Source organism: Piscinibacter sp. (genome assembly GCF_047600445.1).
GTDB lineage: Bacteria > Pseudomonadota > Gammaproteobacteria > Burkholderiales > Burkholderiaceae_C > Piscinibacter.
Map to the genome: position 1 here is coordinate 1,113,986 of NZ_JASGKT010000002.1, position 110,258 is coordinate 1,224,243.

Below are 110,258 nucleotides of genomic sequence, written 5' to 3' on the forward strand. Positions count from 1 at the left end.
GGCCCTGGCGGCCGGTGCTGGGCTACCTCGACCTCGAACGCCGCATGCGCGAGGAGGGCGTCTCCAACCCCTCGGCGCAGCAGATCTTCGACTGGGTGTGCGCGATCCGCCGCGCCAAGCTGCCCGACCCGGCGCGCATCGGCAACGCCGGCAGCTTCTTCAAGAACCCGGTGGTGACGCCCGAACAGTGCCGCGACATCATTGGCCGCGACCCGGCCATCGTTCACTACCCCATGCCCGACGGCAGCGTGAAGCTCGCCGCCGGCTGGATGATCGACGCCTGCGGCTGGAAGGGCAAGGCGGTGGGGCAGGCGGCGGTCTACGACAAGCAGGCGCTGGTGCTGGTCAACCGCGGCGGCGCGATCGGCTCGGAAGTGATGACGCTGGCGCGCGCCATCCAGGAGAGCGTGTACGGCCGCTTCGGCATCCGGCTGGAGCCGGAGCCGGTGGTGGTCTGACTCAGAGGAAGTGGCAGACGTAGTGCAGCGTCTGCGTCACTTCGATGTCGAAGGCTGAATTGCCCGGCACGTCGAAGCTCTGGCCACCGCGGTAGCTGGCCCAGTCCGCGGCGCCCGGCAGCTTGACGCGGCACTCGCCCTCGATCAGCTCCATGCGCTCGGGCGCGCCGGTGTTGAACTTCAGCGCCGAGGGCAGGATCACGCCGACGCTCTTCTTGCTGCCGTCGGCCAGCTCCAGGCTGTGCGACACGCACTTGCCCTCGAAGTAGACGTTGGCGCGGGTGCGCACGGTGGCTTGCAACTGGTCGGTCATGGCGGCGTCGGGGCGGAATGGAGCGCGGATGCTAGCGCAGCGCCGCAGTCGCACGATGCACGGCGGGCATCCGCGCACGATGCACGCCCGCAAACCGCCGCGGCGCGTTGTAATCGGTTATCCACGCCCGCCCCGACCATGCCCGGCCTGCTGCAACGCAACGAACAAGCCGTCACCGCCGCGCCGCCCGGCGCCCAGCGGGCGCTGCTGCTGGCGCAGCGTGTCGGGCTGCTGGCGCGGCACTGGCGCACGCGCGAGGTGCCGGCGGCGCTGCACGCCGCCGAGGCGGCGGTTCGCGATGCCGGCGACGCCCGCGCCGCCGCCGAGCTGGAGCTGGCGCGCGGCGTGGCGTGTTACTACGGCGCCGGCGTGCAGGCGGCGGTCGAGCCGATCGAGCGTGCGCGCGGCGCCGCCCATGCGCTGGCCGATCGTGGCCTGCAAGCCGAATGCGAGGCCTGGCTCGGCTGCATCGCCGCCACCTTGCAACAGTCGCCGGCGCGCTCGGTGGCGCACCTGCACGCGGCGGCCCGGCTGGGCGCCGCGTTCCGGCCGCTGGCCGCGGCGCGCGCGCTGTACGTGCTCGCCACGCTCTACCAGGAAGCCGAGCTGATGGACCACGCGGTGCGCCACTACCGCCGCGCCACGCTGCTGGCGCGGCGCGAGAACGACGAGCAACTGCTCGCCGCGGTGCACCGCTACATGACGCTGGCGCAGGTGCAGCAGCTTCGCCGTGCGCGCGCCGCCGGGCACCTGCAGGCCCGCCAGCTCGGGCAGGCGCTGGCCGCGCTGGGCAGCGCGCAGCAGCTCGCGGCCTTGCTGGCGGGCGACGACGCCAGCCTGCAGTTCAGCCTGCGCCTGGGCGAGCTGCTGCGCCTGGACGGTCAGCACGAGCGCGCGCTGGAGGTGTTCGAGCACTGCGTCGCCCCCGCCGCGCAGGCCGGCATGACCTGGGAGGCCACCATCGCGCGCGCCGACCAGGCGACCTGCCTGGCGCGCACCGGCCGCCTGCTCGACGCGGAGCATGCCGGCGCGCTCGCCGAAGCCGAACTCGAAGCCGACGCGGCCGACTACGTGCGCGGCGTGGTGCACGACGCGCTGGCCGAGCTGAACGAACTGCTGGCGCGCCCGCAGGCGCGCGCACGGCATGCGACGCTGGCGCGCGCGGCCTGGGCGTCCGACGCCGACTACTGCGCCCGGTTGCGCGCCGCGCTGCAAGCCCAGGAACCGCTGGCCGACTGAGCCGCGCCGCGGGCCGCGCAAGCCGGGGTTCCGCCGCTGGCCGCGCCGCGGGCGCTGCGGTACAACCATCCGCATCGCCCGACCGGAAGCCGCCCGTGCCCGACACCACCGCCACCCGCCCGCACCACGCCATCTGGCCGCGCCGCCTGCCGCGCGAACTGGCCGTGCCGCAGACCTCGCTGTGGTTCAACGTGGAGGTGTCGGCCGCGCGCTGGCCCGACAAGCCGGCCTACCTGTTCTTCGGCCGCGCGCTGAGCTACCGCGAGCTGCGCGAGCAGTCGCTGGCCATCGCCGGCTGGCTGCGCGCGCAGGGCGTGAAGAAGGGCGACCGCGTCGCGCTGTTCATGCAGAACTGCCCGCAGTTCGTCGTCGCGCTGTACGGCATCCTGCGCGCCGACGCGGTGGTGGTGCCGGTCAACCCGATGAACCGCGCCGACGAGTTCGGCCACTACATCGCCGACCCCGAGGCCAGGGTGGCGGTGTGCAGCGCCGACCTGGCCGGCATCGTCGCCCAGGCGAACGCCGCGCTGCCCGAGGCGCAGCGCCTCGCTCACGTGCTGGTGGCGCGTTATGCCGACGCGCTGCCCGAAGGCGCCATCGAACCCGACGAAGCGCCCAACGCCGCCACCGAGCAGTGGCTGCGCGCCGACCCGGCGCTGCCCGAGACCGATGCCGTCGGCCCGCGCTGGACGCGCTGGGCCGAGGCGCTGGCCGCCGGCCTCGCGCCCGGGCCGCACACGGCCGGGCCGGACGACCTGGCGCTGCTGCCCTACACCTCGGGCACCACCGGGCTGCCCAAGGGCTGCCTGCACACGCACGGCACGCTGATGCACAACGCGGTGGGCGGGCAGTGGGGGCACAGCGGGCCGGAGTCGGTGACGCTCGGCGTGGTGCCGATGTTCCACATCACCGGCATGATCTACGGCGTGCTCGGCGCCGTGTACACCGGCTGCACCACGGTGATCCTGCCGCGCTGGGACCGCGAGCTGGCCGGCCGGCTGATCTCGCGCCACCGGGTCTCGCACTGGACCTGCATCCCGACGATGATCATCGACCTGTTCGGCAGCCCGAACTACAAGAGCTTCGACCTCTCGTCGCTGCGCAACATCAGCGGCGGCGGCGCGGCGATGCCGCAGGCCGTCGCGCAGCGCTTGCAGGACCAGTTCGGCCTGACCTTCGCCGAGGGCTACGGCCTGACCGAAACCGCCGCGCCCAGCCACGCCAACCCGCCCGAGCGCGCCAAGCTGCAATGCCTGGGCATCCCGATCTTCGGCGTCGACTCGCGCGTCGTCGACCCCGCCACCTTGCGGGAGCTGCCGCCCGGCGAGACCGGCGAGATCGTCACCCACGGGCCGATGGTCTTCAAGGGCTACTGGAAGCACCCCGAGGCCACCGAGGCCGCCTTCGTCACGCTGCCCGGCGACGCCAGCGGCCGCAAGTTCTTCCGCACCGGCGACCTCGGCCGCATCGACGAAGAGGGCTACTTCTTCATCACCGACCGCCTGAAGCGCATGATCAACGCCAGCGGCTACAAGGTCTGGCCGGCCGAGGTGGAGACGCTGCTGTTCAAGCACCCGGCGGTGCAGGAGGCCTGCATCATCGCCGCGCGCGACGACTACCGCGGCGAGACCGTCAAGGCCGTGGTGGTGCTGCGCGCCGAGGCGCGCGGCACGATCACGGCGGACGACATCATCGCCTGGGCGCGCGAGCACATGGCGGCCTACAAGGTGCCCAAGGTCGTCGAGTTCGTCGACGCGCTGCCCAAGTCGGGCTCGGGCAAGGTGATGTGGCGGCTGTTGCAGGAGCGCGAGGCGCCCAAGGCCTGAGCGCCAGGCCGGGCTCAGTCGAGCTTGGTGCCCGAGTCCTTCACCGCCTTGGCCCAGACCGGCATCTGCTCGGCCAGGTAGGCCGTGAAGGCCTCGCTGCCGAGGAAGGCCGGGTCGGCGCCCTGCGCGGCCATGCGGCTGCGGATGTCGGGTGTCTCCAGCACCTGCCGGAAGGCGTCGGACAGCCGCGCGACCACGTCCTTGGGCGTGCCGGCCGGCGCGAGCACGCCGTAGAAGCCCACCACGTCCAGCCCCCGGATGCCGAGTTCGGCGAAGGTCGGCGTGTCGGGCAGCGCGGCGTTGCGTTCGCGGCCGGTGACCGCCAGCGCGCGCAGCTTGCCCTGCTTGACGTACTGCGAGGCCTGCGGGATCGACTCGGCCATGATCTGCACCTGGCCGGCCAGCAGGTCGGTGAAGGCCGGCGCGCTGCCGCGGTAGGGGATGTGCGTGATGAAGGTGCCGGTGGCGCTCTTGAACATCTCCGGCACGAGGTGGCTGATGCCGCCGTTGCCGGCCGAGCCGTAGTTGAGCTTGCCGGGGTTCTTCTTCGCCAGCGCCACCAGTTCCTGCACGGAGTTCGCCGGCAGCGTGGGGTTGACCAGCAGCGCCAGCGGCTGCTGCGCGGTGCGCGCGATCGGCACGAAGTCCTTCAGCGTCTGGTAGGGCAGCTTCGAGTAGACCGCCGGGTTGATCACCATCGTGCCGGTGTTGGCCATCAGCAGCGTGTAGCCGTCGGGCGGCGACTTGGCGACCGCGTCGGCCCCCACCGTGCCGCCCGCCCCGGCCTTGTAGTCGATCACCACCGGCTGGCCGAGCACTTGTTGCAGGCGCTCGGCGAGCAGGCGCGCGTGCGCGTCGAGCGGGCCGCCGGCCGGGAAGCCGATCAGGATCTTGACCGGCCTGTCGGGAAAGGCGGCCTGCGCGGGCAGGGCGAAGGCGAGGGCGGCGGCCAGCAGGCCGAGGGTGGCGGTGCGACGCTTCAAGCGGGTCTCCTCGTGTGGTGGATCGGGCTCATTGTCCGCGCCCCAGCCGCTGCCACAGATAGGTGAATTCGACGGCTTGCAGCGTGGCGCGCTGTTCGTTGTCGGCCGCGCCGCCGTGGCCGCCCTCGGTGTTCTCGTAGTACAGCACCGGGTGGCCCAGCTCGCGCAGCCGCGCCACCGTCTTGCGCGCATGGCCGGGGTGCACGCGGTCGTCGCGCGTCGAGGTGGTGAACAGCGGCGTCGGATACCTCGCGTCGCGCTTCAGGTTCTGGTAGGGGCTGTAGCGCGAGATCGCCGCCCAGTCTTCCGGCAGGTCGGGGTTGCCGTACTCGGCCATCCAGCTCGCGCCGGCCAGCAGCTTGTGGAAGCGCCGCATGTCCAGCAGCGGCACCTGGCAGACCACGGCGTTGAAGAGTTCGGGCCGCTGCACCATCACCGCGCCGACCAGCAGCCCGCCGTTGCTGCCGCCTTCGATGCCGAGGTGGCGCGCGCTGGTGATGTTGCGGCGGACCAGGTCTTCGGCCACGGCGATGAAGTCGTCGTAGCTGCGCTGCTTGTGCGCCTTGATCGCCGCCTGGTGCCAGCGCGGGCCGTACTCGCCGCCGCCGCGGATGTTGGCCACCACCAGCACGCCGCCGCGCGAATACCAGGCCGCGCCCATGCCGCGCGAATACCAGGGCTCCAGCGAGATCTCGAAGCCGCCGTAGCCGTACAGCAGCGTCGGGTTGCTGCCGTCGGCCTTGGCGCCTTTCGGCCAGACCACGAAGTAGGGCACGCGCGTGCCGTCGCGGCTGGTGGCGAAGGCCTGCTCGGCGCGCATGCCGCGCGCGTCGAAGCTCGCCGGCAGCGTCTTCAGCGTTTCGCGCGTGTCGCCGCCGGCGCGGCCGAGCAGCAGCGAATCGGGCGTCAGGAAGTCGGTGTAGCTCAGCAGGTACTGCTCGGCCAGCGGGTCGTCGCGCCGCAGCGGGTCGTGCAGCGCGACCACGCCGAGCCTGCCGGGCGAGGGCGCCGCGACCGCGCGGCGCGTGAAGCGGCCGTCGGCCTCGCGCTTCCATTCCTCGAGCCGGCCGGTCACGTCGTCGTTGAGCGTGAGCAGCACGTGGCTGCGTGTCGTCGCGATGCCGGCCAGCGAGCGCGTCTCGGTGGGTTCGAACAGCACCTGGAAGCGCCGCTCGCCGCGGCGGAACGCGGCGAAGTCGGCGGCCAGCAGCGTGCCCTTGACGAAGCTGCGCTCGCCGGCGCGGTAGTCGCTGCGCAGTTCCATCAGCAGCGTGTCGCCGGGCGTGCCGGCGCTGTGCATGAAGCTGATGCGCGCGTCGTCGGGCACGTCCAGGCGCAGCAGCTTGTCGCCTTCGAGCAGGAAGCTCTCCTGGCGGTAGAAGTCGAGCGCTCGCACGACCAGCGTGCGCTCGAAGCCGGGCGTGCGGTCGACGCCGGCGCCGACCCAGGTGTCCTCGCGGCGCCCTTCGAAGATCGTCGCCGCCTCGGCCAGCGGCGTGCCGCGCTTCCAGCGCTTGAGGATGCGCGGGTAGCCGGCGTCGGTCATCGAGCCGGGGCCGAAATCCGTGCCGACGATCAGCGTGTCGGCGTCCAGCCATTCGACCTGCGACTTCGCCTCCGGCAGCGTAAAGCCGCCTTCGACGAAGCGCTTGGCCACCGTGTCGAACTCGCGCACCACCTTGGCGTCGGCGCCGCCGCGCGACAGCGACACCAGGCAGCGGTGGTCGTCCGGCCCGAGGCAGTCGGCGCCGCCCCAGACCCAGTTCTCCTTCTCCGCCGCGCCGAGCGCGTCGAGGTCGATCACCGTCTCCCAACGCGGCTGCGCCTTGCGGTACTCGGCCAGCGTGGTGCGACGCCACAGGCCGCGCTTGTGCTCGGCGTCCTGCCAGAGGTTGTAGAGCCAGTCGCCGCGGCGCGAGACCGCCGGGATGCGGTCGCGCGAGTTCAGCACCTCCAGCAGCCGGGCGCGCGTCGGCGCGAAGTCGTCGCGCGCCGAGAGCTGCGCTAGCGTCTCGGCGTTGCGCTCGCGCACCCAGGCCAGCGCCTTGTCGCCCTGCACCTCCTCGAGCCAGAGGTACGGGTCGTCGTCGGCGGGGGGCGGGGCGGGCGTCTCGGCGGTCATGGCAAGAGCGGGCAGGGCGGCGGCCGCGGCGCAGAGCAGCGCGCGGGCGAGAAGGCGCAGGCGCATCGTCAGGCGAGCAGCGACTGCACTTCGGGATGGCGGCGGAAGTAGGCCTGCACGTAGGTGCACAGCGGGCGCACCTTCAGGTCGTTGGCGCGCGCATGGGCCAGCGCCGCGCGCACCAGCTCGCCGGCGATGCCCTGGCCTTCCAGCTCGGGGGCGACCTCGGTGTGCGTCATCGTCATGACGCCGTCGCGCAGCCGGTAGTCGCACAGGCACAGGTGGCCGTGCACGCGGGTGGAGAAGCGGCCGGCCTTCTCGTCGTGCTCGATCGTGATGCTCATCGGTTCGGTCCTCCGCAGGTCGGTTCAGGATTCGAGGCGGCGCGGCGTGATCTCGACCGAAGCCTCGCCGTCGCCCACCCAGCAGGTGCCGTCCTGCACGCTCACCTGCAGCGCCATGGTACGTCGGGCGAGCGCGGCCAGCGCCTGGCTCTGCGCCGCATCCACCTGCCAGACGCGGATGTTCGCCGCGCGGGCGACCTTGCCCGCGATGCCGCTCCACCAGATCGGCGCGCTGGCCGCGTACGCGTAGACGCTGACCCGGTCGGCGCGGCCGGCGGCGCGCAGCAGGCGCTTTTCGTCGGGCTGGCCGACCTCGATCCAGTGGCGGATGCGCCCGGTCAGGTCGCGGTGCCAGAGCTCGGGCTCGTCGGTGTCCGACAGGCCCTTGCCGAACTCCAGCGTGCCCTCGCGGTCGTCGGCCGGCACGTTCAGCGCGAAGGCCAGCACGCGCATCAGCATGCGCTCGTCGGTTTCGGACGGGTGGCGTGCCAGGGTCAGCGCATGGTCGGCATAGATGCCGCGATCCATGTCGGCGAGCGAGAGGCGGGCTTTGAAGATGGTGGCCTTGAGTGCCATGGGCAGCGGTGCGCGCGAGGCAAAGCGGCGATTAGAGCAGAGCGCCCGGCGCGCGGCGCCCGATGGCATCATGCGCGGCTCGAACGACAATGCCAGTGCCAACGCCTGCACCGACCATGATCCGCACCGCCGTCTGCCTGATCACCCTCGCCGCCGCGCTGGGCGCCGCGCACGCCGCCCCCAACGAGAAGCTGCGCATAGGCGCCTTCGGCAGCGGCAAGGCCAGCGGCCCGCTGCTGACCAAGAACGAGTTGCGCGAATGCCTGGCGATCGAGACGCGCGTGGTCGAGGGCAACGACAGCGCCACGCGCGAGCGCGAGCAACTGGAGAAGGAAAAGGCCGAGCTGGTGCGCTCGGGCGACGCGCTGAAAGCCGACCTGGAGACGCTGGACCGCAGCAACGCCGAAGCCATCGAAGCCCTCATCGCGCGCGAGAAGGCGCGCAACGCGGCGGTCGAATCGTTCCAGGCGCGCACCGACGCCTTCAACGCGCGCGTCGGCGAGATCAACGCCGACCGCGCCGCGTTCCGCCAGCGCTGCGACAACCGCCGCTTCGACCAGGGCGACCTGGAGGCCTTGCGCAAGGGGCGCTGAAGGGTTGGCCGGCCTTCACACCGCCGGAAACCGCGCCTCCAGCGCGCCGAGGAAGCCGCGGAAGTCGATCGGCTTGGTCCAGTAGTCGTCGAAGCCGGCGGCGCGGGCGCGGGCGATGTCCTCGGGCATCGCGTTGGCCGACAGCGCCACGCAGGGGATCGCCGCCGTCTCGGGCTGCGCGCGCAGGCGGCGCAGCACCTCGTAGCCGTCGAAGTCGGGCAGTTGCATGTCGATCAGCACGAGGTCGGGGCGCAGCGCCGCGGCGCGCGCCACGCCGTCGGCGCCGGTGGCCTCGCTGTGGATGCTCAGGCCCGAGAGACTGCGCACGATCTCCTCGACCAGCATCACGTTGACCGGGTTGTCCTCGATGTAGAGCAGCCGGCCGCGCGGCGCGCTGATCGGCGCGGGCACGCCGGCGGCCGGCTCGCTCGCCGGCGCGAAGGGCCGTCCCGCCTCGGCGGCCGGCAGCGTCACGTCGAAACGGCTGCCGCGGCCGGGCTCGCTCGTCACCGCGATGCGGCCGCCCATGCCGGACACCAGCGCCTTGACGATGGTCAGGCCGATGCCGACGCCCTCGATGCCCTCGCGCTCGGCGCCGAGCCGGTTGAAGGGCTCGAACAGATGCTCGACCTGCGCGGCGCTCAGGCCGCGGCCGGTGTCGGCGACGCTGATCGTCACCGTGTCGCCGTCGCCGCGCGCCGAGAGCCGCACGCACCCGCCGGGCCGGTTGTACTTGATCGCGTTGGTCAGCAGGTTCACCAGCACCTGCAGCGTGCGCGTGCGGTCGGCCAGCGCGCAGCCCTCGACCGCCTCGCGCAGCACCTGCACCTCGTGGCGGCGCGCCAGCGCGGCCACCAGCGGCAGCGCCTGGCCGGCCAGCAGGTCGAGGTCGACGGCTTGCAGTTGCAGGCGCAGGTTGCCGGCTTCCATGCGGGTCAGGTCGAGCACGCCGTCGATCAGCGACAGCAGGTGCTCGCCGGCCGCGCGGATGTGGCCGAGCTTGGCGACGCGCGACGGGTGGGTGTCCTCGAACTGCAGCAACTGCGTGAAGCCGAGCACGGCGTTCAGCGGCGTGCGCAGTTCGTGGCTCATGCGCGCGAGGAACTGCGACTTGGCCTGGCTGGCGCGCTCGGCGACGATGGTCGCCTCGCGCGCGGCGGCGGCCTCGCGCGCGTCGGTCACGTCCCAGTTGATGCCGATGCGGCGCCGCGTGCGGCCGTGTTCGTCGGCCACGGGCAGCGAGCGCGAGGCCAGCCAGCGCAGCCGGCCGTCGGGCAGCCGGATGCGGAACTCGTACTGCGTCGGCTGCGTGCTCGCCGCCAGGCCGGGACAGGCGTCGATGGTGCGCGCGCGGTCGTCGGGGTGCACCAGCGCGAGCTGGTCCTGCGTCGACGGCGGGTTCGCCGCCGGCGCCAGGCCGCGCAGGTGGAACAACTGCTCGTCCCAGCGCTCGACGCCGCTGTCGAAATCGATCTCCCAGGTGCCTATGCCGACGCTGCGCGCGATCAGCGCCGAGCGCTCGTCGGCGCTGCGCAGCGCCTGCTGGGCCAGGCGCTGCTCGGTGACGTCGATGGTCACGCCCAGCACCACGCGGTGGCCGTCGACGTCTTCCGGCCGCGCGCGGTTGATCAGCCAGCGCACCTCGCCGTCGGGACGCACGATGCGGAACTCGCGCTCCTGCATCGGCACCAGCGCCGGCGTCAGCGCGCGCAGCGCGAGGCGAATGCGCTCGCGGTCGTCGGGGTGCACGATGGTGTCCTCCCACACGTGCAGCGGCGGCGTACCGAGCGACGGGTCGCGGCCGGTGATGGCGAACATCTGCGCGTTCCACTGGCCCTCGCCGCTGGCCGCGTCGCGCCACCAGATGCCGATCTGCGCCGACTCCGCCGCCAGTTCCAGGTGGCGCTCCAGCTCGGCCGACTGGCGGCGCTGCTCGACCTGCTCGGTGATGTCCAGCCCGACGCCGAAGAAGGCCAGCGGCGTGCCGTCGGCGGCGCGCTGCGCCACGCGCCGCGCCAGCACGTGGCGCCAGACGCCGTCGCTGCGCCGGTAGCGCGCCTGCATGTAGGTGGGGCGGTTGCTGGCCAGCGCGCGCTCGGTCGAGGCGAGCACTTCGGCCAGGTCGTCGGGGTGGACGAGGCCGCGCACCTCCGCGATCGGCAAGCCCTCGGGTTGCGGCGGGATGCCCAGCGTCGCGTAGCCGTGCTCGTTGTACTGGATGCGGTTGCTGCGCAGATCGTGGCGCCAGATCGTGATGCCGGCCAGCTCGACGGCGAGCTGGAGCTGCGCGTTGACGTCGGTGAGCGAGCGCGCCAGTTCGTAGATATCGGTGTCGTCCATCATCACGCCGATGGCGCGTGTCGGCCGGCCTTCGGCGCCGGCCTTGACTTCCCACTGCGAGTGGATGCGGCGCACCGTGCCGTCGGGCCGCAGCACGCGGTAGTGCTGCGAGTAGCGCCCCGGCGTCTGCTGCGAGCGCAGGTAGGTGCCGGTGAAGTGGTCCTCGGGGTGGATGTAGCGCGTCGCCTTGGCGAAGTCCGGCGTGCCCTGCGCGGGGTCCAGCCCCCAGAAGTCGAAGACGTGGTGGTCCCAGTGGCCGCGGCCGGTGCTGAAGTCGCGCTCCCAGAGGCCGAGCCGGCCGAACTGCTGCGCCACTTCGAGCAGTTCGCGCAGGCGCTCGGCCTCGCGCTGCGCGGTTTCGTCGACCAGGCGCCAGGCCAGGCCCTCGGGCACCGCGTGCACGTGTACCGCGAAGCAGCGCTCGCCGATGGTGACGCGCTCGCCCGGCGGTATCGACGGCGCCGCGCGCAGCGGCGCGGGCAGGCCGGCGCCGAAGCGCTGGCGGAAGGCGTCGTTGCACCAGCGCAGCTCGCCCGCGTCGTCGCTGATCGCGAGCAGTTCGCTCGACGCGGCGGCCCAGTCGGCCAGGGCCTGCGGAGAAGGGCTGGGCTGCGCTGCGTCGCTCACCGGTCGAGTCTAGGTCAGCCGCTCACGTCCAGGACCAGCTTGCCGAAGTTGCCGCCGTCGAAAAGCCGCAGTAATGCCGCCGGGAAGCTCGCGAGCCCTTTCACCACGTCTTCGCGGCTCTTCATGCGGCCGTCCTTCAGGTAGCCGGCCAGTTCGGCGATCGCGGCCGGGTAGCGCTCGGCGTAGTCGAACACCACCACGCCTTCCATGCGCGCGCGGTTGACCAGCAGCGAGAGGTAGTTCTTCGGTCCCTGCACCGGCGCGGTGGCGTTGTACTGGCTGATCGCGCCGCAGATCACGATGCGCGCCTTGCGGTTGATGCGCGTCAAGACCGTGTCGAGGATCTCGCCGCCGACGTTGTCGAAGTAGATATCGACGCCGCCGGGGCAGTGCTGCTTGAGGCCGTCGCGCACGCTGCCGGCCTTGTAGTCGATGCAGGCGTCGAAGCCGAGTTCGTCGACCACGAAGCGGCACTTGTCGGCGCCGCCGGCGATGCCGACCACGCGGCAGCCCTTGATCTTCGCGAGCTGGCCGACCGTCTGGCCAACCGCGCCGGCCGCGCCCGACACCACCACCGTCTCGCCCGGCTTGGGCTGGCCGATGTCCATCAGGCCGAAGTAGCCGGTCATGCCCGGCATGCCCAGCACGTTGAGCCACTGCGTGTCGCTGCCGAGCTTCGTGTCGATCCTGGCCAGGCCGCTGCGGCCGATGTGCCCGGCCGGGACCAGGCAGTAGGTCTGCACGCCGAGCGTGCCGCTGACCTTGTCGCCGACCGCGAAGGCCGGGTTCTTCGAGGCCACCACCACGCCGATGCCGCCGGCGCGCATCACCTCGCCGATGCCCACCGGCGCGATGTAGCTCTTGCCCTCGTTCATCCAGCCGCGCATCGCCGGGTCGAGCGACAGGTGCGTGGCGCGCACCAGCACGCCGCCCTCGTCGGGCAGTGCCACCGGCTCCTCGGTGAAGCGCCAGTCGCCGTCCCTGGGCAGCCCGAGGGGCCGCGCGGCGAGGCGTACCTGGTGGTTGATCGCGCTGGCGAGGTCGGTACTCATGCTCTTGCCTCCTGGAGAACAAAACAAAAAGCCGCGGACGGAGCCGCGGCCTTGGCTTGCTGCGGCCCGAAGGCCGGGCGCAGGTTCAGAGCGGGCGGATGTTGGCCGCCTGCAGGCCCTTCTGGCCTTGCTTGACTTCGAATTCGACGCGCTGGTTTTCCTGCAGCGTCTTGAAGCCGTTGCCCTGGATGTCGCGGAAGTGGGCGAAGAGGTCGGCGCCGCCGGCGTCTTGCGCGATGAAGCCATAGCCCTTGGCTTCGTTGAACCACTTCACGGTACCGGTCTGGGTCGTCATGGACGGGATCCTATCTGTCTAACAATGGAGTCGAACACGCACCGCGTGATGCGGCGCAAAAGCAGCACACTCAAGCAACGAGCAGGAGATTTCGATCGAGGCCGACTGCGACGGGCGCAGTGGATGGAGCGGAGATCACGAACGATCGGTGACTTGCGTAGAACTGTGGCGCTAATGTACACGACGGCGCGCCGGTGTGCGCGTTGTGCCAAGCTCGCAACATGCGAACGAACCTGCAGCTTTCCGTTCTCGATCAATCCGTCGCGCTGGCCGGCCGCGGCGAGGACGAGGCGATCCGCGACACCTTGTCGCTGGCCGAACACGCCGAGGTGCTCGGCTACGCGCGCTTCTGGCTCAGCGAGCACCACGGCCTGCCCACCATCGTCGGCAGCGCGCCCGAGATCCTGATGGCGGCGGTGGCCGCGCGCACGCGCCGCATCCGCATCGGCAGCGCCGGCGTGATGCTGCCGCACTACAGCGCCTTGAAGGTGGCCGAGCAGTTCCGCGTGCTGGAGGCGCTGGCGCCGGGGCGCATCGACCTCGGCGTCGGCCGCGCGCCGGGCGGGGACATGCGCATCGCGCAGGCGCTCAACCCGAACGCCTACGGCGCCGCCGAGCACTTTCCGGAACAGGTGCGCGACCTGCAGGCCTGGACCTCGCTGCCGGCGCACCGCGGGCTCAGCGCGCATCCGCTCGGCGCGCATGCGCCGCAGCTGTGGGTGCTGGGCAGCTCCGACTACGGCGCGCAGCTCGCCGCGCAGTTCGGGCTGCCGTATGCCTTCGCGTACTTCTTCATGGACGGGCAGGGCGTCGAGCGCGCGCTCGAGCTGTACCGCACGCTGTACCGGCCGAGCGAACGCCATCCGCGGCCACAGGCCACGGTGTGCGTCTGGGCCCTGGTGGCCGACCGTGCCGACGACGCGCGCCACCATGCGCTGAGCCGCGACCGCTGGCGTGTCGACCGCGCACGCGGCCGGCTCGGGCCGCTGCAGGACCCGGACCGCATCGCCGAGCGCGGTTTCGGTACCGAGGACATGCCGGTGCTCGAGGCCATGCGCGCCAAGGCCTTCGTCGGCGATGTGGCCGAGGTGGCGCAGCGCCTGCGTGCGCTGGCCGCATCGCTCGAGCTCGACGAACTGGTGGTCAACACCTGGGCCTTCGACCCCGCAGTGCGCCGGCGGTCCTATGCGCTGCTGGCACGCGAGTTCGGCCTGACGCCGCAGGAGGCCGCGTGATGCGCAGCATCGAGTTCGCCGTGCGCGGCGAGTTCATCACGCTCGATGCGTTGCTGAAGGCCACCGGCCTGGCCGACAGCGGCGGCGCCGCCAAGGCGATGGTGGCTGCCGGCAAGGTGGCGGTCGATGGGCAAATGGAGCTGCGCAAGACCTGCAAGCTGCGGCCCGGCCAGGTGGTGAGCCTGGCCGGCACGCGCATCCACCTGCGCGGCGCGGATGACGGCTCTTCCGCCTGAGCCGGCGTGCGATCGCCATCGCGTCAGACGGGAACCTGCTGGCTGATGCAGTGCATGCCGCCGCCGCCGGCCAGGATCGCGTCGACGTTGAGCTGCACGACACGACGGCCAGGGTAGCAGGTCTCGATGATGGACTTGAAGCGCGCGTCCTTCTCTTCCAACGACGGGTCGCGTCCTTCCGCGTGGAACTGCGGGATCAGCACCAGCCCGTTGGTGACCAGGAAGTTCATGTAGCTGGCCGGCAGCACGAACTTCACCGGCTGGTTGCCGGCGAAGGCTTCGGCCCCCACCAGGCGCTGCACCGGGTGGTGGTCCAGGTCGGCGATGGCCTGGTACAGCACGTCGTCGGGCCCGATGTCGATGAGGATGGCGCCCGGCTCGGGCACGCGCACGATGTCCAGCGGCTGGCCCGCCTCGTTGCTGGCGCCGCGCAGGATCGTATGCGCTTCCTCCAGCACCTCGTGCGCGAGCATGCCGATGGGGTCGCCCGCAGCCTGCGCGGCGGCCAGCTCGGCGGCCGTCACCTCCGGCAGCAGCAGGGTGCGGGCATCGACCCAGGCCACCATCTCGTCGATGTGCGTCACGCCCAGGTTGTAGACGTGCTCGCCGCCGACCAGGTAGGGCGTCTGCCGCACCGCATGCGCGTCGGTGGGCAGGTTGCGCGGCAGCCAGAGCATCTTGCGCACGCCGAACACGCGCTTGATCTCGTCCTCGATCTGCGTCTTGCTCCAGCCCGGGTTGCGGCCCAGCAGGCCGATCTCGAGCGCGATCACCGTGCCCTGGCCGTTGAAGTGCAGGTTGCCGCCCTCGGCGATCAGCGGCGAGCGCTCCACCGGGTGGCGCAGCGACTCGGCCACGCGCACGGCCAGGTCGTTGTCGAAGTCGTACAGATCGACCGTGTCCGGCCCGCCGAACGCGTTGTAGCCGTAGCCGTCGAACTCGAAGTCGACCACCCGGTGCTCGCCGCGGCCGTTGCTCAGGAAGATGCCGCCGTAGTCGCGCACCCAGAACTCGCCGTGCTCGACACGCAGCAGCCGAACCCGCGCGTCGATGGTGCTCTGCGGCACGCCCAGGCCGAGCAGGGCCTGTGTCAGCGCACCGGCATCGCCGCCGTCGGGCTGGTCGCTCTGGTCGGTGTTGACCAGGTAGATCACCGGCACGTGCGCCACCAGTTCGCGGATCATGCGGGCCTGCGTGTCCAGCGTGGACCAGTCGTGCTTGTAGTCGTAGCCCAGCGAGGCCATCAGCACGGCCTGCTGCGTCTCGGTCTCGGCCGGCACGCGAAAGGCCGGCGCGGCGTCGCCGCCTCCGCCACAGGCGGCCAGCGCCAGGCTGCCCAGCGTGCCCAGCAGCAGGTGGCGGCGGTTCAGCGTGGCCCGGGGGGTGGTGTGCGGGCCGCGTGGGGCAGGCCGCCGGGGGTGTGCGTGCATTTCGACTCTCCTGTGACGAGGGATCCGCCGCACCGTGCGGCGCGAATGCAGGCAGTGTGAAAAGCGCAGGTATCAATTCGCCTTCGCGTCCGGCCGGGCCGGGTTTCATTTGTTTCAGGCGTGCCCGCCGACCCGGGGCCATCGCGCATACTGCGCGCCTCCATTCCGACCTTGCCTCCGCCCGCGTGCCATGAATGCCGAACCGCGCCTGCTGATCGTCGACGACGAGGCGGAGCTGATCGAGATCCTGCAGGAGTACTTCGGCGGCCTCGGCTACGGCGTCCAGGCCGCGCGCAATGCCGCGCAGGCCAAGGTGCTGCTGACCCAATCGCCGCCGGATCTGGCCATCCTCGACATCCGCATGCCGGGCGAGGACGGCCTGTCGCTGGCGCGCTGGATGCGCGAGCACTGCCCGCGCACCGGCATCGTGATGCTGACCACCGCGGCCGAGGTGATCGACCGCGTGGTGGGTCTCGAGATGGGGGCCGACGATTACCTGGGCAAGCCCTTCGACCTGCGCGAGCTGCTGGCGCGCGTGAAGAGCGTGCTGCGCCGCCGCGAGGCGGCCGGCGCGCAAGCCGAGCCGGTGCCGCCCGGCCAGGTGATGTTCGGGCGCTGCCGGCTCAACCTGGAGGCGCGCAAGCTGTTCGACGCCAACGGCCGCGAGATGCCGATCACCGCGATGGAGTTCGACCTGCTGCGCGTGCTGGCCGAGCGCCCCAACCGCGTGCTCAACCGCGACGAGCTGATGGCGCTGGCGCACCACCGCGGCTGGGAGGTGTTCGACCGCTCGATCGACCTGCGCATCATGCGGCTGCGCCGCAAGATCGAACCCGACCCCGAGAAGCCGGAGGTCATCAAGACGGTGCGCGGCGTCGGCTACATGTTCGTGGCGCCATGACGGGCGGCACCGCGGCGCCGGCCCCGTCCGGCCCGGACCGCCATGGGCTGCTGGCGCGGCGCGTGCGCTGGCTGCTGCTGGGCGTCACGCTGCCGCTGTTCGCGGTGGTGCTCGCGCTGGCCGCGCTGCAGTACCACGACCAGCGCGAGCAGGTGCTGCAGGACCTGGCCACCGCCAGCGGCAGCTATGCGATCTCGCTCGACGCCGTCGCCAAGCTGGCGCACGACCACGTGCTGCAGATGCAGGCCTGGTCCGAGGGCTACTTCACCCACCCGCCGGGATTCGCGAGCGGCCTGCGCCGGCACTTCACGCCGCGACTCGACCACGGGCAGCCCGACGGCTACACGCTGGACGCGGTGCCCGAGGACCAGCGCGCCGCGATGGGGCAGCTGCTGTGGCTGGGCGAGGACCCGCGCGTGGCGGGCAGCGGCCGCGTCGCGCTCGACCACGGGCTGGACTTCTTCGGCCTGGTGCGGCTCACGCACGACCTGACGCCGTACTTCCGCTGGTCGTATTTCTTTCCCGCGTCGCGTGACTACCTGTCGATCTATCCGTGGGCGTCGAGCACCGACATGGTCAACGGCATGAACTACGGCTCGGTGCGCGCCGGCATGCCGCGCTGGTTCGGCTACGAGGTGTTCACCGCCGGCACGCCGCAGCGCAACCCCAAGCGCGAGGTCTACTGGACCGCGCCGTACCTCGACGGCGCCGGCACCGGCGCGATGGTGTCGGTGGGCGCGCCGGTGTACCGCGGCGAACAGTTCGAGGGCATCGTCGCCACCGACCTGAAGCTGGCGATGCTGGAGAGTCTCGTGCGCCGCTTCCGCCACGACGTCGGGCGGCTGTGGGTGCTCGATGCCCGGCAGCGCGTGCTGGCCGACTCCGGCGGTGCGCAGGACAACGCGCTGCACCGCTTCGACGAGGTGCGCCCGGCCGGCCTGCACGCGGCCGCGCTGGAGACGGCGCATGCCTCGCCCGGCGCGCCGGTGGAGGCCGGCGGCCACACGGTGGTGGTGCACGACATGCCCCACGCGCCGTGGACGCTGGTCTATGGCATCAGCGAGGGCGAGATCGGCCGCCTGCTGCTGCCGCGCTTCATCCCGTACGGAGTGATCCTCGCGATCCTGGCGCTGAACTTCTTCGTGGCGCTGTACCTGCTGCGCCGCGAGCTGATCCACCCGGCGCTGGCGCTGGCACGCTACATCCAGCAGGTGGCCGAGGAGCCCGGCACCGCCGCGCCCCGGCTGCCGGCGCTGTGGCAGCCGCTGGCCGGCGTGGTGTCACGCGCGCTGGACGCCCACCGGCGCGCCACGCTGCAGCTGCAGCACAGCGAAGCCTTCAAGTCGGCCATCGTCGAGAACGCGATGCTGGCCGTCGTCACCACCGACGAGCAGGCGCGCATCGTCGAATTCAATGCCGCGGCCGAGGCGATCTTCCAGCGCACGCGCGAGGCCGTGCTGCGGCAGGACATGGTCGCGCTGCTGATCGCCCCGGCCGAGCGCGAGGCCTGCCGCGACGGGCTGCGGCGCCTCCTGGCCCCCGGCGCGGCGGGCGGGCACGACCGGCGCGAGCTGAGCGGCGTGCGCGCCGACGGCAGCGAGGTGGCGCTGGAGATGTCGGTGTCGAGCGCGCTCGTCGGCGACACCTGTTACTTCACCGCCTTCTTCTCAGACCTGACCTCGCGCAAGGCCGCCGAGCGCGAGCTGGCGAGCCAGCGCGAGACGCTGCGCCAGAGCGAGAAGCTGTCGGCGATGGGCGCCTTGCTGGCCGGCGTGGCGCACGAGCTGAACAACCCGCTGGCCATCCTGATGGGCCGCTCGGCACTGCTGGAGCGCAAGGCGGCCGACCCGGCGGTGAAGGCCGATGCCCTGAAGATCCATGCCGCTGCCGACCGCTGCGGGCGCATCGTGCGCACCTTCCTCGCGATGGCGCGGCAGCGCCCCGCGCAGCGCCGCCGCGTGCAGCTGGCCGACGTGGTGGGCGGCGCGCTCGACCTGGTGGGCTACAACCTGCGCAGCGGCGGCATCGAGGTCGTGCAGCGGCTCGACGAGCCGCTGCCGGCGCTGGAGGTCGATGCCGACCAGATCGGCCAGGTCGTCGTCAACCTGCTGGTCAACGCGCAGCAGGCCCTGGCCGACCAGCCCGAGCCGCGCCGGGTCACCGTGACGGCGCACGCGCAGGGCGAGGGCGTCGTGCTGCGCCTGCAGGACAACGGCCCCGGCGTGGCAGCGTCGATCCGCGACCGCATCTTCGATCCCTTCTTCACCACCAAGCCCGAAGGCGCAGGCACCGGCGTGGGCCTGTCGGTGAGCCGCGCCATCGTGCGCGAGCATGGCGGCGAGCTGGCGCTGGTGGACAGCGCGGCCGGCGCGGCCTTCGAGCTGTACCTGCCGCTGCGCGGCCCGCACCCGCTGCCGGCCGACGGCGCGGCGCCGGTCGCCGAGGCCGGCGGGCGCGGCGGCCATGCGCTGGTGATCGACGACGAGGACGAGGTGGCCCAGCTGCTGTGCGACGTGCTGCGCTCGGCCGGCTGCACCGCCACCTCGGTGGCCAGCGGACGCGAGGCGCTGGCCTGGCTGGACCGCAACGCCTGCAGCGTCATCCTGTGCGACATCCGCATGCCCGACATGGACGGCCCGGCCTTCTGGCGCGCGCTGCAGGCGCGGCACCCGCAGATGCTGCGCCACCTCGCCTTCGTGACCGGCGACACGCTGTCCGCCAGCGTCGCGCCCTTCCTGCGCGAGACGGGGCTGCCCAGCCTCGACAAGCCCTTCACGCCCGACGAGGTGCTGGAGCTGGTCGCGCAGATCGAGCGCGTCGAGGGCTGACCCCGCTCCTTCCCGTCAGCGCATCACGGCCGCGATGCAGGCCAGCACCTCGTCGGGCGTGAAGGGCTTGTCGATCACCGGTACCCGCACCTCGCGCAGGAACTCGTGCGCGCCGCTGCTCAGCGTGTCGCCGGTGACGACGATGACGCGACGCGCCAGCGCCGGGTGGCGGTGCTCGATGTCGCGGTACAGCGCCGGGCCGTCCATGCCGGGCATCTTCAGGTCGGTCATCACCAGGTCGAAGGGCTGCGCCGCGAGCTGTGCCAGCGCCTGTTCGCCGCTGTTCGCGAGCACCGCCGCGTGGCCGGCGTGCTGCACGATCTCGCCCAGGATCTCGGCGATGTCGATCTCGTCGTCGACGATCAGCACGCGCCATGGCCCGCCCGCCGACGGCGTGGCCGCGGGTGCCGTCGCCGGGAGGGAGGGAGCCGCCGCCGGCGCGTGAGCCGGCAGGCTGACGACGAAGCGCGCGCCGCGGTTCGGCGCGTGCGGCGCGAGCAGCATGCTGCCGCCGTGCGACTGCACGATGCCCAGGCTCACCGACAGGCCCACGCCGGTGCCGTCGCCCACCGCCTTGGTGGTGAAAAAGGGCTCGAAGATGCGCGCGCCCAGTTCCGGCGCGATGCCGGGGCCGCTGTCCTGCACGACGACCTGCACCTCGTGTCCGCCGGCGGCGCGATGCGTGCTCACCTGCAGCTCGCGCCGGCCGGCCTGGCCGGACATGGCCTGCTGGGCATTGGTGAAGAGGTTCATGAACACCTGGCCGAGCTGGTCGGCATCGGCCAGCACCGGCGGCAGGTCGTCGGCGAGCGCGGCGTGCACGCTGATGCCGCTGCTGTCGAGCGTGTAGGCCAGCACCTCCAGCGCGTCGGTGATCACCCGGTTCACCGAGGTCGGTGCGCGCGTCACATCCTGGCGCCGCGCCATCGCGAGGAAGGTCTTCACGATGCGCGCGCAGCGCTCCGCCGCCTGGCGGATCCTGCCGGCGGTCTCGCGCTCGGTGGACGAACGCGCGGCCGATTCGAGCTGGATCGAGCGGCCCACGACCACCGCCAGCGGGTTGTTCAGCTCGTGCGCCACGCCGGCCAGCAGGCTGCCCAGCGCCGTGAGCTTCTCGCTCTGGTGCAGCGCCTCGCGCTGGCGCGCCAGGGTCTCCTCGGCGGCCAGGGTCTCGGACACGTCGCGCACGTTCAGCACCAGGCCCTGGATGGCGGGGTGGTGCCGCAGGTCGCTGGCTGCGACCTCCAGCGTGCGCCACTGGCCGTTGGCATGGCGGGCGCGGCACTGCACCGGCTTGCCCAGCGGCCGTTCCAGCCGCGGCCCGAGCTCGGCCGCGTCGTCGGGGTGCATCAGCGCCCGCGCCGGCGAGCCGACCAGCGCATCGACCGGATGGCCCAGCATGCGTTCGGCCGGCGGGCTGACGTAGCTGAACACGCCCCGGGCATCGACGACCGCGATCACGTCGGAGGCGTTCTCGGTCATGGCGCGCCAGCGCTCCTCGGTCAGGCGCAGCGAGGTCAGCGCCTCCTCGATGCGGCGCTTGTCCTCGCGCAGCGTGGCGTCGCGCTGCGCGACCTTGTCGGTCATGTCGTTGAACGCGGTGGCCAGCCGGCCCAGCTCGTCCTCGCGCGTGGTGGGCAGGCGCACGCCGGTGTCGCCGCCGGCCACGCGCTCGGCCGCGCGGGTCAGCTCGCCCAGCGGCGCGGCCACGTGCCGGCGCAGCACCAGGCCGAAGAGGGCCAGCAGGCTCAGCAGCACGCCCATGCCCGCCCCGGCGGCCCACAGCACGGGCCCGCGGGCCTGGTCGCGCACCAGCGTGCCGGGCTGGGCCGCGGCGATGTACCACTGCGGACCGTGGATCAGCGACACGGCGAAGTACGCGTCGCTTTGCGCGCCGTAGCCCGATTGCGGATGCCCGGTGGCGGCTTTTCGGGCGGCCTGGGCGAGCAGGCCCGGCAAGTCGCCGTCGAGCTGGTCCAGCCGGTAGGTGCCGACCTGGCGCGACAGCCGCTCGCCCATCGCGGTGTCGGCGAGCAGGCGTCCGTCGGCGTGGAACAGCAGGTAGCGGCCCTCGCTGCCGTGCGGCGGCAGCACGCGGGCGAGGAAGTCGTTGAGCAGCAGCGTGCTGGCCACCGCCGCGACGTGGCGCCCGTCCACGTGGATGGGCGTGACCGCGGTGTAGACCGGCCCGAGCGTGGAGCCCACCTCGTCGATCTCCGCCATCGACCAGCGCGTGGGTGCGCCCGGCGCGGCCTGCTCGTAGGCCAGGCGGCCCCATTCGTAGTGGAGCTGGGTGAAGTCCTCGCCGATGTCGAAGATCCAGTTCGGGTACAGGTAGGGGTCGAAGCCCATGTTGGCTTCTTCCGGCAGGCCGACGAAGAACAGGTTGTCGTGGCGCAGCGCCGCGCCCGGGCCGAAGTGCTTGGACAGGTCGTAGAACAGCACCACGCGGCGGCGCAGGTCGTCGTTGAGCGCCGCGGACCGGGCGATCCAGCCGGTGGGATGGATGCGCCCGTCGGCGATCTCGCGGCGGTTGCGCCAGGCTCCGTCGGGATAACGCGTCATCAGCGCGTCGAAGCGGCGCAGCGTCGCCGCGTCCTGGTATTGCGGCCATTGGCTGACGAAGGCGTTGCGCACGGTCTCGTGCGTCTCGGCGGAATGCTCCAGCACCCGTTCGGCCTGCCGCGCGCGCTCCTGCACGCGCAGCATCAGGCGGCTGGTGGCCTCGGCTTCGGTCTGCCGGAACAGCACATAGGTGCCCAGCAAACTGGTGAGCAGCAGCACCAGCGCCCCGCCCAGGGCGAGTCGCCACAGGGTCTGGCCGGTCAGCGTACGGGAAAAGGCGTGCTTCATGCCGTCGAGGGGCCAGAGGCCGGGCCGCAAGGGCTGCGGGACGATAGCAGAGGCCCGGCGGCAGGCGCCGGGGCGGCGCCCGGCGCTTGTGTTTCATTGGTTTCAGCCGCGGCGCGGCGCGCGCGTCAGAGCCGCGCCTGGGTGGCGAGCAGGCCGCCGGCCAGCATCAGCGCCGCGCCGCTCAGGCGCTGGAAGTGCCGCGCGCGCACCGGGTGCGACAGCGGCACCATCAGCCGCTGGCCGACCGCCGCGTAGGTGCTCATCACGGTGCCGTCGACCACCATCCAGGTGATGAACAGCACGGCTGTCTGCGCTGCGCGCGGCTGTGATGGGTCGAGAAACTGCGGGAACAGCGCGCCGAAGAACAGCAGGTCCTTCGGGTTGCTGATGCCCACCAGGAAGCCGGTGCGGAACAGCGGCAGCGGCGAATGGCGCGTCGGCACGACGACCGGCCGGCGCGCCGCGACGGGCGCAGGCACGGCGGCGTGGCGGCCGCGCCAGGTGTGCACGCCCAGCCAGATCAGGTAGGCCACGCCGAGCAGGCGCAGCAGGTCGAAGGCGCGCTCGCTGGCGGTCAGCACCTCCCACAGACCGAAGGCCGACACGCTCATCAGCACGAAGGAGGAGACGGTGCCGCCGAGCACCGTGGCCAGCGTGCGGCGGGCGCCGTGCTGCACGCCGTGGTTCACGCAGGTCAGCGCGGCGGGGCCGGGCGTGGCGATGACGAAGGCGATGACGCCGCAGTAGATCAGCCAGGTGTCGAGGGACATGTCCGCTCTCCGGAAGGAGCCAAGGGATCGAGGGAAGAAAGGCCGGCGCAGCGCCCCGCGGCCGAAGTGACGGCGGGGCGCTGCGCGTGGATGCTCAGGGCATCAGCGCGCCGGTGAACACCTGGACCGGCGTCAGGCGGCGGGTCTGCGTGCCGTCGCCGAGGCGGCCGTTCTCGTTCGCGCCCCAGGCCATCAGGCTGCCGTCGCTGCGCAGGGCCAGGCCGTGCACGAAGCCGGCGACGACCTCGCTGACCTGGCCCAGCCCGCTCACCGCCACCGGCGACGACTGCTGCGTCATGCCGCCGTTGCCGAGCTGGCCGTCGATGTTGTCGCCCCAGCTGCGCACGCTGCCGTCGTCCAGCAGTGCGTAGGTGTGGTCACCGCCGGCCTCGATGCGCTTGACGCCGGCCAGGCCGTTGGTCTGCACCGGCGAGTAGCGGTGGACGAGGGTGCCGTCGCCGAGCTGGCCGTAGTCATTGGCGCCGAAGCCGCGCACCGTGCCGTCGGCCAGCGAGACCACGCTGTGGAACCAGCCGCCCGCGATCGAGCTGACGTTGGCCAGGCCGCTCACGGCCGTGGGCAGGTGCTTCTCGTCGGTGCTGCCGACGCCGAGCTGGCCGAAGCTGTTGTCGCCCCAGGCCATCACGGTGCCGTCGTTCTTCAGCGCGAGCATGTGGTACATGCCGCCGCCCAGCACCTTCACGTCGGACAGCGTCGTGACCTGCACCGGCGAGTAGCGGTAGGTGTCGGTGCCGTCGCCGAGCTGGCCGTTGTAGTTGCGGCCCCACGACCACACCGTGCCGTCGGTCTTCAGCGCGAAGCTGTGGTAGCCCTTGGCGTGGATGGCCTTCACGCCGGTCAGGCCCGGCACGGCCTGCGGCGTGGCGCGGCTGTTGACGCTGCCGTCGCCGAGCTGGCCGCTGTCGTTGTAGCCCCAGGTCCAGACCGTGCCGTCGGACTTCAGTGCGAGCGAGTGGTACTCGCCCGCGGCCACCTGCTTGACGCCCGCCAGACCCGGCACCTGGATCGGCGCGTGGCGGTCGATGTGCGTGCCGTCACCGAGCTGGCCGTCGCCGTTGCGGCCCCAGGTCCAGACGCTGCCGTCGTTCTTGATGGCCATCGTGTGGCGATAGCCGGCGGAGACCGTGAAGCCGCCCGCGCCGCTGCCACCGCTGCTGTCCGGCGGCGTGCTGGTGCCGGTGTCGCCGTCGGCGCCGGACTCGGCGCCTGCGCTTCCGCCCCCGCCGCAGCCGGTGACGAGGGTGGTGGCCATCAGCGCGGACCCGCAGAGGATCCACAGACGATCGTTCTTCATTTTCCAAAGCTCCTGTTCGTTCCGCGTCGCGGAGGGCTGCGAGCTGCAACCGTGCTTCTCGCTGGACAGGAAGTTTGAAAAACGCGCGTATCAATCCGACGGCGGGCTTTGTTTCAATGGTTGAGGGCGGCTGAAACGGAAACGCGGCCGCCGGCGAGCCGGCGGCCGCGATGATCCGCGGTCAGAACTTGTAGTTCAGGCCCACCGAGTACATGTCGGCGTTCGACTTGTCGCCCAGCGCGTCGAAGCGGTAGCGCTCCCACTCGCCGCGCACGCCCAGGCGCGGGTCGAAGTCGTACTGCAGCCCGGCGCCGACCTTGTAGCTGGTGCCGCGGTCGCTGCCGTCCAGGCTGCTCCTGAGCTTGCCGTTGAACACGCCGACGCGGCCCAGCGCCGAGAAGCCGTTGCCCAGCGGCAGCGTGCCCACCGCGTCGGCGAAGTAGCCGTCGGCCTTCAGCCGGCCGGCGGCGCTGTCGAACTTGCCCAGGCGCGCGTAGCCGGCCTCGATGCCGAAGTTGGGCGTGAACGACCAGCCGCCGTAGAGCTTGCCGCCGGTGGACGATTTGTCGGTGGACAGGCCGCCGATGTCGTCGCCCTTCCAGTGCGAGGACGACAGGCTGCCGCCGACCGACAGGCCTTCGGCATGCGCCGCGGCGGCGCCGAGCAGGGCCACGGACACGAGGGCGTTGGCGAACTTCTTCATGGAGGAACTCCTTGTGTGAGTGAAGGCCGCGCGCATCGGGGCGCACGGCGGATTTCGACGATGCGCGGCCATCGTGAAGCGCATGCGAGCGCGTGATGAAGTTGTGTGGGCTCGCGTAAAGGCGGGTGAAAGGCGTGCGCCCAGGCGTCGGGCGCGGAACCCGGCCGCGTGTGGGGTGTCCAAGGCCGGCGCTGGCACGAAGCAGGCATCATCGGCGCCATGACCGCGCTGCTCGCCCCCGACTTCACCGAACCCGATGCGCTCGACGACGCGCTGCGCCGCGACGGCCACGCCGCGCTCGCCCCGGAAGGACTGGCGCGGCTGACCGGCCTCGCGCCTGCATCGTTCGACGCCTGGCTGCCGTCGTGGAACCGCCTGCCGCCCGACGCCCATTTGCGCGACGGCGGCCGCTACCGGCGCCGCCGCCACGGCAGCTTCGTGGTGCGCGGCGACGCGGCCAGCGCGGAGGCGCACCGCGCGCACTGGCAGCCGGTGTCGTACAACGCGCTGCACGGCGGCATCGAGCGCTGGTTCGAGCCGCTCGAAGCCGCGCTCGCCGGCGATGCGGCCTTCACGCGGCTGCTCGTCGCGCTGGGCGGCGTCTGCTCGGCGCGCAAGGGCGCGCAGCCGTGGTACGTCGAGGCGCACCAGTTCCGCATCGACACCGAGGGCGGCATCGGCCGGCCCACGCCGGAAGGCGCGCACCGCGACGGCGTCGACTTCGTCGCGGTGATCCTCGCGGCGCGCGAAGGCGTGAAGGGCGGCGAGAGCCGCGTCTTCGACGCCAACGGGCCGCAGGGCCGGCGCTTCACGCTGACGCGGCCCTGGACCACGCTGCTGCTCGACGACGAGCGCGTGATCCACGAGACCACGCCGATCCAGCCGGCCGCGCCGGGCGGGCACCGCGACACGCTGGTGCTGACCTACCGCGCGCATGGCTTCCAGGATCCGACGCCCTCGCGCTGAGCGCGCTTCGACACGATTGACGGCGCGGCGCGTGTGCGCGACACTGCGCGCCGTTTTGCCGATCCCCGCGGCCGCATCGCGCGGCCGCTCCCGCAACCCGAAGCCGAGGAGGTGCCCGATGAACACGATGGACATTGCCCTGCTCGCGGCCGTCGCCTGACGCGCTTTCGGGTCTCGCGTTTCCCGCCTTCCGGCACTCCCGCATCGTGACCTGAGCCGCGCGCGCCGCGGCCGCTTTCCGTTCGCTCCTGCTCCCCGCCGTTCGCGGCGGCCGGCCGGCGTGCCCGTGCGCGCCGGCAACCGATCCGGAAACACCTCATCACCATGATGCAAATCGATTTCGAGCGCCTGCGCGCGATGGGCCTGACCCCCGCGCTGGCGAACCAGGCGATGGCCTGCGCGGCGCAACTGGCCGACGCCGCGCCGCTCGCCCCGATGCGGCTGAGCGCGCTGCACCGCGAGACGCTGCAACTGCACGACGGCGCGCTGGAATGCGGCGCGCGGGTGCTGCCGCGCCTGGCGCGCACGCTGGCCGACGACGAAGACGCGCTGGCCGTCGGCGACTGGGTGCTCGCCGCGCCCGACGCGCACGGCGCGCTGTGGGTGCACGCGCGCGTGCCGCCCGTCACGCGCCTCGTGCGCCGCGACGCCGACGGACGCCGCCACCCGGTGGTGGCCAACGTCGACACCGCGCTGCTCGTGATGGGCCTGGACGCCGACTTCAACCCGCGCCGCATGGAGCGCTTCCTCGCGCTGGTGCAGGGCAGCGGCGTCGCGCCGCTGATCGTGCTGACCAAGGCCGACACCCTGCCCGACGCGCGCGCGCTCTACGCGCGCATGCAGACGCTGCGCGAGCGGCTGCCGGCGGGCGCCGAGATGCTCGCGCTCGATGCGCGCGACGCCGAGGCGGCGCAGTGCCTCGCGCCGCACGCGCTGCCGGGGCGGACGCTGGCGCTGCTCGGCTCGTCGGGCGCGGGCAAGTCGACGCTGACCAACACGCTGCTCGGGCGGGCCGCGCAGCACACCGGCGCGCTGCGCGCCGGCGACGGCCGCGGCCAGCACACGACCACGGCGCGCACGCTGTTCGCGCTGCCCGGCGGCGCCTGCGTGATCGACACGCCCGGGCTGCGCGCGCTGCGGCCCGACGCCGACGAGGCGCAGGTGGCGGCCACCTTCGGCGACGTCGCCGCGCTCGCGCCGCACTGCCGCTTCCGCGACTGCACGCACCGCGGGGAGCCGGGCTGCGCGGTGCGCGCCGCGCTGGACGACGACCGCCTGCGCAACTACCACAAGCTGCTGCGCGAGGCGCGCCGCGACACGATGAGCGCGCTGGAGCGCCAGCGCCAGGTGGCGGCGTGGAAGGCGCGCGGCCGCGCCGGCGCGGCGCGCGCGAAGGCGAAGCGCGAGCCCGGCTGATCAGCCGGCGGTGGCCTCGTCGCGTGTCTCGGGCGTGCAGGCCGCCGAGCCGCAGCTACTGATCTCGGCGTCCGGCAGCGCCTCGGGGTTGAGCACCTCGCCGGTCAGCGGGTCCAGGCCGCAGCGGCGCATGTGCAGCGCCAGCGCCGCGTCCATGCTCTGCGCATGCTGCGGGAACCACTGCGCCAGCTCGCCGGCCATCAGCCGCAGCACGGCGATGTCGCCGTTCTCGGCGCGGCGCAGCCCTTCGCGCATCACGTCGAGCACCACCTTGTGCTGCACCGTGTGGCAGTTGCCGGCCGCGAAGCGGGTCTCGCGCATCCAGCGGTCTTCCTGGTCGAAGTGCACCTGCGTGTGCGCGATCAGCGTGCGCCAGGCGGGGATGATCGCGTCGTCCGCCGCGGCGTCGGCCACGGCGAGCAGGTCGACGAACTCGCGGTGCGTGTCGTCCATGGGAGGCAGGTCCAGCGACAGCGCGTCGGACCATTCGAGTCGGGACATGGCGGGCCTTCGGTACGGATTTGCCGGGAAGCGTAGGCAGGGCGAGGTGCGGCTGCCTTGAGTCAAGTCAACGGTGCTCGCCGGCGGCGGTTCCAAAGTGACCGGTTGATTCATTTGCAGGACGAAGTGCATGGCTCGCATCAACACCACCAGGCAGGCTTCCGGCCGCAGCGGCGCGGCCCCCGCAAAGCCCCGCCGCGGCGTGCGCCGCGCCGCCGACGGCGACGTGATCGCCGCCGATGGCGACGGCCTCGACCGCATCGTCGTCGAGGAGTCGGTGCAGGCCGCGCAGGGCGCCAAGCTCGCCGCGCTGGACGACATCCTGGCGCGCGCCGAAGACCCGGGCGTCGCGGCGCGGCAGTTGCGCGCGATCTTCGAAGGCGCCTCGCCCGACGACGCCGACGCGCTGCGCCGCGAACTGTTCGAAGGCAGCGACGCGAAGCAGCGCCGCCGCCTGGTGCGCCCCGACGAGGAACTGGCGCCCGACTGGCGCAGCGGCGGCTACCCGTACAAGAACCTGATGTCGCGCAAGAACTACGAGCGGCAGAAGTACCTGCTGCAAGTGGAACTGCTCAAGCTGCAGGCCTGGGTGAAGGAGACCGGCCAGCGCGTCGTGATCCTGTTCGAGGGGCGCGACGCCGCCGGCAAGGGCGGCGCGATCAAGCGCTTCATGGAGCACCTGAACCCGCGCGGCGCGCGTGTCGTCGCGCTGGAGAAGCCCACCGAGACCGAGCGCGGCCAGTGGTACTTCCAGCGCTACGTCTCCCACCTGCCGACCGCCGGCGAGATCGTGCTGCTGGACCGCAGTTGGTACAACCGCGCGGGTGTCGAGCGCGTGATGGGCTTCTGCACGCCGGAGGAGTACGCCGAGTTCATGCGCCAGTGCCCCGACTTCGAGCGCCACCTGGTGCGCAGCGGCATCCACCTGATCAAGTTCTGGTTCTCGGTCAGCCGCAAGGAGCAGCGCCGCCGCTTCAAGGAGCGCGAGGCGCACCCGCTCAAGCAGTGGAAGCTCAGCCCGATCGACATGGCCTCGCTCGACAAGTGGGACGACTACACCAAGGCCAAGGAGGCGATGTTCTTCGAGACCGACACCGCCGACGCGCCGTGGACGGTGATCAAGAGCGATTGCAAGAAGCGCGCGCGGCTGAACGCGATGCGCTACGTGCTGCACAAGCTGCCCTACGCGAAGAAGGACCTCGAGCAGATCCGCGCGCTCGACCCGCTGCTGGTGGGCCGCGCGCACGTGGTCTACGAGCGCGGCGAGCGCGTCGGCGGCGCGATTCTCTGAGGCGGCGCTTTCGCCGAGCGCTGCGCGGCGGCGTTGCGGCGCTGCCACGCGCGCGTCGCCGCCGTCACGCCCGCGCGCGGAGCGCTTGCGCCGCTTGCCCGATACTGCGCGCCGCATGAACCTTCTCAAGCGCCTCACCCTGCGGCAGTGGCTCACCTTGCCCTACGTGGCACTGGTGCTGGGCATCGCCGTGCTGATCGGCGCGCTGTCGTACAGCGCCGGCAGCCATGCGGTGGACACCGTGGCCGAGCACCTGCTGCTCGAGACCGTCGGCCGCATCGGCCAGGCGGTGGACCGCCACGTGGTCGGCTCGGCGGCCGTGCTGGAGGCCGCGTTCCCGAACGGCATGGCCGCGCCGGAGCGCATCGAGACCGAGCTGGACGCGCTGCGCATGCGCTTCTGGATCGCCACCACGCTGCACATCGACCCGAACAACTACGTCTACTACGGCTCGCGCCAGGGGCAGTTCTTCGGCCTGTGGCGCGACTCGCTGAGCGAGGCCGAACTGCGCCTGCGCCTGGACGCCGGCGAGGCGCGCCGCATCATGCGCTTCACCGGCATCCACGGCGCGCTCGGCGAGGCCAAGCGCGAGGAGCGCATCTTCGAGCCGCGCGAGCGGCCCTGGTACAAGGCCGGCGAGAGCAGCCCGCACTCGACCTGGACGGCGATCTACATCGACTTCCGCAACGCCGACCTGGTGGCCACGCGCGCGCGGCGCGTGCTCGACGCGGCCGGCGGCCTGCAGGGCGTGGTGGCCACCGACATCTCGCTGCGCCGCCTCAACGACTTCGTGCGCGGCCTCACGCTCAGCGAGAACGCGGTGGCCTTCATCGTCGAGCCCGACGGCATGCTGATCGCCTCGTCGCGCAGCGCCAACATGCGCGCCGACGACCGCAACGAGCGCATCAGCGCCGCGGCCAGCGGCCACCCCTTGCAGGAGGCGGCCTACGCGGCGGTCAGCGCGGCGCTGCGCGCCGATGCCGACAACGGCGTGCTGCCGCGCACGCTGCGCATCGAAGGCCCGCACGGCGAGCCCGTGCACCTGGCCTACAGCCGCCTGCGCGACGACGCCGGGCTCGACTGGATCACCGTGGTGGCGGTGCCGCGCGCCGACTTCATGGGCGACGTGACGCGCAACGTGGCCGGCACGGCGCTGATCGGCCTGGCGGCCGCGGCGCTGGCGATCATGATCGGCCTGACCATCCTGGGCTGGATCGGCCGCGACCTCAAGCGCGTGGCCGACGCGGCGCGCCGCATCGGCGAGGGCCAGCTCGACGTGCCGCTGGAGGTGCGCCGCAGCGACGAGATCGGCGCGCTGGCGGCGAGCTTCAAGTGGATGCAGCAGCGCCTGCGCGTCGACCAGCTCACCGGGCTGGTGAACCGCGAGGTGGTGGTCGGCGGCATCACCGAGCGCATCGCGCACCACCGCCGCGCCGGCGACGAGCGGCCGTTCGCCGTGCTGTTCATCGACCTCGACCACTTCAAGCAGGTCAACGACCGCTTCGGCCACGAGGTCGGCGACCAGGTGCTGGTGGAAGTGGGCCTGCGGCTGCGCCGCGCCACGCGCGAGACCGACCTGGTGGCGCGCTACGCCGGCGACGAGTTCGTGGTGCTGCTCGACAACGTGGCCGACGCCGAGGCCGCCGAGCGCGTGCGCGACGGCGTCGAGCGCGCGCTGGCCGAGACCGCCGGCCTGCCCGAGCAGGTGTCGGGCCGGCTCGGCTCGGTGGGCCTGGCGGTGTACCCGCGCGACGGCCACAGCGCCGCCGACCTGATCCGCGCCGCCGACCACGACATGTACGCGCGCAAGCGCGAGGGCCGGCGCGGCTGACGCCGCGGGCTACTGTCCGGCCGGCCTTCGAGCCGGCGCCACGGGGCGCGCGGGTGCGTCGACGTTGACCACCGTCGTCTTGTTGACGATACGGTCCGGCTCGCGCATCCCGCAGGCGGCGCGCATCGACGAGGCCAACGCCTCGAGCTGGGCCTTGTTGGGCTTGACCGACGAGGCCGAGACCTCGTGCTCTCGCCGGGCCCGCTTGCAGGCCGCGCTGTCGGCCAAGTCGGCCCGCACCTCGGCCGGCGAGCGTCCGGCGGCGGGCGCGGGCGCTGGCGCGGCCAGTTGCTCGCGCAGCCGCTCGTTCTCGGCCCGCAGCGTCGCTTCGCGGCTTTCGGCCGCGTCCAGCGTATTGGGGCGAACCGTCACCGCGGCGCCGGCGGCGCCGCGCGCGCAGGGCGCGTCGGAGAACTCGACCTTGCCCTGGCCGGTTTCGCAGCGGTAGATCGGCTGGGCCTGCGCGGAGGCCGCGAACAGCAGCGCGAGCGAAACGGCGGTGAATCGAAACGTCATGGCAACTCCTGGGCTCATCCCTGCACAACGCGCCCGGCGCCGATCGGGACGACCGGCGCTCACCCGAACGGCGCCGGCGACACGACGTGCAGGCTGCGCCCGTCCGCCGGATGCGCCAGGCGCAGCGCGCTGGCGTGCAGCAGCAGCCGGCCGGCCGCCTGCGCGATGGCCGGCGGCGCGTACAGCGCATCGCCGAGGATGGGGTGGCCGACCGCCGCGAGGTGCACGCGCAACTGGTGCGAGCGGCCGGTCAGCGGGCTGAGTTCGAGATGGGTGCGCTCTGCCGCGCGTTCGAGCACGCGCCAGCGCGTCAGCGAGGGTTTGCCGCGCTCGGCATCGACGATCTGGCGCGGCCGGTTCGGCCAGTCGGCGGCCAGCGGCAGGTCGATCTCGCCGCTGTCGGCGGCGACGGTGCCGGCGACGATCGCCGCATAAGTCTTCTCGACCTCGCGCTGCGCGAAGGCGCGGCTCAGGCGCCGCTGCGCCTCGATGCCGCGCGCGAACAGCACCAGGCCCGAGGTCGCCATGTCGAGCCGGTGCACCACCAGCGCGTCGGCGAATTGCGCGCGCACGCGCAGCCACAGGCAGTCGTGCAGTTCCGCCGGGCGGCCGGGCACGCTGGGCAGGCCGGCGGGCTTGTCGGCCACGACCAGCGTCTCGTCGGCGTGCAGGATCATGGCGGCGGGCCGTCTTCGACGAGCCGGTTGCGCCGCGCCAGCGCCGGGAACCACCTCGCCCACAGCACGGCGATGGCGATCGAGCCGATGCCGCCCAGCAGCACCGAGCCCACCGGCCCGAGCAGCGCGGCGGTGGCGCCCGACTCGAACTCGCCGAGCTGGTTCGACGCGCCGATGAACACCGCGTTGACCGCGCTGACGCGCCCGCGCATCGCCTCGGGCGTCTCCAGTTGCACCAGCGACTGGCGGATCACCACGCTGATCATGTCGGCCGCGCCCGAGACCGCCAGCGTGGCGATCGACAGCGCCAGCCATTGCGACAGCGCGAAGCCCGCCGTGGCCGCGCCGTAGACGGCCACGGAGGCCAGCAGCACCGTGCCGGCGCGGCGGCGGATCGGCCAGCGCGACAGCGCCAGCGCCATCGTCAGCGCGCCCACCGCCGGCGCGGCGCGCAGCAGGCCCAGCCCCCACGGGCCGGTGTGCAGGATGTCCTTGGCGAACATCGGCAGCAGCGCGGTGGCGCCGCCGAGCAGCACCGCGAACAGGTCCAGCGAGATCGCGCCCAGCACCACGCGGCGCTGGAACACGAACTGCACGCCGGCCAGCAGCGTCTGCAGCGTGGCGCGCTGCGCCGGCGCGGGCGCGTGTTCGTAGCGCAGCGCCAGCACCAGCGCGGCGGCCAGCGCGAACAGCGCGGCGCAGCTCGCGTAGACCGCGGTGGCGCCGGCCACGTAGACGAAACCGCCGATCGCCGGCCCGGCGATGATGGCCGCCTGCATGCCCGCCGACGCGAAGGCCAGCGCGCGCGGCAGCAGCGGCGCGCTGACCAGCAGCGGCGTGATCGACTGCTGCGCCGGCAACTGGAAGGCCTTGGCGCAGCCGATCGCCAGCGACAGCGCCAGCAGCAGCGCGCGGCTCGCGAAGCCGTGCGCGGCGCCGGCCATCAGCACCAGCGCGACCAGCGCCTGCGCCGCCATGCAGGCGGCCAGGATGCGCGCGCGGTGGTAGCGGTCGAGCGCGTGGCCGGCCACCAGCACCAGCGCCAGCGAGGGCAGGAACTGCACCAGCCCGACCAGGCCCAGGTCCCAGGCGCTGGCGGTCAGGTCGTACATCTGCCAGCCGACGGCGACCATCAGCATCTGGTTCGCCGCCGTGCCGGCCAGGCGCGCATACCAGAAGCGCATGAAGGCGCGCTGGCGCAGCAGCGAATCGCTCAACGGCGCAGCGCTCCGTGCATGCGCGCCGAGGCGAGGCGGTGCACGCCCGGCTTGCCGGCCAGCGTGGCGGCGATCAGCGCGGCGGCCACGTCGTCGGCCCGGATCGGCCGCACGCCGCGCGGCAGCAGCCGCGCCACCGGGCCCAGCAGCCGGCCGGCCCAGGCCTCGGCGGGGCGCTGCGGCTGGCCCAGCGCGGCGCGGTCGCCGAGCAGCAGCGAGGGCTGCGCGAAACACACCTCGTCGTAGCCGAGCGCCGCCGCGTCGGCCTCCATCTCGCCCTTGACGCGGTTGTAGAAGACGCGCGAGCCGGCGTCGGCGCCGAGCGCGGAGACGACCGCCAGCCTGCGCGCCCCGGCCTCGCGCGCGGCGCGCGCGACGGCGATCACGTGGCCGTGGTCGACCTGGCGGAAGGCGCTCTCGGAGCCGGCCGCCTTGAGGGTGGTGCCCAGCGCGATGTAGACGTCGTCGACGCGCGGCAGGCGGCGCAGGTGCGCGAAGTCGACCACGTGCAGCTCCAGCTTGGGGTGCGCCGCGATCGAGGGCGCCGCGCGGCGCAGCAGCACGTGCACGTGGGCGATGCCGGGGTGCTCCAGTAACTGCGCCAGCAGCGCGCGGCCCACCAGGCCGGTGGCGCCGGCGAGCAGCACGGTGCGAGGCGGATTCGGCATGCCCCGGAATCTACCCTCAGCGCGGCTTGGGCTGTGTCAGACGAGGCTGCGGCTTGTTGTGGGCCGGGCGCTGGCCCTCGGGACGCGCCGGCGCGCGGCCCGCGCCTTGTGCCGGCACGTGGCCGCCGTGCGCGGTGCGCGGGGCCGCCGCCTGCGGCTGGCGCGGGCGCGGGTTGCCGCCGCCACCGCCACTGCCACTACCGCCGCCGCCGCCGCCGCCGCCGCGCCCGCCGCGGCCACCGCCGCCGCCCGGCGCGTGATGCCGGTGGCTGCCGCCGCGCCCGGCGCCTTCGCCGATCACCATGCGGCCCAGCACGATGGGCTCGGGCTTCTCGCCCGCCGGCGGCGCGAAGCCAGGCACGATCTCCTTGGGGATCTCGCGCTTGATCAGCCGCTCGATGTCGCGCAGGAAGATGTTCTCGTCCACGCACACCAGCGACACCGCCTCGCCCTGGGCGCCGGCGCGGCCGGTGCGGCCGATGCGGTGCACGTAGTCCTCCGGCACGTTGGGCAGCTCGAAGTTGACGACGTGCGGCAACTGGTCGATGTCGATGCCGCGCGCGGCGATGTCGGTGGCCACCAGGCAGGTCAGCTCGCCGCTCTTGAAATCGGCCAGCGCCTTGGTGCGCGCGCCCTGGCTCTTGTTGCCGTGGATCGCCATCGCCGTGATGCCCTGCTTGTTCAGGTGCTCGGCGAGGCGGTTGGCGCCGTGTTTCATGCGCGTGAACACCAGCACCTGGTGCCAGTCGTTGCTCTTGATCAGGTGCGTCAGCAGGTCTTTCTTCAGCTCGCGGCCCACCGGGTGCACCTTCTGCGCGATGGTGTCGGCGGTCTGGTTGCGGCGCGCCACCTCGATCAGCGCCGGGCTGTTCAGCAGCCGGTCGGCCAGCGCCTTGATCTCGTCGCTGAAGGTGGCGCTGAACAGCAGGCTCTGCTTCTTCGCCGGCACGATCGCCAGCACCTTCTTGATGTCGTGGATGAAGCCCATGTCGAGCATGCGGTCGGCTTCGTCGAGCACGAAGATCTCGACGTGCGACAGGTCGAGCGTCTTCTGGCCGTGGTGGTCGAGCAGCCGGCCGGGCGTGGCGACGAGGATGTCGACGCCGCGCCGCAGCCGGTCGATCTGCGGCTGCATGCCGACGCCGCCGAACATCACCATGCTGGTCAGGCCGGTGTACTTGCCGTAGGCGCGCACGCTTTCTTCGACCTGCGCGGCGAGTTCGCGCGTCGGCGTGAGGATCAGCGCGCGAATCGGCACGCGGCCGCGCGCGTCCTTGGCGGCGGGCCTGGCGAGCAGGCGGTGCAGCATCGGCAGCGTGAAGCCGGCGGTCTTGCCGGTGCCGGTCTGCGCGCCGGCCATCAGGTCGCCGCCGGCCAGCACGGCGGGGATCGCCTGCGCCTGGATCGGGGTCGGGGTTTCGTAGCCCTGTTCGCGCACGGCGCGCAGCAGCGGCTCGGCCAGGCCGAGTTCGGTGAATTTCATTCGGAAGAGGCTCGAAGCGAGCCGTTGTCGCGACCTGCTGCGCCCGCGAGGGCGGCACCAGTCGGAAGGCGCGGGGTGCGGAAGACGAGATGTCGAGAGTCGACGAGCGCCGCGGCGACTGGTCTCGCGGCGCGGGCGGATTCTAACCGGCTTGTGCCGCGGGCATGCCCTGGCGGTCCTTCAGGCGCAGCCAGCCGCGCGCGATGCGGTAGATCGCCCAGACGCCGAGCGCGAACATGCCGACCGCCCAGGTGGCGAAGCCGACCAGCACCACCGCCAGCAGGATCGACACGCCGGCCACCAGCAGCGCCCACAGCAGCGCCCACCAGAAGGTGCGGATCTGCCAGTCGAAGTGCGATTCGAGCCAGGTGCCGCGCGCCTCGCCGCGTTTCACGTAGTTCAGGATGACCGCGATGATCGACGGCCAGCCGAACAGGAAGGAGCCCAGCACGCTGGCCGCGCCGAAGGCGCCGATCGCCAGGCCGAGCGCGTGCAGCGCGTAGACGAGGTGCACGACGTTCACCAGCGAGGGCGGGGCGTCGAGGGTGGTGATGCGGGTGTTCATGCGCGGATCATGCCATCGCCGCGCGGCGGGGATAATCCCGCCTTTGCCCCGACACCCCGAGAGCTGCGAGATCCCCCCAATGGCCCAGTACGTCTACACCATGAACCGCGTCGGCAAGATCGTGCCGCCGAAGCGGCAGATCCTGAAGGGCATCAGCCTGTCCTTCTTCCCCGGCGCGAAGATCGGCGTGCTCGGCCTGAACGGCTCGGGCAAGTCGACGCTGCTGAAGATCATGGCCGGCATCGACAAGGACATCGAGGGCGAGGCCGTGCCCATGCCCGGCCTGTCGATCGGCTACCTGCCGCAGGAGCCGCAGCTCGACCCCGAGCAGAACGTGCGCGAGGCGGTCGAGTCCGGCCTGGGCGGCGTGATGGCCGCCAAGGCGCGGCTCGAACAGGTGTACGCCGAATACGCCGAGCCGGACGCCGACTTCGACAAGCTCGCCGCCGAGCAGGCCGAGCTGGAGGCGGTGATCGCCGCGGCCGGCAGCGAGAACACCGAGCACCAGCTCGAGATCGCCGCCGACGCGCTGCGCCTGCCGCCCTGGGACGCCAAGATCGGCGTGCTCTCCGGCGGCGAGAAGCGCCGCGTGGCGCTGTGCCGGCTGCTGCTGGCCAAGCCCGACATGCTGCTGCTCGACGAGCCCACCAACCACCTCGACGCCGAATCGGTGGAGTGGCTGGAACACTTCCTGCAACGCTTCCCCGGCACGGTGGTGGCGATCACCCACGACCGCTACTTCCTCGACAACGCCGCCGAGTGGATCCTCGAACTCGACCGCGGCATGGGCATTCCCTACAAGGGCAACTACTCCGACTGGCTCGACCAGAAGGAGAAGCGCCTGGAGGTCGAGCAGAAGAAGGAGGACGCGCGCATCAAGGCGATGAAGGAGGAGCTCAAGTGGGTTCGCTCCAACGCCAAGGGCCGGCAGGCGAAGTCGAAGGCGCGCCTGGCGCGCTTCGAGGAGCTGAGCGACGTCGACTACCAGCGCCGCAACGAGACCAACGAGATCTTCATCCCGGTGGCCGAGCGGCTCGGCAACGACGTGATCGAGTTCAAGGAGGTCAGCAAGAGCTTCGGCGAGCGGCTGCTGATCGACAAGCTCAGCTTCAAGATCCCGGCCGGCGCGATCGTCGGCATCATCGGCCCGAACGGCGCCGGCAAGTCGACGCTGTTCCGCATGATCCAGGGCGTCGAGACGCCCGATTCGGGCGAGGTGCACATCGGCCAGACCGCCAGGCTGGCCTTCGTCGACCAGAGCCGCGAGAGCCTGGCGGCCGACAAGACGGTGTGGGAAGACGTCTCCGGCGGCCTGGACAACATCGTCGTCGGCCAGTTCGTGATGCCCTCGCGCGCCTATCTCGGGCGCTTCAACTTCAAGGGCAACGACCAGCAGAAGCTGGTCGGCCAGCTCTCCGGCGGCGAGCGCGGCCGGCTGCACCTGGCCAAGACGCTGGCGCGCGGCGGCAACGTGCTGCTGCTCGACGAACCCTCGAACGACCTCGACGTCGAGACGCTGCGCGCGCTGGAAGAGGCGCTGCTCGAGTTCGCCGGCTCGGCGCTGGTGATCTCGCACGACCGCTGGTTCCTCGACCGCATCTGCACGCACATCCTGGCCGCCGAGGGCGACTCGCAATGGGTCTTCTTCAACGGCAACTACCAGGAATACGAGGCCGACAAGAAGCGCCGCCTCGGCGAAGAGGGCGCCCGGCCGCACCGGCTGCGCTTCAAGGCGCTGAAGTGATCTGACGCGCGGGCCCCCACCTCGGGGGGCCGGGCCGCGCCGGCGGCCGTGCGCCCCGTGATCGTGGGTGGCCGACGGCCCCACCGCGCGAGGCGGCCGTTCCAGAATCCGCGCAACGCACGACGCTGCGCCGGACACGGAACATGCCGCAGATCCAGACCCCGCGCGCCGGAATTGGGCCGGCGCAGCCGGTGCCGCCGGCCGACCATCCCCTGGCGCGCTTCGAGCCGCTGCGGCCCGCCGAGCGCGTGTTGCTGCGCGCCTGCCGGCACGGCGACATCGCGCGCATCGGGCTGCGCCGGCCGCGCGAGGCGCTGCCCGACGTGACGCTGCGCGCCGCCTTCGTCGCCGCGCTGGCGCTGGGCGCTGCCACGCGGCGCCACGGCCGCCGCGTACAGGTGCTGGGCGCCTGGATCGAGGGCCGCCTCGACCTCGGCGACTGCGAGGTGCCGGCCAGCCTGTGGTTCTTCCGCTGCGTGTTCGACACCACGCCGCTGTTCGACGGCGCGCGGCTGCGCGGCGCGCTGGCCTTGCCCGACTGCGAGCTGCCCGGCCTGCTGGCCGAGCGCTGCCGCATCGCGCAGGACCTGGCCCTGAACGCCGGCTGCAGCATCGCCGGCGAGCTGCGGCTGGCCCAGGCGCGCATCGAGGGCGACTTCAACGGCGCGCGCCTGTCGCTGGGCGGCCACGAGGCCCCGGTGTCCGCGCGCCGCAGCCTGATGGCCGACGGCATCGAGGTCGGCGGCGACCTGCGCCTGGGCGAAGGCTTCGATGCTTCCGGCCAGGTGCGCTTCGCCGGCGCGCGCGTGCGCGGCGACTTCGTCGCCAGCGGCGCGCGCGTGCACGGCCCGCTCGACGCCGAAGGCCTGCGCGGCAGCGCGCTACTGCTCGACCGCATCGAGATCGGCGGCGACCTGCGGCTCGACCAGGGCTTCGCGGCGGCCGGCGGCGTCAGCGCCCGCCGCGCGCGCATCGGCGGCGACCTGGACTGCGGCGGCGCGGCCTTCGACCGCATCGGCGAAGCCTCCTGGGGCGAGGGCATCTCGCTGGTGCTCGACCGCGCGCGCATCGGCGGCGCGCTGCGCCTGGCGCGCCTGCAAGTGCCCTTGCAGGGCGCGTCGCTGGCCGGCGCGCGCGCCGGGGCGCTGGTCGACGACGCCAGCACCTGGGGCGAGCGGCTGGTGCTAGACGGCTTCACGTACTCGCGCTTCGGCGAGGGCGCGCCGCTCGATTCGGGCTTCCGCCTCGCGTGGCTGGAGTGCCAGCCGGCCGCGCACCTGGACGCCGACTTCCGCATGCAGCCGTGGCGGCGCGCGATGCGCGTGCTGCGCGGCATGGGCCGCTCCGCCAGCGCCGGCACGCTGGCCTGCCGGCGCGAGCAGCGCCTGCGCCGCATCGGGCGCATCGGCGAATCGCTGCCCGCCGCGCTGCGCTGGCTGGCGCGCGCGGCGCACGCCGGCTTCGGCGCGCTGGCCGGCTACGGCTGGCGGCCGCAGCGCCTCGCGGCCTGGGCTTTGCTGGCCTGGCTGGGCGCCGGCGCGTTCTTCGCCGTGGCGCAGCAGCACGGCGCGCTGGCCGCGCTGCCGGGGCCGGAGCTGCCGTTCAGCCCGTTCGCCTACGCGCTCGACCTGCTGCTGCCCGGCATCGACCTGCACGAAGCGAGCCGCTGGCAGCCGGCAGCCAGCGCCGAGCCGCCGTGGAGCGAGGCGGCGCGTGCGCTCGGCTGGGGCCTGCGGCTGTTCGGCGTGCTGGCGGCGTTGCTGCTGCTGGTGTCGCTGGCGGGCTGGGCCGATCGGGATCGTGACCGTGGGCGGCACCGCTGAACCGCGCGGGCTGCGTCAGAATCGCGCGACGCACGGCTTCGCGCCCGGCTCGCGCCCGGGTCCACGCTCATGAACCTACCGCTCCGTCTTGCCGCACTGACCTCTCTGGCCTCGGCGCTGGCCGGCTGCGCCGCGCCCGGGCCGGCCACCACGGCGGCGGCCACGCCTGCCGCCCAGGCCGCGGCACCGGCCGCCAGCGCGGCTTCGGCGCCGGCCGGCGCGGCCTCCGCGCTCGCCGCCACCCCGCCGCGCCCCGACGCCGCCGCGCCGAAACCCTTCGCCGAGGTGATCAAGGATGCCAAGCAGCAGCCGGGTTTCTTCCCGGTCTGGCGCAAGGACGAGAAGGTCTGGCTGGAGATCCCGGCCGAGCGGCTCGGCCAGCCTTTCCTGCTGTCGGCCAACGTGTCGGAGTCGATCGGGGAGCGCGGCCTGTACGGCAGCCAGATGGGGCCCTCGTGGCTGGCGGCGTTCCGGCGCGTCAACAACCAGATCCAGCTCGTTGCGCTGAACAGCGAGTACACCGCCACCTCGCCGGCGATGAAGACCACGGTGGCGCAGGCCTTCTCGGCCAGCCTGCTGGCCGCCGGCGCGGTGGCCAGCGCGCCGCACCCCGAGCGCAAGTCGGTGCTGGTCGACGCCGGCTTCCTGATCGCCGACCTGCCCAACTACTCGATGGCCATCGAGCGCGCATTCCGCATGAGCTACGGACTGGACCGCGCCAATTCGTCGATCGAGAAGGCGCGTGTCGTCGACGACATGACGACGCTGAACCTGCGCATGCACTTCGCGACCGCGCGGCTGCCGCTGCCGCCGCTCGCGCCGCCGCCGCCGAACACGCCGGTGCCGACGCCGCCCAAGGTGCTGCCCGACGCGCGCAGCATGTTCGTCGGCATGGTCTACAGCTTCACCCGGCTGCCCGAGACGCCGATGGCGCCGCGCGAGGCCGATCCGCGCGTCGGCCACTTCACCGACACGGTGACCGACCTCACCACCGACTTGCAGCCCAACCCGAAGCGCTTCCTCGTCAACCGCTGGCGGCTGGAGAAGGCCGACCCGGCCGCGGCGCTGTCGGAGCCCCGGCAGCCCATCGTCTTCTGGCTCGACAAGAACATCCCGCCGCTGTACCGCCAGGCCGTCACCGAAGGCATCCTGGAGTGGAACAAGGCCTTCGAGCGCATCGGTTTCAAGAACGCGGTCGTGGCCCGGCAGCAGGGCGACGACGACGACTTCGACACGCTGGACGCGCGCCACGCCTCGATCCGCTGGTTCGTCGGCTCGGACGTGGGCTTCGCTCGCGGCCCGAGCCAGACCGACCCGCGCAGCGGCGAGATCATCGACGCCGACATCGCGATGAGCGACGTGTTCGGCCGCGGCGCGCGGCGCTTCCGCGTCGAGACCGTGGGCGGCGCGCTGGCCGAGGCGCCGCACCCGCACCACCATCACGACGGGCGCGCCTGCGACTACGCCGACCGGGTGGCCGCCGAATTCGGCTTCGCGCTCGACCTGCTGGCCGCGCGCGGCGAGATCGCCACCGACGGCCCCGAGGCCGAGGCCTTCGCCAAGTCGGTGGTGCGCGACACCATCATGCACGAGGTCGGCCACACACTGGGCCTGACGCACAACTTCAAGGCCTCGACCGTCTACACCCGCGCGCAGTTGCAGGACAAGGACTTCACCGAGAAGCACGGCATCTCCGGCTCGGTGATGGACTACAACGCCTACAACCTCGCCGTCGCCGGCGAGCGCCAGGGCAGCCTGAACAACACCACGCTCGGGCCCTACGACTACTGGGCCATCGAGTACGCCTACAAGCCGATCGGGCCGGCCGACGAGAAGGCCGAGCTGGCGCGCATCGCCGGCCGCAGCGCCGGCGACCCGCTGCTGGCCTTCGCCAACGACCCCGACACCGGCGGCAGCGCGGCCAACGACGGCATCGACCCGCTGGTGAACCGCTTCGACCTCGGCGACGACCCGCTGGCCTACTACCGCAAGCGCCTGCAGCTCTCGCGCGAGCTGTGGCAGCGCGAGCAGGCGCGCACGCCGCAGCCGGGCGAAGACCCGAACCGCCAGCGCCGCGTGCTGGTCTCGGGCTTCACCGCGCTGCGCGACTCGCCGGCGCTGGTGGGCAAGTACGTCGGCGGCATGTACACCGCGCGCACGGTGCCGGGCGAGAAGACGCCGGCCTTCGTGCCGGTGGAGCCGGCCAAGCAGCGCGAGGCGCTGCAGTTCCTCACCACCAGCCTGTTCTCGGCCGACAGCTTCCGCTTCAGGCCGGAGTTCCTGGCCAGCCTCGCGCCCGACTACCGCGAGTGGGATCGCGCCGGGCTGGTCAGCATTCCGGCCGCGGTGCAGCAGTTGCAGGGTGTCGCGCTCGACCGGCTGATGAGCCCGGGCACGGCGTCGCGCCTGCTCGACCTGCCGCTGTTCGTGCCCGAGAAGGATCGCCGCGGGCTGATCTCGCTGCACGAGGTCTACGCCACGCTGCAAGGCGCGGTGTGGAGCGAGCTGAAGCAGGGCGGCGAGATCGACCGCCTGCGCCGCACGCTGCAGCGCGAGCACCTCAAGCGCGTGCAGTCATTGCTGGTGCGCGTCAACACGCCGCTGCCGGCCGATGCACAAAGCCTGCTGCGCGCCAACGCCGTCGCGCTGCGCGACGACATCCGCCGCGCGCTGGCGGGCCGGCGTTGGAACGTGGATGCGCGGGCGCACCTCCAGGAGAGCCTGGCGCAGTTGGAGCAGGCGCTGGGGGCGGGGATGTTGCGGAGCTAGATGCTTCATCTGATGGGCTGGAGCGACAAAGGGCCGTCCGGGGCGCCCGCGCCGCGAGCGCCCCGGACGGCCCTTTGCTGAACCAGCGGTGGCATGCCACCTGTTCGCATGCCACCCCTGGTTCAGCGCGGCAGGCGCGGCCCCGTGGGGGCGATTTGGGGGCGGCGAGAAGCGCAGGCGCCGGGGTCGGCGCGCGTACTCGCGCGCTTCGTCCTCATGCTCGTCGCGGGTGTTTGAGCGCAGCGGGCAAGGCCCGCGCAGCGAGTTCCGCGACGCGACCCTGGTGTCGAGCATCGCAGCGAAGTCGGTGCGCAGCACCGACCGCCACCGCATGAGCCCCCACGGGGCCGCGCCTGCCGCGCCGCTCCACGCCACGCCCGCACCATGCACCACGCGGAAACTCACTGCACCCGCCGCACAGCCGCCTCCCCGGCATCGTTGTGCGCCACCGGCACGCTGGCCGCCGGCGCGGCGGCGGGCGCATCCTCGAACAGCATGCTTCCGATCGCGGCGGTGCCGCCAGCCAGCAGGCAGAAGGTCAGCGCGGCGCAGAAGAGGCGGTCGATCATGTTCGGCTCCTTGGAGTGTGGCGACGACGTGTCGCGTTGGAAGGCACTCTAGGAGCCGCGCCGCCGCGCCGCGAGCGCTTTGCGACGGGCTGCGCAAAAGCGGGGATGAACCGCGCCTGGGTCGCTCAGATCGGCGCGGTGCGCTCGCGCAGCCAGTCGAGCGCCGCGCCCGTCACCAGCGGCTCGATGCGCTCGCGCACCGTCGCGTGGTAGGCGTTGAGCCAGTCGATCTCGTCGGCGCGCAGCAGCGAGCGCTCGACCAGGCGCGTGTCTATCGGGCACAACGTGAGCGTCTCGAAGGCGAGGAACTCGCCGAACTCGCTGGCGCCGGCCGGCACGTTGAGCACCAGGTTCTCGATGCGGATGCCCCACTGCCCGGGCCGGTACAGGCCCGGCTCGATGCTGGTGACCATGCCCGGCTCCATCGCCATGTGGGCGTCGGGCGCGGCCTTGGAGATGCTCTGCGGGCCTTCGTGCACGTTCAGGAAGTAGCCCACGCCGTGGCCGGTGCCGTGGCCGTATTCGAGGCGCTGCTCCCACAGCGGCGCGCGGGCGATGGCGTCCAGCATGGGTGAGAGCGTGCCGCGCGGGAAGACGGTGCGCGACAGCGCCATCGTGCCCTTGAGCACCAGCGTGTAGTCGCGCTTGTGCGCCGCGCCGACGCTGCCGATCGGCCAGACGCGCGTGATGTCGGTGGTGCCGCCGAGGTACTGGCCGCCGGAGTCGATCAGCAGCAGGCCGTCGCCCTCGATGACGGCGTGCGACTGCGGCGTCGCCCGGTAGTGCGGCATCGCGCCGTTGGCGTTGAAGCCGGCGATGGTGGAAAAGCTCAGGCCCGCGAAGCCCGGCCGCCGGGCGCGCGCGGCGCCGAGCCGCTCGTCGATGGTCAGCTCGGTGATGCGCTCCTTGCCGAGCGCGGCCTCGAACCAGGCGTAGAACTCGCACATCGCGGCGCCGTCCTGGCGCATCGCCTCGCGGATGAAGGCGGCTTCGGCGTCGCTCTTGCGGCTTTTCAGCAGCGTGCTCGGGTTGATCGCCTCGATGACCGGCCCCTTCACGCGCTCGCGCAGCCCCAGCGTCACGCGCTTCGGGTCGACCAGCAGCGTGGCGCCGGTCGGCAGCGCGGCCAGCGCGGTGGCCGCGTCGGCATAGGGCGCGAGCGCGATGCCGTCGGCGGCCAGCGCCGCCTTCAGCGCCGCGTCGACCTTGCCCGCGCCGACGAACAGCGTCGCGCCCGACGGCGCGATCAGCAGGTGGGCCAGGAACACCGGGTTGTATTCGACGTCCGCGCCGCGCAGGTTGAGCGCCCAGGCGACGTCGTCCACCGTGCTGACCAGGTGGTGCGTGGCGCCGTGGCGCGCCATCGCCTCGCGCACCTGCGCGAGCTTGGCGGCGCGCGGCAGCGGCGCCTCGGGGGCGCGGTGTTCGTACACCGGCGCGGCGGGCAGGGCGGGGCGCTCGGGCCAGACATCGGCGAGCAGGTCGAGGTCGGTGCGCAGCGTCGCGCCGGCCCGGTCGAGCGCGGCGCGCAGTTGCTGCGCCGCGGCCAGGCCGAGCACCGCGCCGTCGACCGCCACGCCGTCGCCGGCTTTCAGCTCGCGCGCCAGCCACTCGATGTGGTGGCTCGCGGTGGCGGTGGGGATCTTCACCAGCGCGATGCCGCTGCCGGCGAGTTCGGCCTCGGCCTGCACCCAGTAGCGGCTGTCGGCGAACAGCGCGGCCTTGTCGCGCGTGACCACCAGCGTGCCCATCGAGCCGCTGAAGCCCGACAGCCACTGCCGCCCCTGCCAGTGCTCGGGCAGGTACTCCGACAGGTGCGGGTCGGCCGAAGGCACGAGCAGCGCCGCCAGGCCGTGCCGGGCCAGCGCGCGCTGGGTGGTCGCGATGCGTTCGCGGTGCGGCGAGGTGCGGGTGTCCATCGGCCGATTCTAGGTTTGGGAGGCCTTGCCCTGCAGGCGGCGGCGCACCATGTGGATGTTGGCGCGCAGCGCGTACAGCTCGTCGGCATACGACAGCGGCACGCTGATGCGGCCGGCGCGCTCTTCCAGCTTGTCCAGCTCGGCCAGCAGTTCACCGGACGGCCGCTCGGGCGCGGCTTCCTCCAGCCGGCGCAACTGCCCGTACCAGCGGAAGATGCGCGAGCGCACGCGCAGGGCGTACAGCGGCGGCACGACGCGCGACAGCGGGATCAGGATGGCGATGATGGACACCAGCACCACCCACATGCGGTCGATCAGGTTGGCCAGCCAGAACGGCAGGTAGCGCTGCAGGAAGGGCGGCCCGCTGCGGTAGAAGCGCTCGGCCTCGGGCGCCAGCGTGCGTTCGGTGTTCTCTATCGACGGGAACGCGCCCTTGCGCTGGAACCAGCCCGGCCCACCGTGGATCTGCCGCGCCGCCTGCACGAACAACTGCACCAGCGCCGGATGCAGCGACTCCTTGGCCACCAGCGTGGCGGTGGGCGCGATCATGCGGATGTTGGCCGGCGGCAGGTCGCGCGCCAGGTCGACCACGCCGCGCGGCAGCGTCACCGCGCTGAGGAAGGGAAAGCGGCGCGAGTAGGCCTCGGCCTGCGGGAAGTCGAACAGCCGGATGCCCGGCGTCTGCAACAGCATCTGCACCAGCGGCGATTCGGGCGCCGAGGCGAACACCAGCGCGTCGAGTTCGCCGTCGAGCAGCGCGACGACGGCCGGCGTCGAGGGGCGCTCGAAGAGCTTCAGCGCGCCGGGCTCGATGCGGTTGGCTTCGAGCAGCCGCCCGACCAGGTTGGGCACGCCGCTACCGGGCGCGCCGACGTTGAGCGTCCAGTCGCCCGGCCGCGCCATGTCGGCCAGCGATTCCAGCGCCGGCTTGCCGATCGCGCGCCGCGCCGAGGCCTCGCGATAGAACAGCCACACCGGCTCGTAGAACAGGCTGCCGAGCGAGACCAGCCCGGCGTTGGCCGCATCGGCGTCGGCGCTGCTGGCGTGCTGGACGTCGGCGCCGCCCTGCACGAAGGCGAGGTCGACGCCGGAGTCCTCGTCGCGCAGCAGTTGCAGGTTCTCGGCCGCGCCGGCGGTGCCGCGCAGCTCGACGCGGATGCCGTGCCGCGCCAGCAGCGCCGCGTAGCGCTTGCCGAACTCGGCATACGCGCCCTGCTCGGCGCCGGTGGCCAGCACCACCTTCTTGGGCGGGTTCGGGTCGAGCAGCTTGTAGGCCAGCAGCAGCAGCACGAGCGCGAGCAGGATGAACGGTCCCGCGGTGGCGAGCAGGTCGCGCATCGACAGCAGCGTGTGGCGCAGGGCTTGAGGCATGGCCGTACGATAGCGCCATGACCCGCACGCTCGATACCACCGAACTCTCCGACCTGCTCTCGCACCTGACGCGGCCCACCGCGCTGGCCGAACTCGGCGTGCTGGCCGGCTGCCTGGTGCTGGCCTGGGCGCTGGCGCGGCTGGTGCGCGGGCGCGTCGCCGCGGTCGATTCGATCTGGCTCGGCGACCACGTCATCGACGGCGTGCTGTTCCCGGTGCTCGCGCTGGCGCTGGCCTACTGCGCGCGGCTGCTGCTGGCGGGCGCGCTGCCCATCGCGGTGTTCCGCGTCGCCATCCCGATCCTGCTGTCGCTGGTGGTGATCCGCCTGGCGGTGCGCGTGCTGAGCGTCACCTTCCCGAACGCGCCCGTGGTGCGCATCATCGAGCGCACCGTGTCGTGGGTCGCCTGGCTGGCGGTGGCCTTGTGGATCACCGGCGTGCTGCCGCTGCTGATGGAGGCGATGGACGAGATCCGCTGGAAGGTCGGCGGCGCGCAGATCACGCTGCTCAGCGCGGTCGAGGGCACGCTGACCGCCGGCCTGGTGATGGTGGTGGCGCTGTGGATCTCGGCGGCGATCGAGAAGCAACTGCTGCGCGGCACCGGCGACAACCTTTCGCTGCGCAAGATCGCCGCCAACCTGGTGCGCTCGCTGCTGCTGTTCATCGGGCTGCTGCTGGCGCTGTCGGCGGTGGGCATCGACCTGACGGCGCTGTCGGTGCTGGGCGGGGCGCTCGGCGTCGGCCTGGGCTTCGGCCTGCAGAAGATCGCGGCCAACTACGTCAGCGGCTTCGTGATCCTGGCCGAGCGCTCGCTGCGCATCGGCGACATGGTGCGCATCGACAGCTTCGAGGGCCGCGTCTCCGACATCCGCACGCGCTACACCGTGATCCGCGCGCTGTCGGGCCGCGAGGCCATCGTGCCCAACGAGATGCTGATCACGCAGCGCGTCGAGAACCTGTCGCTGGCCGACCTGAAGATCTCGCTGAACACCACCGTGCAGGTGGCCTACGGCACCGACGTGCGCGCCTTGCAGGCCAAGGTGGTCGAGGTGGTGAAGGGCGTGCGGCGCGTGCTGGAGCAGCCGTCGCCCTCGTGCCTGCTCGCCGAGTTCGCCGCCGACGGCATGAACCTGAACATCGGTTTCTGGATCGCCGACCCCGAGAACGGCCAGGGCGGCGTGCGCTCCGAAGTCAACCTCGCGGTGCTGGACCTGTTCGAGCGCGAGGGCATCGAGATCCCGTTCCCGCAGCGCGTGATGCGCCATGTCGGCCCCGACCCGGCGGCGGCGGGCCCGGTCGGCGGAAGCTGAGCGGCGATGGACCACAGCTTCCTGTCCGCGCTGATCCTGCTGCTGCTGGTGCTCGACCCGCTGGGCAGCCTGCCGATCTTCATCCCGATCATGAACGGCGTGCCGCGCGAGCGGCGCCGGCGCGTGGCGCTGCGCGAGGTGGCGATCGCCTTCGCGGTGCTGCTGGGCTTCATGTTCGCTGGCGAGACCTTTCTGCGCGTGATGCGCCTGTCGGAGCGCTCGCTCGAAGTGGCCGGCGGCGTGATCCTGCTGATGGTGGCGATCCGCATGATCTTCGGCGCCGAGGGCGGCGTCTACGGCGCGGCGGAGGGCAAGGAGCCGCTGATCTTCCCGCTCGCCGTGCCGCTGCTGGCCGGCCCCTCGGCGATGGCCACCGTGCTGCTGCTCGCTTCGCGCCAGCCCGAGCGCGTGATGACCTGGGTGGCGGCGCTGACGGTGGCGATGGCCTTCTCGGGCTTCGTGCTGCTGGCCTGCGAACGCATCCGCCGCCTGCTCGGCGACTCGGTGGTCGCGGCGCTCGAGAAGCTGATGGGCCTGGTGCTCACCGCGATCGCGGTGGAGATGATCCTGGCGGGATTGAAGCGCTACTTCCTCGATTGAGCGCGCCATGAAAAAGGGCCGGTCGAAAGACCGGCCCTTTTTGGACGCTGTGAACTTCCGGGATCAGAAGTTGTGGCGGATGCCGAAAGCGACCGACGACAGGTCGTCGCCCAGGGCGTTGCCAATCGCGAAGCGGCCCGGGTTGTAGGCGGCCCCCGCGTCGTTGTCGACCTTCGTGTAGAAAGCGTACAGCTTGGTGCGCTTGCTCAGGTTGTAGTTGTAGGCCAGCGTGAACTGCTTGGCGCCGGTGTCGTTGCCCGAGTACTGGCCGCCGCCCTTCCACTTGCTGGCGACGCCGACGTTGGCGTGCAGTTCGTTGGCGCCGAAGGCGTACATGGCCGACACGCGGTAGGCGTTACGCTTGGACGTGCCGGTGGCGTCTTCGATCTCGTTGCGAACGTAGTAGGCACCCAGCGTGACCGGGCCCATTTCGTACAGCCCACGCAGGCCGATTTCGCTGTGCTTGTCGTCTTCCAGCGGGCCGCCAGGGCCTTGCACGTAGCTGGCGCCCAGGTGCAGCGGGCCGCCGACGTAGTTGGCCGCCAGCACGTAGGTCTTGCGGGGCTGGGTGTTCTCGGCGAGGCCCAGTTGCGCGTCGATCGTCAGGCCGCCGAAGCTCGGCGAGTTGTAGGCGATCGTGTTGGTCGACACGCCGGGGTACAGGTAGAGCGCATCAGCCGACGTGCCGGTGTCGTGGTTGTGCATGCTGATGTAGTCGGCGGTGGCGAAGTACGCCGCCGACGGGCCCATGTTGCCCAGGCGCACGCGGCCGAAGCCGCCTTCCAGCGCGACCCAGCTCTCGCGACCCCAGAATCCGCCGGTGGCTTGCGAGCCGGTGTCGGCGTTGAAGCCGTGCTCGATCAGGAACGAAGCCTTCAGGCCGCCGCCGAGGTCTTCGGTGCCCTTGAAGCCGATACGCGATTGGCTGTCGGCCATCGCGGTCACCGAGGTGCTGCCGACCTTCTGGCGCTCGACCGACTCGTTCAGGCGGCCGTAGATGGTGACGCTGCTTTGGGCCAGGGCGGCGCCGCTGGTCAGGGTGGCCAGGGCGGCCAGGAAAAGAGAGCGCTTCATGTGGATCCTGTCTTGGTTTGAAACACACCGGGTGGTTCGTGACCCCCGGGACGCAGGTGCGAATGTTAGATGACAGCTAGCGGAAAACCCGAATCTTCGTTGCGCCGAAGCGACAATCGGGCGACAAACGGTCAGCGTCCGCGCAGGTGGGACGGCGCTTCGAGCCGTTTGGCGAGCATCGACAGCGTGAGCGTGAGCACCAGGTAGACCGCCGAGATGGCGAGGTAGGGCTCCCAGTAGCGCGCATAGGCGCCGGCCACCGTGCGCGCGGCCAGCGCCAGTTCCGCGAGGCCGATGGCCGAGACCAGCGAGGAGTCCTTGATCAGCGTGACGCCCTCGTTCACCAGCGCCGGGATCATGCGCCGGAAGGCCTGCGGCAGCACTACGAAGCGCATCGATTGCGCATGCGTCAGGCCCAAGCTGTAGGCGGCCTGGGTCTGGCCCAGGTGGATGCTCTGGATGCCGGCGCGGAAGATCTCCGAGATGTACGCGCCGGCGTTGAGCGTCATCGCCAGCGCGCCGGAGAAGAAGGCGCCGTGGCTCTGGCGGAACTCGCGCGCCGCCTCGCCGGACAGCAGCAGGCCGCCGTCGGGGTGCACCAGCATCGGCATCAGCGCGAAGTGCACCAGCAGGATCTGCACGAACAGCGGCGTGCCGCGGAAGAAGGTGACGTAGGCGAGCGTGACGCCGCGCGCCGCCTTCAGCAGCCAAGCGAGCGCGACCGACTTGGGCGCCGGCGCGTCGCGCGAGCTGCTGACCAGCCCGAGCAGCACGCCGAGCAGCAGCCCGGCGCCGATGGCGACGAAGGTGAGCTGGATGGTCGTCCACAGGCCGCTGAGGAACAGCGGCCCGTAGACGGCCAGGATGTCCCAGCGCAGGCCCACGACGACGCTCGCGCCGTGCCGGGCTTACTTCGAGGCCGCCGGTTCCGCGGCGGCCGGGGCGGCGCCGAAGTACTTGGCGTAGATCGTGTTGTAGGTGCCGTCGGCCTTGATGTCGGCCAGGCCCTTGTTCAGCTTGTCGAGCAGTTCGGCGTTGCCCTTCTTGACCGCGAAGCCGTACTGCTCGGGCTCGAAGGCCTTGTCGCTGACGGTCTTGAACTTGGCGTCGGGGTTGTTGGTCACGTAGTTGACGACCACGCCGTTGTCGGCCACCACCGCGTCGACGCCGCCCGACTCCAGCTCCTTGAGCGCCAGCGGGGTCGATTCGAAGCGCTTGATGTTGGTGCTGTTCTTGCCCTGCTGCTTGGTGACCACCTCGTCGCCGGTGGTGCCGGTCTGCACGCCGACCTTGAGCTTCTTCAGGTCGTCGAACTTCGCCACCTTCGACGTCGCCTTGACCGCGATGAGCTGGTAGGCGTCGAAGTAGGGGTTGGTGAAGTCCATCGTCTGCTTGCGCTCCTCGGTGATCGTGATCGACGAGGCGAGGATGTCGCGGTCACCCTGCTGCAGCGAGTTGAAGATGCCTTCCCACGGCGTGTTGACGAACTTGATCTCGATGCCGGCCTTGGCGGCCACGGCGGAGAGCATGTCGATCGTCAGGCCGACGATCTCGCCCTTCTCGTTCTGCGACTCGAAGGGCGCGTAGGCGGCGTCGGTGCCGACCACGTAGACCTTGGCCGGCGGCGGCGCGGCGGCCACCGAGGCGGCCGGCTCCGGAGCGGCGGCGGTCGGCGCGGGCGCCTCGTCCTTCTTGCCGCAGGCGGCGAGCAGGACGCCGGCGAAGAGCAGGCCGGCGGTTTGCAGGAATCGACGGGTGGTGATGGCGGTCATGAACGTCCTCGAATGAAGGAATGTGGCGCGAAGTGTAAGCGCGCCGGGGCGGTTCAGAGCGCGCGCGTCAGGTAGGCGATTTCCTCGTCGCTGAAGCCGGCGGCGCGGCGCGCCGCGTCGTTGAAGGGCGGGCGCAGCCGGGGCGCGGCATGGCGCCGCACCAGATCGGGGTAGATCGCCACCGGGTCCAGCCCGAGGCGCTCGCAGGCGAAGCGGTACCAGCGGTTGCCGATCGCGACGTGGCCGATCTCGTCGCGCAGGATGACGTCGAGGATGGCCACCGCGCGCGCGTCGCCGGCCTTGGCGAGCTTGGCCTGCAGCGGCGGCGTGGCGTCGAGGCCGCGCGCTTCCAGCGTGCGCGGCACCAGCGCCATGCGCGCCACCACGTCGTGCGCGGTGCGCGCCGTCATGGTCCACAGGCCGTCGTGGGCGTCGAAGTCGCCGTAGTCGTGGCCCAGCGTCAGCAGGTGCTCGCGCAGCAGCGTGAAGTGCAGCGCCTCCTCGGCGGCGACGCGGAACCAGTCGAGGTAGAAGGCCTGCGGCATGCCGGCGAAGCGCCACACCGCGTCCAGGCCGAGGTTGATCGCGTTGAACTCGATGTGCGCGATCGCGTGCAGCAGCGCGGCGCGGCCCTCGACGGTGAAGGGCGAGCGGGTCGGCACGTCCTTCGGCGGCACGAGGCGCGGGCGCGCCGGGCGGCCGGGCAGGCCGGGCGGTTCTTCGAGCGGCGCGTCGGCGTCGATGCGTTCGATGCCGGCCTCGAAGGCCGCGCGCACCGCCGCCGCCTTCTCCACCGGCTCGGCGATGCGCAGCAGGGCCAGGGCATGGCGGCGCAGTTCCATGCGCGGATTATCCGCAGCGCCGCTCGATAATCCGCATCTATGCCGCGCCCGCACAGCCACGTCCTGCTCGTCGCCGCCGACGCCACCCTGCGTCGCACCCTGCTCAAAGGCCTGAACGCCGCCGCCAAGAGCCTGCCCAACCCCTGCGGGCTGAGCTTCTCCGGCGTCGAGAGCGCGGCCGAGGCGATGCGCATCGCCCGCGAGGACGGCGACCTGCAAAGCGTCTTGATCGACAACGGCGACAACGGCGGCGACGGCAACGGCGACGACAAGGGCGCCGAGGCGCTGGTGCAGTCGCTCTACGCGCTGCGCCCCGAGCTGGACCTGTACGTGCTGGTCGACGGCGCGCACGACGAGGAGACGGTCGGCGCGCTGACGCGCGAGGCGATCGACGGCTTCTTCATCCGCGACGAGGCCGACCCGCGCGGCTGGTTCCGCATCGTCCAGGCCGAGATCCAGGAGAAGTCGCGCACGCCCTTCTTCGACGCGCTGCGCGACTACGTGCTGATGGCCAAGGACGCCTGGCACACGCCGGGGCATTCCTCCGGCGACAGCCTGCGCGGCAGCCCCTGGGCCGCGGCCTTCCACGAGTTCGTCGGCGAGAACCTGCTGCGCGCCGACCTCTCGGTGTCGGTGGACATGCTCGATTCGCTGCTCGACCCCAAGGGCGTGATCGCGCAGGCGCAGGACATGGCGGCACGCGCCTTCGGCGCGCGGCGCACCTTCTTCGCCACCAACGGCACCTCGACGGCCAACAAGGTGATCTTCCAGACCCTGCTGGCGCCCGGCGACACGCTGCTGCTGGACCGCAACTGCCACAAGTCGGTGCACCACGGCGTGGTGCTGGCGGGCGCGCGCCCGGTCTACCTCGACAGCTCGGTCAACACCACCTACGGCCTGTTCGGCCCGGTGCCGAAGAAGACGCTGTTCGCCGCCATCGAGGCGCACCCGCGGGCGAAGGCGCTGATCCTGACGTCGTGCACCTACGACGGCCTGCGCTACGACCTGCCGCCCATCGTCGAGGCGGCGCACGCCAGGGGCATCAAGGTGATCATCGACGAGGCCTGGTACGCGCATGCGCGCTTCCACCCGGCGTTCCGGCCGACGGCGCTGGAGGCCGGCGCCGACTACGCGACGCAGTCCACCCACAAGGTGCTGTCGGCGCTCAGCCAGGCCAGCATGATCCACGTCAACGACCCGGACTTCGACGCGCACCTGTTCCGCGAGAACTTCAACATGCATGCGTCGACCAGCCCGCAGTACGGCATCATCGCCAGCCTCGACGTCGGCCGCCAGCAGGCGGTGATGGAGGGCTACAAGCTGCTCGCGCGCACGCTGGCGCTGGCCGCCGAACTGCGCGAGGCGATAGACGCCACCGGCGTGTTCCGCGCGCTGACGCTGGCCGAGCTGCTGCCCGCCGAGGTGCGCGGCGACGCCATCGCGCTCGACCCGACCAAGATCACGGTGGACATCTCGAAGTCGGGCTTCACCGTCGACGAGTTCCAGCAGGTGCTGTTCGAGCGCTTCAACATCCAGGTCGAGAAGTCGACCTTCAACACCGTGACGCTGCTGCTGACCATAGGCACCACGCGCAGCAAGGTCTCGCGCCTGCACGACGCGCTGCTGCGCCTGGCGCGCGAGGCGCGGGCGCCGCGCCGGCTCGTCAAGGCGCCCGAGATCGCGCGCTTCACCTCGCTGAAGTTCCTGCCGCGCGACGCCTTCTACTGCGAGGGCGAGCTGCTGCCGCTGCTCGACGAGGACGAGCACGCCAACGCCGCGCTCGACGGCCGCGTCTGCGCCGACCAGATCGTGCCGTACCCGCCCGGCATCCCGGCGCTGGTGCCGGGGCAGGTGATCACGCTGGAAACGGTGCGCTTCCTGCTCTCGCTGATGCGCTCGCACAAGCGCACCGACCTGCATGGCGTGGTGCACGACGGCTACACGCCGTGCATCCGCGTGATGACGGCGGCCGAGGAGCGCGCCAACCGCGCGCTCTGACTACACTGGGCTTTTCTGCCCGCGAAAGAAACCGATGGCGATCTACCGGCTGGACGACGACATTCCCCGCATCGCGAGCGGCGCCTGGGTGGCCGACAGCGCCCGGGTGATCGGCCGCGTCGAGCTGAAGGAGAACGCCAGCGTCTGGTTCGGCGCGGTGCTGCGCGGCGACAACGAATGGATCACGGTCGGACGCGGCTCCAACGTGCAGGACGGCAGCGTGCTGCACACCGACATGGGCTGCCCGCTGGTGATCGGCGACGACGTGACCGTGGGCCACCAGGTCATGCTGCACGGCTGCACCATCGGCGACGGCTCGCTGATCGGCATCCAGGCGGTGGTGCTGAACAACGCGCGCATCGGCCGCAACTGCCTGGTCGGCGCCGGCGCGCTGGTCACCGAGGGCAAGGAATTCCCCGACGGCTCGCTGATCATGGGCGCGCCGGCCCGGGTGGTGAAGCAGCTCTCGCCCGAGCAGTTCGAGCGGCTGCGCAGCGGCGCCGTGCACTACGCCGAGAACGCGGCGCGTTACGCGCGCGGCCTGGAGAAGATCGGCTGATGTCGGAGTTGCACAAGTTCCTGTTCGAAGGCCTGCCGGTGCGCGGCATGCTGGTGCGCCTGACCGAGTCGTGGCAGGAGCTGCTGGCGCGCCGCAGCCGGGCCGACGACGCCTTCGCGCTGCCGGTGCGCACGCTGCTCGGCGAGATGGCGGCGGCCTCGGTGCTGATGCAGGCCAACATCAAGTTCAACGGCGCGCTGGTGCTGCAGGTGTTCGGCGACGGGCCGGTGCGGCTGGCCGTGGCCGAGGCGCAGCCCGACCTGAGCTTCCGCGCCACCGCCAAGGTGGTGGGCGAGGTGGCGGCCGACGCGCGGCTCGAGGCCATGCTCAACCTGCACGGCAAGGGCCGCTGCGCGATCACGCTCGACCCGAAGGACAAGCGCCCCGGCCAGCAGCCCTACCAGGGCGTGGTGCCGCTGCACGGCGACCGCAACGAGCCCTTGCAGGAGCTGTCGCAGGTGCTGGAGCACTACATGCTGCAGTCGGAGCAGCTCGACACCCGCCTCGTGCTGGCCGCCGACGAGCGCATCGCCGCCGGGCTGCTGATCCAGCGCCTGCCGGTGGAAGGCCTGGGCAACCTGCAGGGCGAGCGCAACGAAGACCGCATCGGCCTGGACGAAGCCTTCAACCGCATCGCCCACCTGAGCGCGTCGCTGAAGCGCGAGGAACTGCTGACGCTCGACGCCGAGACCATCCTGCGCCGCCTCTTCTGGGAGGAGAAGCTGCTGCGCTTCGTGCCGCAGGCCGGCACGAACGGGCCGCGCTTCCACTGCGGCTGCTCGCGCGAGCGCGTCGCCGCGATGCTGCGCGGGCTGGGGCGCGAGGAGGTCGACGGCATCCTCGCCGAGCAGGGCCGCGTCGAGATCGCCTGCGACTTCTGTGGCCAGAAGTACCACTTCGATCCGGTGGACGCGGCGGGGCTGTTCCTGCCCGCCGGCACGCAGCCGCCGGGCAGCGGCGCGATCAACTGATCGCCGCCCCGGCGCTTGCTACTGGCGGAAGCGGCGCGCTTCCTCGGCTTCCCGGATGCGCACGCAGGTGGCGTCGCCGGCGTGCTCGGCCTGGGCGCACTCGCGGTGCTCGCAGAAGCCGCGCGTCAGCAGGTTGCCGCCGCTGCACAGCTCGGCGACGGACTTCGGTTGAGCGGCCGTCGCCGGCTCGGGCGCCGGTGCCGAGGCTTCCGGCAGGGCGGGTGCGGGCGCCGGCGCGGACAGCACTGTTTCGGGCACGGGGGCCGGCACGTGCGTGTTTTCGTTCGCCGACGGGCGACGCACCGGCTCGGGGATGCGCTTGCGGCGCTCCGGCGCGCTGGTGGCCGGGGCGGGTGACGAGGCGGGTGAGGCGGCCGGCTCGGGCGCGGCCCGTGAAGGCTCCGAAGCGGGTGCCGGTGCGACGGGCACGACCTCCGGTGTCGAAGCCGCCGCCGACGCCACTGGCGGCGGCGCGGAAGCGGCAACGGGCGCAGGCGCCGGTGCCGGTATGGATGCAGGCGAGGAGGCCGGTGCCTCGTCCGCCGGCCACAGCAGCAGCCACGCACCGCCGCCGACCAGCGCGGCGGCGAGCACCCCGCCCAGCAGGCGCCACGGCAGGCCGCGTGCCGGCTCGGGCTCGGGCGCGATCAGGATGCTCTCCAGCGGCGGCAGCTCGGAGGGCACGGTGTGGTGCATCACCAGCGTCGGCGCCGACAACGGATCGAAGTTGTCGTCCTCGGGAGGCAGCGAGCGCGTGGCCATCGGCGGCGAACGATATCAGAGCGAGGGCAGAAGGCGATGGCGTTCGCAGCCGACGTCGCCGCAGCGCTCGCAGACCCATTGCCAGCGCGGCCGGCCGTCGTCGTCCGGCGTGGTGCGCGCACGCTCGACGGCGGCGAGCGCGTTGGCCAGGCGCGCCTCGCCCTGGCCGAACAGCACCGCCCAGCCGATCGCGGCGCGCGCCAGCGCGGCGCGGATCTTCGCGTCGACCGGCTCGCGCACCTGCGGGCCGTCGCGTTGCAGGCCGTCGGGCTGCCAGGGCAGGTCGAGCGCGCTCAGCAGCGTCAGGTCGGCGCGCGCGTGCGCGGCCAGCGCCGCGTCGTACAGGCCGGTGTCGCCGAACACCTGGTCGCTGTAGACCGCGATCATCAGCGCGCTGGTGTCGGCCACCACCACGTCGCACGCCGCGGCGGCGGCCGCGATGCGGCGCGTCTGCTCGGCGGCGATGCCGCGCTGCTCGTCGATGCGCGGCGTGCGGCCCGCGCCGTCGCAGAACTCGCGCAGGTATTCCTCGACCACCGCGACGCGCTCGCCGCGCCGCGCCAGCACCGCGCCCAGCGCGTGCGCGATCGTCGTCTTGCCGGTGCTCTCCGCGCCCAGCAGCGTGACCACGAAGGCGCTCATGCCGCCGCCGCCAGGCGCCGCCAGGCGCGCCAGCCGAGCACCGACAGCGCGGCGAACACCGCGTAGAGCATCACCGTCAGCCACAGCCCCTTGACCGCGAACAGCACGACGCTGACGAGGTTGACCAGAAGCCAGGCCGTCCAGTTCTCGACGTACTTGCGCCCGAGCAGCCACTGGCCGACGAGGCTGCCGGCGGTGGGCAGGGCGTCCAGCCAGGGCACGTCGGAATCGGTGCGGTGCGCCAGGAACAGCGCCAGCGCCGGCCACGCGACCGCCAGCGCCAGAGCGCAGCCCAGCGCAGCGCGCCGCGGCAGCGCGCGCACGCGCAGCGCGCTGCCGTCGTCCAGGGTGCCGCGCAGCCACTGCCACCAGCCCCACAGCGCGACGGCGGCGAAGAAGATCTGCAAGGAACCCTCGCCATACAGGCGCGCGTCCCAGAACACAAGGAAGTACAGCAGCGAGGAGGCGATCGCCAGCGGCCAGGCGAGCGGGTTGACGCGCATGTTCAGCGCCACCATCAGCAGCGAGAGCAGCAGCGCGATCAGCTCCAGCCAGCTCGCCGGCGCACCCCACAGCGTGAAGGCGCTCGCGAACAGCGGCCGCAGCGCCTGCAGCAGCGAATCCATCGCGCGGCGCGGGGCGCGCGCTCAGCGCTGCGCCGGCGAGATCTGCACGAAGATCTCGTCGGGCTTGACCATGCCGAGGTCGAAGCGCGCCTTCTCCTCGACCATCTCCAGCCCTTCCTTCAGGTCGCTGACCTCGGCGAGCAGTTGCGCGTTGCGCTGCCGGCCCGCCTCGTTGAGCTTCTTCTGCTCGGCCAGCTTGCCCGACAGCTCGATCACGCGCGGCACGCCGCCCTTGCCGAACCACAACTCGGCGTGCACCAGCGCGAGCAGCGCCAGCAGGGCGATCGTGACCAGGCGCATGGCGGCGTGCCTCGGCGGCTCAGCGCAGGTTGTAGAACGCCGCGCGGCCGGGGTAGCTCGCCACGTCGCCCAGGTCTTCCTCGATGCGCAGGAGCTGGTTGTACTTGGCGATGCGGTCGGAGCGCGACATCGAGCCGGTCTTGATCTGGCCGGCGTTGGTGCCCACGGCGATGTCGGCGATGGTGCTGTCCTCGGTCTCGCCCGAGCGGTGCGAGATCACCGCGGTGTAGCCGGCGCGCTTGGCCATCTCGATGGCGGCGAAGGTCTCCGACAGCGTGCCGATCTGGTTGATCTTGATGAGGATCGAGTTGGCGATGCGCTTGTCGATGCCTTCCTTCAGGATCTTGGTGTTGGTGACGAACAGGTCGTCGCCGACCAGTTGCACCTTGGCGCCCAGGCGCTCGGTGAGGTGCTTCCAGCCGTCCCAGTCGCCCTCGTGCATGCCGTCCTCGATCGAGACGATGGGGTACTTGTCGACCCAGGTGGCGAGGATGTCGGTCCACTCCGGCGCGGTCAGCGACAGGCCTTCGCCTTCCAGGTGGTACTTGCCGTCCTTGTAGAACTCGCTGGCGGCGCAGTCCAGGCCGATCGCGACCTGCGTGCCGGCCTCGTAGCCGGCCTTGTCGATGGCCTCGAGGATCAGTTGGATCGCCGCCTCGTGGCTGGCCACGCTGGGCGCGAAGCCGCCTTCGTCGCCGACCGCGGTGCTCATGCCCTTGGCGTCGATGATCTTCTTCAGCGCGTGGAACACCTCGGCGCCGTAGCGCACCGCTTCGCGGAACGAGGGCGCGCCCACGGGGATGATCATCAGCTCCTGCAGGTCGAGGTTGTTGTTGGCGTGCGCGCCGCCGTTGATCACGTTCATCATCGGCACCGGCAACTGCATGCCGCCGGAGCCGCCGAAGTAGCGGTACAGCGGCAGGCCCGACTCCTCGGCCGCCGCGCGCGCCACCGCCATGCTCACCGCCAGCGTCGCGTTCGCGCCCAGGCGGCTCTTGTTGTCGGTGCCGTCGAGGTCGAGCAGGGTCTTGTCGAGGAAGGCCTGCTCGGAGGCGTCCAGGCCCAGCACCGCCTCGCTGATCTCGGTGTTGATGTGCTCCACGGCCTTGAGCACGCCCTTGCCGAGGTAGCGCTTCTTGTCGCCGTCGCGCAGCTCGATGGCTTCGCGCGAGCCGGTCGAGGCGCCAGAGGGCACGGCCGCGCGGCCCATGGTGCCGCTTTCCAGCAGCACGTCGCACTCGACGGTGGGGTTGCCGCGGCTGTCGAGGATTTCTCTTCCGACGATGTCGACGATGGCGCTCATGGTGGGTTCTCTCAGCGGGAGGTTGTTGGAATTCGGTCGTGAAGTCGCTTCAGCAGGAGAAGTCGTTCTCCAGCAGCGGCTGGGTCTTGATCACGCGGTCGAGCGCGACGAGCTGTTCGAGCAGGGCCTTCATGTGCTTCAGCGGCACGGCGTTCGGGCCGTCGGACATCGCCTTGGCCGGGTCGGGGTGGGTTTCCATGAAGAGCCCGGCCACGCCCACCGCCACGGCGGCGCGCGACAGCACCGGCACGAACTCGCGCTGCCCGCCGCTGCTCGTGCCTTGCCCACCGGGCAACTGCACCGAATGCGTGGCGTCGAACACCACCGGCGCGCCGGTCTCGCGCATGATCGCCAGGCTGCGCATGTCGGAGACGAGGTTGTTGTAGCCGAAGCTCGCGCCGCGCTCGCAGGCGAGGAAGCTGTCTTCCGGCAGGCCCTTCTCGCGCGCCGCGGCGCGTGCCTTGTCGATCACGTTCTTCATGTCGTGCGGCGCGAGGAACTGGCCCTTCTTGATGTTGACGGGCCTGCCGCTTTGCGCCACGGCGCGGATGAAGTCGGTCTGGCGGCACAGGAAGGCCGGCGTCTGCAGCACGTCGACCACCGCCGCGACGGCCGCGATCTCGGCCTCGCCGTGCACGTCGGTCAGGATGGGCAGTTGCAGCTCGCGCTTCACCTTCGCGAGGATCTCCAGGCCCCGGTCCATGCCGGGGCCGCGGAACGAGCTGCCGCTCGAGCGGTTGGCCTTGTCGTAGCTCGACTTGAAGATGAACGGGATGCCCAGCGCGGCGGTGATCTCCTTGAGCCGCCCGGCCACGTCCATCTGCAACTGCTCGCTCTCGACCACGCAGGGGCCGGCGATCAGGAAGAAGGGCTTGTCGAGGCCGGCCTCGAAACCGCACAGCTTCATGCCGCCACCTTCTCCTTGCCGCGCTCGGCCTGGTGCGCCAGCGCCGCCTCGATGTAGGAGGTGAACAGCGGGTGCCCGCCCCAGGGCGTCGACTTGAACTCGGGGTGGAACTGCACGCCCATGAACCACGGATGCACCGCGCGCGGCAGCTCGACGATCTCGGTGAGCTTCTCGCGCTGCGTGATCGCCGAGATCACCAGCCCAGCCTGCTGCAGGGCGTCGAGGTAGTTGACGTTGGCCTCGTAGCGGTGGCGATGCCGTTCGGTCACCACGCTGCCGTAGATCTGGTGCGCCAGCGTGCCGGGCTTGACGTCGGAGCTCTGCGCGCCCAGGCGCATCGTGCCGCCGAGGTCGGAGGCGGCGCTGCGCTTCTGGATCGTGCCGTCGCGGTCCTGCCATTCGTCGATCAGCGCGATCACCGGATGCGGCGTCGAGGGGTCGAACTCGGTGCTGTTGGCGTTGGCGAGGTTGGCCTTGTGGCGCGCGTACTCGATGGTCGCCACCTGCATGCCCAGGCAGATGCCCAGGTAGGGGATGCGGCGCTCGCGCGCCAGCCGCGCCGCGCAGATCTTGCCCTCGATGCCGCGCTTGCCGAAGCCGCCGGGCACGAGGATCGCGTCGAACTCGGCGAGCCGTCCGACGTTCTCCGGCGTCAGCGTCTCGGAGTCGACGTAGTCGATCACGACCTTGGCGTGGTTGTGGATGCCGGCGTGGCGCAGCGCCTCGTTGAGCGACTTGTACGAGTCCGACAGGTCGGTGTACTTGCCGACCATCGCGATCTTCACCGAGGTCTTCGGGTGCTCGACCTCGCTGACGAGGTCGTCCCAGCGACGCAGGTTGGCCGGCGGCGTGGCCAGGCGCAGCTTGTCGCAGATCAGCCCGTCGAGCCCTTGCTCGTGCAGCATGCGCGGCACCTTGTAGATGGTGTCGACGTCCCACATCGAGATCACGCCCCAGCGCGGCACGTTGGTGAACAGCGAGATCTTGTCGCGCTCCTCGTCGGGCACCGGGCGGTCGGCGCGGCACAGCAGCGCGTCGGGCTGCACGCCGATCTCGCGCAGCTTCTGCACGGTGTGCTGCGTCGGCTTGGTCTTCAGCTCGCCGGCCGCGGCGATCCACGGCACGTAGGTCAGGTGCACGAAGGCGCACTGGTTCGGCCCGGCCTTCAGGCTCAACTGGCGCGCGGCTTCGAGGAAGGGCAGCGACTCGATGTCGCCCACCGTGCCGCCGACCTCGACGATCGCCACGTCCACCTCGTGGTCGGTGCCGACGCCGGCGCCGCGCCGGATGAACTCCTGGATCTCGTTGGTGACGTGCGGGATCACCTGCACCGTCTTGCCGAGGTAGTCGCCGCGGCGCTCCTTCTCGAGCACGCTCTTGTAGATCTGGCCGGTGGTGAAGTTGTTGGCGCGGCGCATCTTCGTCGTGATGAAGCGCTCGTAGTGGCCGAGGTCGAGGTCGGTCTCCGCGCCGTCGTCGGTGACGAACACCTCGCCATGCTGGAACGGCGACATCGTGCCCGGATCGACGTTCAGGTACGGATCGAGCTTGATCAGGGTGACTTTGAGGCCGCGCGATTCGAGGATCGCGGCGAGGCTTGCAGAAGCGATGCCCTTGCCCAGCGAGGACACCACGCCGCCGGTGACGAAGACGAACTTGGTCATGGGGGGCGGCACTCGCATGCACGAATGCCGTGGTGGTAAAGCGCGATTATAGGCGCCTCGTCGTGACCGCCCCTCGCCCGACGGGTACGTCGGACGATCCCCCTAGGCCATTGCCTCCACCCACCGCAGCACGGCCGCCGCGGTCTCGTCGGGTCTTTCCATCGGGAACAGGTGGCCGCCCTCGATCAGCGTGTAGCGGCCCGGCGCCAGCGCCTTCGACGCCGCGATGCCGCCCTGGCGCATCTCCGCCGACTGCGTGCCGGCCAGGAAGGCCACCGGGCACTTCGGCGGGTGGCGGCGCAGCAGCGTGCCGAACTGGTGCGGCAGCGTGTCGTAGATGCGCGTCTCGACGGCGCGGTCGAAGGCGAGGTGGGTCTTGCCGTCGCGCTCCTCGAAGCCGGCTCGCACGTAGTCGGCCAGCACGCGCGGATCCCAGCGCGCGAACAGCGCCTTGGCGGCGAAGTGGCGCTGCACCGCCTCGCGCGAGGGCCATTCGTGGCGGCGCGTGCGCGACACGCGCCCCGGCGACACGCGCCTGATCAGCCCGGTGGCCTTGGCCACCCGCAGGCTGTGCGCGCGCCAGCCGGTGACCACCGGCGAGTCGATCATCACCAGCCCGGCGGCGAGCTCGGGCCGCCGGCAGGCGGCCAGCAGGCTGAGCAGCCCGCCGAGCGAATGGCCGACCAGCACCGCCGGCTCGCCGACCTCGCGCTCGACGAAGTGGATCAACTGGTCGCGCAGCTTGGGCCAGTTGCCGCTGACGGGGTAGGCCGGGTCGTGGCCGAACTTCTCGATCGCGTGCACGGCGTGGCCGGCGGCGCGCCAGGCCTCGAACAGCACGCGGTAGGTGCCGGCCGGGAAGCCGTTGGCGTGGCTGAAGACGATCGGCCGCCTGCGGCCCGGCCCGGGGCTGTCCATCAGACGATCCTCTCCCCGGGGTGGGTGATCTTGCGCATCGGCTCGTAGCGGCCGCCGGCGCCGCACAGCGGGTGCTCGGTGGCGCCGCCGTTCCACTGCGGCGCCTCGATGGACTCGAACACCTGGCGCAGTTTCTGGCCCCAGGTGCTGCGGATCATGTGGAAGTACGGGTTGTGCTCGTCGACGCAGACGATGCGGTCGCTGGCGAGGCGGTCGCGCTCGTAGACCAGCAGGTCCAGCGGCAGGCCGACCGAGAGGTTGGACTTCAGCGTCGAGTCCATCGACACCAGCGCGCACTTGGCGGCCTCGTCCAGCCCGGTGGCCGAGTTGACCATGCGGTCGAGCACCGGCTTGCCGTACTTGCTCTCGCCGATCTGGAAGAAGCAGGTCTCGCGCGTGGCCTCGATGAAGTTGCCGGCCGAGTAGACCAGGAACAGGCGCATCGCCTCGCCCTTGATCTGGCCGCCGAGGATCATCGAGGCGTTGAAGTCGACGCCGCTCTTCTTCAGCGAGGGGCCGTCCTGGTCGTAGACGCGGCGCACCGCGCTGCCCAGCACGCGCGCGGCGTCGAACATGCTGGCGGCGTTCCAGATCGTGATCGGCTCGCCGCCCGGGTTGTCGATCTTCTCGGCCTGCAGGATCTCGCGCACCGACTGGCTGATCGACAGGTTTCCCGCCGAGAGCATCGCCATGAAACGGTCGCCGGCCTTCTCGTAGACCATCATCTTGCGGTAGGTGCTGATCTGGTCCAGGCCCGCGTTGGTGCGCGAGTCGGACAGGAACACGAGGCCGGCATCGAGCTTGATGCCCACGCAGTACGTCATGGCGGATCCTTCTGCAGGGTCTTGAGCTTGTAGAGCGCGTCCAGCGCTTCCTTCGGGCTGAGCGTGTCGGGGTCTATCGCCGCGAGCGCCTCCTCCACCTCGGAGGGCGGCCGCGCGGCGGGCGCCGGCGGCGACGCGAACAGGTCGAACTGCGCGTCGTGCGCGCGCTGGCCGGCTTCGAGCGCCTCCAGCGTGGCGCGCGCCTGGCGGATCAGCCCGGGCGGCATGCCGGCCAGCCGCGCCACCTGCACGCCGTAGCTGCGGCTGGCCGGGCCGGCCTGGATGTCGTGCAGGAAGACGATGTCGTCGCCGCTTTCGGCGGCCGAGACGTGCACGTTGATCGCGCGCTCGTGCTTGGCCGGGAACTCGGTCAGCTCGAAGTAGTGCGTCGCGAACAGCGTGAACGAGCGGTTGCGCTCGTGCAGTTGCGTGGCGATCGCGCCGGCCAGCGCCAGGCCGTCGAAGGTGGACGTGCCGCGGCCGATCTCGTCCATCAGCACCAGCGACTGCTCGGTGGCGCCGTGCACGATCGCGGCGGCCTCGGTCATCTCGAGCATGAAGGTCGACTGCGCGTTGGCCAGGTCGTCGGCCGCGCCGATGCGGGTGTGGATCGCGTCGACCGGCCCGAGCCGGCAGGCCCGCGCCGGCACGTAGGAGCCCATCGCCGCGAGCAGCACGATCAGCGCCACCTGGCGCATGAAGGTGCTCTTGCCGCCCATGTTCGGGCCGGTGATCACCAGCATGCGGCGGTTCGCGTCGAGCCGGCAGTCGTTGGCCATGAAGGCGCCGGCGCCGGTCTCGGCCAGGCGCGCCTCGACCACCGGGTGGCGGCCGGCCTCGATAGCGATGCACGGCTCCTTGACGAACGCCGGCCGGCACCAGCCCAGCGTGCGCGCGCGCTCGGCCAGCGCCGCGAGCGCATCCAGGCTCGCCAGGCCGCGCGCCAGCGCGGCGAGCGGGTCGAGGTGCACCTGCAACTGGTCGAGCAACTGCTCGTACAGCAGCTTCTCGCGCGCCAGCGCGCGGTCCTGCGCCGACAGCGCCTTGTCCTCGAAGGCCTTCAGCTCGGGCGTGATGAAGCGCTCGGCGTTCTTCAGCGTCTGGCGGCGCTGGTAGTCGGCGGGCACGCGGTCGATGCCGCTGCTGGTGACCTCGATGTAGAAGCCGTGCACCTTGTTGAACTGCACGCGCAGGTTGGCGATGCCGGTGCGGCCGCGCTCGCGCGCCTCCAGGTCGAGCAGGTAGGCGTCGCAGTTGGCGCCGATGCCGCGCAGCTCGTCGAGCGCGGCGTCGAAGCCGGGCGCGATCACGCCGCCGTCGCGCAACTGCACGGCCGGCTCGTCGGCGATCGCGGCGGCCAGCAGCGCCTCGATCTCGCGCGGCGGGTGCAGCGCCTCCCACAGCATGTCGAGCAGCGCGGTGGCGCCGTGCGGCACGCGCGCCACCAGCGCCGGCAGCGCCTGCAGCGTGCCGCGCAGCCCGGCCAGCTCGCGCGGGCGCACCTGGCGCAGCGCGATGCGCGCGGTGCTGCGCTCGACGTCGCTGACGCCGCGCAGCGCCTCGCGCAGCGCGTCGAGCTCGGTGTCCAGCAGCGTCTCGATCGCGTCGTGGCGCTGCGAGGCGACGCGGCGCTCGCGCAGCGGCTGCGTCAGCCACTGGCGCAGCGCGCGGCTGCCCATGCCGGTGCGGCAGGTGTCGATCAGCGAGAAGAGCGTGGGCGCGTCCTCGCCGCGCAGCGTCTGCGTCAGCTCCAGGTTGCGGTGCGTCGTGGGCGGCAGTTCGAGCAGCTCGCTGCCGCGTCGCACCGCCAGCGTGCGCACGTGCGCCAGTGACTGGCCCTGCGTGTGCTCGGCGAAGGCGAGCAGCGCCGCCGCGGCGGCCTGCGCGGCCGCCAGGTCCTGCGCGTTGAAGCCGGCGAGGTTGGCCACGCGCAACTGCTCGCACAGCTTGCGCGCGCCGAGCGCGCTGTCGAACTGCCAGTCGGGCCGCACCGTCAGCGGCGCGCGCGCCGCGGCCAGCGTCGCGCTGCCGTGCTCGCGCTGCACCAGCAGCTCGCTGGGCTGCAGCCGCGCCAGCCAGCTCGCCAGCTCGCGCTCGCCGCATTCGGCCAGGCCCAGCTCGCCCTGCGTCAGCGCCAGCCAGGCGAGGCCGAAGCCGTTGCCCTGGCGCGCCACCGCGAGCAGCAGCGCATCGCTCTTGTCGGCGAGCAGTTCGGTGTCGGTCACGGTGCCGGGCGTCACCACGCGCACCACCTTGCGCTCCACCGGCCCCTTGGCGGTGGCGACGTCGCCGACCTGCTCGCAGATCGCCACCGCCTCGCCCATCTTGATCAGCTTGGCGAGGTAGCTCTCCACCGAATGCACCGGCACGCCGGCCATCACCACCGGCTCGCCGCCGCTCTGGCCGCGCGTGGTCAGCGTGATGTCGAGCAGCCGGTTGGCGCGCCGCGCGTCGTCGTAGAACAGCTCGTAGAAATCGCCCATCCGGTAGAAGACGAGCGTGTCGGGGAACTCGGCCTTGATGCGCAGGTATTGCTGCATCACCGGCGTGTGGCCGTCGAAGGCGGGCTTCGCGGTCGGCGTGTCCACGGTGCGCGTGTCTCCGGGGCGTCGTGCGTCAGCGGGAGGCGTCTTCCTTGCGGATGCGCACCGGCGCCTTCCTGGCCGGCGCGAGCGTCGCCGCCAGCGCCTGCTCCGGCGTGGTCTCGGCCGGCGCGGGCGCCGCGGCGGCCGATGCCGCGGCCGGCTCGTCGGCCTTGATCACGCGCGTGTACGGCGTCAGGATCTGCACCAGTTGCGCGTAGACCTTCGGGTTGCCCGCCACCACCTCGCGCTGGTAGAGGTAGTCGGCCTCGCCGGTGAAGTTGCCGACCAGGCCGCCGGCCTCGGTGATCATCAGCGAGCCGGCCGCGACGTCCCAGGGGTTCAGGCCGGTCTCGAAGAAGCCGTCGTACCAGCCCGCGGCCACGTAGCACAGGTCGAGCGCGGCGGCGCCCGGGCGGCGCAGCCCGGCGCAGTTCTGCATCACTTCCTCGAACATCTGCACGTAGCGCTTGAAGTTGTCGCCCTTGCGGAACGGGAAGCCGGTGCCGATCAGCGCGTCCGACAGCCGGGTGCGTTTCGAGGCCCGCAAGCGCTTGTCGTTCAAGTAGGCGCCGCGGCCCTTGCTGGCATAGAACAGGTCGTTGCGCGCCGGGTCGTACACCACCGCCTGCTGCACCTGGCCGCGGAAGGCCAGCGCGATCGACACCGCGTAGACCGGGAAGCCGTGCAGGAAGTTGGTGGTGCCGTCCAGCGGGTCGATGATCCAGACGTAGTCGCTGTCCTTCGCGCCGTGGCTGCGACCCGATTCCTCGGCGAGGATGCCGTGGCCGGGGTAGGCGGCCAGCACGGTCTCGATGATGGACTGCTCGGCGGCCTGGTCGACCTCGCTGACGAAGTCGTTCGGTCCCTTGGTGTTGATCTTCAGCAGGTCCAGGTCGAGCGAGGCGCGGTTGATGATCGCCCCGGCGCCGCGTGCCGCCTTGATGGCGATGTTGAGCATGGGGTGGAGCGCTTGCGACATGGGGCAGCCTGAAGGAGAGGGACCGGCGGGAAGGAAAGAGCGGGCGCGGCGCCGGCCTTCGCCGGCGGGCCGCTGCGGATAATCGTGATTTTAGCCGCGACCCCATGCAAGCACCGGACCCGACGCGCTTCATCCTGATCGGCACCAGCCACCCCGGCAACGTCGGCGCGGCGGCGCGCGCGATCAAGGTGATGGGCTTTTGCGAGCTGTGGCTGGTGGCGCCGCGCGACGCGCAGGCGCACACGCGCGACGAGGCCGTGGCGATGGCCAGCGGCGCCACCGACGTGCTCGCCGCCACGCGCGTGGTGGCCACGCTGCCCGAGGCGCTGCAGGGCGTGGATTACCTCTGCGCCACCGCGATGACGCCGCGCGACTTCGGCCCGCCGACGCATGCGCCGCGCGCGCTGTTCGCCACGCTCGCGCCGTCGCGGCGGCGCGTGGCCTTCCTGTTCGGCTCGGAGCGCTTCGGGATGGCCAACGAGGACGTCTACCGCTGCCACGCCTGCCTGAGCATCCCGACACGCGCCGACTACGGCTCGCTCAATCTCGCGCAGGCGGTGCAGTTGATCGCCTACGACTGGCGCGAGGCGCTGGGCGGCTTCGCGGTCGAGCCGCGCACCGCCGCGCCGGTGACGGCCGACGCGGCCTCGGTGCAGGGCCTGCTGGAGCATTGGCAGCGCACGCTGGTGGAGATCGGCTTCCTCGACCCGGCGGCGCCGAAGAAGCTGCTGCCGCGCCTGAACCAGCTCGCCAACCGCGCGCAGTTGAGCCGCGAGGAGGTCGACATCCTGCGCGGCATCGCCCGCTTCGTCGGCAGGCCGCGCGGCTGAGCACTACACTGGCGCCATGTTCCAGCGCCTGCGTGAAGACATCGACTGCATCCTCGAGCGCGACCCTGCGGCGCGCTCGCGCTGGGAGGTGCTGACCTGTTATCCGGGCCTGCACGCGCTGGTGATCCACCGCTGGGCGCGCGCGGCGTGGCGGGCGAAGTGGCACTGGCTGGGGCGTTTCCTGTCCCACCTCGGCCGCTGGCTGACGGGCATCGAGATCCACCCCGGCGCGAGCATCGGCCGGCGCGTCTTCATCGACCACGGCATGGGCGTCGTGATCGGCGAGATGGCCGAGGTGCACGACGACTGCACGATCTACCAGGGCGTCACGCTCGGCGGCACCTCGCTGGTGCGCGGCGCCAAGCGCCACCCGACGCTGGAGCGCGGCGTGATCGTCGGCGCCAACGCCTGCATCCTCGGCGGCTTCACGGTCGGTGCGGGCGCGCGCGTCGGCTCGGGCGCGGTGCTGACCAAGCCGGTGCCGCCCGGCGCCACCGCGGTGGGCAACCCGGCGCGCATCATCGAAGCCCGCGTCGACGCGGCGCGCGAGGAGGCCTCGGCGCGCATGGGCTTCTCGGCCTACGGCGTGACGCAGGGCGACGACCCGGTGGCGCAGGCGATGAAGGGCCTGATCGACAACGCCGCCGGCCACGAGCACCAGATCGCGCTGCTGTGGCAGGCGATCGAGAAGCTCTCGCAGCGCTCGCGCGAACTGCCCACGACCGACTGCGTGCCCGACGAGGCGCACACCACCGAGCGGTTCGACGCCGAGACGCTCAACCGCCTCGTGAAGTAGCGCGGCGCGCGCGCCGCACCAGCAGCAGCGCCCCCAGCAGCAGCGGCGCGAGGATCCACAGGAAGCGCCAGTCGCGTGTCGGCGGCAGCAGCTCGAAGCGCTGCGCGTCGCCGAACGGGCCCTGGTCGCCATCGGCGCGCACGCTCGCCAGTCGCCAGTGGTAAGTGCCGGGCTCGCCGATGTTCAGCGTGACCTGGCCGCCTTCCAGCCCCTCGCGCTCGGTGACGATGTTCTGGAAGGCCTCGTCGCGCGCCACCTGCAGGCGCGCCGTGCGGGCGTCGGGATGCGGCGACCACTGGAACTCCACCGGGCCGGCCGGCTGCGTGCTGCCGGCGCGCGGCGTGCTCGAGGCCGGCGGCTCGGGGCGCGCCTTCAGCACGAAGGGCCGCACCGCGTCGTAGCCCTCGACACCCTGGTCGCCGACGCGGCGCGCGCGCAGGAACCAGCGCGCGTCGCCCAGGCCGGCGATGCTCACCTCGGCGCCGGGCTGCGCGTGCAGGTCGGCGACGATGCGCTCGAAGGCCTCGTCCTGCGCCACCTGCAGGTGCAAGGCGCTGGTCTCGGCCGGCAGCGTGAAGCGCACCAGCGGACGCTCGAAGCGCTCGGGCAGCGCGCCGAGGTCGGGCGGGCCGGGCAGTTCGACCGGCACCGGCCTGCGGCCGCTGGTGTCCATGGTCGCGCCGAAGCCGGCCGGGATGTCGGCGCCATTGGTGCGCCGCGGCGATTCGAGGCGCACCTTGCCTTCCAGCACGTCGCTGCGCGTGGTGATGGCGCTGTCGGTGTCGAGCGCCACGCGGTACTGCGTGCCGCGCACGCCCACCACGGCGGTCGGCGTTTCCACTTCGAGCGGCTGGCTGCGCCGGAGCTTGGTCGCGAGCACCTCGACCGAGCCGCGCAGCAGGCGCATGCCGCCGGCGAACCAGCCGTCGGCGGCGCGCCGGGAGGCCTGCGCCTCGTCGGCGCCGGGCGCGCGGCTGGACACGATCTCGGCCAGGGTGGACGGCGGCATGCGCACGCGCGAGCCGTCGGCCAGCACCAGCACGGCCGAGCCGGCGGCGCCGGTCTCGACCTGCTGGCCCTCGGCCAGCGCGCCGCCGGCCGGCGCCGCGGCGCCGCCCACGCGCACCTCGCCGACGCTGCTGGCCAGCGTCACCGGCAGCCGCTGCATGCGCATCAGCCGCAGCGGCACGCGCAGCACCTGGCCGGGCAGGATCAGGTCCGGGTCGGGCAGGCGGTTCAGCCGGGCGATCTCTCGCCAGGCCCGCGGGCCGGCGAAGACCGTCTTCGACAGCTCGATCAGCGTGTCGCCCGGGACGACGCGGTAGTCGACGATCGGCTCCTGGGGTCGCGCCGCCGAGGCGGTGGCGAGAAGGAGCACGGCGGCGCACACCCGTGCGGCGCGAAGCGGGAAGTTCATGGGTGGTTCGGGCGGATGGCGTTTTTCGGCCGGAAGGCCGCGCACACGGCCGCGTCGGTTTCCAGGTAGGGGCCGCCGATCAGGTCGACGCAGTAGGGCACGGCGGCGAAGATGCCGGACACGCCGCGTTCCTTCAAGCCTTCCAGCGTCTCGGCGATGGCCTTGGGCTGGCCGGGCAGGTTGACGATCAGCGCCTTGGCGCGGATCACCGCCACCTGGCGCGACAGGATGGCGGTGGGCACGAAGCTCAGGCCGATCTGGCGCATCTGCTCGCCGAAGCCGGGCAGAACGCGGTCGGCCACCGCCAGCGTGGCCTCGGGCGTCACGTCGCGCGGCGCCGGGCCGGTGCCACCGGTGGTCAGCACCAGGTCGCACTTCGCGGCGTCGACCAGCTCGCGCAGCGTGGCGCTGATGCCGTCCTGCTCGTCGGGAATCAGCCGCGTCTCCCAGGCGATGGGGTTGCGCAGCGCACGGCCCAGCCACGCCTGCAGGGCCGGGATGCCCTGGTCTTCGTAGACGCCGGCCGAGGCACGGTCGCTGATCGACACCAGGCCGATGCGCACCGGATCGAAACCCTGCTCACTCATGCTCGTCGCGTACCTGCTTGATGAACTGGAACAGCTCGCGGTAGGCCCGCCCGCTGCGCTGCTCGGGCGCGAGCGCGGCGTCCTTGCGCGCGGCGCGCACCAGGCTGCGCAGTTGCTGCGTGTCGGCGGCGGGGAACTGCCGCACGAAGGCGCCGACGCCCGCGTCGTCGGCGACCAGTTCGGCGCGCCAGCGCTCGGCCTCGTGCAGCGCCAGCGAGTCCTTGGCGCGGCCGAGCTGCATGTCGAGCACGGCCTGGCGGATCGGCGCGGTGTCCGCGCCGCGCATCAGCTTGCCGATGTATTGCATCTGGCGCCGCCGGCCCTCGTGCGAGCGCGTGCGGCGGTACTCGTGCACCGCGTCGCGCAGGCCCTCGGGGATGTCGAGGTCGCGCACGCGCGCCTCGGGCAGCGCCACCAGCGCCTCGCCGAGATCCTGCAGCTCGTGCGAGGCCTTCTTTCGTTGCGTCTTGCTGGGGCGCTCGGGGGCGGACGGTGTCGGGTCGAGGTCGTGCATCGGGTGGCTTGTGCTGCGCGGGAGGGCGGGCTGCGCAGGCGGCTGGGTATGATAGCCCGCGCCCCTTCGAGCCCCCTTCATGACCGACATCCACGACCGCGGCTTCGCCCACAGCCGCGCGCAGTTCCAGCAACTCGCCGAGGACGCGCTGGCGCTGGCCCGCACGCTCGGCGCCGGCGAGGCTGGCGTCGAGGTGTCCGAGGGCGTCGGCCTGTCGGTCAGCGTGCGCAAGGGCGAGGTCGAGAACGTCGAGCGCAACCGCGACAAGTCGCTCGGCATCACCGTCTACGTCGGCAAGCGGCGCGGCAACGCCAGCACCTCCGACTTCTCGCGCACCGCGCTGGAGCAGACGGTGCGCGCCGCGCACGACATCGCGCGCTTCACCGCCGAGGATCCGGCCGCCGGGCTGCCCGAGGTGGAAGACCTCGCCTTCGGCGCCGCCGCCGAGCGCGAGCTCGACCTGTACCACCCCTGGCCGCTGGTCGCCGAGCAGGCGGTCGAGATCGCGCGGCGCTGCGAGGCCGCGGCGCTGGAGACCGACAGGCGCATCACCAACTCCGACGGCGCCGGCGTCTCGGCGCAGCAGTCGCACTTCTTCATGGCCAACAGCCGCGGCTTCCGCGGCGGCTACGCCAGCTCGCGCCATTCGATCTCGGTGGCGCCCATCGCTTCCGAGCGCGCGCGCGGCGGCGGCGACATGCAGCGCGACGCCTGGTACAGCTCGATGCGAGCCAGCGACGACCTGGCCGCGCCCGAGGCGATCGGGCGCTATGCCGCCGAACGCGCGCTGTCGCGCCTGCGCGCGCGCAAGGTGGCCACGGCCGAGGTGCCGGTGCTGTTCGAGTCCACCGTCGCGGCCGGGCTGATCGGCTCGCTGGTGCAGGCCACCAGCGGCGGCGCGCTGTACCGCAAGTCGAGCTTCCTGCTCGACAGCCTGGGCAAGCCGGTGCTCGCGCCGCACCTCGACCTGCGCGAAGACCCGCACATCCCGCGCGGCAAGGGCAGCGCGCCCTTCGACGACGAGGGCGTGGTCACGCGCGCGCGCGACGTGGTGCGCGGCGGCGTGCTGCAGGGTTACTTCCTGTCGAGCTACTCGGCGCGCAAGCTCGGCATGCGCACCACCGGTCACGCCGGCGGCTCGCAGAACCTGACGCTGACCAGCCGCCTGACGCAGCCCGGCGACGACCTGGACGCGATGCTGCGCAAGCTAGGCCGCGGCCTGTTCGTCATCGAGCTGATGGGGCAGGGCGTCAATACGGTCACCGGCGACTACTCGCGCGGCGCGGCCGGCTTCTGGGTCGAGGGCGGGCGCATCGCGCACCCGGTGCACGAGGTCACGATCGCCGGCAACCTGAAGCAGATGCTCGCGGGCATCGTCGCCGTCGGCGCCGACGTCTACACCGGCGGCGCCAAGACCACCGGCTCGATCCTGGTCGAGCGCATGAAGCTGGCCGGAAGCTGAGCCGGCGGCCTCGCGAGGGGGAAAACACCGTGCGCGGCGCGGCCCCGCGCATGCCTAGAATCCCTGCGTTCTACCCTTCAATTTCTCGCGTTCGCCCCAGGAGATTCCGAATGGAACGTCGTTCATTCATCCATGGCGCCGGCATCGCCGGCGTGCTCGCGGCCGGTGCCGCCCCCGCCGTCGTGCACGCGCAGGCCAATGTGCGCTGGCGCCTCGCGTCGAGCTTCCCGAAGTCGCTCGACACCATCTTCGGCACCGCCGAGGTGTTCGCCAAGCAGGTCAGCGACATGACCGGCGGCAAGTTCCAGATCTCGGTGCATGCCGGCGGCGAGCTGATGCCGGCCTTCGGCGTGGTCGACGGCGTGCAGGGCGCCACCGTCGAGATGGCGCACACCGCGCCGTACTACTTCTACGGCAAGGACCCGACCTTCTGCCTCGGCTGCGCGGTGCCCTTCGGCCTCAACGCGCGCCAGATGACGGCCTGGACCTACGAGGGCAACGGCCTGAAGCTGATGCGCGAGTTCTACGCCAAGTACAACATCGTCAACCTGCCGGGCGGCAACACCGGCGCGCAGATGGGCGGCTGGTTCCGCAAGGAGATCAAGTCGGTGGCCGACCTCAAGGGCCTGAAGTTCCGCACCAACCCGTTTTGCGGCCGGGTGCTCGAGTCCTTCGGCGTGGTGCCGCAGTCGCTGCCCGGCTCCGACCTCTACCCCGCGCTCGAGAAGGGCACGCTGGACGCCGTCGAATGGGTCGGCCCCTACGACGACCAGAAGCTCGGCTTCAACAAGGTGGCACCGTTCTACTACTACCCCGGTTGGTGGGAAGGCGGCCCGCAGCTCGACTTCTACATCAACAGCAAGGCCTGGGAAGGCCTGTCGGCCGACTACAAGGCCGTCATCGAGGCGGCCGCCTCGCACGCGCACGTCAGCATGACGGCCAAGTACGACGTCAAGAACCCGATCGCGCTGAAGCAGCTCGTCGGCGCCGGCACCAAGCTGCGTCCGTTCTCGCAGGACGTGATGAAGGCCGCGTTCAAGTCGGCGCAGCAGATCTACGCCGACCTGTCGGCCACCAACCCGGAGTGGAAGAAGGTCTACACCGACTACGCCAAGTTCCTCGCCGAAGAGAACCTCTGGTTCCGCTTCACCGAGTCGACCTTCGACCGCTTCATGCAGGCCCAGAAGCTCTGAGCGCCGCGACACGCTCGCAGAAGCCGCGCAGCAGCGCGGCGTCTGCGGCGTGGAACCACAGCATCGAACCGTTGCGCTGGCGCACGAACAGGCGCGGCGCGACCAGCCACTCCAGGCGCGGCCAGTGCACCAGCTTGAGCTGCGTGACCTCGGCCGCGCGCGCCTGTTTGCGCCACAGCCAGGTCTGGCTCAGCGTGTCGCCGTCCAGCCGCGTGCGGCTGGCCTGCAGCCAGTAGCCCAGCCAGGCGATCAGCAGCCAGGCGCCGGCCAGCAGCGCGATGCCGCCGGCCGACCACGCGGCCCCGGCCAGCGCCGCGCGCGCGCGCAGCGCCGCCACGACCACCAGCCCGATCAGCGCGAACGCCCCCCAGCGCAGCGTGCGCGGGAAGGCGGCGCTTTCGAGAACCCCGCCCTCGCTCAACCGCCGGGCGCCGAGGCCGCCGGCTCGGTCTTGAACAGGTCGTCGGTGTCCATGTCCGGCTCGTCGGCGTCCTCGGGCGCGACCGGCGCCTCGATCTTCACCTTGTCGACGTCGATCTCGACCTCCTTGTCGAGGAAGACCGTCACCGTCTGCGGCACGAAGATCACGATCAGCACCAGCAGCAACTGCATCACCACCCACGGGATCGCGCCGAGGTAGATGTCGCGCGACTCCACCTTGCGCGGCAGTGATCCGTTCTTGAACAGCGAGTCGGCGATTCCGCGCAGGTAGAACAGAGCGAAGCCGAACGGCGGGTGCATGAACGAGGTCTGCATGTTCACGCACAGCAGCACGCCGAACCACACCAGGTCGATGCCCAGCTTGTGCGCCACCGGGCCGAGCAGCGGCAGGATGATGAAGGCGATCTCGAAGAAGTCGAGGAAGAACGCCAGGAAGAAGATGAAGACGTTGACGAACAGCAGGAAGCCGATCTGGCCGCCGGGCAGGTCGGAGAGCATGTGCTCGACCCACTTCGCGCCGTCGACGCCCTGGAACACCAGCGAGAACACGCGCGAGCCGATCAGGATGAACACCACCATCGCGGTGACGCGCATCGTGCCCAGCGCCGAGTCCTTCAGCAGCTTCCAGTCGAGCCGGCGATGGATGGCCGCGAGGATCAGCGCGCCGACCGCGCCCATCGCGCCGGCCTCGGTGGGCGTGGCCACCGCGTGTTCCATCCAGGGCAGGCCGCCCATGCTGCCGAGCACCGCGAAGATCAGGATCGCCGACGGGATGATGCCGCGCAGGCACTTGGCCCACAGCGCCCAGCCGTCGAGCGTGCGCGCCGACCTCGGCACGCCCGGCACGTGCGCCGGGCGCACGCGCGCGACCAGGAAGGTGTAGAGCGCGAAGATCAGCACCTGCAGGATCGACGGGCCCCAGGCGCCCTTGTACATGTCGCCCACCGAGCGGCCGAGCTGGTCGGCCATCACGATCAGCACCAGCGAGGGTGGCACGAGCTGCGTGATGGTGCCCGAGGCGGCCAGCACGCCGGTGGCGTAGCGCATGTCGTAGCCGTAGCGCATCATCACCGGCAGCGAGATCATCGCCATCGCGATCACCTGGCCGGCCACCGTGCCGGTGATCGCGCCGAGGATGAAGCCGACGATGATCACCGAGTAGCCCAGCCCGCCGCGCACCGGGCCGAACAACTGCCCCATCGAATCGAGCATGTCCTCGGCCAGCCCGCACTTCTCGAGCACCGCGCCCATCAGCGTGAAGAAGGGGATCGCCAGCAGCAGCTCGTTGGACAGGATGCCGAACACGTTCAGCGGCAGCGCGCTCATGAACGAGGCCGGGAACCAGCCCATCTCGACGGCGAAGAAGCCGCACGCCAGCCCGAGCGCCGACAGCGAGAACGCCACCGGGAAGCCGACCAGCAGCACCACCACCAGCGCCGCGAACATCAGCGGCGCGAAGTTTTCCATGCTCATTGCAGCGGCCTCTCGTAGTGGAAGTCGCCGTGGTACTCGTGGCGCAGCCAGGCGACGCGCTTGATGATCTCCGACAGCGCCTGCAGCAGCAGCAGCGCGAAGCCCAGCGGCAGCATCGCCATCGCGGGCCAGCGGATCAGCCCGCCGATGTTGCCCGACATCTCGCCGCTGCGCAGCATGCCGAGGAACAGCGGCCACGCGTACCAGATCATCACCACCATCGTCGGCAGCACGAACAGCGTGAAGCCGGCCAGGTCGAGCAGGGCCTGGCCGCGGCCGGACAACCGGCTGTACAGCAGGTCGACGCGCACGTGCTCGTTGACGCGCATCACCTGCGCCGCGCCCAGCATCACGCAGGCGGCGAACAGGTACCACTGGATCTCGAGCCAGGCGTTCGAGCTGTAGTCCAGCCCGTAGCGCACCACGGCGTTGCCGGCGCTGATGAGGCACGAGATCACGACGGCCCACTTGGCGATCCAGGCGAAGCGGTCCGACAGGCCGTCCACCAGCCGGGAGAAGGCGAGCAGGGTCTTCATCAAGGCTTGTCTCCTTCAGCGTGCCGTCGCTGCGGCGTAGAGCTTGCCCGAGCGCGTGCCGCTGCGGCAGAAGGCCACCATGGGGCGCGGCAGGCTGGCCAGCAGCGCGGCCATGCGCGCGATCTCCTCGGGCGACTGGTAGGCCGGCTGCACCGGCAGGTAGGCGTAGGCGAGGCCGGCGGCCGCGGCGGCGGCGGCCATCTGGGCGTCGGTCGGCTGGTCGGGGCCTTCTTCGTAATCGGGCCGGTTGTTCACCACGCTCTTGAAGCCCAGCGCGGCCAGCTCGGCCATCGCGGCGGGTTCGAGCTGCGGGGCGACGCAGACGTCGGGCGCCACGTTGCGCAGCAGTTGTCGCAGCGGAATCATGCCGTGACCCCTTCAGCGCGACAGCGCCTGCTTGACCGCCGCGGACACCAGGCTCATGTCGGCCTGGCCGGCGAACTTCGCCTTGGCCGCGCCCATCACCTTGCCCATGTCGGTCGGGCCGGCGGCGCCGAGTTCGGCCACCAGCGCCGCCACCTGCGCGGCGATCTGCCCGGCCGACAGCCGCGCCGGCAGGTAGCCTTCGAGCACCTGCAGCTCGGCCGTTTCCTTGTCGACCAGGTCGCCGCGGCCGGCGGCGGAAAACTGGGCGATCGAGTCCTTGCGCTGCTTGATCAGCTTGTCGACGATGCCGACCACGGCCGCGTCGTCGAGCGTGACGCGCTCGTCGACTTCCTTCTGCTTGAGCGCGGCGAGCAGGCCACGGATGGTCAGCAGCCGCGCGGCGTCCTTGGCGCGCATGGCGGCCTTCATGTCTTCGGTGATGCGGTCCTTCAGGCTCATGCCCGTCTCCAGAAGCGACAAAGCCCGCAGGGCTGCGGGCTTCGATGATGCATGCGCCGGAAGCTCAATAGAGCTTCTTGGGCAGTTGCATGCTGCGAACGCGCTTGAAATGGCGCTTGATGGCCGCGGCCTTCTTGCGCTTGCGCTCGGCGGTGGGCTTCTCGTAGAACTCGCGGGCGCGCAGGTCGGTCAGCAGCCCGAGTTTCTCGATGGTGCGCTTGAAGCGGCGCAGTGCCACGTCGAACGGCTCGTTTTCTTTGACGCGAATCGTAGTCATGTAGAACGGTTGGGGTTGAGTTGCGCTCGGTGTTGCGGTGCGTTCCTGGCCGGAGGGTCCGGAGTTCCCGCCAGGATCGGCCGCCGCAATCGCGGCGCGGGTTTGCCAGCAAAGACCACGATTATATGCCGGAAGCCGAACCCTGCAAGCCTGTCGCCGTGGCGGCGCCCAGGGCCCGGGCGCAGGCCGCGGCGCTGGCCCAGGCCCACTGGAAGTTGTAGCCGCCGAGCCAGCCGGTCACGTCGACCACCTCGCCGATGAAGTACAGGCCGGGCACGCGCCGGCTTTCCATGGTCTGCTGGTTCAGCTCGCGGGTGTCTACGCCGCCCAGCGTCACCTCGGCCTTGCGGTAGCCCTCGCTGCCGTCGGGCGTGATGGTCCAGGCCTGCAGGCCGTCCGCCAGCTCGCGCAGCTCGGCGTCGCGCATCTCGGCCAGCGCCCGCGCCGCCCAGCCGGGGCGCGCCGCCAGCCAGGCCTCGGCGAGGCGGCGCGGCAGCCGCTCGGCCAGTTCGCTGCCGAGCTGGCGGCGCGCACCTTTCTTGGCGGCCAGCAGTTCCGCGGCCAGGTCGCGGCCGGGCGCCAGGTCGAGCCGCAACGGCTCGCCTTCGCGCCAGTAGCTGGAGGCCTGCAGCACCGCCGGGCCCGACAGGCCGCGGTGCGTGAAGAGCAGGTCTTCGACGAAGCGCCCGCGCGCCGGGGCGGCGCCGGCTTCGATGCCGACCTCCAGCGAGATGCCGGCCAGCGTCACGAAGGGCGCCCAGTCGGCCGCCGCGAAGGTCAGCGGCACCAGGCCGGGGCGCGTGGCCACGATGCCGTGGCCGAAGCGCGCGGCCAGCCGGTGGCCGAAGTCGCTGGCGCCGATCTTCGGGATCGAGAGCCCGCCGGTGGCGACCACCAGCCGGGGCGAGCGCACCGGCCCGCCGTCGGTGTCCAGCTCGAAGCCGCCGTCGCCGCGGCGCACCGCGTGCACGGCGCAGGGCTGGCGGCGCTGCACGCCGCCGGCCGCGCACTCGGCCAGCAGCATCTGCACGATGTCCTCGGCCGAGCGGTCGCAGAAGAGCTGGCCCTTGTGCTTCTCGTGCCAGCGGATGCCGTGGCGCTCGACCAGCGCGATGAAGTCGGCCGACGTGTAGCGCGCCAGCGCCGAGCGGCAGAAGTGCGGGTTGGCGCAGAGGAACTGCGCCGGCGTGGCGTCGCGGTTGGTGAAGTTGCAGCGCCCGCCGCCGGAGATGCGGATCTTCTCCGCCACCTTGGGCGAGTGGTCGAGCAGCAGCACGCGCGCGCCGAGCTGCCCGGCCATCGCGGCGCAGTGAAGGCCGGCCGCTCCCGCGCCGACGATCACCGCGTCGAAGTGCATCAGCGCGCGCCGGGCCGTCCCAAGCGCGCTGGCTCCCCCTCGGGGGGGCGCGAGCGAGGCGAGCTCGGGGGCGCCGCGGTCATCAGGGTTGATATTTCCAGGCGCCGTCGACGATCTTGACCATCACGTAGGCGCGCTGGTCGAGGCCGAGGTGGTCGGTGGGCGACATCGTGAAGATGCCGTGCGCGCCGGGCATGTTCTTGACCTGCTCGATCGCGTCGCGCAGCGCGATGCGGAACTCGGCCGTGCCCGGCCTGGCCTTCTTCAGCGCCGCCGGCACCGCGGCGGTCATCAGCAGACCGGCGTCCCAGGCGTGCGCGCCGAAGGTCGAGGCGGAGCCCTTGCCGTGCGCCGCCTCGTAGGCCTGCACGTAGGCCATCGCCGTCTTCTTCACCGGGTTGGAGGCAGGCAACTGGTCGGCCACCAGCACCGGGCCGGAGGGCAGGAAGGTGTCGTCGACGTCCTTGCCGCCGACGCGCAGGAAGTCGGCGTTGGCCACGCCGTGCGTCTGGTAGTACTTGCCGGCGTAGCCGCGCTCCTTGAGTGTCTTCTGCGGCAGCGCCGCCGGCGTGCCCGAGCCGGCCACCAGCACGGCGTCGGGCTTGGCGGCCATGATCTTCAGCACCTGGCCGGTGACGGCGGTGTCGGTGCGCGCGTAGCGCTCGTTGGCGACGATCTGCAGGCCCTTGAGCGAGGCCACCTTGGCGAACTCGCCGTACCAGCCCTCGCCGTAGGCGTCGGCGAAGCCGATGAAGCCGACCGTCTTGACGCCGTTGTTGGCCATGTGCGCGGCGATCGCCAGCGACATCATGATGTCGTTCTGCGGCGTCTTGAACACCCAGCGCTTCTTGGCGTCCACCGGCTCGACGATGCGTGCCGAGGCGGCCATCGAGATCATCGGCACCTGCGCCTCGGCCACCACGTCGATCATCGCCAGCGAGTTCGGCGTGACGGTCGAGCCGAGCACGACGTCGACCTTGTCCTCGGTGATCAGCTTGCGGGTGTTGGCCACGGCCCTGGTGGTGTCGGAGCCGTCGTCGAGCACGATGTACTCGACCTTCTGCCCGGCGATGGTCTTGGGCATCAGGTCGATGGTGTTCTTCTCGGGGATGCCGAGCGAGGCGGCCGGCCCGGTGGCCGAGACCGTGACGCCGACCTTGATCTGGGCCTGGGCGGCGCCGGCCATCGTGAGCGCGGCGACGAGCAGCAGTCGCTGGAACTTCATCTTCTGTCTCCTTGAGAGCGGGGTGCGGAAAATTATCGACTGATCGGTCGACGAATCAGTCCCGGGCTTCTACCAGCACGGCGGCCGGCGCCTGCACGGCGCCGAGCCCGCCGAGGAACAGGTCGGCGACGATGGGCGCCACGTCGTCGTGCGCCAGCGCGCCGTTCGGCTTCAGCCAGGTGAACATCCAGTTGATCATGCCGAACAGCAGCATGGTCAGCGGCTTGGCGAGCGCGGCGCGCGCCAGTTCGGGGCGCGCCTGGCCGATCGCGACGGCGAAGGCGGCCACCACGGCGCGCTCCTTCTTCAGCACGCGGCTGCGGTCGCGCGGCTCGAGGAACTTCACGTCCTGCGTCAGCACGCCGTGGTCGTGGCGCGCCTGCGCGTACTCGTGCACGAAGCGGCGGATCAGCTCGCGCAGCCGCGCCGGCGCGGGCAGGCGCAGCGCCTCGACCTCGCCGATGATCGCCTCGAGCCGGCTGACGTGGCCCTCGGTGATCTCGCGCAGCAGCTCGTACTTGTCGCTGACGTAGTGGTACAGCAGCGCCTTGGAGATGCCGCACTCGCGCGCCAGGTCGCTCATCGAGGTCCCGGGGTAGCCGCGCTGCGCGAACAGCCGCGCGGCGCTGCGCACGATGGCCTCGCGGTTCAGCGCGTAGTCGGCGGAGCGGGCGCGTGCCATGCGGGTGCCGTGCGAGGCCTCAGCGCTCGTCCAGCGTGATGGTCACGCTGTCGGTGGTCGGGTGCGCCTGGCAGCACAGCACGAAGCCCTGCGCCACCTCGGCCTCGGTGAGCGCGAGGTTGCGGTCCATGCGCACCTGGCCGTCCAGCACCTTGCCCTTGCAGGTGGAGCACACGCCGGCCTTGCAGGCGTAGGGCACGTCGAAGCCCATGCGCCGCGCGGCGTCGAGGATGGACAGGTCGGACAGGCGGAACTCCACCTCGCGCGTCAAGCCGTCGATCACCAGCGCCACCTTGGCGTGGTCGGCGTCGCCTTCCTCGACGTGGTGCGCGGTGGCGGCGTTGACGTCGCCGAAGCGCTCGACGTGGATGCGCTCGGCGGCGAGTCCGGCCTTCTCGAGCGCCGCGACGGCGCCGTCGAGCATGCCGGCCGGCCCGCAGACGAAGACCTGGTCGACGCTCTCGGCCGGCACCAGCGTGCGCAGGAACTCGCCGACGCGTTCCTCGTCGAGCCGGCCGTTGAACAGCGGCGCGTCCTGCACCTCGCGCGAGAACACCGGCAGCAGCGTGAAGCGCCGCAGGTAGCGGTCTTTCAGGTCTTCCAGTTCTTCCTTGAACATCATGGTCGCCAGGCGCCGGTTGCCGTAGACCAGCGTGCAGCGCGTGCCGGGCTCGCGCGCCAGCAGCGTGCGGATCAGCGACAGCATCGGCGTGATGCCGCTGCCGGCGGCGATGAAGAGCAGGTGGCGCCGCGCGGCCGGGTCGGGCGCCAGCGTGAAGCGGCCCTGCGGCGGCATCACCTGCAGTGTCTGGCCGGCCGCGAGCCGCTGCGCCGCCCAGCCCGAGAAGGCGCCGCCGGGCAGCAGCCGGATGCCGACGCGCAGCTCGCCGTCCTCGGGCGCGCTGCAGATCGAGTACGAGCGGCGCAGGTCCTCGCCGTTCACGTCGGCGCGCAGCGTCAGGTACTGGCCGGGCTCGAAGGCGAACGCCTCGCGCAGCGGCTCGGGCACGCCGAAACCGACCACCAGCGCGTCGGCGTCGCGCGCGATGCTCTTCACCGGCAGGTCGTGGAATTGCAGGCTCATCGTTTGTGTCTCTCGTCGCTCATATCGGTGCATGCCGCGCTGTGACCAAGCGGTCGCCGCGGAACCGGCTGCGCCGGGCCGCTGGCGGCGCCCCCTTGGGGGGAGCGCCGCAGGCGCTGCGGGGGGTTGTCATATGGGCTTGAAGTGTTCGAAGGGTTCCAGGCAGTCGAGGCAGCGGTGCAGCGCCTTGCAGGCCGTCGCGCCGAAGGCCGACAGCCGCTGCGTGTTCAGGCTGCCGCAGCGCGGGCAGGCGATGTTCTTCGGATGGAAGCGCAGCGTCTGCGCCTCAGCGGCGCGCAGGTGCGGCGGCGCGATGCCGTAGGCGCGCAGCCGCTCGGCGGCTTCGGGCGTGATCCAGTCGGTGGTCCAGGGCGGGTCGAGCGTGGTGGTGACCCTGACCTCGCGCGCGCCGGCCTTCTTCAAGGCCTCCACCACCGCGGCCTGGATCACCTCGGTGGCCGGGCAGCCGGAGTAGGTGGGCGTCAGCGTCACCGCCACCTCGTCGTCGCCGGCCACGTCGACCTCGCGCACGATGCCCAGGTCGACCACCGAGAGCACCGGCACCTCGGGGTCGGGCACCTGCGCGAGCGTCGCCCAGGCCTGCGCGGCGTTCACCATGCGGCTCCGGGGAAGCTGCGCGGCAGCGTCTGCATCTCGGCGAGCAGGAAGCCCATGTGCTCGCTGTGCACGCCGCGCTTGCCGGTGGAGCGGAAGGGTGTGTCGGCCAGCGGCGCCAGGTTCGCCGCCGCGAACACCGGCCGCAGCTCGGCCAGCCAGGCGTTCTTCAGCGTGCTCCAGGCCGGGCCCAGGCCGCTGGCCTGCGCCTGCGCGTCGATGGCGTCGTCGGCGAACCACTCGGCCGCGTAGGGCCACAGCAGGTTCAGCGCCTCGTTGATGCGGCGCGCCGATTCGTCGCTGCCGTCGCCCAGCCGCACCACCCAGTCGCCGCTGTGCTGCTGGTGGTAGCGCACTTCCTTGAGCGTCTTGGCGGCGATCGCGGCGAGTTGCGCATGGGTCGAAGTCGCCAATGCCTGGCACAGCACCTTCATGAAGCTGGCCCACAGGAACACGCGCAGCACCGTGCGCGCGAAGTCGCCGTTGGGCAGCTCGAGCATGGTCACGTTGCGGTAGTCGCGCTCGTCGCGCAGGAAGGCGAGCGTGTCCTCGTCGCGGCCGCGGCCCTCGATCTCGCCGGTCAGCGTCAGCAGCGCGCGCGCCTGCCCGATGTGGTCGAGCGCGACGTTGGTCAGCGCGATGTCCTCCTCGATGATCGGCGCGTGGCCGCACCATTCGCCGAGGCGCTGGCCGTGGATCAGGCAGGCGTCGGCAATCCTCAAGACGTACTGCAGGATGTAGTCGGGCTTGGTATCCATCACATGTGGTCCACGTCGGCCGGCAGCTTGTAGAAGGTCGGGTGGCGGTAGACCTTGTCCTCGGCCGGCTCGAAGAACATGTCCTTGGTGTCGGGGTCGCTGGCGACGATCTGCTCCGAGCGCACCACCCACACGCTCGCGCCCTCCTGGCGGCGCGTGTAGACGTCGCGCGCCATCTGGATCGCCATCGCCGCGTCGCTGGCGTGCAGGCTGCCGCAGTGCTTGTGGTCCAGCCCGCTCTTGCTGCGCACGAACACTTCCCACAGGGGCCATTCGTTTCTCATGACAGCCCCTCGTCCGACGGGTACGTCGGCCGATCCCCCGAGGGGATCTCGCCCGGCTTCGGGCGGCCGGGCGCCGGGCTCGCCGCGCTGAACATGCGGTGCTTCATGCTGCCTCCTTGAGTTGCTTCTTGCGTTCGTGCGCGATCGCCGCCTCGCGCACCCAGGCGCCGTCGTCCCAGGCCTTGACGCGGTCGGCCAGGCGTTCGCGGTTGCAGGGGCCGTGGCCGTTGACGACGTTCCAGAATTCATCCCAGTCGATCGGGCCGTGGTCGTGGCTGCCGCGCGCCTCGTTCCACTTCAGATCGGGGTCGGGCAGCGTCACGCCCAGCACCTGCGCCTGCTGCGCGGTGGCGTCGATGAACTTCTGGCGCAGCTCGTCGTTGCCGATGCGCTTGATGCCCCAGCGCATCGACTGCACGCCGTGCGTCGATTCGGCGTCCGGCGGGCCGAACATCATCAGGCTCGGCCACCACCAGCGGTTCACCGCGTCCTGCACCATCGCGCGCTGCGCCTCGGTGCCCCGGCTCATCATCACGTGCAGCGCGTCGAAGCCCTGGCGCTGGTGGAAGGACTCCTCCTTGCAGATGCGCACCATCGCGCGCGCATAGGGCCCGTAGGAGCAGCGGCACAGCGGCACCTGGTTCATGATCGCCGCGCCGTCGACCAGCCAGCCGATCACGCCCACGTCGGCCCAGTTCAGCGTCGGGTAGTTGAAGATCGAGCTGTACTTGGCGCGGCCGCTGTGCAGCGCGTCCAGCAGCTCGTCGCGCGACACGCCCAGCGTCTCGGCGGCGGCGTAGAGGTACAGGCCGTGGCCGCCCTCGTCCTGGATCTTGGCCAGCAGGATGGCCTTGCGCTTGAGCGTCGGCGCGCGCGTCACCCAGTTGCCCTCGGGCAGCATGCCGACGATCTCGGAGTGCGCGTGCTGGCTGATCTGGCGCACCAGCGTCTTGCGGTAGTGCTCGGGCATCCAGTCCTTGGCCTCGATGAATTCGCCGGCGTCGATGCGCGCCTCGAAGGCGTCCTCGCGCGCCTGCTCTTCGGGCGTCTTGACGGCCTGCACCTGGCCCTTGGCCTCGCGGGCCATCGTGTCCATCGCTTGCGTGTACATGTCTTGTCGCTCCTTATCCCTTGGGGCGCTTGTCGATCACCCGCCGCGCCTTGCCCACCAGCGTGCGCTCGATCGAATCGGGCAGGCCGACGTCGACCTCGGCGCTCACGCCCACCAGCGTCTTGATGCGGTGCTGCAGCCACTCGCCGATCTCGCGCCGCTCGGCGGTGCCGGCCGCGCCGGCGTCGGCGCGCACCTCGCAGTGCACCGTGATGTGGTCGAGGTGGCCGTTGCGCGTGACGACGAGCTGGTACTGGCCGCCGAGCTTCTCGTGCGCGAGGATCAGCTCCTCGATCTGCGTCGGGAACACGTTGACGCCGCGGATGATCAGCATGTCGTCGCTGCGCCCGACGATCTTGCCGATGCGGCGCATGCTGCGCGCGCTCGGCGGCAGCAGGCGCGTCAGGTCGCGCGTGCGGTAGCGCACCACCGGCAGCGCCTCCTTGGTCAGCGTGGTGAAGACCAGCTCGCCTTCCGCGCCGTCGGGCAGCACCTCGCCGCTGTCGGGGTCGATGATCTCGGGGTAGAAGTGGTCCTCCCAGATCACCGGGCCGTCCTTGGCCTCGATGCACTCGCTGGCGACGCCCGGGCCCATCACTTCCGACAGGCCGTAGATGTCGACCGCGTCGATGGCCGCGGCCGCCTCGATGTCGCGGCGCATCGCCTCGGTCCAGGGCTCGGCGCCGAAGATGCCGACCTTGATCGACATCTCGCGCGGGTCCAGCCCCTGGCGGCGGAATTCCTCGACGATCACCTGCATGTAGCTGGGTGTGACCATGATGATGTCGGGCCGGAAGTCGAGGATGAGCTGCACCTGCTTCTCGGTCTGCCCGCCCGACATCGGGATCACCGTGCAGCCCAGCTTCTCGGCGCCGTAGTGCGCGCCCAGGCCGCCGGTGAACAGGCCGTAGCCGTAGGCCACGTGCACGATGTCGCCACGCCGGCCGCCGCCGGCGCGGATCGAGCGCGCCACCAGGTCGGCCCAGCGGGCTACGTCGCCCTGCGTGTAGCCGACCACGGTCGGCTTGCCGGTGGTGCCCGAGGAGGCGTGTACGCGCACCACCTGCTCGCGCGGCACCGCGAACATGCCGAAGGGGTAGTTGTCGCGCAGGTCCTTCTTGGCGGTGAAGGGGAACTTCGACAGGTCGGCGAGCGATTTCAGGTCGTCCGGGTGCACGCCCTTGGCGTCGAAGGCGCGCTTGTAGTGCGGCACGTTGGCGTAGGCATGGCGCAGCGACCATTGCAGGCGCTGCAACTGCAGTGCCTGCAACTCGTCGCGGCTGGCGGTCTCGATCGGGTCGAGATCGCCGGGGGCGGGGCGCTTGACGGGCATGGTGTCTCCGTGAGGGCGGGGCGCGTCAGGCCGGGACGACCTGCTTGCCCTTCATGCGGTACGAGCGCCCGCGGAACACCGCGATGCGCTCGCCGCCGGCGTTGGTGACGGTGATGTCGTAGAGCCCGAGCCGCGCGCCCTGCGACACGACGTTCGCGCTGGCGGTGAGCTGCTCGCCGGCGCGCGCCGGGCCGAGCAGGTCGACCTCGAAGCCCGAGGCCACCGTCATCTCGTTGTACGAGTTGCAGGCGTAGGCGAAGGCCATGTCGGCCAGCGTGGCGATCAGGCCGCCCTGGCAGGTGCCGAAGCCGTTGAGCATGGTCTCGCGCACCGTCATCGTCACGCTGGCGCTGCCGGGGGCGATGGCGCTGACCTCCATGCCGAGCGCGTGTGCGGCCTTGTCGGTGGCGAACATGGCGTCGCGCACCCGTTCGGCGAGGGCTTGTGCGTCGTTGTGTTCCGTCATGGGTGGGGGCTCAGCGGTCCTTGAACACGGGGGCGCGCTTGGCGAAGAACGCCGACACGCCTTCGAGGTAGTCGTGGCTCATGCCGAGGCGGCGCTGCACTTCGCCTTCCAGGCTGAGCGCGCCGGCGAGGTCGAGGCGGTCGCAGGCGTCGAAGGCGCGGCGCGTCTCGGCCAGCGCGCGGCTCGGCATGGCCGCCAGGCGCGCGGCCAGCGCCTGGGCCTCGCCGGCCAGCGCGGCGTCGTCGACGCAGCGCCAGATCAGGCCGATGCGCTGCGCTTCCTCGGCGCCGCACTTGTCGCCCAGCAGCGCCAGCGCCATCGCCTGGGCGCGGCCGACCAGGCGCGGCAGCAGCCAGCTCCCGCCGCAATCGGGCACCAGGCCGATCTTCGCGAAGGCCTGGATGAAGCTGGCCGAGCGGGCGGCCAGCACGATGTCGCAGTTCAGCGCCAGGTTGGCGCCGGCGCCCGCGGCCACGCCGTTGACCGCCGCGATCACCGGCACCGGGAAGCGGTGGATCGCCAGCGCCAGCGGCTTGTAGCGCGCTTCGATCAGGTCGCCGATGTCCTTGGGCGCGGCGCCGGGCGTCGGGTCGGGCGCCACCGCGGGGTCGGACAGGTCCTGCCCGGCGCAGAAGCCGCGCCCCGCGCCGGTGATCACCACGCAGCGCACCTCGGCGTCGCCGGCGGCCTGCTTCAGCGCGCCGATCAGCGCCTCGTGCAGCGCGCCGTTGAAGCTGTTCAGCGCCTGCGGGCGGTTCAGGGTCAGCGTCAGCACGGCGCCGTCGCGGCGGCTCAGCAGGGGGGCGGCGTCGTCGGCCATCGGTGGGTACCTCGGGGGTCGGCTCGGGTCGTGATGGGGGTCAATTCATTGACCGATCGGTCAACAAATGTCAATGTAGGGCAATCGGCGGCCGCCGGCAAGCCGTCGGCGGGGCGGGTTATCACCAGTGGGAAAAGGGACGCGCGGGGACGCGCGGGGACGAGCGGGGGCGAGCGCGGCGCGCTCAGCGCTTCTTCCAGACGAACGGGAAGGCGAACTGCTTGAGGAAGCCGTCGGGCACGTAGTCGCCCTGCACGCCGTAGCGCTCGGGCCACTGCCGGTCGGACTGCACCGCGGTGCCGAACAGGTGGTCGAGAAAGGCGAAATGCGCCGCGTAGTTGCGGTCGATGGCCTCGTCGTCCTGCGAGTGGTGCCAGTGGTGGAAGTTGGGCGTGACGATCAGGTAGCGCAGCGGCCCGAGCCGCACGCTGACGTTGGCATGGTTGAACACCGCCTGGAAGCCGACGATGACGATGTAGGCGTCGATCACTTCCTTGCTGAAGCCGAGCACGTAGATCGGCGCCAGCACCAGCGTGCGCGTGATCAGCAGCTCGACGATGTGCTGGCGCGAGCCGGCCAGCCAGTCCATGCTCTTCGCGCTGTGGTGCACCGCGTGCAGCCGCCACAGCAGCGGCACCTCGTGGTAGGCGCGGTGCGTCCAGTACTGCACCAGGTCGGCCACCAGGATGATCAGGAACAGGGCGGCCGGGAAGGGCAGCTCCTGCACCCACAGGCGGATGCCGTCCTGGGCGGCCCAGCCGAACAGCTTGTGCACCAGCAGGTTGGTCGCCAGCAGCACGAAGCCGACCACCATGTGGTTGACGATGAAGTGGTGGAAGTCGGTCTGCCACTCGGCGCGGAACACCGGCTGGTCGCGGCGCAGCGGGAACAGCTTCTCGACGAAGATGAAGATCAGCGACGAGCCGAGCAGGTCGAGGATGAACCAGTCCAGGCCGATGTAGGGCGTGTTGTCGGCGAAGTCGTCGACCGGCACCTTGTGGCCGCCCAGCAGCGCGGTCAGCGCCACCAGCGCGAAGGCGCCCGCGGCCAGCCAGCGGGCGCGGCCGAAGACGATGTTGACCAGCGCGATGCCGCCGGCCAGCACCATCGCCCAGTACATCACCTGGCGCAGCACGGCGACGTCGTAGCTCTTGCGCAGCTGCGGCGTGGTCAGGTACTCGGGGAAGTGGAAGGCCAGCACGCCGAGGAAGCACAGCACGGCCAGCATCAGCGCGACCACGCCCGAGACCAGGCCCTTGCCCGGGCGCAGCGCGCCGTGCGATCCGCTCAGCCGGTTGAGCTTGTCGAAGTCGTCCTGCATGGCCGCGCGCCTCCCTGGTGGCGCCGCATGATACGGCGCGGGGCCGGCCTCACGCGCTGCGCTCCTGCGCCGCGGGCTGGGCGAGCGCGGCCAGCGCGCCGAGCAGCGCCTCGACCTGCTGCTGCAAGGGCGCCGGCGCCGGCTTCTCGCCGCTGACCACCGACTGCACGTACAGCGAGGTGGTGGCGGCATCGTGGTTGCGCGGCAGCACCGGCATCTCGGTGAGCACGCCCTCCTGCGCGGCGCGCGACAGCTCGGCGCGCGGCTGGCCGCCGATGAAGACCTCGAGCCGCGGCAGGCGGCGCGGGTCGGCCACCGGCTCGCCCTCGGTGCCGCGCAGCAGCATCGCGTCGGCCTGCGTCTCGGCGAGGAACTGCGCCAGCGTGCGGCCGTACTCGGGGTGCGTGTAGTTGACCACCCGCAGCAGGCGCCGCCCCGGGCCGGGCGCCAGCAGCTTGGCCACGGTGTGCGCAGGGTTGCGCAGGCCGATCACGCGGCGCACGTCGAGCAGCCTCGCCAGCGGCGGGCACAACCCCTCGGTGCGGATGAACACCGGCTCGCGGCGCGCCCAGGCGGCGTGGATGTCGGCGCTGTCGCTGGCGATGGGCAGGCCCAGCGTCTGGAAGATCTCGGCCGTGGTCACGCGGCCCGGATCGCGCTCGGGCCCGTGCACCAGCACCGGCACGCCTTCCTGGGCCAGCAGCAGCGCCAGCAGCGCGGTCAGGTTGGGCAGCTTGCGCGCGCCGTTGTACGAGGGCAGCACCACGCCGGGCCGCGCCGGGTTCAGCGCGATGCAGCGCTCGTGCGCGGCCTGCAGGAAGCCGGCCAGCTCGTCGGGGCTTTCGCCCTTGATGCGCATCGCGATCGCGAAGGCGCCGATCTCGAGCTCGCTGGCGCGGCCGTCGAGCACCTGGCACATCAGGTCGTGCGCCTGCTGCGAATCCAGCGCGCGCGCGCCTTCCTTGCCGCGGCCGATGTCCTTGAGGTAGGGGGCGATGCTCATCGTGTGCCTGTCTTCGCTTGTCTCCGGTTTGCGGCACCGCAAGCTTCATGCCGCTGGCTCGCGCATGCTCAATCCGCGTGCTTCCCCTCATTCGAGCGGTTCGGGCCCGGGGCATGGCTATCATGCATGTCAACCTAGGGGGCATAGACTGTGGCCGGAAGTGTGAGTCGTCCTTGAAAACCGCCTCGCCGGAGAACAAGATTGTTGGGGCCGCCGCCCGTGCGGGCGCCGGCTCGCGAGCACCACGATGACCGACGTCCCGCCACCAATCGCCGGCCTCGACCCCGAGGCCCTGGAGCGCGCGCTGCGCGAGTTGCTCGATCGCCTCGACCTCGGCTTCGCGGTCAAGGAAGCCGGCTCGCTGAAATACCTGCACGTCAACGCCCGGCTCGCCGGCTGGCTCGGCAGCACGCCCGAGGCGATGCGCGGCACGGCCGACGCCCAGTGGCTGGAGGCCAGCCAGTGGCCGGCGCTGCGCACGGCCGAGAACGCCGCGCTGGCGATGACCCGCGGTGCGCTCACCGAGCACAAGCTCGAGCTGGCCGGCACGCGCCGCGAGTTCGACGTGGCGCGCATCGCGCTGCGCGGCGGCGACGGCGCCCCCGCGGCCCTGCTCGGCCTGTGGATCGACCGCAGCGCGCAGCGCCAGGTCGAGGCCAAGCTGGCGCTGGCGCTGGCGCAGCTCGAGCAGCAGCAGCAGGCCGCCGAGGCGCTGCGCCGCGAGACGCAGGACCACGGCGCGCGCGACGCCCTCACGGGCCTGTTCCAGAAGGAGCACTTCGAAGACCAGCTCCGCCGCGAGGTCGACCTGTCTTCGCGCGAGCACCGCGAGTTCTCGCTGGTGGCCATCGAGCTCGATCCGCTGCCGGCCGAGGCGCAGGCGCTGGGCACGCCGGCGCGCACCCGCGTGCTGGAGGCGCTGGGCCGGCTGCTGCGCGGCAACACGCGCGCGATGGACGCCTCGTGCCGGCTCGACGACAGCCGCTTCGGCGTGCTGCTGTCGGGCGTCGGCCTGGCCACGGCGCATGCGCGCATGGAAGGGCTGCGGCGCCAGTGCGCCACGCAGATGGTCGTGCTGGAGGGCCGCAACCTCGGCTTCACCGTCTCGATGGGCGTGGCGAGCTTCCCGCACACCGCCCACACGCAGGAGGCGCTGGTGCAGGCCGCCGAGATCGCGCTGGCCGAGGCGCGCAAGCGCGGCGGCAACCACGTCACGCTGGCCAGCATCCGCTTCGAGCTGCCCTGACGCTTGGCGTCCTGATGAACGCGCGGCTCAGCCGCTCAGCGCCTTGTAGGCCATGCTGGCGGCCAGCACGTACAGCATCAGCGCGAACACCCGCTTGAGATGCGCGACGTTCAGGCTGTGCGCCACGCGCGCGCCGAGCGGCGCGGTGCTGACGCTGGCCACCGCGATGCACGCCAGCGCCGGCAGGTACAGGTAGCCGAGCGAACCCGGCAGCGCCGAGGGCAACTGCCAGCCGCTGATGACGTAGCCCACCGTGCTGGCCAGCGCGATCGGGAAGCCGAGCGCGGCGCTGGTGGCCACGGCGTTGTGGATCGGCACGTTGCACCAGGTCATGAACGGCACCGACACGAAGGCGCCGCCGGCGCCGACCAGGCCCGACAGGAAGCCGATGCCGGCGCCCGCGCCGACCTGGCCGGCCGGCCCGGGCATCGCGCGCGCGGGCTTGGGCTTGCGGTCGAGCAGCATCTGCGTTGCCGAGAAGCCGACGAACAGCGCGAACAGCAGCGCCAGCCCCGAGCCCTTGATCAGCGCGAAGATGCCCGCGCTGGCGGCCAGCGAGCCGATCACGATGCCTGGCGCGATGCCGCGCACCAGATTCCAGCGCACCGCGCCGCGCTTGTGGTGCGCGCGCAGGCTGGACACCGAGGTGAAGAGGATGGTCGCCATCGAGGTGGCGATGGCCATCTTCACGGCCAGCCCGGCATCGACGCCGCGCGACGAGATGATGAAGGTGATGAAGGGAACCATCACCATGCCGCCGCCGATGCCCAGCAGCCCGGCGAGAAAGCCGGTGCAGGCGCCGAGGGCGAGGAATTCAGCGAGCAGCGTCGGGGTGAGCAGGGTGGATGGCAAGGCGGAGGCGGCGGCGTGGTGTCGAGCGCGGATTGTGCCGCGTCGGCGCGCCGTCGGGCGGTCAGCCGAGCAGCGCCTGCACGGCGCGCCACTCGGCGTCGCTGACCGGCGTGATCGACAGCCGGTTGCCCGGGCGCAGCAGCAGCATGGATTGCAGTTGCGGCAGCTCGCGCATGCGCTTGAGCGGCAGCAGCGCGGTCTTGCGGCGCAGCTTCACGTCGACCAGCAGCCAGCGCGGCTGGTCGCGCGTCGCCTTCGGGTCGAAGTAGGGCGAGGCCGCGTCGAACTGCGTCTCGTCCGGGTAGGGCGCGCTCGCCACCTCGGCGATGCCGGCCACGCCGGGCTCGGCGCACGACGAGTGGTAGAACAGCACGCCGTCGCCGACGCGCATCGCGTCGCGCATGAAGTTGCGCGCCTGGTAGTTGCGCACCCCGAACCACGGCACGCTCTGGCGCGGCGCGGCGGCGAGGTCGTCGATCGAGCACTCGTCGGGCTCGCTCTTCATCAGCCAGTAGGACACGGGCGTGGGGCGTGTGGCGCGGGCGAGGGAAGAAGGGTGTCCGCCACGAACCGGGAGCCGCATTCCTGAACCCAGTAGGTTCAGGTGGGCGAGGTCAGCAAGGCGTCGGGTTCATCTGACGCGAGACGATCACACCAGCCAGGCGATGTTCCAAGCCCTTGCTCGCGAGAGCATCGGTTCAAGGAAATATAGAACTCACGCGAACGCGACGGACCGGGTCATTCTACGGGGCGCGCGCCGCGTCATCACAGCAATTGACCATCGGCGCCCAGGGCCTGATCGATGCGCTTGATCAGTGCCTCGACGTCGACGTCGCCCGTGCCCGCGCTCTGCGCCGCGGCGGCCGGCCGCTCGGCCTGCGCGAAGGCGAGGTTCAGCGCCGCCAGCACGGCGATGCGCTCGCGCGCCTTGACCTTGCCGGCGTCGCGGATGGCGCTCATCTCGCGGTCGACCGCGGCGGCGGCGGCCTGCAGCGGCGCTTCGCCGCCCTCGGGGCAGACCAGGCGGTAGCCCTGGCCCATGATGGTGACTTCGATCGAGTTCACGCGGCGCCCCCGTCGTTGTTGCCGGCCTCGGCCGGCAGGCGTTCGAGCAGCGCGTCGATGCGGCTGCGCGCGGCGGCCAGGCGCGAACGCAGGCTGTCGCGCTCCTGCGTGACGCCGGCGAGCTGCTGTTCGAGCAAGGCGTTGGTGCGCTGCAACTCCTGGTGCCTCAGCAGCAGGCGTTCGACCCGTTCCGCAAGATCCTGGAGTTGGGACATGGCGCACGTGGAGGTGGAGGCAGCGGCATTGTAGGGGCCGGGCCGCCGCCCCGGGCTCGCGCGGCCGTGCAGTGCGTCACTTCGGGGCGCGCCGGCGTTCCGCCGGCTCCGCGTCGAGTTCCAGCGGGGCGGGCATGGTCAGCAGGCGGTTCGGCGAACTGGGTTCCCACAGCGCGGCGGGCTGGGTGTCGGGGCCGGCGGTGGCCGCGTGCAGCAGCGCCAAGCTGGCGCGCGAGCCGATCTGGCGCAGCATCTGCGCCTGGCGCTGCGTCCACGGCTGGGCGGCGCCGGCCTGCTCGCAACTGAACACGCCGAAGGGCACGCCGTTGATCGAGAAGGACACGTCCAGCACCGAGTGCAGGTCGAGCGGCAGCAGGTAGTGGTCGAGGAAGCCGGCGGTCGCCGGGTGGCTGCGGGCCTGCGGGGCGATCACGCAGCCGTCCTGCACCAGTGCCTCGAAATAGGGCCGGAAGTCGGCGGTGTACATGTCGGCCGCGCCGACGATGCGGTCGAGCCGCCGGTCGTACATCGCCATGCAGCGCAGCGCGCGGCCCTCGGCGGTGTCGACGAACACCCACACGCCGCAGCGTGTGCAGCCGATGACGTCGGCGACGGCGCGGGTGAGCTGGTCGAAGAACTGGTCGCGGTCGGTCTCCCCGCGGTCGAGGCGGCCGCAGATCTCCTGGACGAGCTGTCCTTCCGTCATGCACGGATTCTGTGCCGTTTGGCGCCGCGGCGGTCCTGCAAGGTCTTGCAGGTGCCCCGTGAACAGGGGGGGCTCAGCGCGGGCGCGGCGCCGAGTCGCACCAGGCCGCCACGGCGCACTGCGCGCACAGCGGCGCCCGCGCCTTGCAGACGTAACGGCCGTGCAGGATCAGCCAGTGGTGCGCGTCGACCCGGTAGGGCCCGGGTACGCGTTCGAGCAGCGTGTTCTCGACTTCCAGCTCGTTGCGCCCCGGCGCCAGCCCGGTGCGGTTGGCGACGCGGAAGACGTGCGTGTCGACCGCCATCGTCGGCTCGCCGAAGGCGACGTTGAGCACCACGTTGGCGGTCTTGCGCCCGACGCCGGGCAGCGCCTGCAGCGCCTCGCGCGAGCGCGGCACCGTGCCGCCGTGGCGCTCGATCAGCAGCCGGCAGGTCTCGATCAGGTTTTTCGCCTTGTTACGGTACAGGCCGATGCTGCGGATCGCCTCGGTCAGCGCCGGCAGGCCCAGCGCGAGCATGCGGCGCGGCGTGCCGGCGCGCGGGAACAGCCGCCGCGTCGCCTTGTTGACGCCGGCGTCGGTGGCCTGCGCCGACAGCAGCACCGCGGCGAGCAGTTCGAACACGCTGGTGTATTCCAGCTCGCTCACGGGGTGCGGGTTGGCGCGTTGCAGCGTGGCGAAGAAGGGTTCGATGTCGGTGGATTTCATCGCTGTCTCGCGCGGGCGCGCGCCAGCGCGGCTTCGATGACGGCGCGCTTGCGGTCCAGCACGGCCGGGTCGGTGTGCCGGCTGTGGGCGGGCAGGTCGACGAGCTTGGCCTCGGCCTTGGCGGCCAGCCGCGCGTCGTTGTCGCGCGCCGCCTGTTCGAGCCGCACGGCGCGAAAGGCATGGCGCTCGCGCGCCTGAGCCGCCTGCGCCGGGCTCCACGCCGCCCAGCCGGTGCGCGCGCCGCCGGCGTCGACCAGCGCGATGCAGTCCACCGGGCAGGCCGGGATGCACAGCTCGCAGCCGGTGCACTGCGCCGCCACCACCGTGTGCATCAGCTTGGGCGCGCCGACGATGCAGTCCACCGGGCAGGCCTTGATGCACAGCGTGCAGCCGATGCACCAGGCCTCGTCGATGACGGCCAGGCGCAGCGGGCCTTCGCTGCCGTGCGCAGGGTTCAGCGGCCGCACCGGCTGCCCGGTGAGGGCCGCCAGCCGCGCCACGCCTTCGGCGCCGCCGGGCGGGCACTGGTCGATGCCGGCCTCGCCGCGCGCCAGCGCCCGCGCGTAGGCCGCGCAGTCCGGGTAATCGCAGCGCGTGCACTGCGTCTGCGGCAGCGCGGCGTCGATCAGGCGGGTGAGTTCGTCGGGGGGCGTGGTCGGCACGCGCCGATTATCGGGATGCGGCCCGGCGCTTGGCGGCGGCGGCCTTCTTCGCCGGGGCAGGCCGGGCCGCCGCGCCCTGGTGCGCGGCGATGAAGCTGCGCACCTCGGGGTAGACCTTCTCGCGCCAGCGGCGGCCGGAGAAGATGCCGTAGTGGCCGGCGCCGGCCACGTCGTAGTGGAACTGGCGCGACTTCGGGATGCCGGTGCACAGGTCGTGCGCGGCGCGCGTCTGGCCGGCGCCCGAGATGTCGTCGAGCTCGCCCTCGACGGTCAGCAGCGCGGTGGTCTGGATGTCCTGCGGGCGCACCAGTTGGCCGTTGACCTTCCAGGTGCCGTTGACCAGCGCGAAGTCCTGGAACACCGTCTTGATGGTGTCGAGGTAGTACTCGGCCGGCATGTCGAGCACGGCGTTGTATTCGTCGTAGAACTCGCGATGGCCTTCGGCGCTGTCGCCGTCGCCGCGCACCAGGTCGAGGAAGTAGTCGTAGTGCGAGCTGAGGTGGCGATCCGGGTTCATCGCGACGAAGCCGGAATGCTGCAGGAAGCCGGGGTACACCGGGCGGCCGGCGCCGGGGTAGTTGACCGGCACGCGGTAGATGACGTTGTTCTCGAACCAGCTATGGCTCTTGTTCATCGCCAGGTTGTTCACCGCGGTCGGGCTCTTGCGGGCGTCGATCGGCCCGCCCATCATCGTCATCGTGCGCGGCGTGAACTCGCCCTTGCTCGCCAGCAGCGAGATCGCCGCCAGCACCGGCACCGTGGGCTGGCACACCGAGATCACGTTGACTTCCGGGCCGATGTGGCGGATGAAGTCCTGCACGTAGGCGACGTAGTCGTCGAGGTGGAAGGGGCCGACCTCGGCGCTCACCATGCGCGCGTCGGTCCAGTCGGTGATGAAGACCTTGTGCTCGCGCAGCAGCGCGCGCACCGTGTCGCGCAGCAGCGTCGAGTGGTGGCCCGACAGCGGCGCGACCACCAGCACCGTCGGGTGCTTCTTCATCGCGTCGAGCACCCTCGGGTTGTCGCTGAAGCGCTTGAAGCGCAACAGCCGGCAGAAGGGCTTGTCCATCGCGATCTGTTGCTGTACCGCGACATCGACGCCGTCGACCTCGACCGAGGTGATGTTGAACTCGGGCTTCTCGTATTCCTTGGACAGCCTGTGCATCAGGTCGAGCCCGGCGGAAACGCGGTCGGCCATCGGCGTGTGCGCAAACGGCGACAGCGGGTGCCTGTAGAGCTTGGACGACGCGGCGGCGAACTCCGCGAAGGGGCTGAGCAGGGCGCGCTGGGTCTCGTACAACTGATAGAGCATGGATCGGCCCTCTTGGTGCAATGCAGCATTCTAGGAAGATTGCTTGCATCTTGCTGTCGGTCAGGCGCCGAGGAAACCCCGAGTGTGGGCGGGCACGAAAAAGGGGCGCAAATCGCGCCCCCGCGTGTCGGCCAGGCGACAGCGCAGCCGATCAGGACACCTTGGCGATCGCCGCGACGACGGCGTCGATGTTGCGGCTGTTGAGCGCCGCCACGCAGATGCGCCCCGAATCGACGCCGTAGACGCCGAATTCGCTGCGCAGGCGCTGCATCTGCTCCTTGTTCAGCCCGGAGTAGCTGAACATGCCCTTCTGGCGCGTGATGTAGCTGAAGTCCTGCTTCAACCCGGCGGCGCCGAGCCTGGCCTGCAGCGCCTCGCGCATCTGCCGGATGCGCTGGCGCATGCCGGCCAGCTCGCCCTCCCACATCGCGCGCAGCGCCGGCGTGCCCAGCACGGTCGCGACCACCTGCGCGCCGTGCGTCGGCGGGTTGGAGTAGTTGGTGCGAATCACGCGCTTCAACTGGCTCAGCACGCGCTCGGCCGCGTCCTTCGACTCGCAGGCCACCGACAGCGCGCCGACGCGCTCGCCGTACAGCGAGAAGCTCTTCGAGAAGCTGGTCGAGACGAAGAAGTCCAGCCCGCTGTCGACGAACTGGCCGATCACCGCGCCGTCCTCGGCGATGCCGTCGCCGAAGCCCTGGTAGGCCATGTCGAGGAAGGCCACCAGGCCGCTCGCCTTCACGGCCGCCACCACCTGCTGCCACTGCGCGGGGTCGATGTCGTAGCCGGTCGGGTTGTGGCAGCAGGCGTGCAGCACCACGATGGTGCCGGCCTGCGCCGCCTTCAGCGCGGCGAGCATGCCGTCGAAGTTCACGCCGCGCCGGGCCGCGTCGTAGTACGGATAGCTCTCGACCGTGAAACCCGCGCTCTCGAACAGGGCGCGGTGGTTCTCCCAGCTCGGGTCGCTGATCAGCACCTTGGCGGCCGGGTTGATGCGCTTGAGGAAGTCGGCGCCTATCTTCAGCCCGCCGGTGCCGCCCAGCGCCTGCACGGTGGCGACGCGTCCGGCCTTGACCATCGTGCTGTCGGCGCCGAACACCAGGGCCTGCACCGCCTTGTCGTAGGCCGGGATGCCGTCGATCGGCAGGTAGCCGCGCGGCTTGGGCGCTTCCATCAGCAGCTTCTCGGCTTCCTGCACGCATTGCAGCAGCGGCAGCTTGCCGGCGTCGTCGTAGTAGACGCCGACGCCCAGGTTGACCTTCGCCGGGTTCGGGTCGGCCGCGAACTGCTCGTTCAGGCCGAGGATCGGGTCGCGCGGGGCCATTTCGACGGCGGCGAACAGCGACGAAGCGGGCGAAGCCATGGGGGTCAGTCCTTGAGTCGGTGGAGCGAGGGGGTGAATTCCGTTAACCTGCTCGATTGCCTTGCGGTCGCGCGAGGCGGGTTAACCCGGGGATTATCCGCCATGGCCAGAGTGTCCGAAGTGCTTCCCGCGGCAGCGCCGGCCGAGGCGCCGCCCGGCGAGTTCGTCAGTTTCCCCGACTCGCCGTTCCAGTTGTTCCAGCCCTACCCGCCGGCGGGCGACCAGCCGCAGGCGATCGAGCAACTGGTCGAAGGCGTGCGCGACGGCCTGTCGTACCAGACGCTGCTGGGCGTCACCGGCTCGGGCAAGACCTTCACGATGGCCAACGTGATCGCGCGGCTGGGCCGCCCGGCGATCGTGTTCGCGCCCAACAAGACGCTGGCGGCGCAGCTCTACAGCGAGTTCCGCGAGTTCTTCCCGAAGAACGCGGTCGAGTACTTCGTCAGCTACTACGACTACTACCAGCCCGAGGCCTACGTGCCGCAGCGCGACCTGTTCATCGAGAAGGACAGCTCGATCAACGAGCACATCGAGCAGATGCGGCTGTCGGCCACCAAGAGCCTGCTGGAGCGGCGCGACGTGGTCATCGTCGCCAGCGTCAGCGCGATCTACGGCATCGGCAACCCGAGCGACTACCACCGCATGGTGATGACGCTGCGCGTGGGCGACAAGCTCGGCCAGCGCGACGTGATCGCGCACCTGATCCGCATGCAGTACCAGCGCAACGAGAGCGACTTCTCGCGCGGCACCTTCCGCGTGCGCGGCGACACCATCGACGTCTTCCCCGCCGAGCACTCGGAGCTGGCGATCCGCATCGAGCTGTTCGACGACGAGATCGAGACGCTGCAACTGTTCGACCCGCTGACCGGCCGCATCCGCCAGAAGATCCCGCGCTTCACGGTCTATCCGTCGAGCCACTACGTGACGCCGCGCGACCGCGTGCTGGCCGCCATCGACACCATCAAGGACGAGCTGCGGCTGCGCCTGGACGAGCTGGTCAAGTCCGGCAAGCTGGTGGAGGCGCAGCGCCTCGAGCAGCGCACGCGCTTCGACCTCGAGATGCTGCAGGAGGTGGGCCACTGCAAGGGCATCGAGAACTACACGCGGCACCTGTCCGGCGCGGCGCCCGGCGAGCCGCCGCCGACGCTGGTGGACTACCTGCCGGCCGACGCGCTGATGTTCCTCGACGAGAGCCACGTGCTGATCGGCCAGTTCGGCGGCATGTTCAACGGCGACCGCGCGCGCAAGACGGTGCTGGTGGAGTACGGCTTCCGCCTGCCCAGCGCGCTGGACAACCGGCCGCTGAAGTTCGAGGAGTTCGAGAAGAAGATGCGCCAGGCGGTGTTCGTCTCGGCCACGCCGGCGGCCTACGAGCAGCAGCACGCCGGGCAGGTGGTCGAGCAACTCGTGCGGCCCACCGGGCTGGTCGACCCGGAGGTGGAAGTGCGCCCCGCCGCGCACCAGGTCGACGACGTGCTGCAGGAGATCCGCGAGCGCGTCAAGCTCAACGAGCGCGTGCTGATCACCACGCTGACCAAGCGCATGGCCGAGCAGTTGACCGACTACCTGAGCGACAACGGCGTCAAGGTGCGCTACCTGCACAGCGACGTCGACAACATCGAGCGCGTCGAGATCCTGCGCGACCTGCGGCTCGGCAGCTTCGACGTGCTGGTGGGCATCAACCTGCTGCGCGAGGGGCTGGACATCCCCGAGGTGTCGCTGGTGGCCATCCTCGACGCCGACAAGGAAGGCTTCCTGCGCGCCGAGCGCAGCCTGATCCAGACCATCGGCCGCGCGGCGCGCAACCTGAACGGCCGCGCGATCCTGTACGCCGACACCATCACCGACTCGATGCGCCGAGCGCTCGACGAGACCGAGCGCCGCCGCGACAGGCAGATCGCCTTCAACGCCGCGAACGGCATCGTGCCGCGCAGCGTGAGCAAGAAGGTCAAGGACCTGATCGACGGCGTCTACAGCGAGAAGAACGCCAAGGACGACCTGAAGGCCGCCACCGAGGCGGCGGCCGTCGAGGCGCTGAGCGAGAAGGACCTGGCCAAGCGCATCAAGCTGCTGGAAAAGCAGATGCTCGACCACGCCAGGAACCTCGAGTTCGAGAAGGCGGCGCGGGTGCGCGACCAGCTCGCGCTGCTGCGCGAGCAGGCCTTCGGCGCGGCGGGGCACGACGTCAACGTCGTGCCGCTGGCCGCGCCGCTCAAGGGGCCCAGCGCGCCGACGTGAAGGCGTCGACGAAGCGCCCCAGCTCGGCCTCGGGCAGCCGGTCGATGCCGGCCGCCGCCGCGCGGCCGCTGCCGCCGAAGGCCGCGCACAGCGCCTGCGCGCCGTGCGGCGAGCGGCGCGGCGCGCGCACGCTGACCAGGTAGCCGCCGCCCGGCCGCGCGCGCAGCACGGCTTGCGCCTGGCGCGGCGCGGCTTCGCCCAGCGTATTGGCGAAGGCGCCGCCGATGCGCCGGCTCCACGCCGCGTCGGGCAGCACGACGACACGCGCCTGCTCGCCGCTCCAGGCCGGCGCGACGGCGTGGGCCAGCGCGAGGTCGCCGCCGCGCTGGCGGTCGATGGCGTCGATCACCGGCTCCGCGTCGAGCAGCGCGAAGGGGTCGGCGTGGCGCGCCATCAGCGTGTACAGCTCGGCCGGGTGCACCAGCGGGTCCGACGGTTCCTCGCCGTAGGCGTTGTAGTTGATCGCGCGGCCCAGCCGGCGCAGCGCGGCGCGCCGTTCGGCATCGAAGCCGGCGGCGGCGCCGAGGTGGTCGGCCGCCTCGCCCATCTCGTCGCCGTAGGCGCCCACCAGCGCCCAGGCGCGCTGCCGGCCGCCGAGTTCGCGGTCGACCAGCAGGCTGCTGCACATGCCGGGGGAGAAGTCGAGGTGCGCCGCCAGCCCGGCGTGCTGCGGCACCTCGCCGGCGGCGTGGTGGTCGAACCAGCGCACCCGCGCGCCGTGGCCGAGCAGGCGCAGCAGCGCGTCGCGGTTGCGCGCCAGCGAGATGTCGCACACCAGCACCTCGGCGGCGTCGTCGGGCACGCGCTGCAGCAGCGCGATCTCGCGCTTCAGCCCGGTGACCAGTTGCGCGTCGTCGGCCGGGAACTCGGCGCGCCACTGGCGCAGCGCGCACAGCCCGTCGGCGTCGCCGTTGCAGACGTCGAAGCGGCGCATCGCCGGCGTTGCCTCAGGGCCTGCAGTCGCCGCCGAGCTTCACCGTGCCGTCCTTGCACTCGGTGAGGATGGCGTCGCCGCCGCGCGGCGCCGACGCGCCGTGCGGGAGTTGCACGATCTGGCGCCGGCCGAGGTCGCAGCTTCCGACCACCTTGCCGGCCGCCTTGGCGTCTTTCTCGGCCACCAGCAGGCGCGGCTCGGCCACGCCGGCGGCGCGCATCTTGGCTTCGATGCGCGCGCGGATCTCGTCGCAATTGCCGGCCTGGGCCAGCGCCGCGGCGGGCGCGACGGCGGCCAGCGCCAGCGCGAGCCTCGCAAAAAGGTGAGTCATGTCGCGAGCTTGCCACGAGACGGCCGGGCGACCGGCGAAAATCCGTTTCCATGATCTCCAGCGTGCTGTTCGTCTGCATGGGCAACATCTGCCGCTCGCCCACGGCCGAGGGCGTGATGCGCCACAAGCTGCGCGAAGCCGGGCTGCACGAGGCGGTGCGCGTCGATTCGGCCGGCACGCACGGCTCGGCATGCCGGCGCGCCGCCCGACCACCGTTCGGTGCGGCATGCCGCGCGGCGCGGCTACGACCTCGCCGCGCTGCGCGCGCGCCAGGTGGCGGCGGCGGATTTCGAGCGCTTCGACCTGATCCTGGCGATGGACGCCGACAACCTCGCGCTGCTGGAAGAACGCTGCCCGCCGGCGCAGCGCCACAGGCTCGGCCGCCTGACGGCGCACTGCCGCGTCCACGACGGCGAGGAGGTGCCCGATCCCTACGCCGGCGGGCCGCTGGGCTTCGAGCGGGTGCTCGACCTGATCGAAGACGCCTGCGACGGCCTGCTGGAGACGATCCGCCGCGGCGAAACCGCACCGCGCTGAGGGGAACTTTCGGACGGGATCCCGACCGAAACAGTCGGTTTCAGGTATACTCGACCAAAGCGCTCGGAAATAACCGGGCAGCGTCGGAGAGCCGACTGTCTGGACAGATTTCCAGAACCCTTCGCGCCGTTGCCGGCTTCAGGAGAACACAGATGAGACTGACCACCAAGGGCCGTTTTGCCGTCACCGCCATGATCGACCTGGCGCTGCGGGAGCACACCGGGCCGGTGGCGCTGGCCGCCATCAGCGGGCGCCAGCAGATCTCGCTGTCCTACCTCGAGCAGTTGTTCGGCAAGCTGCGCCGCCACGAACTGGTGGAAAGCACGCGCGGCCCGGGCGGCGGCTACTCGCTCGGCCGCAAGGCCGAGGAGATCACCGTGGCCGACATCATCGTCGCGGTCGACGAGCCGCTGGACGCCACCGGCTGCGGCGGCAAGGGCGACTGCATGGGCGAAGAGAGCGGCAAGTGCATGACGCACGACCTGTGGGCCGGCCTGAACGCCAAGATGATCGAGTTCCTCGACTCGGTGACGCTGAAGAAGCTGGTCGACGAGCAGATCGCCAAGGGCGTGTCGATCGAGGAGCACCCGGTCAAGCGCGCGATTTCCAGCCAGCCGGTGGTCAAGCCGATCAAGGTGACCGCGCCGAACTCGGTCTTCGCCCTCGGAAACGCCTTCACGAAGTGATTTTCCCGATTCCGCTTCCATGAGCACCACCCCGCACTTCCCGATCTACATGGACTACGGCGCCACCAATCCGGTGGACCAGCGCGTGGTCGACGCGATGATCCCCTGGCTGCGCGAGCACTTCGGCAACCCGGCGTCGCGCAGCCATGCCTGGGGCTGGGAGGCGGAAGAGGCGGTCGAGAAGGCGCGCAAGCACGTGGCCGACCTGGTCGGCGCCGACCCGCGCGAGATCGTCTGGACCAGCGGCGCCACCGAGTCGAACAACCTCGCGCTGAAGGGCGCGGCGCAGTTCTACAAGGGCCGCGGCAAGCACATCGTCACCGTGAAGACCGAGCACAAGGCCGTGCTCGACACCGTGCGCGAGCTGGAGCGCCAGGGCTTCGAGGCCACTTACCTCGACGTGCAGGAAGACGGCCTGGTCGACCTGGAGGCGTTCAAGGCCGCGCTGCGGCCCGACACCATCCTGGCCTCGGTGATGTTCGTCAACAACGAGATCGGCGTGATCCAGGACATCGCGGCGATCGGCGCGATCTGCCGCGAGCGCGGCATCGTCTTCCACGTCGACGCGGCGCAGGCCACCGGCAAGGTGGCGATCGACCTCGCCACGCTGCCGGTCGACCTGATGAGCCTGGCCTCGCACAAGACCTACGGCCCCAAGGGCATCGGCGCGCTGTACGTGCGGCGCAAGCCGCGCGTGCGCATCGAGGCGCAGATGCACGGCGGCGGCCACGAGCGCGGCATGCGCTCGGGCACACTGCCGACGCACCAGATCGTCGGCATGGGCGAGGCCTTCCGCATCGCCCGCGAGGAGATGGGCACCGAGAGCGAACGCATCCGCGCGTTGCAGCAGCGGCTGCTGCGCGGCCTCTCGGACATCGAGCAGACCTTCCTCAACGGCCATGCGGAGAAGCGCGTGCCGCACAACGTGAACATGAGCTTCAACTTCGTCGAGGGCGAGTCGCTGATCATGGGCATCAAGGGCATCGCGGTGTCCTCGGGCTCGGCCTGCACCTCGGCCAGCCTGGAGCCGAGCTACGTGCTGCGCGCGCTGGGCCGCTCGGACGAACTGGCGCACTCGAGCCTGCGCATGACGATCGGCCGCTTCACCACCGAGGAAGAGATCGACTACGTGGTCAGCACGCTGAAAGACCGCGTGGCCAAACTGCGCGAACTGTCGCCGCTGTGGGAGATGTACCAGGACGGCGTCGACCTCAAGACGATCCAGTGGGCCGCGCACTGACGACAAGAACGGACAGGGATGTTGGAGCACTGACATGGCATACAGCGACAAGGTCGTCGACCACTACGAGAACCCGCGCAACGTCGGTTCGTTCGAGAAGGGCGACGAGACGGTGGGCACCGGCATGGTCGGCGCCCCGGCCTGCGGCGACGTGATGAAGCTGCAGATCAAGGTCAACCCGGCCACCGGCCTGATCGAGGACGCGAAGTTCAAGACCTACGGCTGCGGCTCGGCGATCGCGTCGAGCTCGCTGGTCACCGAGTGGGTCAAGGGCAAGTCGCTCGACGAGGCGCTGACGATCCGCAACACGCAGATCGCCGAGGAGCTGGCGCTGCCGCCGGTGAAGATCCACTGCTCGATCCTCGCCGAGGATGCGATCAAGGCGGCCGTCAGCGACTACAAGGCCAAGGCGGGCCAGGCTTCCGGCCAGGCGCAGTGAGCGGCGCGCGAGCGACATGGCCGTCACGCTGACCGAACGGGCTGCCAGGCACGTCACCCGCTACCTCGCCAAGCGCGGCAAGGGCATCGGCGTGCGCCTGGGCGTCAAGACCACCGGCTGCTCGGGCCTGGCCTACAAGCTCGAGTACGCCGACGAGGCGGCGCCGGAGGACATCGTCTTCGAGGGCCACGGCGTCAAGGTGCTGATCGACCCGAAGAGCCTGCCCTACCTCGACGGCACCGAGCTCGACTTCGTGCGCGAGGGCCTCAACGAAGGCTTCAAGTTCCACAACCCGCGCGAGAAGGACCGCTGCGGCTGCGGCGAGTCGTTCCGCGTTTGACGCGGATCCGGCCCGCACCGTGAAGCGCGGCCGCGAGCCGCGCTTTTTCATTGCCCATGAAGCTCGACGACGACGACTTTGCGCTGTTCGGCATCCCGCGCCGTTTCGCCCAGGAGCGCGCCGCGCTCGATGCGCGCTGGCGCGCGCTGCAGGCCGAGGTGCACCCCGACCGCTTCGCGGCCGAGGGCGCGGCGGCGCAGCGCGTCGCGATGCAGTGGGCGGTGCGCGTCAACGAGGCCCACCGGCGCCTGAAGGATCCGCTCGCGCGCGCCGCCAGCCTGTGCGAGCTGGCCGGGCAGCGTGTCGAGGCCGAGAGCAACACCGCGATGCCGCCGGCCTTCCTGATGCGGCAGATGGCGTGGCGCGAGGCGCTGGACGAGGCGCGCGGCGTCGAGCAGGTCGAGGCGCTGGCCGCCGAGGTCGCCGCGCAGCGCGACGAGGCGCTGGAGCGCCTGCGCGTGCTGATCGACGAGCAGGGCGACATGGCCGCGGCGGCGCAGCAGCTCAGAGCCCTCATGTTCGTCGAGCGTTTTGGCGCCGACGTCGATCGCCGTCTCGAGGCGCTGGGACAATAGCCGCATGGCCCTGCTGCAGATCTCCGAACCCGGCGGCTCGCCCGACCCGCACCAGCGGCGCATCGCGGTGGGCATAGACCTCGGCACCACGCACTCCCTGGTGGCGGCCGTGCGCCACGGCGTCGCCGAGTGCCTGCCCGACGAGCAGGGCAAGGTCATCCTGCCCTCGGCGGTGCACTACCTGCCCGGCGGCCGGCGGCGCATCGGCGCGCAGGCGCTGGCCGAGGCGGCGCTCGACGCGAAGAACACCATCGTCTCGGTCAAGCGCTTCATGGGCCGCGGCCTGGCCGACGTGGCCGGGCGCGACACGCTGCCCTACGACTTCGTCGCCGCGCCGGGCATGCTGAAGGTCCGCACCGTCGACGGCGACAAGTCGCCCGTCGAGGTGTCGGCCGAGATCCTGGCCGCGCTGCGCCAGCGCGCCGAGGACAGCTTCGACGACGAGCTGTTCGGCGCCGTGATCACCGTGCCCGCCTACTTCGACGAAGCGCAGCGCCAGGCGACGAAAGACGCCGCGCAGCTCGCCGGCCTGAACGTGCTGCGCCTGATCAGCGAGCCCACCGCCGCGGCGATCGCCTACGGCCTGGAGCACGGCTCGGAAGGCCTGTACGCGGTGTACGACCTCGGCGGCGGCACCTTCGACATCTCGCTGCTGCGCCTGTCCGCCGGCGTGTTCGAGGTGATCGCCACCGGCGGCGACGCGGCGCTCGGCGGCGACGACTTCGACGCCGCGCTGGCCGCGCTGGCCTTGCAACGCGCCGGGCTGGACGCCGTCACGGCCGAGGACAAGCGCGCCGTGCTCGCCGCGGCGCGCGCGGCGAAGGAGAAGCTGTCGCTCGCCGAGCACGCCACGCTGGCCTGCCCGCTCGCCGGCGGCGAGCTGGAGTTGCGCGTTTCGCGCGACGAGTTCGTCGCGCTCACCGAGCCGCTGGTGGCGCGCACGCTCGCCGCGGTGCGCAAGGTGCTGCGCGACGCCAAGGTCGGCAAGGACGAGGTGCGCGGCGTCGTGATGGTCGGCGGCTCGACGCGCATGCCGCGTGTGCAGCAGGCCGTGGGCGAGCTGTTCGGCCGCGCGCCGCTGACCAACCTGAACCCCGACGAGGTGGTGGCGCTCGGCGCGGCGATCCAGGCCAACGCGCTGGCCGGCAATGCCGGCGCCGACGAACTGCTGCTGCTCGACGTGATTCCGCTCTCGCTCGGGCTGGAGACCATGGGCGGGCTGGTCGAGCGCATCATCCCGCGCAACAGCACCATCCCGACCGCGCGCGCGCAGGACTTCACCACCTTCAAGGACGGCCAGACCGCGATGGCGATCCACGTCGTGCAAGGCGAGCGCGAGCTGGTGGCCGACTGCCGCTCGCTGGCGCGCTTCGAGCTGCGCGGCATCCCGCCGATGGTGGCCGGCGCGGCGCGCATCCGCGTCAGCTTCCAGGTCGATGCCGACGGGCTGCTGTCCGTCTCGGCGCGCGAGGAAAGCTCGGGCGTGCAGGCGGCCGTCAGCGTCAAGCCGAGCTACGGCCTGGCCGACGAGGACATCGCGCGCATGCTCAGCGAGAGTTTCGGCAGTGCCGAGCAGGACATGCGCGAGCGCAGCCTGCGCGAATCGCGCGTCGAGGCCGAACGCCTGCTGCTGGCCACGCGCGCCGCGCTGGCCGCCGACGGCGACCTGCTCGACGCCGCGCAGCGCGCCGCCATCGACAGCCAGCTCGACGCCGTGCAGCGCGCCCGCGAGGGCAGCGACCACCACGCGATCGACGCGGCCGTCGAGGCGCTGGCGCAGGCCACCGAAGCCTTCGCCGCCGAGCGCATGAACCGCGGCATCCGCCAGGCGCTGGCGGGCAAGCGCGTCGAGGACGTCTGAACATGCCAACCATCCGCATCCTGCCGCACCCCGAGTACTGCCCCGAGGGCGCCGAGATCAGCGCGCCGGCCGGCACCTCGCTGTGCGAGGCCATGCTCGACAACCACATCGAGATCGAGCACGCCTGCGAACTGAGCTGCGCGTGCACCACGTGCCACGTGGTGGTGCGTCAGGGATTCAAGTCGCTCGGCGAGATGGACGAGAGCGAAGAAGACCTGCTCGACCGCGCCTGGGGCCTGGAGCCGAGCTCGCGCCTGTCGTGCCAGGCGATCCTCTCCAACGAGGACGTGACGATCGAGATCCCGAAGTACTCGATCAACCACGCCAAGGAAACGCACTGAGAAAAGACGCCCCCGGGCCTTGCGGCGCGGGGGCGTGTGCAAAGGGACGAGCCCTGCTGAGGAGACAGTGACGGTTGCTCTGCCAACCGTCTCAGAGCCTCATGCAAGCGGCATGCCTGACATCTGATCAATTTGGTGCACCAATCGTTGCTCGAAAGCAACGATCCGGCTGGGTTCAGGCCCGGCGCGGGCTGAGCACCCGGGTGCGGCGCAGGAGGTTGCGCAGGGGGCGCAGCGACAGCGGCCAGCCGGTGCGCGGTGCATCGCGGGTGACCAGCGAGCCGCATTCGGCCAGCGTGGTGAGGAACTGGCGCAGTTCGCGGCGCCCCAGCCCGCTGTGGGCGCACAGTTCGGCCAGGCTGACGTGCCGCTGCGACATGTCGCTGAGAACGCGGTGGTAGGCGGTGCGGCGGTGCTGCGGGCCGAGGGTCGGCCAGGTGGCGAGTCGGTACTCTTTCATGGGACCGCGAGCCTAGGGCCGATCCGGCGCCAGCCCGGTAACCAGATGCCAGAGCCTGTAAACAGAGCCTGTCAAAGCAGACGGGCGCCCGTCTGGGCGCCCGCTGCGGAATCTGGAGGGGTAGGTGGGTGGGGGGACCGGGCCGCTGCGAGCGGGCTTGCGCCGGGTGCGCAGCGGCCGCCTGTCCTTACCAGCCGACGCGAGGAAGGCAATACATGGTGGTCTCCCGGTTAAATGCGCCGTTCGGCGCGGTTCGGGAACCATTGTGTGCATTCGATCACGCACCGACTAGCTACAAACCTTTGTAGGGGATGGACAGCCAGGCCGTCCTGTGCTGTCAGGTCAGATCAGCCCAAGCCGCATCGCCGCGAGCACCGCCTGGTGCTTGGACGTGGTGTTGAACTTGCGCTGGATGTTGCGCAGGTGGAAGTTCACCGTGTGCTCGCTGATCGAGAGGATCTGCCCGGCCGACCACGCGGACTTGCCGTCGCGCGTCAGCCGCAGGATGTCGAGTTCGCGTGACGTGAAGATCGGCGCTTCCTCGTTCGCCGCGGGCGGCACCAGCAGGCGCTGTGCAGCGTCCTGCGCATGCACGGCGAGGAACTGAAGATCCGCCAAGAGCCGTGCGAGCTTCTCATCCTCGCGCGGCAGCGCTTCTTCGCGGTCCACGCCGAGCAGGAAATGCCGGTGCGCCGGCAGGTGCAGCGCTACGGCGATGCCGGTGCGATACCCAAAAGGCGCTTGGCGCTCCCAGAGATCGGCGGCGCCTTCTTCGACGTAGAGGCTCTGGTCATAGACGAAGGGCACGCTGAGCCGCTTCACGCGTCTGAGCACTGGATCACGTTTTGCGTCGCCGGCGTTGACCGAAGCATCTTTGTAGGCCTCGGGCGTATTGCCCAGGCTCACAACGGTCGGCTCTTGTCCAGGAGGGTCGACAACCACTGCCGCCGTGGCGAGTCCGAAATCCAGCTCATGCGCGAATCCGACCAGCCTGCGCGTGAAGGTTTCCACGTCGCACGACTGGCTGACATCGAGAAACCGCTGAAGTCTCATGAACGGGACGCGAGAACTACCAAGGTTGACAGCTTGAGCATCTGGGCCTGACGGCCGACACTGAAGATGTTCCAACAGATACCAAGACCATTATGACGATACCTGCATGGAAAATCGTGACGTGGCCCACGGTTTCGACGCCTCTGGACGACTGGCAGCGCGCCGTTCACCGCCTGCGCCACCTCGGCATGTCGGTGCACATCGACGACACCGACAAGGATCTGCGCTACGGCCAGTTGCTGTGGGGTTTCGAGGTGCGCGATGCGATGCTGGGCATCGCCTGGGACTGGCGCGAGGTGATGCCCGACGTGGTGGCGATCGCCGACCCGATGTCCATCGTCTCGAACGCCTGCCTGGTCGACGAGGAAGGTGTGGCCGTCGACGACACGGTGCGCATGATGTTCCTGAACAGCGCCGTCTACCAGTTGCCCTGGCAGACCGCGGTGTGCGCCGCCAAGCGCCGCATGCGCGCCGCCGCGCTGGCCTGACGAAGGGGCTCTCCCCCGCGCCGTAGACTCGGCGCATGAATGTCCTCGGCATCGAATCGTCGTGCGACGAAACCGGCGTGGCGCTGGTTTCGGCGCGCGGCGAGGGCACCCCGGCGCTGCTCGCCCATGCGCTGCACACCCAGATCGACATGCACCAGGCCTACGGCGGCGTGGTGCCCGAACTGGCCTCGCGCGACCACATCCGCCGCGTCGTGCCGCTGCTGCGGCAGGTAATGGCACAGGCCGGCGGCACGCTGGCCGACGTCGACGTCGTCGCCTACACGCAGGGTCCGGGGCTGGCCGGCGCGCTGCTGGTGGGCGCCGGCGTGGCCTGCGCGCTGGCGGCCGCGCTCGACAGGCCGACGCTGCCGGTGCACCACCTCGAAGGGCACCTGCTGTCGCCTTTCCTGTCGGCCGACCCGCCGAGCTTCCCGTTCGTCGCGCTGCTGGTCTCGGGCGGGCACACGCAACTGATGCGCGTCGACGGCGTGGCGCGCTACGAACTGCTGGGCGAAACCATCGACGACGCCGCCGGCGAGGCTTTCGACAAGTCGGCCAAGCTGATGGGCCTGGGCTACCCCGGCGGGCCGGCGCTGGCGCGGCTGGCGGATTTCGGCGACGCGTCGGTGTTCGACCTGCCGCGCCCGCTGCTGCACAGCGGTAACCTCGATTTTTCCTTCGCCGGGCTGAAGACGGCGGTGCGCACGCGCCTGGCCAGGCTCGGGCCGAACGTCTGCCAGCAGGACCTGGCGCACCTGGCCGCCGCCACGCAGCAGGCGATCGTCGACGTGCTGGTGCGCAAGTCGCTCGCCGCGCTGCAGGCCACCGGGCTCGAGCGCCTGGTGGTGGCCGGCGGCGTGGGCGCGAACGCCGCGCTGCGCCAGCAGCTCGACGCGGCCTGCGCCCGGCGCCGCGTGCGCGTGCACTACCCCGAACTGGCGCTGTGCACCGACAACGGCGCGATGATCGCGCTGGCCGCGGCGCTGCGGCTGCAAAGCGGCGCGCAGGCGGCGACGCGCGACTACGCCTTCGGCGTGCGGCCGCGCTGGCCGCTGGCCGAGGTGGTGCGCAGCGCAGCCTAGAATCCGCCCCCCAATGAGCCGACTCAAGACATGCGCCGCGTGGCTGTGCGCCGCGCTGCTGGCGCTGCCCGCGCAGGCCGCCGAAACGATTCCCATCGCCATGATCGAGGGCCTG

Annotated in this window: 110 protein-coding genes and 1 pseudogene (2 of these 111 running past the window's edge); 38 read left to right on the forward strand and 73 right to left on the reverse strand. The window is 71.5% G+C overall.

Annotated features, from left to right (window positions below; translation table 11 throughout):
- Positions 1-458 carry the 3' end of a UDP-N-acetylmuramate dehydrogenase gene (gene murB, locus QM792_RS09360; protein WP_415149440.1) on the forward strand. Its footprint begins 559 nt before the window's first position, so 458 of the gene's 1,017 nt are visible here — the last part of the coding sequence; its start codon lies beyond the left edge, outside the window; the stop codon is at positions 456-458.
- A gap of 1 nt (position 459) precedes the next feature.
- On the opposite strand, the gene QM792_RS09365 is transcribed toward murB, so the two are convergent.
- Positions 460-771, reverse strand: coding sequence for a pyrimidine/purine nucleoside phosphorylase (locus tag QM792_RS09365; RefSeq protein WP_415149441.1), 312 nt, complete (start codon positions 769-771; stop codon positions 460-462).
- A 138-nt stretch (positions 772-909) separates the two neighbouring features.
- Between QM792_RS09365 and QM792_RS09370 the strand changes: the two genes are divergently transcribed.
- Together QM792_RS09370 and QM792_RS09375 are read left to right on the forward strand one after the other, a co-directional pair.
- On the forward strand, positions 910-2,010 hold the full coding sequence (locus QM792_RS09370; protein ID WP_415149443.1) for a hypothetical protein: 1,101 nt from the start codon (positions 910-912) through the stop codon (positions 2,008-2,010).
- Positions 2,011-2,105: 95 nt separating this feature from the next.
- Complete coding sequence (locus tag QM792_RS09375; RefSeq protein ID WP_415149445.1) at positions 2,106-3,836, forward strand: long-chain fatty acid--CoA ligase; 1,731 nt, start codon at positions 2,106-2,108, stop codon at positions 3,834-3,836.
- A gap of 14 nt (positions 3,837-3,850) precedes the next feature.
- Here QM792_RS09375 and QM792_RS09380 read toward each other — a convergent pair whose 3' ends face one another.
- The 4 genes from QM792_RS09380 to QM792_RS09395 are packed head-to-tail and all read right to left on the reverse strand — an operon-like array spanning position 3,851 to position 7,861.
- Positions 3,851-4,819, reverse strand: a complete 969-nt coding sequence (locus tag QM792_RS09380; RefSeq protein ID WP_415149447.1) for a Bug family tripartite tricarboxylate transporter substrate binding protein — start codon at positions 4,817-4,819, stop codon at positions 3,851-3,853.
- 28 nt (positions 4,820-4,847) lie between these two features.
- Entirely contained in the window at positions 4,848-7,007 is a 2,160-nt protein-coding gene (locus tag QM792_RS09385; RefSeq protein ID WP_415149448.1) for a prolyl oligopeptidase family serine peptidase, read from the reverse strand.
- 2 nt (positions 7,008-7,009) lie between these two features.
- Entirely contained in the window at positions 7,010-7,285 is a 276-nt protein-coding gene (locus QM792_RS09390) for a GNAT family N-acetyltransferase (protein WP_415149450.1), read from the reverse strand.
- Positions 7,286-7,309: 24 nt separating this feature from the next.
- Positions 7,310-7,861 (reverse strand): YaeQ family protein, encoded by a 552-nt coding sequence (locus QM792_RS09395; protein WP_415149452.1) that lies wholly within the window; start codon positions 7,859-7,861, stop codon positions 7,310-7,312.
- A gap of 116 nt (positions 7,862-7,977) precedes the next feature.
- Here QM792_RS09395 and QM792_RS09400 point away from each other — a divergent pair, with 116 nt between their 5' ends.
- Positions 7,978-8,454: a hypothetical protein gene (locus QM792_RS09400; protein WP_415149454.1), complete on the forward strand. Its 477-nt coding sequence runs from the start codon at positions 7,978-7,980 to the stop codon at positions 8,452-8,454.
- Positions 8,455-8,469: 15 nt separating this feature from the next.
- Here QM792_RS09400 and QM792_RS09405 read toward each other — a convergent pair whose 3' ends face one another.
- The 3 genes from QM792_RS09405 to QM792_RS09415 all read right to left on the reverse strand — a co-directional run bounded on the left by QM792_RS09405 (position 8,470) and on the right by QM792_RS09415 (position 12,768).
- Positions 8,470-11,421: a PAS domain-containing protein gene (locus tag QM792_RS09405; RefSeq protein WP_415149456.1), complete on the reverse strand. Its 2,952-nt coding sequence runs from the start codon at positions 11,419-11,421 to the stop codon at positions 8,470-8,472.
- Positions 11,422-11,435: 14 nt separating this feature from the next.
- A complete protein-coding gene (locus QM792_RS09410) occupies positions 11,436-12,473 on the reverse strand; it encodes an NADP-dependent oxidoreductase (RefSeq protein ID WP_415149457.1) in 1,038 nt (345 codons plus the stop codon).
- An 85-nt stretch (positions 12,474-12,558) separates the two neighbouring features.
- On the reverse strand, positions 12,559-12,768 hold the full coding sequence (locus tag QM792_RS09415; protein ID WP_298830305.1) for a cold-shock protein: 210 nt from the start codon (positions 12,766-12,768) through the stop codon (positions 12,559-12,561).
- A 233-nt stretch (positions 12,769-13,001) separates the two neighbouring features.
- Between QM792_RS09415 and QM792_RS09420 the strand changes: the two genes are divergently transcribed.
- The gene (locus QM792_RS09420; protein ID WP_415151604.1) at positions 13,002-14,003 is read left to right on the forward strand and encodes an LLM class flavin-dependent oxidoreductase; all 1,002 of its coding nucleotides are present in this window, start codon (positions 13,002-13,004) and stop codon (positions 14,001-14,003) included.
- A complete protein-coding gene (locus QM792_RS09425) occupies positions 14,003-14,239 on the forward strand; it encodes an RNA-binding S4 domain-containing protein (protein ID WP_415149459.1) in 237 nt (78 codons plus the stop codon). Before QM792_RS09420 ends, QM792_RS09425 begins: the two co-directional genes overlap by 1 nt.
- A gap of 23 nt (positions 14,240-14,262) precedes the next feature.
- On the opposite strand, the gene QM792_RS09430 is transcribed toward QM792_RS09425, so the two are convergent.
- Complete coding sequence (locus QM792_RS09430; protein WP_415149461.1) at positions 14,263-15,669, reverse strand: agmatine deiminase family protein; 1,407 nt, start codon at positions 15,667-15,669, stop codon at positions 14,263-14,265.
- Between the two features lie 190 nt (positions 15,670-15,859).
- Here QM792_RS09430 and QM792_RS09435 point away from each other — a divergent pair, with 190 nt between their 5' ends.
- Positions 15,860-16,570, forward strand: coding sequence for a response regulator (locus QM792_RS09435; protein WP_415149463.1), 711 nt, complete (start codon positions 15,860-15,862; stop codon positions 16,568-16,570).
- Positions 16,567-19,398 carry an ATP-binding protein gene (locus QM792_RS09440; RefSeq protein ID WP_415149465.1) on the forward strand — a complete coding sequence of 944 codons (2,832 nt, stop codon included), beginning with the start codon at positions 16,567-16,569 and terminating at the stop codon, positions 19,396-19,398. Before QM792_RS09435 ends, QM792_RS09440 begins: the two co-directional genes overlap by 4 nt.
- Before the next feature lie 15 nt (positions 19,399-19,413).
- On the opposite strand, the gene QM792_RS09445 is transcribed toward QM792_RS09440, so the two are convergent.
- From QM792_RS09445 to QM792_RS09460, 4 genes are all read right to left on the reverse strand, one after another.
- Positions 19,414-22,251, reverse strand: a complete 2,838-nt coding sequence (locus QM792_RS09445; protein ID WP_415149467.1) for an ATP-binding protein — start codon at positions 22,249-22,251, stop codon at positions 19,414-19,416.
- 125 nt (positions 22,252-22,376) lie between these two features.
- Positions 22,377-23,021, reverse strand: coding sequence for a LysE family translocator (locus QM792_RS09450; RefSeq protein WP_415149468.1), 645 nt, complete (start codon positions 23,019-23,021; stop codon positions 22,377-22,379).
- 94 nt (positions 23,022-23,115) lie between these two features.
- Complete coding sequence (locus tag QM792_RS09455) at positions 23,116-24,336, reverse strand: RCC1 domain-containing protein (RefSeq protein WP_415149469.1); 1,221 nt, start codon at positions 24,334-24,336, stop codon at positions 23,116-23,118.
- Between the two features lie 181 nt (positions 24,337-24,517).
- Positions 24,518-25,039: an outer membrane beta-barrel protein gene (locus QM792_RS09460; protein WP_415149471.1), complete on the reverse strand. Its 522-nt coding sequence runs from the start codon at positions 25,037-25,039 to the stop codon at positions 24,518-24,520.
- A gap of 219 nt (positions 25,040-25,258) precedes the next feature.
- Between QM792_RS09460 and QM792_RS09465 the strand changes: the two genes are divergently transcribed.
- Together QM792_RS09465 and rsgA are read left to right on the forward strand one after the other, a co-directional pair.
- The gene (locus QM792_RS09465) at positions 25,259-26,005 is read left to right on the forward strand and encodes a 2OG-Fe dioxygenase family protein (protein WP_415149472.1); all 747 of its coding nucleotides are present in this window, start codon (positions 25,259-25,261) and stop codon (positions 26,003-26,005) included.
- Positions 26,006-26,329: 324 nt separating this feature from the next.
- On the forward strand, positions 26,330-27,421 hold the full coding sequence (gene rsgA, locus QM792_RS09470) for a ribosome small subunit-dependent GTPase A (protein ID WP_415149474.1): 1,092 nt from the start codon (positions 26,330-26,332) through the stop codon (positions 27,419-27,421).
- Here rsgA and QM792_RS09475 read toward each other — a convergent pair whose 3' ends face one another.
- The gene (locus tag QM792_RS09475; protein ID WP_415149475.1) at positions 27,422-27,922 is read right to left on the reverse strand and encodes a hemerythrin domain-containing protein; all 501 of its coding nucleotides are present in this window, start codon (positions 27,920-27,922) and stop codon (positions 27,422-27,424) included.
- Between the two features lie 130 nt (positions 27,923-28,052).
- On the opposite strand from QM792_RS09475, the gene ppk2 reads away from it, so the two are divergent.
- Positions 28,053-29,213, forward strand: coding sequence for a polyphosphate kinase 2 (gene ppk2, locus QM792_RS09480; protein WP_415149476.1), 1,161 nt, complete (start codon positions 28,053-28,055; stop codon positions 29,211-29,213).
- Positions 29,214-29,328: 115 nt separating this feature from the next.
- Complete coding sequence (locus QM792_RS09485) at positions 29,329-31,044, forward strand: diguanylate cyclase domain-containing protein (RefSeq protein ID WP_415149477.1); 1,716 nt, start codon at positions 29,329-29,331, stop codon at positions 31,042-31,044.
- Positions 31,045-31,053: 9 nt separating this feature from the next.
- Here the strand turns inward: QM792_RS09485 and QM792_RS09490 are convergent, their stop codons facing one another.
- The 6 genes from QM792_RS09490 to QM792_RS09515 form a co-directional block, all read right to left on the reverse strand.
- Complete coding sequence (locus QM792_RS09490; protein ID WP_415149478.1) at positions 31,054-31,560, reverse strand: DUF4124 domain-containing protein; 507 nt, start codon at positions 31,558-31,560, stop codon at positions 31,054-31,056.
- Positions 31,561-31,619: 59 nt separating this feature from the next.
- Positions 31,620-32,237: an RluA family pseudouridine synthase gene (locus QM792_RS09495; RefSeq protein ID WP_415149480.1), complete on the reverse strand. Its 618-nt coding sequence runs from the start codon at positions 32,235-32,237 to the stop codon at positions 31,620-31,622.
- Positions 32,234-33,454 carry an MFS transporter gene (locus QM792_RS09500; RefSeq protein WP_415149481.1) on the reverse strand — a complete coding sequence of 407 codons (1,221 nt, stop codon included), beginning with the start codon at positions 33,452-33,454 and terminating at the stop codon, positions 32,234-32,236. Before QM792_RS09500 ends, QM792_RS09495 begins: the two co-directional genes overlap by 4 nt.
- Entirely contained in the window at positions 33,451-34,122 is a 672-nt protein-coding gene (locus QM792_RS09505; protein ID WP_415149483.1) for an NAD(P)H-binding protein, read from the reverse strand. The genes QM792_RS09500 and QM792_RS09505 overlap by 4 nt, the downstream gene beginning before the upstream one ends.
- A gap of 16 nt (positions 34,123-34,138) precedes the next feature.
- Complete coding sequence (locus QM792_RS09510) at positions 34,139-35,605, reverse strand: DEAD/DEAH box helicase (RefSeq protein WP_415149484.1); 1,467 nt, start codon at positions 35,603-35,605, stop codon at positions 34,139-34,141.
- Between the two features lie 142 nt (positions 35,606-35,747).
- Complete coding sequence (locus QM792_RS09515) at positions 35,748-36,170, reverse strand: DUF4870 family protein (RefSeq protein ID WP_415149485.1); 423 nt, start codon at positions 36,168-36,170, stop codon at positions 35,748-35,750.
- Between the two features lie 79 nt (positions 36,171-36,249).
- On the opposite strand from QM792_RS09515, the gene ettA reads away from it, so the two are divergent.
- From ettA to QM792_RS09530, 3 genes are all read left to right on the forward strand, one after another.
- On the forward strand, positions 36,250-37,914 hold the full coding sequence (ettA, locus tag QM792_RS09520) for an energy-dependent translational throttle protein EttA (protein ID WP_415149487.1): 1,665 nt from the start codon (positions 36,250-36,252) through the stop codon (positions 37,912-37,914).
- Between the two features lie 143 nt (positions 37,915-38,057).
- A complete protein-coding gene (locus QM792_RS09525) occupies positions 38,058-39,737 on the forward strand; it encodes a hypothetical protein (RefSeq protein WP_415149488.1) in 1,680 nt (559 codons plus the stop codon).
- A gap of 69 nt (positions 39,738-39,806) precedes the next feature.
- Complete coding sequence (locus tag QM792_RS09530) at positions 39,807-42,506, forward strand: zinc-dependent metalloprotease (protein ID WP_415149490.1); 2,700 nt, start codon at positions 39,807-39,809, stop codon at positions 42,504-42,506.
- Positions 42,507-42,907: 401 nt separating this feature from the next.
- Here QM792_RS09530 and QM792_RS09535 read toward each other — a convergent pair whose 3' ends face one another.
- The 3 genes from QM792_RS09535 to QM792_RS09545 all read right to left on the reverse strand — a co-directional run bounded on the left by QM792_RS09535 (position 42,908) and on the right by QM792_RS09545 (position 46,365).
- On the reverse strand, positions 42,908-43,075 hold the full coding sequence (locus tag QM792_RS09535) for a hypothetical protein (RefSeq protein WP_415149491.1): 168 nt from the start codon (positions 43,073-43,075) through the stop codon (positions 42,908-42,910).
- 125 nt (positions 43,076-43,200) lie between these two features.
- Positions 43,201-44,994, reverse strand: a complete 1,794-nt coding sequence (locus QM792_RS09540; RefSeq protein ID WP_415149493.1) for a M24 family metallopeptidase — start codon at positions 44,992-44,994, stop codon at positions 43,201-43,203.
- Positions 44,995-45,003: 9 nt separating this feature from the next.
- On the reverse strand, positions 45,004-46,365 hold the full coding sequence (locus QM792_RS09545; protein ID WP_415149495.1) for a TAXI family TRAP transporter solute-binding subunit: 1,362 nt from the start codon (positions 46,363-46,365) through the stop codon (positions 45,004-45,006).
- Between the two features lie 17 nt (positions 46,366-46,382).
- On the opposite strand from QM792_RS09545, the gene QM792_RS09550 reads away from it, so the two are divergent.
- Positions 46,383-47,675: a mechanosensitive ion channel family protein gene (locus QM792_RS09550; RefSeq protein ID WP_415149496.1), complete on the forward strand. Its 1,293-nt coding sequence runs from the start codon at positions 46,383-46,385 to the stop codon at positions 47,673-47,675.
- Between the two features lie 6 nt (positions 47,676-47,681).
- Positions 47,682-48,275 carry a MarC family protein gene (locus QM792_RS09555; protein WP_415149498.1) on the forward strand — a complete coding sequence of 198 codons (594 nt, stop codon included), beginning with the start codon at positions 47,682-47,684 and terminating at the stop codon, positions 48,273-48,275.
- A gap of 63 nt (positions 48,276-48,338) precedes the next feature.
- Here the strand turns inward: QM792_RS09555 and QM792_RS09560 are convergent, their stop codons facing one another.
- From QM792_RS09560 to QM792_RS09575, 4 genes are all read right to left on the reverse strand, one after another.
- The gene (locus QM792_RS09560; RefSeq protein ID WP_415149499.1) at positions 48,339-49,349 is read right to left on the reverse strand and encodes a porin; all 1,011 of its coding nucleotides are present in this window, start codon (positions 49,347-49,349) and stop codon (positions 48,339-48,341) included.
- Positions 49,350-49,480: 131 nt separating this feature from the next.
- Entirely contained in the window at positions 49,481-50,233 is a 753-nt protein-coding gene (locus tag QM792_RS09565) for an amino acid ABC transporter permease (protein ID WP_415149500.1), read from the reverse strand.
- A 24-nt stretch (positions 50,234-50,257) separates the two neighbouring features.
- Positions 50,258-51,121, reverse strand: a complete 864-nt coding sequence (locus tag QM792_RS09570; RefSeq protein ID WP_415149502.1) for a basic amino acid ABC transporter substrate-binding protein — start codon at positions 51,119-51,121, stop codon at positions 50,258-50,260.
- Positions 51,122-51,174: 53 nt separating this feature from the next.
- Positions 51,175-51,963 (reverse strand): ferritin-like domain-containing protein, encoded by a 789-nt coding sequence (locus QM792_RS09575; RefSeq protein ID WP_415149504.1) that lies wholly within the window; start codon positions 51,961-51,963, stop codon positions 51,175-51,177.
- Positions 51,964-52,002: 39 nt separating this feature from the next.
- Here QM792_RS09575 and QM792_RS09580 point away from each other — a divergent pair, with 39 nt between their 5' ends.
- The 3 genes from QM792_RS09580 to QM792_RS09590 are packed head-to-tail and all read left to right on the forward strand — an operon-like array spanning position 52,003 to position 55,491.
- Positions 52,003-53,961, forward strand: coding sequence for an aminotransferase class I/II-fold pyridoxal phosphate-dependent enzyme (locus QM792_RS09580; protein ID WP_415149505.1), 1,959 nt, complete (start codon positions 52,003-52,005; stop codon positions 53,959-53,961).
- A 34-nt stretch (positions 53,962-53,995) separates the two neighbouring features.
- On the forward strand, positions 53,996-54,520 hold the full coding sequence (locus tag QM792_RS09585; RefSeq protein WP_415149507.1) for a gamma carbonic anhydrase family protein: 525 nt from the start codon (positions 53,996-53,998) through the stop codon (positions 54,518-54,520).
- A complete protein-coding gene (locus QM792_RS09590; RefSeq protein ID WP_415149508.1) occupies positions 54,520-55,491 on the forward strand; it encodes an Hsp33 family molecular chaperone HslO in 972 nt (323 codons plus the stop codon). The genes QM792_RS09585 and QM792_RS09590 overlap by 1 nt, the downstream gene beginning before the upstream one ends.
- A gap of 18 nt (positions 55,492-55,509) precedes the next feature.
- On the opposite strand, the gene QM792_RS09595 is transcribed toward QM792_RS09590, so the two are convergent.
- The 11 genes from QM792_RS09595 to QM792_RS09645 form a co-directional block, all read right to left on the reverse strand.
- A complete protein-coding gene (locus tag QM792_RS09595; RefSeq protein WP_415149510.1) occupies positions 55,510-56,253 on the reverse strand; it encodes a hypothetical protein in 744 nt (247 codons plus the stop codon).
- A 15-nt stretch (positions 56,254-56,268) separates the two neighbouring features.
- A complete protein-coding gene (locus tag QM792_RS09600; protein WP_415149512.1) occupies positions 56,269-56,895 on the reverse strand; it encodes an AAA family ATPase in 627 nt (208 codons plus the stop codon).
- Positions 56,892-57,521: a nicotinamide riboside transporter PnuC gene (gene pnuC / locus QM792_RS09605; protein ID WP_415149515.1), complete on the reverse strand. Its 630-nt coding sequence runs from the start codon at positions 57,519-57,521 to the stop codon at positions 56,892-56,894. The genes QM792_RS09600 and pnuC overlap by 4 nt, the downstream gene beginning before the upstream one ends.
- A 21-nt stretch (positions 57,522-57,542) precedes the next feature.
- Positions 57,543-57,821 (reverse strand): cell division protein FtsB, encoded by a 279-nt coding sequence (ftsB, locus tag QM792_RS09610; RefSeq protein WP_415149517.1) that lies wholly within the window; start codon positions 57,819-57,821, stop codon positions 57,543-57,545.
- Positions 57,822-57,840: 19 nt separating this feature from the next.
- A complete protein-coding gene (gene eno, locus QM792_RS09615) occupies positions 57,841-59,124 on the reverse strand; it encodes a phosphopyruvate hydratase (protein WP_415149519.1) in 1,284 nt (427 codons plus the stop codon).
- A gap of 49 nt (positions 59,125-59,173) precedes the next feature.
- The gene (gene kdsA, locus QM792_RS09620) at positions 59,174-60,031 is read right to left on the reverse strand and encodes a 3-deoxy-8-phosphooctulonate synthase (protein ID WP_415149521.1); all 858 of its coding nucleotides are present in this window, start codon (positions 60,029-60,031) and stop codon (positions 59,174-59,176) included.
- Complete coding sequence (locus tag QM792_RS09625) at positions 60,028-61,695, reverse strand: CTP synthase (protein WP_415149523.1); 1,668 nt, start codon at positions 61,693-61,695, stop codon at positions 60,028-60,030. The genes kdsA and QM792_RS09625 overlap by 4 nt, the downstream gene beginning before the upstream one ends.
- A gap of 102 nt (positions 61,696-61,797) precedes the next feature.
- Positions 61,798-62,613 (reverse strand): alpha/beta fold hydrolase, encoded by an 816-nt coding sequence (locus QM792_RS09630; protein ID WP_415149524.1) that lies wholly within the window; start codon positions 62,611-62,613, stop codon positions 61,798-61,800.
- Positions 62,613-63,437 (reverse strand): peptidase, encoded by an 825-nt coding sequence (locus tag QM792_RS09635; RefSeq protein ID WP_415149526.1) that lies wholly within the window; start codon positions 63,435-63,437, stop codon positions 62,613-62,615. Before QM792_RS09635 ends, QM792_RS09630 begins: the two co-directional genes overlap by 1 nt.
- Entirely contained in the window at positions 63,434-65,977 is a 2,544-nt protein-coding gene (mutS, locus tag QM792_RS09640) for a DNA mismatch repair protein MutS (RefSeq protein ID WP_415151605.1), read from the reverse strand. Before mutS ends, QM792_RS09635 begins: the two co-directional genes overlap by 4 nt.
- Positions 65,978-66,053: 76 nt before the next feature.
- Positions 66,054-67,001, reverse strand: coding sequence for an inositol monophosphatase family protein (locus tag QM792_RS09645; protein WP_415149527.1), 948 nt, complete (start codon positions 66,999-67,001; stop codon positions 66,054-66,056).
- Positions 67,002-67,105: 104 nt separating this feature from the next.
- On the opposite strand from QM792_RS09645, the gene QM792_RS09650 reads away from it, so the two are divergent.
- Both QM792_RS09650 and cysE read left to right on the forward strand, forming a co-directional pair.
- The gene (locus QM792_RS09650; RefSeq protein WP_415149529.1) at positions 67,106-67,831 is read left to right on the forward strand and encodes an RNA methyltransferase; all 726 of its coding nucleotides are present in this window, start codon (positions 67,106-67,108) and stop codon (positions 67,829-67,831) included.
- Between the two features lie 16 nt (positions 67,832-67,847).
- On the forward strand, positions 67,848-68,627 hold the full coding sequence (gene cysE, locus QM792_RS09655) for a serine O-acetyltransferase (RefSeq protein WP_415149531.1): 780 nt from the start codon (positions 67,848-67,850) through the stop codon (positions 68,625-68,627).
- Here the strand turns inward: cysE and QM792_RS09660 are convergent.
- The 3 genes from QM792_RS09660 to yjgA are packed head-to-tail and all read right to left on the reverse strand — an operon-like array spanning position 68,608 to position 71,145.
- Positions 68,608-70,044, reverse strand: coding sequence for a FecR domain-containing protein (locus tag QM792_RS09660; RefSeq protein ID WP_415149533.1), 1,437 nt, complete (start codon positions 70,042-70,044; stop codon positions 68,608-68,610). The genes cysE and QM792_RS09660 overlap by 20 nt on opposite strands.
- The gene (gene mog / locus QM792_RS09665) at positions 70,041-70,631 is read right to left on the reverse strand and encodes a molybdopterin adenylyltransferase (protein WP_415149534.1); all 591 of its coding nucleotides are present in this window, start codon (positions 70,629-70,631) and stop codon (positions 70,041-70,043) included. Before mog ends, QM792_RS09660 begins: the two co-directional genes overlap by 4 nt.
- Positions 70,624-71,145 carry a ribosome biogenesis factor YjgA gene (yjgA, locus tag QM792_RS09670; protein WP_415149535.1) on the reverse strand — a complete coding sequence of 174 codons (522 nt, stop codon included), beginning with the start codon at positions 71,143-71,145 and terminating at the stop codon, positions 70,624-70,626. Before yjgA ends, mog begins: the two co-directional genes overlap by 8 nt.
- 79 nt (positions 71,146-71,224) lie before the next feature.
- Here yjgA and pmbA point away from each other — a divergent pair, with 79 nt between their 5' ends.
- Together pmbA and QM792_RS09680 are read left to right on the forward strand one after the other, a co-directional pair.
- Positions 71,225-72,607, forward strand: coding sequence for a metalloprotease PmbA (pmbA, locus tag QM792_RS09675; RefSeq protein WP_415149536.1), 1,383 nt, complete (start codon positions 71,225-71,227; stop codon positions 72,605-72,607).
- Between the two features lie 110 nt (positions 72,608-72,717).
- Positions 72,718-73,800 (forward strand): TRAP transporter substrate-binding protein, encoded by a 1,083-nt coding sequence (locus QM792_RS09680; RefSeq protein WP_415149538.1) that lies wholly within the window; start codon positions 72,718-72,720, stop codon positions 73,798-73,800.
- Here the strand turns inward: QM792_RS09680 and QM792_RS09685 are convergent.
- From QM792_RS09685 to ybiB, 19 genes are all read right to left on the reverse strand, one after another.
- The gene (locus tag QM792_RS09685; protein WP_415149539.1) at positions 73,778-74,221 is read right to left on the reverse strand and encodes a hypothetical protein; all 444 of its coding nucleotides are present in this window, start codon (positions 74,219-74,221) and stop codon (positions 73,778-73,780) included. The genes QM792_RS09680 and QM792_RS09685 overlap by 23 nt on opposite strands.
- The gene (locus QM792_RS09690; RefSeq protein ID WP_415149540.1) at positions 74,218-75,714 is read right to left on the reverse strand and encodes a TRAP transporter large permease; all 1,497 of its coding nucleotides are present in this window, start codon (positions 75,712-75,714) and stop codon (positions 74,218-74,220) included. The genes QM792_RS09685 and QM792_RS09690 overlap by 4 nt, the downstream gene beginning before the upstream one ends.
- Positions 75,711-76,250, reverse strand: coding sequence for a TRAP transporter small permease subunit (locus QM792_RS09695; RefSeq protein WP_415151606.1), 540 nt, complete (start codon positions 76,248-76,250; stop codon positions 75,711-75,713). The genes QM792_RS09690 and QM792_RS09695 overlap by 4 nt, the downstream gene beginning before the upstream one ends.
- 15 nt (positions 76,251-76,265) lie before the next feature.
- Positions 76,266-76,616 carry a TIGR01244 family sulfur transferase gene (locus QM792_RS09700; RefSeq protein ID WP_415149542.1) on the reverse strand — a complete coding sequence of 117 codons (351 nt, stop codon included), beginning with the start codon at positions 76,614-76,616 and terminating at the stop codon, positions 76,266-76,268.
- 12 nt (positions 76,617-76,628) lie between these two features.
- Positions 76,629-77,075, reverse strand: a complete 447-nt coding sequence (locus QM792_RS09705) for a GatB/YqeY domain-containing protein (RefSeq protein WP_415149543.1) — start codon at positions 77,073-77,075, stop codon at positions 76,629-76,631.
- A gap of 64 nt (positions 77,076-77,139) precedes the next feature.
- Positions 77,140-77,352: a 30S ribosomal protein S21 gene (gene rpsU, locus QM792_RS09710; protein ID WP_299763196.1), complete on the reverse strand. Its 213-nt coding sequence runs from the start codon at positions 77,350-77,352 to the stop codon at positions 77,140-77,142.
- A gap of 121 nt (positions 77,353-77,473) precedes the next feature.
- Complete coding sequence (locus QM792_RS09715) at positions 77,474-78,709, reverse strand: NAD(P)/FAD-dependent oxidoreductase (RefSeq protein ID WP_415149545.1); 1,236 nt, start codon at positions 78,707-78,709, stop codon at positions 77,474-77,476.
- 82 nt (positions 78,710-78,791) lie between these two features.
- Complete coding sequence (locus QM792_RS09720) at positions 78,792-79,934, reverse strand: ABC transporter substrate-binding protein (protein ID WP_415149547.1); 1,143 nt, start codon at positions 79,932-79,934, stop codon at positions 78,792-78,794.
- A 55-nt stretch (positions 79,935-79,989) separates the two neighbouring features.
- Complete coding sequence (locus tag QM792_RS09725) at positions 79,990-80,616, reverse strand: TetR/AcrR family transcriptional regulator (protein WP_415149549.1); 627 nt, start codon at positions 80,614-80,616, stop codon at positions 79,990-79,992.
- Between the two features lie 19 nt (positions 80,617-80,635).
- Positions 80,636-81,700: a 1,2-phenylacetyl-CoA epoxidase subunit PaaE gene (gene paaE, locus QM792_RS09730; RefSeq protein ID WP_415149550.1), complete on the reverse strand. Its 1,065-nt coding sequence runs from the start codon at positions 81,698-81,700 to the stop codon at positions 80,636-80,638.
- 129 nt (positions 81,701-81,829) lie between these two features.
- Positions 81,830-82,318 carry a 1,2-phenylacetyl-CoA epoxidase subunit PaaD gene (gene paaD / locus QM792_RS09735; RefSeq protein WP_415149551.1) on the reverse strand — a complete coding sequence of 163 codons (489 nt, stop codon included), beginning with the start codon at positions 82,316-82,318 and terminating at the stop codon, positions 81,830-81,832.
- Positions 82,312-83,073 carry a 1,2-phenylacetyl-CoA epoxidase subunit PaaC gene (paaC, locus tag QM792_RS09740; protein WP_415149553.1) on the reverse strand — a complete coding sequence of 254 codons (762 nt, stop codon included), beginning with the start codon at positions 83,071-83,073 and terminating at the stop codon, positions 82,312-82,314. The genes paaD and paaC overlap by 7 nt, the downstream gene beginning before the upstream one ends.
- Positions 83,073-83,357 carry a 1,2-phenylacetyl-CoA epoxidase subunit PaaB gene (gene paaB, locus QM792_RS09745; RefSeq protein WP_415149554.1) on the reverse strand — a complete coding sequence of 95 codons (285 nt, stop codon included), beginning with the start codon at positions 83,355-83,357 and terminating at the stop codon, positions 83,073-83,075. Before paaB ends, paaC begins: the two co-directional genes overlap by 1 nt.
- Before the next feature lie 103 nt (positions 83,358-83,460).
- On the reverse strand, positions 83,461-84,468 hold the full coding sequence (gene paaA, locus QM792_RS09750; RefSeq protein WP_415149556.1) for a 1,2-phenylacetyl-CoA epoxidase subunit PaaA: 1,008 nt from the start codon (positions 84,466-84,468) through the stop codon (positions 83,461-83,463).
- 13 nt (positions 84,469-84,481) lie between these two features.
- On the reverse strand, positions 84,482-85,801 hold the full coding sequence (gene paaK / locus QM792_RS09755) for a phenylacetate--CoA ligase PaaK (RefSeq protein ID WP_415149557.1): 1,320 nt from the start codon (positions 85,799-85,801) through the stop codon (positions 84,482-84,484).
- A 25-nt stretch (positions 85,802-85,826) separates the two neighbouring features.
- Positions 85,827-86,267 (reverse strand): hydroxyphenylacetyl-CoA thioesterase PaaI, encoded by a 441-nt coding sequence (gene paaI / locus QM792_RS09760; protein WP_415149559.1) that lies wholly within the window; start codon positions 86,265-86,267, stop codon positions 85,827-85,829.
- Between the two features lie 10 nt (positions 86,268-86,277).
- Positions 86,278-87,087, reverse strand: a complete 810-nt coding sequence (locus QM792_RS09765) for an enoyl-CoA hydratase-related protein (RefSeq protein WP_415149561.1) — start codon at positions 87,085-87,087, stop codon at positions 86,278-86,280.
- A 184-nt stretch (positions 87,088-87,271) separates the two neighbouring features.
- Positions 87,272-88,408: a sterol desaturase family protein gene (locus QM792_RS09770; protein ID WP_415149563.1), complete on the reverse strand. Its 1,137-nt coding sequence runs from the start codon at positions 88,406-88,408 to the stop codon at positions 87,272-87,274.
- Positions 88,409-88,457: 49 nt separating this feature from the next.
- A complete protein-coding gene (gene ybiB / locus QM792_RS09775) occupies positions 88,458-89,411 on the reverse strand; it encodes a DNA-binding protein YbiB (protein WP_415149565.1) in 954 nt (317 codons plus the stop codon).
- Positions 89,412-89,658: 247 nt separating this feature from the next.
- On the opposite strand from ybiB, the gene QM792_RS09780 reads away from it, so the two are divergent.
- A complete protein-coding gene (locus tag QM792_RS09780) occupies positions 89,659-90,657 on the forward strand; it encodes a GGDEF domain-containing protein (protein WP_415149567.1) in 999 nt (332 codons plus the stop codon).
- Between the two features lie 27 nt (positions 90,658-90,684).
- Here QM792_RS09780 and QM792_RS09785 read toward each other — a convergent pair whose 3' ends face one another.
- The 9 genes from QM792_RS09785 to QM792_RS09825 all read right to left on the reverse strand — a co-directional run bounded on the left by QM792_RS09785 (position 90,685) and on the right by QM792_RS09825 (position 97,538).
- Positions 90,685-91,509, reverse strand: a complete 825-nt coding sequence (locus QM792_RS09785) for a sulfite exporter TauE/SafE family protein (protein WP_415149568.1) — start codon at positions 91,507-91,509, stop codon at positions 90,685-90,687.
- 61 nt (positions 91,510-91,570) lie between these two features.
- A complete protein-coding gene (locus QM792_RS09790; protein ID WP_415149569.1) occupies positions 91,571-92,029 on the reverse strand; it encodes an EVE domain-containing protein in 459 nt (152 codons plus the stop codon).
- 245 nt (positions 92,030-92,274) lie between these two features.
- On the reverse strand, positions 92,275-92,574 hold the full coding sequence (locus QM792_RS09795; RefSeq protein ID WP_415149571.1) for a cell division protein ZapA: 300 nt from the start codon (positions 92,572-92,574) through the stop codon (positions 92,275-92,277).
- Positions 92,571-92,789 (reverse strand): DUF904 domain-containing protein, encoded by a 219-nt coding sequence (locus QM792_RS09800; RefSeq protein WP_415149572.1) that lies wholly within the window; start codon positions 92,787-92,789, stop codon positions 92,571-92,573. The genes QM792_RS09795 and QM792_RS09800 overlap by 4 nt, the downstream gene beginning before the upstream one ends.
- 76 nt (positions 92,790-92,865) lie before the next feature.
- Entirely contained in the window at positions 92,866-93,495 is a 630-nt protein-coding gene (locus QM792_RS09805; RefSeq protein ID WP_415149573.1) for a GAF domain-containing protein, read from the reverse strand.
- 73 nt (positions 93,496-93,568) lie between these two features.
- Entirely contained in the window at positions 93,569-94,201 is a 633-nt protein-coding gene (nth, locus tag QM792_RS09810; RefSeq protein ID WP_415149574.1) for an endonuclease III, read from the reverse strand.
- Positions 94,198-94,863 (reverse strand): electron transport complex subunit RsxB, encoded by a 666-nt coding sequence (gene rsxB, locus QM792_RS09815; RefSeq protein ID WP_415149576.1) that lies wholly within the window; start codon positions 94,861-94,863, stop codon positions 94,198-94,200. The genes nth and rsxB overlap by 4 nt, the downstream gene beginning before the upstream one ends.
- Positions 94,864-94,870: 7 nt before the next feature.
- Entirely contained in the window at positions 94,871-96,175 is a 1,305-nt protein-coding gene (locus tag QM792_RS09820) for a polyhydroxyalkanoate depolymerase (RefSeq protein ID WP_415149577.1), read from the reverse strand.
- A gap of 151 nt (positions 96,176-96,326) precedes the next feature.
- Positions 96,327-97,538 carry an amino acid aminotransferase gene (locus QM792_RS09825; RefSeq protein WP_415149579.1) on the reverse strand — a complete coding sequence of 404 codons (1,212 nt, stop codon included), beginning with the start codon at positions 97,536-97,538 and terminating at the stop codon, positions 96,327-96,329.
- A 102-nt stretch (positions 97,539-97,640) separates the two neighbouring features.
- Between QM792_RS09825 and uvrB the strand changes: the two genes are divergently transcribed.
- Positions 97,641-99,776 (forward strand): excinuclease ABC subunit UvrB, encoded by a 2,136-nt coding sequence (gene uvrB / locus QM792_RS09830; RefSeq protein WP_415149581.1) that lies wholly within the window; start codon positions 97,641-97,643, stop codon positions 99,774-99,776.
- Here the strand turns inward: uvrB and QM792_RS09835 are convergent.
- Complete coding sequence (locus QM792_RS09835; protein ID WP_415149582.1) at positions 99,751-100,710, reverse strand: hypothetical protein; 960 nt, start codon at positions 100,708-100,710, stop codon at positions 99,751-99,753. The two genes, uvrB and QM792_RS09835, sit on opposite strands and share 26 nt — an antisense overlap.
- A 13-nt stretch (positions 100,711-100,723) precedes the next feature.
- The gene (locus QM792_RS09840) at positions 100,724-101,041 is read right to left on the reverse strand and encodes a DUF1161 domain-containing protein (RefSeq protein ID WP_415149583.1); all 318 of its coding nucleotides are present in this window, start codon (positions 101,039-101,041) and stop codon (positions 100,724-100,726) included.
- A 77-nt stretch (positions 101,042-101,118) separates the two neighbouring features.
- On the opposite strand from QM792_RS09840, the pseudogene QM792_RS09845 reads away from it, so the two are divergent.
- The 9 genes and pseudogenes from QM792_RS09845 to fdx all read left to right on the forward strand — a co-directional run.
- A pseudogene (locus QM792_RS09845) lies at positions 101,119-101,163 on the forward strand (hypothetical protein); the annotation flags it as partial.
- Between the two features lie 97 nt (positions 101,164-101,260).
- Complete coding sequence (locus QM792_RS09850; RefSeq protein ID WP_415151607.1) at positions 101,261-101,578, forward strand: low molecular weight phosphotyrosine protein phosphatase; 318 nt, start codon at positions 101,261-101,263, stop codon at positions 101,576-101,578.
- A gap of 152 nt (positions 101,579-101,730) precedes the next feature.
- Entirely contained in the window at positions 101,731-102,264 is a 534-nt protein-coding gene (locus QM792_RS09855) for a Fe-S cluster assembly transcription factor (RefSeq protein ID WP_415151608.1), read from the forward strand.
- 19 nt (positions 102,265-102,283) lie between these two features.
- Positions 102,284-103,504 (forward strand): IscS subfamily cysteine desulfurase, encoded by a 1,221-nt coding sequence (locus QM792_RS09860; RefSeq protein WP_415149584.1) that lies wholly within the window; start codon positions 102,284-102,286, stop codon positions 103,502-103,504.
- Between the two features lie 34 nt (positions 103,505-103,538).
- Entirely contained in the window at positions 103,539-103,943 is a 405-nt protein-coding gene (iscU, locus tag QM792_RS09865) for a Fe-S cluster assembly scaffold IscU (RefSeq protein ID WP_415149586.1), read from the forward strand.
- Positions 103,944-103,959: 16 nt separating this feature from the next.
- Positions 103,960-104,283: an iron-sulfur cluster assembly protein IscA gene (gene iscA, locus QM792_RS09870; RefSeq protein WP_415149587.1), complete on the forward strand. Its 324-nt coding sequence runs from the start codon at positions 103,960-103,962 to the stop codon at positions 104,281-104,283.
- A gap of 56 nt (positions 104,284-104,339) precedes the next feature.
- Positions 104,340-104,858: a Fe-S protein assembly co-chaperone HscB gene (gene hscB, locus QM792_RS09875; protein ID WP_415149588.1), complete on the forward strand. Its 519-nt coding sequence runs from the start codon at positions 104,340-104,342 to the stop codon at positions 104,856-104,858.
- A 4-nt stretch (positions 104,859-104,862) separates the two neighbouring features.
- Positions 104,863-106,719, forward strand: a complete 1,857-nt coding sequence (hscA, locus tag QM792_RS09880; RefSeq protein WP_415149589.1) for a Fe-S protein assembly chaperone HscA — start codon at positions 104,863-104,865, stop codon at positions 106,717-106,719.
- A 2-nt stretch (positions 106,720-106,721) separates the two neighbouring features.
- Positions 106,722-107,060: an ISC system 2Fe-2S type ferredoxin gene (gene fdx, locus QM792_RS09885; RefSeq protein ID WP_415149591.1), complete on the forward strand. Its 339-nt coding sequence runs from the start codon at positions 106,722-106,724 to the stop codon at positions 107,058-107,060.
- A gap of 175 nt (positions 107,061-107,235) precedes the next feature.
- Here the strand turns inward: fdx and QM792_RS09890 are convergent, their stop codons facing one another.
- Positions 107,236-107,520, reverse strand: a complete 285-nt coding sequence (locus QM792_RS09890) for a hypothetical protein (RefSeq protein WP_415149592.1) — start codon at positions 107,518-107,520, stop codon at positions 107,236-107,238.
- A gap of 342 nt (positions 107,521-107,862) precedes the next feature.
- Positions 107,863-108,573, reverse strand: coding sequence for an autoinducer binding domain-containing protein (locus QM792_RS09895; protein WP_415149594.1), 711 nt, complete (start codon positions 108,571-108,573; stop codon positions 107,863-107,865).
- Positions 108,574-108,689: 116 nt separating this feature from the next.
- Between QM792_RS09895 and QM792_RS09900 the strand changes: the two genes are divergently transcribed.
- The 3 genes in view from QM792_RS09900 to QM792_RS09910 are tightly spaced (at most 35 nt apart) and all read left to right on the forward strand, a layout consistent with a single transcriptional unit that may run on beyond the window.
- Positions 108,690-109,061 carry a hypothetical protein gene (locus QM792_RS09900; RefSeq protein WP_415149596.1) on the forward strand — a complete coding sequence of 124 codons (372 nt, stop codon included), beginning with the start codon at positions 108,690-108,692 and terminating at the stop codon, positions 109,059-109,061.
- A 35-nt stretch (positions 109,062-109,096) separates the two neighbouring features.
- Positions 109,097-110,143, forward strand: a complete 1,047-nt coding sequence (tsaD, locus tag QM792_RS09905; RefSeq protein ID WP_415149598.1) for a tRNA (adenosine(37)-N6)-threonylcarbamoyltransferase complex transferase subunit TsaD — start codon at positions 109,097-109,099, stop codon at positions 110,141-110,143.
- A gap of 13 nt (positions 110,144-110,156) precedes the next feature.
- Positions 110,157-110,258 carry the 5' end (the start) of a branched-chain amino acid ABC transporter substrate-binding protein gene (locus QM792_RS09910; RefSeq protein ID WP_415149600.1) on the forward strand. It continues 1,164 nt past the right edge of the window, so the window shows 102 of its 1,266 coding nt (coding positions 1-102); the start codon lies at positions 110,157-110,159; its stop codon lies beyond the right edge, outside the window.

Excerpts from the sequence above, each read along its gene's own strand:
- QM792_RS09365 (WP_415149441.1), bottom strand. The coding sequence starts at position 771 with ATGACCGACCAGTTGCAAGCCACCGTGCGCACCCGCGCCAACGTCTAC.
- QM792_RS09370 (WP_415149443.1), top strand. The coding sequence starts at position 910 with ATGCCCGGCCTGCTGCAACGCAACGAACAAGCCGTCACCGCCGCGCCG.
- QM792_RS09385 (WP_415149448.1), bottom strand. The coding sequence starts at position 7,007 with ATGCGCCTGCGCCTTCTCGCCCGCGCGCTGCTCTGCGCCGCGGCCGCC.
- QM792_RS09390 (WP_415149450.1), bottom strand. The coding sequence starts at position 7,285 with ATGAGCATCACGATCGAGCACGACGAGAAGGCCGGCCGCTTCTCCACC.
- QM792_RS09395 (WP_415149452.1), bottom strand. The coding sequence starts at position 7,861 with ATGGCACTCAAGGCCACCATCTTCAAAGCCCGCCTCTCGCTCGCCGAC.
- QM792_RS09400 (WP_415149454.1), top strand. The coding sequence starts at position 7,978 with ATGATCCGCACCGCCGTCTGCCTGATCACCCTCGCCGCCGCGCTGGGC.
- QM792_RS09410 (WP_415149457.1), bottom strand. The coding sequence starts at position 12,473 with ATGAGTACCGACCTCGCCAGCGCGATCAACCACCAGGTACGCCTCGCC.
- QM792_RS09415 (WP_298830305.1), bottom strand. The coding sequence starts at position 12,768 with ATGACGACCCAGACCGGTACCGTGAAGTGGTTCAACGAAGCCAAGGGC.
- QM792_RS09425 (WP_415149459.1), top strand. The coding sequence starts at position 14,003 with ATGCGCAGCATCGAGTTCGCCGTGCGCGGCGAGTTCATCACGCTCGAT.
- QM792_RS09430 (WP_415149461.1), bottom strand. The coding sequence starts at position 15,669 with ATGCACGCACACCCCCGGCGGCCTGCCCCACGCGGCCCGCACACCACC.
- QM792_RS09435 (WP_415149463.1), top strand. The coding sequence starts at position 15,860 with ATGAATGCCGAACCGCGCCTGCTGATCGTCGACGACGAGGCGGAGCTG.
- QM792_RS09440 (WP_415149465.1), top strand. The coding sequence starts at position 16,567 with ATGACGGGCGGCACCGCGGCGCCGGCCCCGTCCGGCCCGGACCGCCAT.
- QM792_RS09445 (WP_415149467.1), bottom strand. The coding sequence starts at position 22,251 with ATGAAGCACGCCTTTTCCCGTACGCTGACCGGCCAGACCCTGTGGCGA.
- QM792_RS09450 (WP_415149468.1), bottom strand. The coding sequence starts at position 23,021 with ATGTCCCTCGACACCTGGCTGATCTACTGCGGCGTCATCGCCTTCGTC.
- QM792_RS09455 (WP_415149469.1), bottom strand. The coding sequence starts at position 24,336 with ATGAAGAACGATCGTCTGTGGATCCTCTGCGGGTCCGCGCTGATGGCC.
- QM792_RS09460 (WP_415149471.1), bottom strand. The coding sequence starts at position 25,039 with ATGAAGAAGTTCGCCAACGCCCTCGTGTCCGTGGCCCTGCTCGGCGCC.
- QM792_RS09465 (WP_415149472.1), top strand. The coding sequence starts at position 25,259 with ATGACCGCGCTGCTCGCCCCCGACTTCACCGAACCCGATGCGCTCGAC.
- rsgA (WP_415149474.1), top strand. The coding sequence starts at position 26,330 with ATGATGCAAATCGATTTCGAGCGCCTGCGCGCGATGGGCCTGACCCCC.
- QM792_RS09475 (WP_415149475.1), bottom strand. The coding sequence starts at position 27,922 with ATGTCCCGACTCGAATGGTCCGACGCGCTGTCGCTGGACCTGCCTCCC.
- ppk2 (WP_415149476.1), top strand. The coding sequence starts at position 28,053 with ATGGCTCGCATCAACACCACCAGGCAGGCTTCCGGCCGCAGCGGCGCG.
- QM792_RS09485 (WP_415149477.1), top strand. The coding sequence starts at position 29,329 with ATGAACCTTCTCAAGCGCCTCACCCTGCGGCAGTGGCTCACCTTGCCC.
- QM792_RS09490 (WP_415149478.1), bottom strand. The coding sequence starts at position 31,560 with ATGACGTTTCGATTCACCGCCGTTTCGCTCGCGCTGCTGTTCGCGGCC.
- QM792_RS09495 (WP_415149480.1), bottom strand. The coding sequence starts at position 32,237 with ATGATCCTGCACGCCGACGAGACGCTGGTCGTGGCCGACAAGCCCGCC.
- QM792_RS09505 (WP_415149483.1), bottom strand. The coding sequence starts at position 34,122 with ATGCCGAATCCGCCTCGCACCGTGCTGCTCGCCGGCGCCACCGGCCTG.
- QM792_RS09510 (WP_415149484.1), bottom strand. The coding sequence starts at position 35,605 with ATGAAATTCACCGAACTCGGCCTGGCCGAGCCGCTGCTGCGCGCCGTG.
- QM792_RS09515 (WP_415149485.1), bottom strand. The coding sequence starts at position 36,170 with ATGAACACCCGCATCACCACCCTCGACGCCCCGCCCTCGCTGGTGAAC.
- ettA (WP_415149487.1), top strand. The coding sequence starts at position 36,250 with ATGGCCCAGTACGTCTACACCATGAACCGCGTCGGCAAGATCGTGCCG.
- QM792_RS09525 (WP_415149488.1), top strand. The coding sequence starts at position 38,058 with ATGCCGCAGATCCAGACCCCGCGCGCCGGAATTGGGCCGGCGCAGCCG.
- QM792_RS09530 (WP_415149490.1), top strand. The coding sequence starts at position 39,807 with ATGAACCTACCGCTCCGTCTTGCCGCACTGACCTCTCTGGCCTCGGCG.
- QM792_RS09535 (WP_415149491.1), bottom strand. The coding sequence starts at position 43,075 with ATGATCGACCGCCTCTTCTGCGCCGCGCTGACCTTCTGCCTGCTGGCT.
- QM792_RS09540 (WP_415149493.1), bottom strand. The coding sequence starts at position 44,994 with ATGGACACCCGCACCTCGCCGCACCGCGAACGCATCGCGACCACCCAG.
- QM792_RS09545 (WP_415149495.1), bottom strand. The coding sequence starts at position 46,365 with ATGCCTCAAGCCCTGCGCCACACGCTGCTGTCGATGCGCGACCTGCTC.
- QM792_RS09550 (WP_415149496.1), top strand. The coding sequence starts at position 46,383 with ATGACCCGCACGCTCGATACCACCGAACTCTCCGACCTGCTCTCGCAC.
- QM792_RS09555 (WP_415149498.1), top strand. The coding sequence starts at position 47,682 with ATGGACCACAGCTTCCTGTCCGCGCTGATCCTGCTGCTGCTGGTGCTC.
- QM792_RS09560 (WP_415149499.1), bottom strand. The coding sequence starts at position 49,349 with ATGAAGCGCTCTCTTTTCCTGGCCGCCCTGGCCACCCTGACCAGCGGC.
- QM792_RS09570 (WP_415149502.1), bottom strand. The coding sequence starts at position 51,121 with ATGACCGCCATCACCACCCGTCGATTCCTGCAAACCGCCGGCCTGCTC.
- QM792_RS09575 (WP_415149504.1), bottom strand. The coding sequence starts at position 51,963 with ATGGAACTGCGCCGCCATGCCCTGGCCCTGCTGCGCATCGCCGAGCCG.
- QM792_RS09580 (WP_415149505.1), top strand. The coding sequence starts at position 52,003 with ATGCCGCGCCCGCACAGCCACGTCCTGCTCGTCGCCGCCGACGCCACC.
- QM792_RS09585 (WP_415149507.1), top strand. The coding sequence starts at position 53,996 with ATGGCGATCTACCGGCTGGACGACGACATTCCCCGCATCGCGAGCGGC.
- QM792_RS09590 (WP_415149508.1), top strand. The coding sequence starts at position 54,520 with ATGTCGGAGTTGCACAAGTTCCTGTTCGAAGGCCTGCCGGTGCGCGGC.
- QM792_RS09595 (WP_415149510.1), bottom strand. The coding sequence starts at position 56,253 with ATGGCCACGCGCTCGCTGCCTCCCGAGGACGACAACTTCGATCCGTTG.
- QM792_RS09600 (WP_415149512.1), bottom strand. The coding sequence starts at position 56,895 with ATGAGCGCCTTCGTGGTCACGCTGCTGGGCGCGGAGAGCACCGGCAAG.
- pnuC (WP_415149515.1), bottom strand. The coding sequence starts at position 57,521 with ATGGATTCGCTGCTGCAGGCGCTGCGGCCGCTGTTCGCGAGCGCCTTC.
- ftsB (WP_415149517.1), bottom strand. The coding sequence starts at position 57,821 with ATGCGCCTGGTCACGATCGCCCTGCTGGCGCTGCTCGCGCTGGTGCAC.
- eno (WP_415149519.1), bottom strand. The coding sequence starts at position 59,124 with ATGAGCGCCATCGTCGACATCGTCGGAAGAGAAATCCTCGACAGCCGC.
- kdsA (WP_415149521.1), bottom strand. The coding sequence starts at position 60,031 with ATGAAGCTGTGCGGTTTCGAGGCCGGCCTCGACAAGCCCTTCTTCCTG.
- QM792_RS09625 (WP_415149523.1), bottom strand. The coding sequence starts at position 61,695 with ATGACCAAGTTCGTCTTCGTCACCGGCGGCGTGGTGTCCTCGCTGGGC.
- QM792_RS09630 (WP_415149524.1), bottom strand. The coding sequence starts at position 62,613 with ATGGACAGCCCCGGGCCGGGCCGCAGGCGGCCGATCGTCTTCAGCCAC.
- QM792_RS09635 (WP_415149526.1), bottom strand. The coding sequence starts at position 63,437 with ATGACGTACTGCGTGGGCATCAAGCTCGATGCCGGCCTCGTGTTCCTG.
- mutS (WP_415151605.1), bottom strand. The coding sequence starts at position 65,977 with ATGCAGCAATACCTGCGCATCAAGGCCGAGTTCCCCGACACGCTCGTC.
- QM792_RS09645 (WP_415149527.1), bottom strand. The coding sequence starts at position 67,001 with ATGTCGCAAGCGCTCCACCCCATGCTCAACATCGCCATCAAGGCGGCA.
- QM792_RS09650 (WP_415149529.1), top strand. The coding sequence starts at position 67,106 with ATGCAAGCACCGGACCCGACGCGCTTCATCCTGATCGGCACCAGCCAC.
- cysE (WP_415149531.1), top strand. The coding sequence starts at position 67,848 with ATGTTCCAGCGCCTGCGTGAAGACATCGACTGCATCCTCGAGCGCGAC.
- QM792_RS09660 (WP_415149533.1), bottom strand. The coding sequence starts at position 70,044 with ATGAACTTCCCGCTTCGCGCCGCACGGGTGTGCGCCGCCGTGCTCCTT.
- mog (WP_415149534.1), bottom strand. The coding sequence starts at position 70,631 with ATGAGTGAGCAGGGTTTCGATCCGGTGCGCATCGGCCTGGTGTCGATC.
- yjgA (WP_415149535.1), bottom strand. The coding sequence starts at position 71,145 with ATGCACGACCTCGACCCGACACCGTCCGCCCCCGAGCGCCCCAGCAAG.
- pmbA (WP_415149536.1), top strand. The coding sequence starts at position 71,225 with ATGACCGACATCCACGACCGCGGCTTCGCCCACAGCCGCGCGCAGTTC.
- QM792_RS09680 (WP_415149538.1), top strand. The coding sequence starts at position 72,718 with ATGGAACGTCGTTCATTCATCCATGGCGCCGGCATCGCCGGCGTGCTC.
- QM792_RS09690 (WP_415149540.1), bottom strand. The coding sequence starts at position 75,714 with ATGAGCATGGAAAACTTCGCGCCGCTGATGTTCGCGGCGCTGGTGGTG.
- QM792_RS09695 (WP_415151606.1), bottom strand. The coding sequence starts at position 76,250 with ATGAAGACCCTGCTCGCCTTCTCCCGGCTGGTGGACGGCCTGTCGGAC.
- QM792_RS09700 (WP_415149542.1), bottom strand. The coding sequence starts at position 76,616 with ATGATTCCGCTGCGACAACTGCTGCGCAACGTGGCGCCCGACGTCTGC.
- QM792_RS09705 (WP_415149543.1), bottom strand. The coding sequence starts at position 77,075 with ATGAGCCTGAAGGACCGCATCACCGAAGACATGAAGGCCGCCATGCGC.
- rpsU (WP_299763196.1), bottom strand. The coding sequence starts at position 77,352 with ATGACTACGATTCGCGTCAAAGAAAACGAGCCGTTCGACGTGGCACTG.
- QM792_RS09715 (WP_415149545.1), bottom strand. The coding sequence starts at position 78,709 with ATGCACTTCGACGCGGTGATCGTCGGCGCGGGAGCGGCCGGCCTTCAC.
- QM792_RS09720 (WP_415149547.1), bottom strand. The coding sequence starts at position 79,934 with ATGAAGTTCCAGCGACTGCTGCTCGTCGCCGCGCTCACGATGGCCGGC.
- QM792_RS09725 (WP_415149549.1), bottom strand. The coding sequence starts at position 80,616 with ATGGCACGCGCCCGCTCCGCCGACTACGCGCTGAACCGCGAGGCCATC.
- paaE (WP_415149550.1), bottom strand. The coding sequence starts at position 81,700 with ATGAGCCTGCAATTCCACGACCTGCCGGTGAAGAGCATCGCGCGCGAC.
- paaD (WP_415149551.1), bottom strand. The coding sequence starts at position 82,318 with ATGGTGAACGCCGCGCAGGCCTGGGCGACGCTCGCGCAGGTGCCCGAC.
- paaC (WP_415149553.1), bottom strand. The coding sequence starts at position 83,073 with ATGGATACCAAGCCCGACTACATCCTGCAGTACGTCTTGAGGATTGCC.
- paaB (WP_415149554.1), bottom strand. The coding sequence starts at position 83,357 with ATGAGAAACGAATGGCCCCTGTGGGAAGTGTTCGTGCGCAGCAAGAGC.
- paaA (WP_415149556.1), bottom strand. The coding sequence starts at position 84,468 with ATGTACACGCAAGCGATGGACACGATGGCCCGCGAGGCCAAGGGCCAG.
- paaK (WP_415149557.1), bottom strand. The coding sequence starts at position 85,801 with ATGCCCGTCAAGCGCCCCGCCCCCGGCGATCTCGACCCGATCGAGACC.
- paaI (WP_415149559.1), bottom strand. The coding sequence starts at position 86,267 with ATGACGGAACACAACGACGCACAAGCCCTCGCCGAACGGGTGCGCGAC.
- QM792_RS09765 (WP_415149561.1), bottom strand. The coding sequence starts at position 87,087 with ATGGCCGACGACGCCGCCCCCCTGCTGAGCCGCCGCGACGGCGCCGTG.
- QM792_RS09770 (WP_415149563.1), bottom strand. The coding sequence starts at position 88,408 with ATGCAGGACGACTTCGACAAGCTCAACCGGCTGAGCGGATCGCACGGC.
- ybiB (WP_415149565.1), bottom strand. The coding sequence starts at position 89,411 with ATGAGCATCGCCCCCTACCTCAAGGACATCGGCCGCGGCAAGGAAGGC.
- QM792_RS09780 (WP_415149567.1), top strand. The coding sequence starts at position 89,659 with ATGACCGACGTCCCGCCACCAATCGCCGGCCTCGACCCCGAGGCCCTG.
- QM792_RS09800 (WP_415149572.1), bottom strand. The coding sequence starts at position 92,789 with ATGTCCCAACTCCAGGATCTTGCGGAACGGGTCGAACGCCTGCTGCTG.
- QM792_RS09805 (WP_415149573.1), bottom strand. The coding sequence starts at position 93,495 with ATGACGGAAGGACAGCTCGTCCAGGAGATCTGCGGCCGCCTCGACCGC.
- nth (WP_415149574.1), bottom strand. The coding sequence starts at position 94,201 with ATGAAATCCACCGACATCGAACCCTTCTTCGCCACGCTGCAACGCGCC.
- QM792_RS09820 (WP_415149577.1), bottom strand. The coding sequence starts at position 96,175 with ATGCTCTATCAGTTGTACGAGACCCAGCGCGCCCTGCTCAGCCCCTTC.
- QM792_RS09825 (WP_415149579.1), bottom strand. The coding sequence starts at position 97,538 with ATGGCTTCGCCCGCTTCGTCGCTGTTCGCCGCCGTCGAAATGGCCCCG.
- uvrB (WP_415149581.1), top strand. The coding sequence starts at position 97,641 with ATGGCCAGAGTGTCCGAAGTGCTTCCCGCGGCAGCGCCGGCCGAGGCG.
- QM792_RS09835 (WP_415149582.1), bottom strand. The coding sequence starts at position 100,710 with ATGCGCCGCTTCGACGTCTGCAACGGCGACGCCGACGGGCTGTGCGCG.
- QM792_RS09840 (WP_415149583.1), bottom strand. The coding sequence starts at position 101,041 with ATGACTCACCTTTTTGCGAGGCTCGCGCTGGCGCTGGCCGCCGTCGCG.
- QM792_RS09855 (WP_415151608.1), top strand. The coding sequence starts at position 101,731 with ATGAGACTGACCACCAAGGGCCGTTTTGCCGTCACCGCCATGATCGAC.
- QM792_RS09860 (WP_415149584.1), top strand. The coding sequence starts at position 102,284 with ATGAGCACCACCCCGCACTTCCCGATCTACATGGACTACGGCGCCACC.
- iscU (WP_415149586.1), top strand. The coding sequence starts at position 103,539 with ATGGCATACAGCGACAAGGTCGTCGACCACTACGAGAACCCGCGCAAC.
- iscA (WP_415149587.1), top strand. The coding sequence starts at position 103,960 with ATGGCCGTCACGCTGACCGAACGGGCTGCCAGGCACGTCACCCGCTAC.
- hscB (WP_415149588.1), top strand. The coding sequence starts at position 104,340 with ATGAAGCTCGACGACGACGACTTTGCGCTGTTCGGCATCCCGCGCCGT.
- hscA (WP_415149589.1), top strand. The coding sequence starts at position 104,863 with ATGGCCCTGCTGCAGATCTCCGAACCCGGCGGCTCGCCCGACCCGCAC.
- fdx (WP_415149591.1), top strand. The coding sequence starts at position 106,722 with ATGCCAACCATCCGCATCCTGCCGCACCCCGAGTACTGCCCCGAGGGC.
- QM792_RS09890 (WP_415149592.1), bottom strand. The coding sequence starts at position 107,520 with ATGAAAGAGTACCGACTCGCCACCTGGCCGACCCTCGGCCCGCAGCAC.
- QM792_RS09895 (WP_415149594.1), bottom strand. The coding sequence starts at position 108,573 with ATGAGACTTCAGCGGTTTCTCGATGTCAGCCAGTCGTGCGACGTGGAA.
- tsaD (WP_415149598.1), top strand. The coding sequence starts at position 109,097 with ATGAATGTCCTCGGCATCGAATCGTCGTGCGACGAAACCGGCGTGGCG.